We start from the raw sequence: 115343 nt of genomic DNA, 5'->3' as shown, positions 1-115343 counted from the left end.
TCAAGACGCAGGGCGCTCAATCGCTGCCGCATTGCCTGACCTCGCTCGCACACCAACGGATGAGCGGCATACGGCATAAGCGACACGTTGAAGAACACGTGGTCTGACTGTAGCGGCGGGAACGGCGCCTCCGTCTCACAACGGGTCACGGCCGCGACTTCGCGCCAAGGCTTGTGGACCGAATCGTGCGTCCCATTCCTGCGAGCCGCGTGCCCCGCACCGCCAGAAAGTCGGTGCTGATCAGACATGCGGTGACACACCCGCGACGGGCGCGACCTGATGCGCAGCGAGCGATACCAGACTCGCTCGCTCCGGGCCGAGGCCGAGGCCCGCCAGCGGCGCGCCGATGTGCCGCTCGACGAAATCGATGAAACCGTTCATCGCGGCATCCAGCGTCCCCTCACGTCCAAGCGTAAGTGATTGTTCCGTCAACCCCGGGTAGATCAGGACATCGGGCATCACATCCGCCGACAGCACGTCGCGGTGAACGCGCATCGGCACCCCTTGATAAATCGAATGCGTGTAATGCGTCAGACAGTCCACTTTGTTGAGGTAGACGCAGTCCACGGCGTGCGCCTTGACAACCTCTCGCAACTGCGCGAGGTCGAGCATGCCGATGCGACGCGGCCGTCCGGTTCCCGTCCCGTACTCGCCGGTCAGCATTCGGAGTGCTGTCCCGACATCCCACGGATCACTGGAGCGCAACAACTTGTCCGCAGCAAAGCGGGATTGCTCCTCGGCCTTGCCGACACTCGACTGTGACGCGTCGTGGCAGTACTGCGCAGAGCGCTCGCCGCCAAGCTCCGAAGGAAACGGCCCCCGCCCTACGCGCGACATGATGGCCTTGGCAACGCCGATGGTTCGCCGATGGTGCTTCGGTGAGAGGTCTCCGCCGACATAGGCGTAAGCCGGCACCGTATGGCTCGATGTAACGTATGGCTGGCTCCCGTCGACGACATCGAGCAACACCGACTGCGCGCCTTCAAACAACACCCGCGCGCCTTCCCTGACGCGATTCGTGAGCCATCCGCGATCCGGTTCGATATAGGCACGCAGCGTCTCGGCCACCTTCGGCAGCCCCAGCAGAAGGTCGGACATTTCGGCCACCCACGGCGACGTTCCCCCTTCCGAGTTGATCATGCGCGTGAAGACATTGCGCATGGCAACCACCGTATCCGCCTCGTTCCCGATCAGATCGCCAAGCATCAGATTGACACGTACGTCGTTGCGCACACGCAAGGCGCGATCCGCATAGCATGGTCCGATGCCGTTGCCCGTGGTGCCAATCGTGCCGCTGCCGCGTCGGTCCATGGCGATGTGGTGCGGTTGCACCAGCGCCGCTCGTGCGCTGATGTGCAGCCGCCCTTCGAGCGAAATGCCCATCTCATGCAGTTGCTCGATTTCGTCTGCCAGCTTCCAGGGGTTGATGGCGCAGCCCGACCCGATGTATAGCTTCGCATGTGGATGAAAGACGCCCGATGGCAATTGCTTGAGGGCGATGCGACCCTGCGGGGTGTCGATGGTATGTCCGGCATTGGCACCGCCGTTAAAGCGTGCGATGACGTCGTACCCCGGCGCGAGGGCGTCGATGATTTTTGCCTTGCCTTCGTCGCCGTATTGCAATCCGACGAGTACGTCGGCGAATCCTTCGGCGGGGCTCGAAGCGTGTTGATCCAATGGGGAAGAGGGGCGAAAGGAATCTGTGGTCATGCGCGTTGCATATCGAAGAAAAACCGGGGAACCGGCGCCTGCCGAGCGGCCAGACACTCGTAGACCCAACTCCCGACAGCGATGTCGAGAATGCCGAGTCCGAAGGGAGAGAACACAATCGGGCGGTCGCGCGCCGGAGGCTCGCCGCCGCACAGCAAATGCGGCAACGATGTCGTGACGAAGCGCCGATGGCCCGTTGCGACCTCCGTGAGATGAAGCGAGGTCAGCGCTCGCAGACAGTGATCGATATCGTCGACCACGTTGTAGGACTCGAGAATGATCGAGGGTGCGAGATCGCGCAGCGACAGATGCAGCACGAGCGGGCAATGAGAGAACCAATCGGGGTTGTCGATGTGCGGCGCGGGCGCCGTGGTCGTGAATACGACCACGTCCGCCTGGCGAATGGCGACTTCGAGCGACGCTTCGGTGTGCGCGTCATACCCGACGTGTGTCTGAATTCGGGTAGCGAGCGAAGCGGCGTAATCGATGTTCAGATCGTGAATCGTCACCTCATCGATGCAGAGACCTGCGAGCGGCATACATTCGGCCACATGCCTCGCAATGACTCCCGCACCGATGAACGCCACCCGCAGGCGCTGCGCCGACGCTCCACGCGCAAGACAACGCAGCGCACTGATTGCGCTCGCCGCCGTGCGTGCCGCGCTGATGATGCTCGCCTCCATGCAAGCCATCGGATAGCCCGTGGTTGCATCATTCAGAATCAGCACGGCCGACGCACGTGGCATGCCGAGTTCGATGTTTTCGGGAAAGCTCGAAATCCACTTGATCCCCGTCACCCCGCCGCCGCCATCGCCGTCGTCGCGAATATGCGCCGGCAGCGCGATGATGCGATTGCGATGACCGTCGGGAAAACGGAGAAACTGACTCTCCGGATTGACCGTGCGCCCTGCGTGATGGGCCCGATACGCCGCTTCGACGGCATCGAGAATGGCCTGCTTCCCGTCACGGACGGCAGCGTCGACTTGCTCACCGGTGAACACGCGGAACTGGGGAATAGGAAGTGCGTTCATGACAGTGACGGGCAGACGGTTTCAACGAGAGGAGATGCCCCGCGACGCGAACCCGGCGGGTCGTCGGTAGCAACGGCCGCCCAATCGGCGTCGTAAAGCGTGTCGAGGTACTTGTCGCCCATGTCCGGAGCAATGGCGACTACGGTGTCGCTCGCGGCAATATCCGCCGACGAGATCTGCACCGCTCGCAACACGCTCCCCGTCGACCCTCCGGTGAGCAGGCCCCGTTCGGCCAACGCATGACACATGCGAATCGTGTCGGCTTCCGGGACGTGAACAATGGTGTCTGGCGACTCCGCATCCGGGAGTTCGCAAAGCGGTGGGCGGCAACTCGTCCCCAGTCCGGGAATGCGCCGCAGTCCCGGCGGGCCACCGAACGTGACGGAGCCGACGGCATCGACGGCGATGACGCGCGTGCGCAATCGATGCGCACGCGCGTAGCGCAGGCAGCCCATCAACGTACCTGTCGTGCCCGCGCCGACGAAGAGATGATCGACGTTGGGATACGCCGAAAAAATCTCGGGGGCCGTCCATCGAAAATGAGCACGCCAGTTGCTCGGGTTCGCATATTGATTGACCCAGATCCATCGCGGATTGTGTGCTATCTGCTCGCGAATCCACGCGATGCGCGTGGCGAGATAGCCCCCTTGTGCGTCACGACGATCGACGCGCACGACACGCGCACCGGCTGCTTGCATGGCACGAATGGCATGACTTGACGTGTTGGGATCGGTCACGCAGGTGAATCGATAGCCACGATTGGCGCACACCAGGGCCAGGGCCACACCGAGATTGCCCGACGAGGACTCAACAATCTGCGTGCCGGCGTCGATCCGGCCCGACGCTTCAAGGTCGTCGAGCAACTGAAGCGCCGTCTTGAGTTTGATGGAACCAGCAGCGTTCAGGCCTTCGAGTTTTAGGTGAACGGCGGCCGCACACAGGCCGTTAATCGCAGTGAATACAGGGACAGTCGGACGCAGGAATTCGCCATTGACGCGCAGCCGATGTGCATCACGCGATCCACCGCCATCGCTTCCCGCAAGCGCGCGCTGCGGTAGCTCTGCCACCTCCGGCAACGCCGCCAACGTTTCGTGCTGATACCCCACCGCTCACCTCCCGAGAATGCGCCTGCAATTCGTCCGCGGTTCGTCCGCCGACGGCGCGATGGCATGAGCTATGCGTAGGGACTGCGATCCGCGTTGTCCGTCACTCATGCCCGCCGTGAAGCGTCATTTAAGCGAATAGGACGAGCGCAGAACACCTGCATAGTCGTGTAGGACGCAGGATGCGGCGACGCGCAGAGGCACGCACCGACGAGGCACGTCAGCCTCGTCACGCGGTGCGGAAAGGCTGGGGAACGCCAGAAGATGCCGGAAGGAACCGGCGAGATTGCACCCGTCGCGCCGATGGCGACGTTGCACAAAACGTTACCAGCGAAGGCTTAGCGGGGCCGTCCGCCTCTTCCGATGTCCTGAATGCGCACAACGGCATTGCCGGCGGCATCGGTCTTTTCGGGGATCTTCCAGGCGTGCCCGTAGACGAGTTCGAACGTTAATGCAATCGTGCCGTCGCTGCCGCGCTGACGCTCCAGCGCGGCACGCAAGGCCGCAAAACGCGCCCGCCCGGTGAGCCCCTGGCGACGCTCCGGCAACGGATTCACGCCCAGCAGACGCACGTCGCGCAACAAGGTGTCGGGCGATTCGAACGTGAGCGTAAGGCGCTCCATGTCCGTAACGGGCGTATCGAAGCCGCTCGCCACCATCATGTCGCCCAGATCGTGCATGTCCGTGGGCTCCAGCGCGTGCGGAACATCGTCGACTTCTGCCCACGCCGCACGCAACTCGCGCAGCGTATCGGGGCCATACGCCGAAAACATCAGCAAGCCGTCGGTGCTCAGCACACGATGCCACTCGGGAATCACGCGGTGCGGCTCCCGGTACCAATGAAGCGCGAGGTTCGACCATACGAGATCGAACGAGCGCGGCGCAAACGGCAACGCAGCGAAATCGGCCTGCACCACGCCGTAAGGCGGCGTGCTGCGCAGCAGCCGTCGCCAGCCGGTCGCAGCACCCGCCGCCGCTGCGCTCCTGGCCATCGCAAACGACGCATCGAGCCCCACGCGATAAGCCTCGGGATACCGCTCGCCGAAGCTCAGCAGATCGCCTCCCGTACCGCACCCGGCATCGAGCACGCGCCTAGGCTTGAGTTTGATGTAATCGAGCCGACTCGCGAGTCGCGACGCCACCTCCCGCATCAGGAAATCGGCCTCCTGCCAGTTCGACGCACGACGATCGAACGCAGTGCGCAAGAAGCGGGCGGAGAACGCAGAAGACGGGGTTTGGGGGGCGACGGAAGGCTTCATGGGACGGGCGAAAAGGCGAGTCGGCAGTATACTCGCTGCTGTCAGAACGCATCGGGCACCAACCTGCCGGTCAGTCACGCGCTTCAACCCGCCGCCAGACCGCGCGACCGTTCCCGTAGCGCCAGCCACGCCTGCCGTTCGGACCGTCCAGTTCCAGACACCCAGCCACTCATCTCCGCTAACGCCGTGCCCACCCGTGATCTCCCCTTCCTGACGCTGGCCAAGCTCGCGAGCGCATTACTGCGCGTGGCGCTGCCCGATCACTGCGCCGTCTGTCACCGACGGGCCGCACGGCAGGTCTGTGACGACTGCGCATGTGCCTTCGATGCGGTCAGATCCGACGTGTCGCGTCGCTGCCACCGGTGCGCTATCGCGTTACCGTCGCTGGCGTTGTCATTGGATGGATCGGCTGCCGCCGTCGCGGAGGGTGCGACAATTTGCCGCACCAAATCCCCTATCCTCTGCGGACAATGCCTGCGGCGCCGACCGGCGTTCGATGCTGCGCTGACGCTCGCAGACTACGTGCCGCCGCTCGATATGTTGATGATTCGTCTGAAATACCGTGGTGCGCTGCCGTTTGTGCGCGAATTCGGCGAACGCCTTGGCGACGCCCTCGCACCCTACCGCAACGAAACACCGTTGCTGGTGCCGGTGCCACTGGCCCCGTCGCGTCTCGCCTCGCGTGGCTTCAATCAGGCGTGGGAACTGGCGCGCGTGGCATCGCGGCGGGTGCATCTTCCGGCCAGCGCCCACGTGTTGCATCGTGAACGGACGACCGCGTCACAGCGGCGTCTTTCCCGTGACGAGCGCCGGCGCAATCTGCAAGGTGCCTTTGTCGCAAGCGAGCGCGTCAGCGGACGTCGAGTCGTTCTCATCGACGACGTGATGACCACCGGCGCGACCTGCGACGCCGCAGCCGCAGCACTCAAGCGCGCAGGCGCCACCCATGTCCTCGCGGCAGTCGTCTTGCGCACGCCGCCGGCTCCATAACTCTGCCCCCAACGCTCATGTTCAACGTCGTTCTCGTCTCGCCTGAAATTCCGCCGAACACCGGCAACGTCATTCGTCTGTGTGCCAACACCGGGGCACGGCTGCATCTGATCGAACCGCTCGGCTTTCCGCTCGACGACGCGCGCATGCGCCGCGCCGGGCTCGACTATCACGAGTATGCGCAGATGAAGGTGCATCGCGACTGGGCGGCCTTTCTCGCCGCAGAAACGCCGGATCCCACGCGCATGTTTGCACTGACCACACGCGGCTCGCGTCCCTTCGGCGAGTTGTCGTTCGCCCCCGGCGACTGGTTCGTCTTCGGCTCGGAGACTCGCGGCCTAGACCCCGCATTACTCGACACGTTCGAGACGACGCAACGCGTGCGTCTGCCCATGCGCCCGGGCAACCGCAGTCTCAATCTGTCGAACACCGTCGCCGTCGTCGTCTTCGAGGCATGGCGTCAACAGGATTACGCGGGCGGGTCCTGACTCGCGAGTTCGCGCCGGTATCTGGCGAACATCGCGGCGTCGAAGCTTACGAACTCCACGTGCTCGATGCTCGGGAAATGAGGTAGCGCGTCGCGTACGGCAAATACGGCTAACGGGACGGCAAGCTCTGCCGGGTAGCCATAAACACCGCAACTGATCGCCGGAAACGCCACGCTCCGGCACCCCTGCTCGGCCGCCAGACGCAAGCTCTCGCGATAACAACTCGCGAGCAGCGCGGGTTCATCGTCTGCACCTCCATGCCAGACGGGGCCGACGGTATGGATCACGAACTTCGCCTTGAGACGAAATCCGGGTGTGATCTTCGCCTGCCCGGTGGGGCAGCCATGAAGTTTGCGGCAGGCTTCGAGGAGTTCCGGTCCGGCGGCGCGGTGGATCGCGCCGTCGACACCGCCACCGCCCAGCAGCGACTCGTTCGCGGCATTCACGATGGCATCGACCGGGGATTGCGTGATATCGCCTTGAGAGGCGTGAAGACGGACGACTTGCGACATGGGCTCGACTCCCTTGTTGCGAGTGTCGACGGCGGGAGGCCGTCGCCGGGGAAACGACTCACCGGCCATCCCTGGAAGGATCGCCGGCGGGCCATGCAACGCAGAGGACGGGTTCAGCCCGGAAGAGCGTCGTCCTCGCGTTCTGCGCGGGCGTCGCGCCGCAGCAGCGCTTCTACCGCCGCGCGGGCGGGCAAACCGTCGAACAACGTGGCGCACACGGCGTCGGTAATCGGCATCTCGATGCCATGCGCGCGCGCAAGATCGCGCACCGCACGCGCACATCGTACGCCCTCGGCAACGTGTCCCAACGACGCGAGCACTTCGTCCAGCGACTTGCCCGACGCGAGCTGCAAGCCGACGGTACGGTTGCGCGACAAGTCGCCCGTGGCGGTCAGAATCAGGTCGCCCATGCCGGCCAGTCCCATGAATGTCTCGGGCTTGCCGCCCAGCGCAACGCCAAGACGCGTCATCTCGGCCAGACCGCGTGTGACCAGCGCCGCGCGTGCGTTAAGGCCGAGGCCAAGGCCGTCGCTCACGCCCGTCGCAATCGCGAGCACGTTCTTCACGGCGCCGCCGACTTCGACGCCGACGAGGTCGTCGCTCGAATAAATGCGCAACGCACCGAAGTGGCATGCGGCAATCGTCAGTTCGCAAAGCGCGGGCACGGCACTGGCGATCGTCAATGCGGCCGGCAGCCCCTGCGCGACTTCGCGCGCGAAGCTCGGCCCGGACAATGAACCACCTGCCACTTTCGGAAAGACCTCGGCCACGATCTGGTGCGGCAGCAGGCCGGTGTCGGCCTCGAAACCTTTGCACAGCCAGATCAGATTCTGCGGCGGCGTGCCCGCGTTCGCCAAATGGCCAGCCAGGGCGCGCAGACCGGCCACCGGCACGGCAGCGACACACAATGCGCGCTCGCCCGTGCCATGCGCCATCGCCGTTGCGAAATCGGTTTCGAATCGCAGACGGGGGGACAGCGGGGAGCCGGGGAGGTAAGCGGAATTCTCGTGGGTGGCGGTCAGTTGTGTCACGAGCGCAGCATCGCGCGCCCAGAGGACAACATCATGGCGTGCCGCCATGTGACTCGCCATTGCGGTGCCCCAGGCACCTGCACCGAATACGGCAATCTTCATGTGGGAGACCTCGACGCCATGGCCAGCACGATACCGGCCATGGCGTCGATCAAGCGCAAGCGCTTAGTGGGTCTGGGCGGACGAGCCGTCGGGCATCACGATGCCCGACGCCGGCGTCTCGCCGTTGGCCGCTTGTTGCTCGGCCAGTTGTGCCAGACGTTGCTCGTACAGCGCCTGGAAGTTCACTTCCGCCAGATGGATCGGCTGGAAACCGGCACGGCTGATGGTGTCGGCCACGTTCGCGCGCAGGTACGGATACACGATCGTCGGGCAGGCGATGCCGATGAGCGGATCGAGCTGCTCGACCGGCACGTTGCGGATTTCGAAAATACCGGCTTGCTTGCCTTCGACCAGGAACGCGACCTTGTCCTTGATCTTGGCCGTCACGGTGGCAATCACGGCGACTTCGAAGATTTCCTCGGCCAGACGCTCGGCAGCGACGTCCAACTGCACTTCAACAGTCGGCATCTCCTGCTCGAGGAAGATCGCGGGCGAATTCGGCTGCTCGAGCGACAGATCTTTCAGGTAAGCGCGCTGGATGCTGAAAAACGGCTGATTCTGGTCGGACATTTCGTTTCCTTGGAATGAAGACAGCCGCGCAGTCACGCGGCTGGGCGCCTATTTTGCAGGCGGTATCAGGCAGCTTGCAAGAGCGGCAAGAGACCACCGGCACGATCGAGCGCCGACAGATCGTCGTAACCGCCAATATGACGCTCGTCGATATAAATTTGCGGCACCGTACGACGACCGGTACGCGTCATCATTTCTTCACGGCGGGCAGGTTCCTTGTCGATCAGAACCTTCTCGATCTCCTGGACCCCGCGCTGGCGCAGCAGACGCTCCGCCATCTGGCAGTACGGGCACACTTGCGTGCTGTACATCACGATCTTCGGCATGACTTGCAACTCCTTGATTACTTGACGACCGGCAAGCCGGCTTCTTGCCAGGCGGCGATGCCGCCCTGCAAGCTGAACGCCTCAGCATAACCAAGATTGCGAAGCAGCGTCTGAGCGCGCGCCGAGCGTTGACCGCTCTTGCACACGATGAGTACCGGTGCCGCCTTGTTTTTAATGACCTGCACGACCTTTTGCTCCACGTCGTCGAGCGGCACATTGCGCGCAGACGGCAGGTGGCCTGCGGCAAACTCCTCTCCCGTGCGGACATCGAGCACCACGGCGCCCTTACGGTTGATGAGCTGGGTCGCTTCCATGGTCGACAGACCGCGACCGCCACGCTTGAATACCGGCCAGGCCAGCATGCCGCCCGAAACGAGAGCGATGGCGATCAGCGCGAGGTTGGTGTAATCGGCAAAGAACTTCACAAACCACCTGAAAAATATCAAAAGAATCCGATCATTATAAAATATTCCGTGATTGCGCCGACGGGTCTCGTTGCCAATCGTTGCGCCCGACGTCGGCGGCCCTTGTATTGAGCCCTCAAACGTTCCGGAAGTGCTGCGGCCAAACCCTTGCCGGGCCTGGCTGTGCCGTGCGCTGCGAACCGACCCGGCCCCCCGTCGGCTGCCCCCGCTTTCCAACTCTGACTGAAGTCTGCACATGTACAAGCTCGTTCTCATCCGCCACGGCGAATCGACGTGGAACAAGGAAAACCGCTTCACGGGCTGGGTCGACGTCGACCTGACCGAAAAGGGCGTCGCCGAAGCCAGCCACGCAGGCAACCTGCTCGCCGAGGCCGGTTTCAAATTCGATCTCGCCTATACCTCGGTGCTCAAGCGCGCGATCCGCACGCTGTGGCACGTGCAGGACACCATGGACCAGATGTGGATCCCGGTGGTGCATAGCTGGCGACTGAACGAGCGTCACTACGGCGCGCTGGCCGGTTTGAACAAGGCCGAGACCGCCGCGAAGTACGGCGACGATCAGGTGCACGTATGGCGTCGCAGCTACGACACGCCGCCGCCCCCGCTGGCCGCTGACGACGAGCGCAGCTCGTACAACGACCCGCGTTACGCCAAGCTCAAGCGCGAAGAGATCCCGCTCACCGAGTGCCTGAAAGACACCGTTGCCCGCGTGCTGCCGCTCTGGAACGAATCGATTGCCCCCGCCGTGCGCGCCGGCAAGCAGGTTCTGGTGGCCGCACACGGCAATTCGCTGCGCGCCCTCATCAAGCATCTCGACAATATTTCGGACGACGACATCGCCGGCCTGAACATCCCGAACGGCACGCCGCTCGTGTATGAACTGAACGCCGAGCTCAAGCCGATCCGTCACTATTACCTGGGCGATCAGGACAAGATTGCCGGCGCACTGGCCGCCGTCGCCGCGCAGGGCAAGTCGAAGTAATCGAGTCAGCACGCGAGCAAAGCCGGCAAACGACGCCGGCGCGCGATGTCAGCGGCAAAATCACCCCTTGGAGGGAATCGCCCTGACGTGGCGCTCGAGCGCACTGCGTCTTCGCGGTGCGCTCGGCGCTTCCTACTCTGCTTCCTACTCTGCTTCCTACCCCGCTTCCGACGCCGGCTCCGGCGCGAACGCCCGTCGGACGTGCCATTCTCCCGCCATACTCCCGTCACCCTCGTGCCGCCCCTCCCTCGCGCCATACTCGGGGAATCCCTACGCCTTGCCACTCGGGCACGCCTAACCGTAATACGCGGTAACACGACATCGACGCCCCTCGTGGCACCTTCGCTGCGGTGCGCGATCCCCGTCCAGAGCGCGTCACATCAGCGAAAGCCGTGCGTGCGCGAGGGGCGTTGGACGAAATTTGCCTCACAACGTGGCGTTGAACGAAACTTTTCGTAGAACCACTCCGGAAAACTCCCGTCGAACGGGCAATGTCCCGCCTGCGGGCAAACGGTTATACTTCGCCAAAGTGCGCGCGCCCATTGGCGTGCGCCCCAAAATTCCGGAAATTCCACGCCTATATGCGCCAAACCCTCAAACACATCGGCCTGATCGTGCTGGGCCTCGCGACCGGTGCGGCTGCCACGCTCGCGTTCTCGCAGGCGTCCGCACAAAGCGCTACGACACCGTTGCCGCTCGAACAGCTTCGTCTGCTGGCTGAAGTGTTCGGCCAGATCAAGCGCGAATACGTACAGCCGGTCGACGACAAGAAGCTGTTGACCGCAGCGATCAAAGGCATGGTGTCGAGCCTCGATCCGCACTCGTCGTACCTCGACAAGGAAGAATACAAAGAGCTGCAGGAGCAAACGCGCGGCCGCTTCGCCGGTCTGGGCATCGAGATCTCGCAGGAAGACGGCCTCGTGAAGGTCATCTCGCCGATCGAAGACAGCCCGGCGTTCAAGGCCGGCCTGAAGCCCGGCGACCTGATCACCCGCATCGACGACAAGCCCGTACGCGGCATGACGCTCGACCAGGCGGTCAAACGCATGCGCGGTGCGCCGGGCAGCAAGGTCACGCTGACGATCTTCCGCAAGTCGGACGAGCGTACGTTCCCGGTCTCCATCGTGCGTGCCGAGATTCGTGTGCAGAGCGTCAAGGGCAAGCTGCTCCAGCCGGGCATCGGCTACGTGCGCATCACCAGCTTCCAGGAACGCACCGTGCCGGATCTGGCCAAGAAGCTCCAGGAACTGGCCAAAGACCAACCGCTCACGGGCCTGATTCTCGACCTGCGTAACAACGGCGGCGGCATTCTCCAGTCCGCAGTCGGCGTGTCCGCTGCGTTCCTGAAGGAAGGCGCCGTGGTCGTGTCGACCAACGGTCAGATCGAAGACGCCAAGCAGACGTACAAGGCAACCTTCGACAACTACCGTCTGTCGGCGAGCCCGGAAGATCCGCTCAAGGGCGAAGCCCCGATCTGGAAGACGGTGCCGATGGTAGTGCTGGTGAACGCCTACTCGGCCTCGGCCTCGGAAATCGTGGCAGGCGCGCTGCAAGACTCGAAGCGCGCGATCATCATGGGCAAGACGACGTTCGGCAAGGGCTCGGTCCAGACCGTACGTCAGTTGTCGCCGGACACCGCGCTGCGTCTGACCACGGCTTACTACTACACGCCGAGCGGCCGCTCGATCCAGTCCATCGGTATCAAACCGGACGTGCCGGTCGACCAGAATCCGAAGGGTGATCCGGACGACGTGCTGGTCACGCGCGAAATCGATTACCAGAACCACCTGCACAACACGCAAACGCCCGACGAGCAGAAGGAAATCGACGCCCGCGAAACGCGCCGCCTGGAAGAACTGCGCCGCCTCGAAGAAGAGAACGCGAAGAAGACGCCGGAAGAGCGCAAGAAGGAGCGCGAAGAACGCCTGCCGGATCTGGGCAGCGCCGACGACTTCATGCTCCAGCAAGCCGTCCACCAGCTCAAGGGCGAGCCGGTGCAGCGCACCAAGTCGCGTCTGGAAGCCAACGCCGGCCCGCTGCCGAAGGACGCGGCTTCGAAGGCCTCGGCACCTGCCGCTGGCGCCAAGACGGATCCGAAGACGGACACCGTCGTGCCGGCCAAGCCGTCGGACAAGAAGTAAGCATCGGCTTTACACTACAAACCGTGCCCGCGAAAGCCGGCACGGTTTTTTTATTCCATTCCGTTTTGCGATGAACGACGAACAGCTGCTGCGTTACTCCCGCCACATCCTGCTCGACGAACTCGGCATCGAGGGCCAGGAGCGTCTGCTCGCCGCGCACGCCGTGATCGTGGGGGCAGGCGGTCTCGGCTCGCCCGCCGCGCTCTATCTGGCGGCCTCCGGCGTCGGACGCATCACGCTGATCGATGACGATGTCGTCGATCTCACCAACCTGCAACGCCAGATTCTTCACGACACGAACAGCGTAGGCCGCCCCAAGGTGATCTCCGGACGGGAACGCATCTCGCAGATCAACCCGGACGTCGTCGTCGAAGTCGTCAACGAGCGCGTGGACGAAGCGCGCCTCACGGCGCTCGCGCGCGACGCCACCGTCGTGCTCGACGGTTCGGACAATTTCGCCACGCGCCATGCCGTCAATCGGGCTTGCGTCGCGGCGGGGGTGCCGCTCGTGTCTGGCGCCGCATTGCGCTTCGACGGGCAGATCAGTGTGTTTGACGTGCGTAACGAAGCGTCACCCTGCTATGAGTGCATCTTCCCTGCCGACGAACCCTTCCCCGAACAGGCCTGCGCCACGATGGGCGTGCTCGCACCCCTCGTCGGCATCATCGGTAGCATGCAGGCGGCCGAGGCGATCAAGCTGATCACCGGCGTAGGCTCGCCGCTCGTCGGTCGGCTACAGATGCTCGATGGACGCAAGATGAGTTGGCACACCATGCACTGCGCCCGCAATCCGGAGTGCAAAGTCTGCGGACAGCGGCATTGATACTTTGAGGAAAAGCTGACGTTGCTCTCGGCGGCGTCCCAATTTTCCGATGCAAAAAAGCGGACGTTCCCGTCGAAGGAGCGTCCGCTTTTTTGTGAGTGATGCGAGGGGGGACTTTCGAGAACTGTGGCCCTCGACGTCGACAGCGGGCTCAGGCCACCGCCAGACGCGCCAGTGCCGCCTGCATCTCCTCAGGCTCGGTTGCCGCGAGCAGGTCCTGAACCGGCCGCTCCAGATCGGGCAAGTGCGCGCGCAGGATCTCTTGCTTGACCTGAAGCAACTGGCTCGGGTGCATCGAAAACTCACGCAGCCCCATGCCGAGCAGCAAACGCGTTGCCGTCGGATCCCCCGCCATCTCCCCGCACACGGCCACGGGCACGCCGAATGCGTGTGCCTCGCGGATCGTCATGGCAATCAGACGAAGCACCGCCGGGTGGAACGGGTCATACAGATGCGCGACGGCGTTGTCCGCCCGATCGATGGCGAGCGTGTACTGAATCAGGTCGTTCGTGCCGATGGACAGGAAGTCGAGCCGCTTCAGGAACATCGGCACCGTTAGCGCGGCCGCCGGCACCTCGATCATCGCGCCGAGCTTCACGTTCGGGTCGTAGAGCAGGCCTGCGGCGTCGAGTTGCGCTTTGGCTTCGCGCACGAGTTCGAGCGTCTGATCGATTTCCTGCGCGTGCGCGAGCATCGGGAACAGAATCTGCACCTTGCCGAACACCGACGCGCGCAGAATCGCACGCAACTGCGTGAGGAACATACGCGGCTCCGACAGGCTCCAGCGAATGGCCCGCAGGCCCAGCGCCGGGTTCGATGCCGTCTCGTACGTCTCGTGACTGTCGAGCGGCTTGTCGGCCCCCACGTCGATGGTACGGATCGTGAGCGGCAGGCCCTGCATCCCCTCCACGGCACGCTTGTAAGCCTCGAACTGCGCCTCTTCCTCCGGCGCTTCCTCTTCGTTCATGAAAAGGAATTCCGTGCGGAACAGCCCCACCCCGACCGCGCCCGCCGCCACTGCGGTCTTGGCGTCTTCCGGCAATTCGATGTTGGCGAACAGCTCGATGGGCGTGCCGTCGATGGTCTGCGCCGGCGAGTGCTTGAGGCGCTGCAAACGACGCTCCTCGAGCGCACGCTCGCTTTGCCGGTAGCTGTACTCTTCGAGCACGATCGGCGCCGGATCGACAATGACCATGCCGCTATCGCCGTCGATGATGATGACGTCGTCCTGCTTGATAAGCAGGCTGGCCTGCGCCACGCCGACCGCCGCCGGAATCCCCAGGCTGCGTGCAACGATCGCGGTGTGCGACGTCTTGCCGCCCAGATCCGTGACAAAGCCCTTGAACGTCTGCGACTTGAATTGCAGCATGTCGGCCGGCGCGATGTCGCGGGCCACGACGATCATGTCGTCGCGCGGCGTCTCGGCCACCACGTGACGAATGCCGGGCGCACCGGCGAGTGCCTTGAGCACGCGCTCGGTCACCTGTTCGATATCCGCGCGACGCTCGCGCAGGTATTCGTCTTCGATGTCTTCGAAGCGGGCGACGAGCACCTCGAGTTGCGTCGTCAGCCCCCATTCCGCGTTGTAGCGTCGCTCGCGAATGAGCTTGATGACGGCGTCGACCAGCAGCGTGTCGTTGAGGATCAGGGAGTGAACGTCGAGAAATGCGCCCATCTCACCAGGCGCGTCGTCCGGCAGTTCGTCCTTGAGGGTATCGAGTTCATGCTGGACGGTCGCCTGAGCGCTGCGAAAGCGCGCGATCTCGTCGTCGATCTGGCTGGGATCGAGCAGATAGTGCGGGACATCGAGGGTGGCGGGCGCGAGCAGATAAGCGCGTCCGATCGCGATGCCGCGCGAAACGGGAATGCCGTGCAGGGTGAAAGACAAGGAAGTCTCCCCAATTCAGAGGCGGATGATTCAACCGTGTGTGTTTTTGCTGTCGTCGAGGACAGTGAGCGGTGGTGCGGTGAAAGTACGGTCCGCGTGACACAGCGCGCCTGCCGACGCCGCATCACCGCAGCAAACCGTTATTCCCCTTCGCCGAACTTGTTCGCGATGAGATCGAGAATTTCCTTCATGGCCTGCGCCTCGTCCGATCCCTCGGTCTCGACTTCGACCTTCGCGCCGATCCCGGCCGCCAGCATCATGACGCCCATGATGCTCTTCGCGTTGATTCGCCGACCGTTCCGGGTCAGCCAGACCTCACTCTGAAATTTCGCCGCCAGTTGCGTCAGCTTTGCAGATGCCCGGGCGTGCAAGCCCAATTTATTTACGATCGTCGTTTCTTGTCGAAGCATGTTTCAGTGTGACGTAGTGTGTGTGGCCGGCGCACCCGCGCCGACTTCCAGAATACCTTTAGATCCGCCCGAAAGCACCTTCTCCGCCAGCGTGTCGAGTGGCACCGAGCGATAGCACACCGCTTTGATGAGCATCGACAGGTTCACGCCTGCGAGCACCCGCACTTTCGGCCCTACCAGTTGCGCCGCCACGTTCGACGGCGTCGCCCCGAACAGGTCGGTGAGGACCAGCACGCCATTTTCTTCGCGTAGTTGCGCGAGGCGTTCCTTTGCGACGTCTACCAGCGCCGCCGTGTCCTGGTCGGGGACAACGTCGATCGCGCTGATGCGCGAAGGACAACCGCCGTAGATGTGCGATACACACTCGCGAAGTGCCGAGGCAAGCGGTGCGTGGGCAATGATCAGAATTCCAGCCATGATGCTAGGCGCGCCGGGCGCCGCGAGTGTCCGGGATACAAACACATCGGCGAACGCGAGCCTGTCGATTTTGGGATTCTTATTTTAGCAGGCGCGCAAAAATCCCGAATTAATCCTGAAATTTCATCAGGTTAGGGCCCTTCCCAAACGGCTACGCCACGGGCAGGCCCCTGTCCGAGTTACACCGCCAGTTCCAGCGCGTCGATGAACATCTTGGGCACGTCGAAACCGGTCTGATCCGTGATTTCCTGGAAGCACGTCGGACTCGTGACGTTCACTTCCGTGAGGTAATCGCCGATGATATCGAGACCCACGAGCAACAGGCCGCGTTGCCAGAGCGTCGGCGCCAGCGTCTCGGCAATCTGACGATCGCGCGGCGACAGGTCACGCGCTTCGCCAACACCACCGGCGGCGAGGTTGCCGCGCACTTCGTTACCCTGCGGAATGCGTGCGAGCGAATGGGGCACCACTTTGCCGCCGATCACAAGCACACGCTTGTCGCCCTTGGCGATATCGGGAATGAAGCGTTGCGCCATCACCGAGCGGGCGCCGTTCTCGCCAAGCATCTCGATCACCGAGCCGAGGTTGCGGCCGTCCGGGCCAATACGGAACACGCCCGTGCCGCCCATGCCGTCGAGCGGCTTGTAGATCACGTCGCCATGTTTCGCGTGAAAATCACGCAGACGCGAGGCGTCACGCGTGACCAGCGTCGGCGCCACGAACGGCTGGAATTCGGCGATGGCGAGCTTTTCGGAGTGGTCCCGAATCGCGCTCGGCTTGTTGAACACGCGGGCACCGGCACGCTCGGCGATCTCCAGCAGCCACGTGGCGTTGATGTACTCCATGTCAAACGGCGGATCCTTGCGCATGATGACCGCGTCGAACTCGGTGAGCGCGGTGAGTGCGGTGAGTGCGGTGAGTGCGGCGTCCCGCGTGGCGACAACTTCATACCAGACGTCTGCATCGCCCGTCAGACGAATTTCCTTCACTCGCGCATCGACCGTTGCGCCGTTCCACGCCATCTCGTGCGGCTCGCACGCAAAGATGCGATGCCCGCGACGCGCACCTTCGCGCATCATCGAGAACGTAGTGTCCTTGTAGATTTTGAACTGGTCGAGCGGGTCGGCGATAAAGAGAATCTGCATCGATCGGCGGGAGTCTTGGGGGTTCGGATGCACACACCGCAGGCTGCGGCGACAGGCGTCTATTCTAGCCGAGGCGTCGTTTTGCCGCTGCGCAGTGCTTGCGCGCGGTTTCCGGTCTGATGCCGCGCCAGTTCGATACCGGGTGCCGACGTCCTGTGCGGCCAATCCGTTGCGCACATCAAGCGCAACTTGCGCCCGCAGTGGCGCCCGCGCCGCCCAACCCATACAGGAGAGACGCATCGCGCACCGGGTCCAGACGCGCCCGCATGAGCGACAAGTGCGTCTTGAGCGTCTGCACCCCGATCGCACACGCTTCTCGGGTTTGCGTACGCGACTGACCGGCCAGCAAGCGCATCGCAATCTCCCGTTGTACCGGCGTGAGCGGCGTCTGCGAGAGTCGCTGTAACAGGCGGATGGCGGGCGGCACGGCGAGATGCAGCGCGATGCGCACACGGTCGGTCACGCCCCCGCCCATCCCGCACAAATGCGTGGCGTGCAGGTGCAGCGTACCGCCCGGCACCGGCACCGCCGCACACACCTGTGCGCTCGCGGGCGTTGCGCCCGACGGGTGGAGCGTCAGTTCGTCGGCGAGGCGTTGGCACGCTTGCACAACGACGCACGCGTCGTGCCAGGCGCCGCCCGGCACGAACTGCCAGACCCGGCGCATCAGCGCCAACGCGACCGGATCGGCCCACTCCGGCTGGCGACGGTGCCAGATCAGCGTGCCGACGGCATCCGCCCCGACCGCGCCGAGCACGCGCTGACCGAGATCCGGGCCGGGAGACGTCGTGATGGCAAGTGGCGGGAAATGGGGACGTTCAGGCGCGCGGGCAAATTCTGCGGCGGCGGTTTCGAACGCCGTCACTTCCCGCGCGTTGAAACGCGCACGCGTGCTATTTCGCGACACCAGCAGGCGCAGCGCTCCGATGGGGGCGGCAGTAAGCGTCCCGGCCTCCTGACATTGCGACAAGTCATCGGCCGATCGGGCGACGGGCAACAGGCAGACGTCGAGCAGATCGCCATCGGGCAGACATCCGTCCAGTTCAGGGGGACGATGGAGCGGAGCCGGCAACGCGGCGCTGTTCCCCCCGCAGCCTCGGCTGCCCCGGACGTGCCGAACATGGCTGCACAGCACTTCGCCTTGCGAGAGCGAGCGTTGCAGCTCGCTCAGAGGCGGCATCGTCCAGCCACAGGCAGCCAGACGCTCGCACGCCTGCAGGGGCGCCTGCGGTGCGTACCAACAGGTGGCGTCCGGCGCCCCGGTCCTATCGGCGGATTCGCCAACCCTGCCGGGTGTCCCGGAGCGCCCGGCTGCGCCGGATGCATGGCACCAGAGCGCCGCCACGCTGTCGGCACCCAGCCAGACCCGCAGCGTTTCCAGCCACAGCGGCAGATAGCCGAGCGTAGGGACCGGCAATTGATGGCTTTGACGCAGGCATGTCCGTAAATCCCCCAACATTCCCACGTACCTCCCAGTCAGAAACAATTCCGAGGAAATTTCCTATTCGACTTGAACGCAGGCAGATATCCCCCGTTCGGGGGATGTTCGATGCGTCAATCGGCCGCATCATCGCTTCACTGCTGACGCGAACCAAACGGACAGGACAGTACACCGATCCGAAACGAGAAGGGGATGCGCAGAGAACCAGTTTGCGGGGGGGCCCGCTCAGGGAAGCCCCGATTTCCGGTCGTTGCATGAGGCGACCGGTAAATGTGACGCCCGGCTAGTCGGGGGGCCAGCCGGGCGTCTTTTTCTTTTCGCGTCTCAGGGCGAGACGCGTCAGAGACCATCGCTACGCGACCACGGCCTCAGTTCAAATTCAGTCAATTCCCAGCAAAAAACCCAACGCATACTGCGGATCGTCGTCCGTTGCTGCGCCCGGCATATGGGCAATCAATACGTTTCCGGGTCCGGATCGGTGCGTTCGAGTTCAACCGATGCTGCGAGCAGCGCAAGACGCGCCACCACGCCATACATATAGAAACGGTTGGGCGGCGCAGCGCCCGGTTTGGCGTGGACGTCGGGCAGCGCCGTGTGCTCGAAGGCGAGCGGCACGAAGTGCATGCCGGGGGCGTTGAGATTCTCGTCGGTGCCGCGCCCGGTGTGGACACGATAGAAGCCGCCGACCACGTAGCGATCGATCATGTAGACGACCGGCTCCGCCACCGCTTCGTTGATGCGCTCGAACGTATAGACGCCTTCTTGCACGATCACGTCGTGCACTTCGAGACCTTCCTTGACCACGCTCATCTTGGTCCGCTCGCGTCGATTCAGGTTTTTGATCTCGGCGGCGTCGTGAACCATCATCACGCCCATGCCATAAGTGCCGGCATCGGCCTTGATCACGACGAACGGTTTTTCGGTAATGCCATACTCGCGGTACTTCTTGTTGATCTTCTTGAGCACGGCGTCGACCGTGTCGGCAAGTTTCTCCTCCCCCACACGCTCATCGAAATCGATGCCCTCGCACTTGGCGAAGTACGGGTTGAGCATCCATTGATCGACGTCGATCATCTTGGCGAACTTCTTGACGATGTCGTCGTAAGCCGAGAAGTGCTGGCTCTTGCGACGCACGGCCCAGCCTGCATGCAGCGGCGGCAGCAGGTATTGCTCGTGCAGCCCTTCGAGAATCGGCGGAATCCCGGCGGACAGATCGTTGTTGAGCAGAATCGAGCAAGGATCGAAGTTCTTGAGCCCCAGACGGCGCGGCGTGCGCTCCAGCGGCTCGATCACGACGTGCTGGCCGTCGGGCAATTCAATGGTCGTTGGCTCGGTGATGTCGTCCGACAGGCTGCCCAGACGCACATGCAACCCGGCGTGACGCATGATCGTCGACAGACGAGCAATGTTCTGCAGATAGAACGAGTTACGCGTGTGACGTTCGGGGATCAGCAGCAGATTCTTGGCGTCGGGGCAGATCTTCTCGATGGCGGCCATGGCGGCCTGCACAGCGAGCGGCAACACTTCGGGTGCCAGATTGTTGAAGCCACCAGGGAAGAGATTGGTGTCGACGGGGGCGAGCTTGAAGCCGGCATTTCGCAGATCGACCGAACAGTAGAACGGCGGCGTATGTTCCTGCCACTCGAGCCGGAACCAGCGCTCGATGGCGGGCGTCGCATCGAGGATCTTCTTTTCCAGGTCGAGCAAAGGGCCTTTCAGGGCCGTGACGAGATGCGGAACCATGCTTCTCTCATATCCAGATGGAATATCGATTGTAGAGCATACGCCCGGCGCCTCCGCCGTTTGCCATACCCCAGGAAGGGGCACCGTAGCGTGCCGGCGGCTTCGCGCATCGCCGTTCTTCAACGAGCAATGCCGGCTGGGCGGACATGAATCGGCAGGATTGGGGGAGGTGCGGTGCGATGCCGCGATGAGAAGAGATGGGGACAGAACCGGAAATCACAAGCACGGCGTGCGCACAAGCGTCGGGACAACCATCCGCACAAGCCGCGGACAAAAAAACGGGCACCCCTTCGGGTGCCCGCGCAATGCCGGGGCCGGCTGTCCGACCGGGCTCCAGCAACTCCTTCTGCGCGCCCCAGACCGGGCGCTTGTCCGACGTCAGCGAATCCTTGCCGACTCGCTGGTATCTATTGATGCGTATTAGTCCTGCGGGTACCCCCGGTGTCGCCAAGGGCGCACCCCGGCCGAAGCCGGGGCTAAACGGTGCGATGAGACAGATGCAAAGTGCGATTCAGACGACCCGCCGCCGTGGCTGACGAGCCGTGAGCAACGCTCGGATACGATCCGCCGTCATCAATTGTGGTACGCCGATTCGCCGTGCGAGGTGATGTCCAGACCTTCGCGCTCTTCGTCTTCCGGCACGCGCAGACCCAGCACGATGTCGGCAATCTTGAACGCGACGAAGGCGACCACACCCGACCACACGATCGTGGTCAGCACGCCCTGGAACTGAATCCAGACCTGAGCGGCAATCGAGTAATCCGGCGCGACCTTGTTGGCCACGTAGTCGTAGATACCCGTGCCGCCGAGCGACGGGGCAGCGAACACACCCGTCAGAATCGCGCCGAGCATACCGCCCACGCCGTGCACGCCGAACACGTCGAGTGCATCGTCCGCCTTGAGCAGGCGCTTCAGGCCGTTCACGCCCCACAGGCAAATCAGACCGGCGAGCAGGCCGAGCACGATCGAGCCCATCGGACCGACGAAACCGGCGGCCGGCGTCACGGCCACCAAACCGGCCACGGCGCCCGATGCGCCACCGAGCATCGACGGCTTACCCTTGCCAATCCATTCACCGGCCGTCCACGACAGCGTGGCAGCGGCGGTGGCGAGCAGCGTGTTGACGAACGCGAGTGCTGCGCCGCCGTTGGCTTCCAGACCCGAACCGGCGTTAAAGCCGAACCAGCCGAACCAGAGCAGCGAGGCGCCGATCATCGTCATGGTGAGCGAGTGCGGCTTGAACGCTTCCTTGCCGAAGCCTACGCGCTTGCCAACCATGTACGAGCCCACCAGACCCGCGATAGCAGCGTTGATGTGCACCACCGTGCCGCCTGCGTAATCGAGTGCGCCTTTCTGGAACAGCCAGCCTGCGTGTGCGGTGGCGGCGTCTGCGGCGGCCTGATCGGTGTAGGCGTCAGGACCGGGCCAGAACCAGACCATGTGGGCCATCGGCAGGTACGAGAACGTGAACCAGATCACCGTGAAAAGCAGCACGGCCGAGAACCGGGCGCGTTCGGCGAAGGCGCCGACGATCAGCGCGCAGGTAATCGCCGCGAACGCCGCCTGGAACGCCATATACGCGTACTCCGGCACGTTCACGCCCTTGCTGAAGGTCGCGGCAATCGAATCCGGCGTCATGCCCTTCAGGAACAGACGGTCGAAGCCCCCGAAGAACGCCCCGCCCTCCGTGAACGCGATGCTGTAACCGTAGATCGCCCAGAGAACGACCACGAGCGAGAAGATGATGAAACACTGCATCAGCACCGAGAGCATGTTCTTCGAGCGCACGAGACCGCCGTAGAACAGGCCCAGGCCGGGCAGCGTCATGAGAATCACAAATGCGGTGCAAGTCAGCAGCCAGGCCGTGTCGCCCTTGTTCGGCGGCACGGGGGTAGCCGCGGGAGCGGCAGGTGCCGCCGTTGCGGCCGTCGCTGCCGGCGCCGGTGCGGCAGCAGGCGTGGCGGTTGCAGCAGCGGGTGCAGGTGCGGCAGTTTCCGAAGCGGCCGCAGGCGCCGAGGCGTCCTGCGCGAGTGCGGCGGTAGCGCCGAGGCCCAGGGTGCCGGCAACGCCAGCAAAGGCGGCGGCGAGCAGGAGTTTGGCAAGCAGTTTTTTCATGATTGTTGTCTCTTATGTAGGACCTTTACAGCGCGTCTTCGCCGGTCTCTCCAGTACGGATACGGACCACGTGCTCGACGTTGGACACGAAAATCTTGCCGTCGCCGATCTTGCCGGTGCGGGCTGCCTGCTCGATGGCGTCGATCGCCTGATCGAGCATGGCATCGCCGATTACCGCCTCGATTTTCACCTTCGGCAGAAAGTCGACGACATATTCTGCACCCCGATACAGCTCGGTATGGCCCTTCTGGCGGCCGAAGCCTTTGACTTCGGTCACGGTAATGCCGGCCACTCCGATGTTCGAGAGGGCTTCACGCACCTCGTCGAGCTTGAAGGGTTTCACAATTGCGGTAATCAGCTTCATGATGAGTCGCTCCTTAGAATGTCTTCGACAACCCTACGACGACCGTCGCCTTGGAGAGCACTTTGCCGGAATTCGCGGCCGTGTAGTACTTCTCGTTGGCGTTCGTATCGACGTAGGCGACCGACACGCTGAAGTTCTTGCCCAGATCTTTCGCCAGGCCGATCTTCCAGTCGGTATAGCTTGCGGCGCTGAAGTTATGCACCCACTGATGCCCCACGTGACCCACGGCCGAGAGACCCCAGAAGCCGATGTCGTAGGTGCCCGTCAGGTCGAGGTAGCCGCTGTTGGTCGTGTCCTGACCATCGGGGCTCACCAGCCCGAACAAACGGGTAAGCGAGTGCGAGTACTTCAGCGTTACGGTTTTCCAGCCCACGGCGGCATACAGTTCGAACGTATGCGGACGCGGGAAAAACTGACCGGACGGATAACTGCCCGGGTAGTAATACTGCAAACCGCCGAAATCGACGGTCCAGTCAGGGATGATTTCCTTCTTCCAGCCCCCATAAAAATCCGTCTCGATGGGGGCACTGACTGCCGAATTCCCATCCGAAATCCAACTGATGTTCGATGCCCACACACCGGCGTACAGCCCGGATTCATGCGTGAGATCGAAACCACCTTGCACCGCCGGACGCTTGCCCGTCTGCGAAATACCGCGGAAACGGTAGTCCGAGAACAGGCCGATATTGGCAGTTACCGTCAGCGGCTCTGCCGCTGCGGCCGCTGCGTCGGCGGGCGCTGCTGGTGCGGCCCCGTCGGTACTCGCCTGCGCATACGCGCCGGCGGACACCGAAATCGCACCGAAGAACACAAAGCCAGCCATCGCAGTTGACACTTTTCTCATCACTTTCCCCTTAAGTTGAATTTTTCAACGTCTTGGTACAGCGTGCGGCAGGTTCCGGGACTGAGTAGAGCAACTCTCGTGCCAGCGCCTTCGACCGCATGTGCTGCGTCGCGCAAGATACGAATTTCGGGATAAAAAATTGGCAAATTTCGGGGGTGATGAGACGAGCGAACAACGTCACCTATAGGCAACGAAGCCCGACAAACTGAGTCGAACCCTCAACCGGTATGGCTTGGACGGCCCCCTGCGCTGGCTGGGCACAGGAAACGGTGATAGAGTTGCGCCAACATTGAGGGCCGCACCCGATGCACCACGTTGCACCGGTCAGACAGGCCTGCCGAAGCACATTGACGGTGCAAGCACCACATTGGTGCGGAGAAACGACGAGAGGAAGGCTTATGAAACCGAACGAGATCCTGCAAGACATGCAAGCCAAGGTGAGCGAGATGCTCAAGCAATCGCCCGCCAAGGATATCGAGCGCAACGTCAAGAGCCTGCTCAACCAGGGCTTCACCAAGCTCGATCTGGTGACCCGCGAGGAATTCGATGTGCAGGCACAAGTACTCGCCCGCACGCGCGAAAAGCTCGAAGCGCTGGAAAAGCGCGTGGCCGAACTCGAAAGCCAGCGCCGCGAAGCGCAAGACTGACCAGGCAGCACACCGACAGGGGCGCGAAAGCGCCCCTTGTTGCGTCTGGGCTCACGTGCCAGCGCGATGTCGTCAACAAAGGCAGGCACCGACTCACGCCACCTTGCCCCGCTCTGTCCCGCTTTGCCCCGGCATCCCTCACGGATTCTCGGAGTGCTATCGGAATCCTCCTAGCGACCCGGCAGACGATTCCGGCGAGACGGCACCGTCAATCCGAAAACACCCTCCCCACCCTGCATTTGCTCCCTTAAGGCGTTGCGCACCCACGCGTTCGACGACGACTATTGACGCCATCGATGCAGCGCGTTGCGATCATTGCGGTCGCTGCGATGGTTGCGATCTCCGAGGGGGAAGTCATGTCATTGGCAGTTGTCAGCAGCCGCGCGATTACCGGGATGGCGGCGCGCCCGGTCACCGTCGAGGTGCATCTGGCGAACGGGTTGCCCGGCCTGTCGCTGGTCGGGCTGCCGGATACCGAGGTCAAGGAAAGCCGCGAGCGGGTGCGCTCGGCATTGCAGAACAGCCGCTTCGAATTCCCGGCGCGGCGCATCACGATCAATCTGGCGCCGGCCGACTTGCCGAAAGCCTCCGGCTGCTTCGACCTGCCGATTGCGCTGGGCATTCTTGCGGCGAGCGGTCAGTTGCCCGAGGCGGGACTGCGCGCCCATGAGTTCGCGGGAGAATTGTCGCTCACCGGTGAATTGCGTTGGGTTCGCGGCGGGTTAGCGATGGCGAGCGCAATGGCGGCAGAACCGTCGTCACGCGCGCTCGTGCTGCCCGCAGGTAGCGCGCAAGAAGCCGCGTTGGTCGAAGAAGCAACAGTCTACGGAGCGCGCACCTTGCTCGACGTCTGCGCCCATCTCGCCGAGCCGGACGTCGCAACACCGCTGCGGCGCGCCGTCGCGCCACTGGCACTCGCCGGGCCGGGGGCGGGCGGTCACGGGGCGGCCATGACGGGCGGGATTACCGAGACGGACGATATCGCCGACATGGCGGACATAAAAGGGCAAGCGCATGCCAAGCGCGCATTGGAAGTGGCGGCGGCAGGCGGGCATCACATCCTGTTCTACGGCCCGCCGGGCACCGGCAAGTCGATGCTGGCGACGCGTCTCGCAGGCCTGCTGCCAGCGTTGAGCAAAGCGCAAGCGGTGGAGGCTGCTACCCTCGCCAGCCTGAGCGCGCAAGGCTTCGATCTGCGCCATTGGGGACGCCGCCCCTTTCGCGCGCCGCATCACACGGCATCGGCAGCAGCCCTCGTGGGGGGCGGCAGTGCACCGCGTCCGGGGGAGATCAGTCTCGCGCATCGCGGGGTGCTCTTCCTCGACGAATTACCCGAGTTCCAGCGCCGGGTGCTCGAGGTGCTGCGCGAACCGTTGGAGTTAGGGCATGTAACGATCTCACGCGCGGGCGGACATGCCACGTTCCCCGCTGCCTTCCAACTCGTCGCCGCGATGAACCCCTGCCCTTGCGGCGATCTGGGACATCCCTCGCGAAATTGCCGATGCACGAGCGAAGCGGTGGCGCGATATCGCAACCGCCTCTCAGGTCCGCTGCTCGATCGCATCGACCTGCACGTCGAGGTGCCCGCACTGAGCGCGGAAATGTTCGCCGCCCCGGCCAGCGGCGAGCGTAGCGAAGTCGTGGCTGCTCGCGTCAGTCTGGCGCGAGCGCGTCAGGTGTCGCGTCAGGGGCAATTGAATTGCCACTTGTCGAGTCGTGCGTTGGAAACGCAATGTCCGTTGCGCCCCGATGCGAAGGAAGTTCTCCACCGCGCAGTGACCCAGCACCATTGGTCGGCGCGCACCTATCACCGCGTGCTGCGCGTGGCTCGCTCCGTTGCCGATCTTGCGGATTGCGAAGCGATCGATGCGCACCACATCGCAGAAGCCGTGCAGTATCGCGAGGCCCCGCAGTCATGACAGATCATTCGAGGCACTCGCTGCCGGGCCATCGCTCATGTTGGCAAGCGGGCCGTGCTGCCATTCGACGAAAACCCGCCGGCACAGTGCTGCGTAGTTGCTGGGCGGCGTCACAACGTCAACGGCGAAGATTCGCAGACGCGAGCGAGTGCCGCATGCTCCGGCGCTTACCAGGAAGGGATGACGGTCCCGTTGAACTTGGTCAGGATCATTTGCTTGATCTTGTCGGACTCGAAGATCTTGATGAAACGCGCGATGCGCGGGTCGTCCTTGCGGTCCGCGCGAGCGGCCCAAATAATGGCCCACTGCGATGTCTTGTCTTCGAGCAGCAGCGCGTCCTTGGGATTGAGGCCCGCCAATACCCCCTTGTTCAGGTTGACGACGCCGGCGTCGACATCGACCAGCACGCGCGGCACCTGAACTTCATCGAGCAGCACGATCTTCAGGTGCTTGGGATTCTCGCTGATGTCGGTCAAACCAACATTGATGCCCGAGCTGGTCTTGAGCTTGATCAGGCCGGCTTTCTGCAACAGAAACAAGGCACGTGCTTCATTGGCGGGATCGTTGGTGATGGCGATCTTGGCGCCGTTGGGCAAACGGTCCAGCGACTTCACCTTGGTGGAGTAGATGCCGGCCGGCGCTACGTAGCTGGGTTTGATCGCCACGATCTTGTAACCGCGCGACTCGTTCTGCCTGAGCATGTACGGCACATGCTGGAAGTTGTTCAGATCGATATCGCCGGCCTGGGTCGCTTCATTGATTTGCGTAGGTTCGGTGAATTCGATCACCTTCACGGGGAAGCCCTCGGCGTTCGCAATCTTGGCCGCCTCCTGAAGGAAGTCGCTGTAGGGTCCGGGCGAGGCGCCCACGCGCAGCGGTGCGTCGGCAGCGAAAGCCGGTGCTACCGAGGCCAGGGAGAGCGCGACACACAGCATATTTTTCTTGACGACGCGAAGCAGATTCACGATGGGCTTCCAGGATAAAAGTTGAGTCGGGATGAAAGGTCCAGCGATGAAAAACGAGGCCGGAAACGACACCGGAAATGGCATCGGGAATGACGCCAGAAGCGCCGCATTTCACACGCCGTTATGCGTATCGTTATGCCTATTTCTCTCGGGCGAGAAGCCAGGTTTGCTTCGCGCCCGCCTGAACCGGAATGGCCTATTGCGCCGCAAAGCGTCGCGGGCGCAGTCCTGCCTGAAACCAGTTCACCAGCGATACCGTGTCGTAGACCGGCACGCCATAAGTGGCCTGGATATCGGCGGTAAAGGGTGCGAGGTTGGTGCATTCCAGAACGATCGCCCCGACGCTCGGATGCGTCTTTACGAGGCGGCCCGCCAGCGCCAGCACTTCCTCGCGCAGCGTTGCATACGGCACCGTGTCGTCGCCTTCCCGAATGGCGCGCACGAACTCCGAATCCGGCGGCATACCGAGCACCGGCGTGGCAGGATCGATGCCAACGGCTTCCAGGTACTTGCCGCTCAACGACTCGGCGTTATAGGTGAGGATGCCGACTTGCTTGTCCGAGGCGATCAGGCGCTTGACGATCGGCACCTGAAGCAGGGCGCTGGTCGCCACCGGAACGCCGCAATAGTCGGCCAGTTCCTGCTGATAGATGGAGAGGAACCCGCAAGTGGTCGTGATGCCATCGACCCCGGCGTCCACCAATTCACGCGCCGCTTTCTTGAAGGGTTCCAGCAGGCTGCTGTTATGCAGCTCGGTCATCTTCGCCGGGATCGCCTCCTCGACGATGCGGTATTGCACCGGGAACGACCAGGTTCCTGCGTGTCCGATGTCGCCCAGATAGCGCCGGAAATGCGTCTTCACCATCAGGATGCCGACGCTCACGCCATAGTAGGTTTTGAGGCTGGGTTGTTCGCTCATCGTCACGCCTTATTGAGCGGCCAGGTCCTGCAGGTAGCTATCGATATCGACTTCCAGCAGGCTATTGAAGATATTGGTAGCGACCATGGTGCCGCCGAAGCCGATCAGGTTGACGATGGCCGTCTCGTCGAACCGATCGTTGAGCCTGCCCCACAAGGCATCGTCCAATTGATTCGCGCGCTTGCCGCCGATGGCGCTGCCCAGTTCCGTGAGCAACTGCTCCGTCTCGGTCGGTACGAAATCACGAGGATCGACGCCCTCCGCCTTGAGCGCCTGACGGAAGAATGTGGAGCACAACAAGCAGTCCGAGCCGGTGGAAATCGCGTAGGCGTAGACATTGAAAGCCCGTTTGCCGAGCAGCGTGATCAGTTCGGCCTTGATTAGATAAGCGCCGTGATAGGCCTGGTGCGCTGGCAAGGAATGCAGGATCGTGGCCTTCATGTTAGTGACGCGACCGACGCGTGCAATTTCGTCGTCATAAGCCTGCTGACGTTGAACGTCGAGCGCCTCGCGTTCGACCCGTTTGATACGTGCCATGGGGTTCCTTCCAGAGGACGGTGAATGGGGGAATGGGTGAATGGGTAGTCAGGCGTGAAAACGCTGCGCACGGAAAGTGGCCAGTTCGAGGCGTTCCACCCGATTGAGGATTTCGTCCGCGACAGCTTCGCCAAGGAAGGGCGCCAGCGTGACACCGCTGTGGGTGATAACGCTGTAGAAGCCTTGCACGTCCCGCGCAGGCCCCACGGCCGGATAGTGGTCGGCCGGCAGCGCGCGCACGCCAACGCGTAGCGCTTCCGCTTGCACGCCGCCCAGCAGCGGCAAGACCTTGGCCGCGGCATGCAGTAGACGTTGCGCGTCGTCGAGATGTTGGGTCGGGCTCGCCTCAATCGGCACTTCGAGATCGTTGCGACAGATCAGCAGGCGCCCGGCACCATCAGGGCGGACATGTACTTCGGGGGAAAAGATCACACGCTTGACGGCATGCGCCAGCGGCGGCGTGAAAAGCATCAGTCCCGCCGAGGGCGTCAGGGGGATTTGCTGAGCCTCGGAAAAGGCCGGTTGCCCGGCCCAGCGGCCCGTGCAGTTGATAACCGTGTCGGCACTCAATGCCTCGCCGCTTTCGGTGTGCACACCGACGATACTGTCATCCCTGCGCAGCAGGCCTGCCACGCGGGTATGTGTGAGTAGGCGTACGCCTCTGGCACGGGCAGCCGCCAACAACGCCTGGCAATACACGGGGGGATCGACCCAGCCGTCGTCGGGGAAATACGCCACGGGCGCCTCACCGATGGCACCGACGTCGATATCCGGCTCCAGTTCGCGTACGCCCGCGTGATCGAGCCATTGCACACGGTAACCCCATGCTTGCCGAGTGGCGACCTTGCTGCGATAGCTATCGGGGCTACCATGCGTCCATTCCAACGTGCCGCCGCTATGCCACCACGGCGCGGACTCGAACTGCTCGCGCAAGGCAGCATGTGCGCGCATGCCGGCAACGTTAAGGTCGTGGTACGGGCGAGGGGCCTTGTTGAGTGAGTTTACCCACGCGAAAGTCGTACTGCTGGTGCCTCCCGCGATACGACCACTGTCGATCACCGTGACTGGCGCACCGGCGCGGGAAAGAAAATACGCGACCGAAGCACCGACGATACCGGCGCCGACAACGATGTACATGGAGGAGTTTTCCGGAAGACCTGCGGGATCGCGCGGCGCGAACGAGGACGTTGCAACGAAACCTCGCCACACGAATATGGCTGCAAAATATAGCCGCCTGGCCCCCTCCGGGAGAACCACTATTTTCGTATAAGAAAATTCAAAACTTGTTTGGCGAGCACGCTCGGATCTCGACGACTCGCCCAGTGTTCAATCCCGGAACGGATACCGCAAGCAAGGCCAACAACGCCAATCGGCCGAGCCGGGCGCGGCCGTCATTCATCACAGTTCGTTCGCCACACGCGCCGCATGCATCTTGATGCAGACGTCGGAACGTTTCAGCGTCACTCCAATGTGAACGAATCGAGAAACTGATCGACCTGTTCCTTGGATGGCGCTTTGGTCGCCATGACGACGATCTGATAGACATGATTACCGCGTCCGACGAAGCGCGCCGCAACGTAGCGCTCGGCCTTGTCGCTCGCCATGCCCTGCGCGGAGACGGCCAGCCCGGGCAATGCAGGGGCATCGCCCGCCTGGCGCACCATTACCTGCACGGGGGCCGCTGAGGCTTCGTTCACGTTCGCAAGCAAACCATGCTGCAACTCGGTGAGGACGGTCTGACGCAGCGTGGCGTCGTCGCTGGGGAGCGTCACAACGCCAACGGCGAAGAGCGCTGCGTCGACCCGCGCGGCCTGCATGCGCATCGGTAGCGCGCCGGACGCAAATTTCACGTCCCGTTCGTCCTGGGTCGGCTTCGCGGGATAGGTCACGGCGTAGGCACCGTCCTTGTCGTGAACCTCACGCCAATCGTAGCGGGGGGAACAGGCGGCGAGCACCACCGTCGTGGTGAGCATCAGACAGACACGGACAACGCGGTTCATGGACGTGAGTGAGAGCCGGAAAAGGGAAGCGCTCATTATCCGTCATGTGTTGCGGCAGGAAAAACACGTCATGACGCAGTCTGACCGATCCCGGTATCATCGGACGCATGACACGCGTAACCGTTTGCACTGCCCGCCGACTGTCTGCACCCGCCTCTGAAGGGCAGGACACCCCGCGCCCGTTGGCGCGCCGCCGTATGGGCCGCGCCACCCTCACGGACCAATCGGGCCGCGTGGATCTCGTGGATCTCGTGGATCTCGTGGATCGCGTGAGCTGCCTGAGCCACTTGAGCCACTTGAGCCACTTGGGCCACTTGGGCCACTTGAGCCACTTGAGCCACTTGAGCCGCTTGGGCCGCTTGGGCCGCTTGGGCCACTTGGGCCACTTGAGCCGCTTGGGCCGCTTGAGCCGGTTGGGCCGTCAAATAGCAACAACGCTGACATGGCTCACGGCGTGCCTCGTCGCGGGCACGGCCGTCGCCGCACCGGCATCGAGTGGCGCGAACGCTTCGTCCTCATTGAACACATCGGGCACATCGAACTCGTCGAGTGCTTCGACCGCATCGGATGCCGCAGGCATCTCCGGGCGCAGCACCGGCGCAGCGACATCCGGCGTCACACTGGCACAGGCCACCGGCGTCACCTATCCGCGCGAAGGCGCGACGTCTTCGAGCGTCGACAGCAAGACGGCAGCGCAGCAACAAGCGGCGGTACCGCTGGCAACGGATTTCGCTGCTCATGCACGTCGCGCGTCCTCGCTCGACGTGCCGCTGATCGTGCTGGTCTCGCTGCGCGATTGCGTCTACTGCGGCCCGATCCGTCAGCGTGAGCTCGCGCCGCTCGTGCGCAGCGGCAAGTACGAAGTGCGCGAGATCGGCATGGACAGCACGGCACCGGTGCGCGATTTCGACGGCACCACGACCACCGGCGTCGCCTGGGCACGTGCCCATGGCGTCAAGGTTTCTCCGACGGTTTTGTTCCTCGATACGAACGGACGCCCCGTCGCCGACCCGCTCATCGGCGCAGGCCTGCCCGACTTCTACGGCGCGTATCTCGACGACGCTATCGCCCGTGGGCGCGCCCGCCTGCACCCGGCCAGCGGTACCACGGCACGCTAAAGCCGCTCGCGGAGATTCAGAGTAGAATCGTCGTCACCCGACGAACCCCAATTACCCACACGGCTGTGTCATGAGCGCTACGACCTCCCGCAAGTCTCCCCTGGGCAAGATCCTCGCCGTCGCGATCATTGCGGTCGTGGCGATCGCCGCGTATTTCACCTTTGCCGGGCAAAAACGGGCGCCCGAGGCCACGTTCACCCTCCTCTCGGGTCAGAAGCTCGGCACCGATCAACTCAAGGGCAAGGTCTATCTGGTCAACTTCTGGGCGACAAGCTGCGTCACGTGCATGAAGGAAATGCCGACGATGGTGCAGACGTACGAGAAGTACAAGGGCCAGGGCCTGGAATTCGTCGCGGTCGCCATGAGTTACGACCCGCCGATGTACGTGATGAACTACGCGCAGTCGCGTCAACTGCCGTTCAAGGTCGCGATGGATTCCGATGGCAGCGTCGCCAAGCAATATGGCAACGTGCAGCTCACGCCGACGACCTTCGTTGTGGATCGTAACGGCAAGGTCCTCAAGCAATACGTGGGCGAGCCGGAATACGCCGAACTCAACAAGCTCATCGAGACGGCGTTGGCCAAGCAAGCCTGACGTCAACGCCACGCGTTACGGCATCTCCCAAAACAAAAGCGCCCTGCGGGGCGCTTTTTGTTTTGGTCGACGGGCGCCGCAACGACTCAACGCCCCCCTTCCCCACCCTCACCATGCCCGCGCGTGTGCAGGCCGTAGCGTTTGAGCTTTTCATACAGCGTCGCCTTCGGCACATGCAAGGCCTCGGCCGTCGCCGCCACGTTGCCCTTGCTGTGCTCCAACGCCTCTTGCAGCACGGCACGCTCGAAGCGCTCGACCTGCTCCTTGAGCGGCAGAGGCGCCAGCGAATCGCCCTCGGGCGCGCTCGCCACACCGAGCACCAGACGGTCCGCCGCGTTGCGCAATTCGCGCACGTTCCCCGGCCAGTCCGACTGCAACAACTCCTGACGCATCCGATCGGACACCACCGGCGCGGGACGTCCGTAACGCACCGCCGCGTCGAGCATGAAGTGTTCGAACAGCGGCAGGATATCTTCGCGACGCTCGCGCAGCGGCGGCAACGCGAGCGTCACCACATTCAGGCGGTAATACAGGTCGCGACGGAACGTCCCCTCGCGCACCAGCGCCTCCATGTCGCCCTTGGCCGCCGCCACCACGCGGCAATCCACGCGAATCGACTGGTTGGAGCCCAGCCGCTCCAGCACACCGTCCTGCAACACGCGCAGCAGCTTGACCTGCAACGCAGCAGGCATGCTCTCGATCTCGTCGAGAAACAGCGTGCCGCCCGACGCATGCTCCAGCTTGCCGATGCGGCGCTTGGCCGCGCCGGTGAACGCGCCGAGTTCATGGCCGAACATTTCGCTCTCGAAAATCGCTTCGGGCAACGCGCCGCAGTTCAGTGCGACAAACGGGGCGTCACGCCGGCGCGACAACTCGTGCAGGCTGCGTGCAACCAGCTCTTTGCCGGTGCCAGTGTCGCCGTTGATGAGCACGGGGGCATCCGTCATGGCGACATTGGCGATGAGCGTGCGCAGCGTCTCCATCGAGGGGCTGCGGCCGATGATGCGCGAGGCGCGTCCGCCCTGCTCCGCCAGTTCGCGCCTCAGCGCCTGGTTCTCCAGCATGAGCTTGCGCGTTTCGAGCGCGCGTTTGGCCGACTCGATGAGACGGTCCGGTGCAAAGGGCTTCTCGATGAAATCGTAAGCGCCGTCGCGAATCGCCTGCACGGCCATCGAAATATCGCCGTGACCGGTCACGAGGATCACCGGGACTTCCGGGGCATGCTGACGCAGATGGGCGAGCAATTCGAGCCCGCTCATGCCGATCAACCGGATGTCGGACACGACGATCCCGGCGAAATCCGCCGTGATGCGCTCGCGCGCGGCCTCGGCCGAGGCGAGTCCGAAGGCGTCGAGCCCGGCGAGTTGCAGGCTTTGCAGCGTGGCACGCCGCACGAGTTCATCGTCTTCGACGAAAAGGATCTGGAGGTTCTTGTACATCATGCGATTGTCGCGCCGGTGCCATGCACACGGCGCAGCGTCACGAGAAATTCTGCGCCACCGCCCGGAACGTTGCGTGCGACCAACTGACCGCCGTTCTCTTGTGCGATGGATGATGAAATAGCGAGTCCGAGCCCCATGCCCTGACCGCCCTCCTTGGTACTGAAAAACGGCTCGAACAGGCGCGGCATATGCGCCTGCGAAATTCCCGGTCCGTTATCACGCACGTAAATGCGCGCCCACAGGTCGTCTGCGTCCACATCGATCCAGATCGACGGCGGCGCGTGCTGGCCGGTTACGCTCACCACGGCGTCGATGGCGTTACCCACCAGGTTGATCAGCACCTGTTCGAGACGCAATCCTTCGCATGCGACCTGCACGTCGTCCAGGCCGCTGGCGAAGGTCGTCGTCAACTGGATACCGGCCAGACGCCCGCGCAGCAGCATCAGCGTGTTCTCGAGCGCCCGATGCACCGACGCCTTCATGTCGCCCCGCCGCGCCCGTCCGGCGAAGAGCCGCAACTGACCGGTGATCTTGCCCATGCGGTCGGTGAGCGACGCAATGGCCTCGAGGTTTTCCTGCGCGGCGTCGTACTCCCTGCGCTCGATCAGCACGCGCGTGTTGTCCGAGAAGCTGCGCAGCGCCGAGAGCGGCTGGTTGAGTTCATGCGTGATGCCAGCGGCCATCTGGCCCAGCGCCACGAGTTTCGACGCCTGGACGAGTTCGCTTTGCGCTTCGCGCAATTCATGTTCGGTGCGCGAGCGCTCCTGCACCTCCGTCTGCAATCGTTCGTTCGCCGACTGCAAATCGGCCGTGCGCTCAGCCACGCGCTCGCCCAGTTCGGCATACGCCGATTGCAGCAATTCGCGGCTCTTCAGCATGTCGCGCACGCGCTGACGCCGCTGATTCCACGCCACGCCCAGCAAGCAGGTGAAGGCCGCGAGGCACGCCGCGGCTACCGCCGCGATGCGGGCGTTGGCGATCACCTGATCGAGCGGGGCGAAGTACATGAGCGTCCAGTCGGGCTCGCCCAGCTTGCGCTGCACGGCGAGAAAGCGACGGGTCTTGCCCGCGCCGCGGCCGGCCCGGTCGTCACGCACGGTCACGACTTCGCCGTCGGCGTCGAGCCGCTCGTCTTCCGTCCAGGCGAGCGGCGTGATGTTCTGGTTGTAATACTGACGCGTGCTGTCGAGCGCCGCCTTCACGTCGGGCGCGAGTGGCGTGAGCGAACGATACTGCCAGCGCGGCTCGGACGACAGGAACACCACGCCATGATCGTCGGCCACGACCACCGGCTCGGAGGCATCGGCCCCGGCACGCTGGAACCACTCCAGGTTCAGCTTGACCACGACCACGCCACGAATCAGGCCGTCGACCAGAATCGGCTGGGAGACGAAATACCCCGGCTCGCCGGAGGTCGTCCCCACGCCGTAGAAGCGGCCGAAGGCACCCGCGATGGCGTCGATGAAATACGGACGGAAGCGATACTCCTGCCCGACGAAGGTGGCCTTCTCGCGCCAGTTACTGGCCGCGAGCGCGAGCCCGTTGGCATCGATCACATAGGCCGCCGACGCCTTGGCGCGCTGATTCACGTCGAAAAGATAATCGTTGGCGCGCTGCACGACGGCCCGATCGTCCGGATGCAAGAGCAAGTCGTGCACGTACGGGTGCAACGAGAGCAGATACGGCAGAAATTCGTAGCGATCGACGGTGCTGCGCAGACTGCCCGCGTAGCGCTCCACACGCGCACCGGCATTCACGCGCAGGTCGGCCACGCCGCGCTGCCAGCTCAGGGCGTACGTCAACCAGCAGAACAGGACACTCGCCAGCAACATGACGACGATCCATGACCAACGGCGCATCGGAACAGTCCTCTCAAGATCGATGGGGACTTCGTCGCGCCGGTAGTCCGCGGGGCTCGCAGGCGAAGCGGCACCTTGCGGGGCATGGCTCTGACGTGCGCGGATCGTGTTGTCGTGCGGGGTGGCCATTAGGGCGTGAGTCAAGAAATACGCCTTGTTGACGTCATTTTCCGGTCCGAACGATGGCGGCGGGCGGCGCGTGGGCCCCCCGTCGTCATCGCCAAACCCGTGCGCAATTCGATGACTGAAGGACCACCGGGCGGCGAAGCTCAGGCGCTATTGTGCCTGTGCCGCGCCGCCCGGTGGCGAACGTTACTTTGGCAGGGGTACGGAGGGTGTCACGCGAGAGGCATCGTGCCCGTTGCGCGCCACCCCGGTGGCCCCCGCCACCGGCCGTCAGGCCAGTTCCGGCTGTTGCGTGCCCGACATGGCGCTGGCCAGCTTCTTGCGGTCCAGTTCCTTTTCCCAGGCCGACACGACGATCGTGGCCACGCCGTTGCCGACGATGTTCGTCAGTGCACGGCATTCGCTCATGAAGCGGTCGATACCGAGAATCAGCACCATCCCGGCGACCGGGATCGTCGGAATCACGGCAAGCGTTGCGGCCAGCGTGATGAAGCCGGCGCCGGTCACGCCCGACGCGCCCTTCGAGGTCAGCATCGCCACGGCGAGCAGCGTGAGCTGTTGGCCCCAGGTCAGGTCGATGTTGGTGGCTTGCGCGATGAACAGCACGGCCATCGTCATGTAGATGTTCGTGCCGTCGAGGTTGAACGAGTAGCCGGTCGGGATCACGAGACCCACCACCGACTTCGAGCAACCGGCCTTTTCCATCTTTTCCATCAGGTGCGGCAGCGCAGCTTCCGACGAGCTCGTACCCAGCACGATCAGCAGCTCTTCCTTGATGTAAGCGAGGAAGCGGAAGATCGAGAAACCCGTGAACCTGGCGATCAGACCCAGCACCACGATCACGAACAGGAACGACGTCAGATAGAACGTGCCCATGAGCTTGGCCAGCGGCACCAGCGAGGCGATACCGTACTTGCCGATCGTGAAGGCCATGGCACCGAAGGCGCCCAGCGGGGCGACCTTGGTGATGATGTGCACAACGCGAAAGAGCACGCCCGACACGCTGTCGATCCAGCTCGTCACCACGCGGCCACGCTCGCCGATCGCGCCCAGTGCAGCGCCGAACAGGATAGCGATCACGAGGATCTGGAGGATTTCACCTTTGGCGAACGCGTCGGTGATCGTGTTCGGAATCAGGTGCAGCAGGAAGTCGGTGAACGTGTCGCCGTGCGCGGCCTTCGCGGCGTAGCCGGCGATAGCCTTCGGATCGAGCGAGTTGATGTCGACGTTGAACCCGGCACCCGGCTTGAGGATGTGGGTGGCGATCAGACCGATCACCAGGGCGAGCGTCGAGACGACTTCAAAGTAGATGAGGGCCTTGCCGCCAACGCGACCGACCTTCTTCATGTCTTCCATGCCGGCGATGCCGGTCACGACCGTACAGAAGATCACCGGACCGATGATCATCTTGATGAGCTTGATGAACGCGTCACCAAGCGGCTTCATCTCGACGGCGAGATCGGGCTTGAAGTGACCGAGCAGAATGCCGATGACAATAGCGAACAGCACCTGCACGTACAGAATGCGGTAAAAGGGTTTTTTGGTCTGGGTTTGCATGTTGTTTCCTCTTCAGGCGGCGGGGCAAGCCACCGCCCTTGTTATCAATCCGCGGTGACGCCGCGAATCTCGCTTTGCGCATAGCGCATTTGCTCCTCCATCACCATCTGGGCCAGCGCCTTCTTCAATTCATTGAATTCGCTGCCTGCCGTGTCTCGCGGACGGGGTAGTTCGATGACCACGTCCCGCTTGACCGTGCCCGGCCGGTACGTCATGACGACGACCCGATCGGCCAGATAGATCGACTCCTCGATACTGTGTGTGACGAAAACGATCGTCTTCTTGAATTCCTCCCAGATGCGCAGCAATTCGTCCTGCAACGTGCGACGCGTGAGCGCGTCGAGCGCGCCGAACGGCTCGTCCATGAGCATGATCGGGCTGTCGAGCGCGAGCACGCGGGCAATGGCCACGCGCTGACGCATGCCGCCCGACAGGTCACGCGGAAAACGGTCGCGAAACTCGCGCAGGTTGAGCTTGCCGAGCAGCAGGTCCACGCGCTCGTTGATCTCGGCGCGGCGCATTCCCTTGATTTCCAGGCCGAAGGCGACGTTCTGCGCCACCGTCATCCACGGAAACAAGGCGTACTCCTGGAACACCATGCCGCGATCCGGGCCGGGCTGCGCAGCGGCGTCCGCACGACCGTCGATGCGAATCGCACCGGAAGTCGGCTGCACGAAACCCGCAAGCGCATTGAGCAGCGTCGACTTGCCGCAGCCCGACGGGCCGAGCAGGCAGACGAACTCGCCCTCGCCGATGCTCAGGTCGATGTCCTTGAGTGCGTCGACGACACCGCCGGGCACAGGGAATTGTTTGTTGACGTTATCGATTTGAATCAGCATGTGTGTCGCCTCACTTGGTTTCGAGACCACGGTGCCACTTGAGCAGGTGGTTGTTGAGACGATCCATGCCGAGGTCGATCACCAGACCGAGCAGGCCGATGGTCAGCATGCCGGCGATGATCTTGTCGGACCACATGTACTCGCGCGCTTCCAGAATGCGGTAGCCGAGGCCGTTGTTCACGGCAATCATCTCGGCCACGATCACCACGATGAACGCCGTGCCGATACCGATACGCACGCCGGACAGGATGTACGGCGTGGCGGCCGGCAGAATCACACGGCGGAAGATCGTGAGCTGGCTGGCGCCGAGGTTGCGCGCGGCGCGCAGATAGATGCCGTCCACATGACGCACGCCGGCGATCGTATTCATCAGCACGGGGAAAAACGCGCCCAGTGCGATAAGGAAGAACGCGGGGGGATTGCCCAGACCGAACCAGAGAATGGCGAGCGGGATGTACGCGATCGGAGGAATCGGACGCACCACCTGCACCAACGGATTGAACAGACCATAGACACGCGAGCTCGTGCCCATGAGCAGGCCAAGCGGCAGCGCAATGCCCGCGCCGACGAGAAAGCCCATCACAACGCGGTACAGGCTGTGCGTGGCGTCCATGAGCAATTCGCTCGATTGCAGCCACGCGGCGAAGCCTTCGGCCATCGTCACGGTCGGTTTGAGGTATTGCCACCACTTGGCCACAACAGCGACCGGCGACGGGAGAATGATCGGGTTGATCCACTCGAGGCCCGTGACGATCTGCCAGATCACCACGACCGCGAGCGGAATCAGCACACCGCGCAACATGCGCGCGGTGCGTGAGGCACCCGAATGAGCAAGCACTTCGGCCATCCGTTCGCCTCGCCTTACTTGATGTTCAGCTTGGTTTTCGCCTTGGCGAGCAGGTCGAGCTTGACCCAGTCGTCAGCCTTCGGCACCGGATCCTGCAACTTGCCCACGCCGTACTTCTTCATGAGGTCGGTCGTGAGCTGCACGTGCGAGGTGCTCAGGTCGTAGCTATACGGCGAGTTGCCGATAGCGTCCGTGAAGTCCTGCGTGGTGATCTGGTTCTTGAACATGTCCTCGCGTACGTACTTCTCGGCCGCTTGCGGGTTCTTGATGAAGTAGTCGGTCGCTTCAACGAACGCGTACATCAGGCGTTGCGCCACGTCCGGCTTCTCCTTGTAGAGCTTCTCGGTGATCACGAGCGCACGCACCGGCTCGCCGATCGGCGTGTCGTACGGCTTGAGCACTTCCACACCGAAGCCCTTGTTGATGGCTTGCGAGGCCTGCGGCTCGGACTGGCACATGGCGTCGATGCTGCCGGCAGCGAGCGCCTGATTCAGATCGGCGAAGGCCATGAACATGATCTGCACGTCCTTGCCCGGCTGATCCGACCACGTGAGACCGGCCTTGGCCAGTTCTGCGTACAGAATCAGTTCCTGAGCGCCGCCACGGGCGACACCCACTTTCTTGCCCTTGAGATCGGCCACCTTGGTGATCGGCAGACCCTTCTTCGCCACGAGACGCACACCGCCCTTGGCGAAACCGGCCACGGCGTAAATCGGCGCCCCCTGCGCACGACCCGCGATAGCCGCGTCAAGCGCGCTTGCCGACACGTCGATCTGACCCGCCACGATTGCCGGCATGATGTCCACGCCCTTGGCAAACATGCGCTCTTCAATCTTCAGGCCGTACTTCGGCCCGATCACCTTCATATACGACACGGCGCCGTAGTGGGCGAACTTCAGATTCCCCAGACGCACCAGATCGTCGGCAAACGCGTGTAACGAAGCGGCGCATAGCGCAGCGGCGGCAAGACATTGCTTGAACATACGGTCTCCTCTCTTATTGGAACGGCTTGCTCGACGTTTTTCCGGATTCCCGTTGAGATTCCAGACAACGCGGCAGCACGCGCGTAAGAAAGCAACATCTATGCCAATATGTTAAGTCGTTGATTTTATTGTGGGAAGTTGTGGAAAACCCGAAGTTTGGTTATACGAAAAACCAGAAAACCAGCGGAGATAGTTTCCGGAAGTCCAGAAAATCAGGCGAAATTGGGAAATTTCTCGCGAGGTCTCAGGGCAAATCCTGAGTCGAACCGGTCACAACGGTCCGATGAAATAATCGGAAGCTCTCTGCACTACCCTCGCGGGACAGCGGGGGTATTTCGAAGAGAGGTGAGCAAAAGAGTTCGGGCGTCGGCGAACGACGCCCCTGAACGTCAACTCAAGCCATTACGCCGACAGCGCTTCCGGCACAGGCGTGTGATAGCCGAGTGCGGCGGAAATTTCCGCGGCGCAAGCCGAGAGGCGCGACGAGATGTCGGGCAGCAGCGCGCGCGTCATGCGCGAGGACGGGCCGGACGCCGAGAGCGACGCGATCACTTCACCTGACGCATCGCGCACCGGCACCGCCACCGATACGGCTTCCGGCGCGAGTTCGCCGAAACTCACGGCGCAGTCCTGACGTCGCACGTTGAGCAGTTCGGCGGCCAGTTCGTCGCGCTCGATCAGCGTGCCTGCCGTGAAGCGCTTGCGCGGGCGGCCCAGCACCTGCGCACGTACGTCGTCCGACGCGAACGCCAGCAGCACACGGCCCGATGCGCCCACGTACAGCGGACGACGGTTGCCGACCACGCCGTGCACGCGCAGCTCGTGCGTCGATTCGACGCGCGCCACGCACAACGATTCGAGACCGTCGCGAACCCGCAACTGAATGTTCTCGTTGAGCGCGCGATTGAGCGCCTGCAGATGACGATGCGCCACCTTCACCAGATTGACCTGCTCGTGCCCCGCCACACCCAGCACCAGCGCCTGCGCGCCGAGCACATAAGTGACCGGGCTGCCCTCGCGGACCACCCAGCGGTGCTGCTCGAGCGTCGCCAGCAGACGAAACGCTCGCGACTTGTTCAGGCCGGCGCGTTGCGCCAGTTCCGTCACACCCAGGCCGGGGCACTCCCCGACCAGCGACAGCAGCGAAAGCGCCGTGTCGACTGAAGCGACTGTGTAGTCCATCTCAAACTTCCTCGCTATGTTGTTCGGCATAGGCGGCGAGCGCCGCCGCAAATTGGCCAAGTTGCGATTGCAACGTCGAAAAGCCGTCATGCTTCTCGCCGTACGATTCATTCAGGTAAAGCGCCTGGTTCAGCTCGATCTGCACGCTGTGACGCCGCTCGCCGGGACGCCCGAAGTGACGCACCAGATCGCCGCCGCGATACGGCGCGTTGTAGGCCACGCGAAAACCCAAGCGCGTGAATTCGGCCATCACCCAGCGCGAGAACGCCGGATCTGCCGTGGTGCCGTCGGCGTCGCTCACGATCACGTCCGGGCGCGACATGCCCGCATCGGGGTCGAGCGCACCGCCGCGCGAATGCATCGAATGACAGTCGAGATGCCAGACCACGCCGTGACGCTGCCAGGCGTCGTCGAGCGCGTCGCGCAGCGCGTGGCGATAAGGCAGGTAGTAGTCGTGAATGCGACGTTCGACCTCGGCCACCGTCAGACGCCGGTCGTAGAGCGGGACGTTGGGTGCGGCAAACCGGTGCAGCAGACCGACACCTCGTTCGCTGTAGGCTTGCGGACGTGCATCGTGCGGCCACATGCTGGCGAGCAACTCGGGATCGATGTCGTATTCGGTGCGATTCGGGTCAATGTAAGCGCGCGGGAAAAGCGCTGCGACGAGCGTTGCGCCGTGATGCGTGGCCACAGACCACAGTTCGTCGACGTAGGGGTCGCCGCAGGCGAGAACAGCCGCCGTCGGGGCAATCGTGTCGAAATCCGGTGGAAACACATGACCGCTGTGTGGCGCGTCGATCACCAGAGGCAAATGCTTCCCCCGGCCCACCGAGCCACTTTGCGGCGCTTCCACAAAAAATCGGCCCTCAGTGACCTGACGGGACATGCTGCCTCCTGGCGTGCATCCGGAACATCCGCCTGCGAATAACCCCAGCAGGCGCATTGTTTTGCCAAGCAAAACAACGTATCAATATTCTGAAACAACACCCGAATGCCGACAAGGTGACGGTTGTTACAACATATTTCGAAGGAGATCGGGCATTGGCCCGGGTGCGAGGAGGATCGTTTGCCGACGATCAGCGCAGATGACGGTGTGTATCGGGGATGTTGGTCGGCATCTGTCAATGCCGGTCGTGCGTATCGCCTAGCGAACCGAACACAGTTTGTGACGTCTCGTAATGGACGGTGGGCCGCTCGCTAAGGGTAGGGTTGCGGCGAGGGCCAAGGCTTTGGGCGCACGAGACGTCATGCCTGCCTGGCAATGTTCGTGTCGTCCCAATGAAAAACGCGAACCGTCTTTCGACGATTCGCGTTCTCTGCTGCTATTTCACTCAGCCGACAAGCGGTGTCATGCCTGCTGGGTCAGCTCACCAAGTCAGCCGGCCAATCAGATGGCGTCGGCCACGCCGGCTTCGTGGGCCTGCACGTCGGCGTGATAGCTCGAGCGCACCATCGCGCCCACTGCGGCGTGCGTGAAGCCCATCTTGTGAGCCTCTGCCTCGAACATCTTGAACGTGTCGGGCGTCACGTAGCGACGCACCGGGAGATGGTGCTCCGAAGGCTGGAGGTACTGGCCGATCGTCAGCATGTCGACGTTGTGGGCGCGCATGTCGCGCATCACTTCGAGAATTTCTTCGTCCGTCTCGCCCAGGCCGACCATCAGGCCCGACTTGGTCGACACATCCGGATGCGCCGCCTTGAACTCCTTCAGGAGGTTAAGCGAGTGCTGGTAATCCGACCCCGGGCGCGCTTCCTTGTACAGGCGCGGCACCGTTTCGAGGTTGTGGTTCATCACATCGGGCGGTGCGGCATTGAGAATGCCCAGCGCGCGGTCCAGACGGGCGCGGAAGTCCGGCGTCAGAATTTCGATGCGGGTTTGCGGCGAAAGCTCGCGCACGTGGCGAATGCAGTCGACGAAGTGCTGGGCACCGCCGTCACGCAGATCGTCGCGATCCACGCTCGTGATCACCACGTACTTCAGGCGCATTGCGGCAATGGTCTTCGCGAGGTTGAGCGGCTCGTCGGCATCGAGCGGATCCGGGCGGCCGTGACCCACGTCGCAGAACGGGCAACGGCGCGTGCACTTGTCGCCCATGATCATGAACGTGGCCGTGCCCTTGCCGAAGCACTCGCCGATGTTCGGGCAGCTCGCCTCTTCGCACACCGTATGCAGGTTGTGCTCTCGCAGAATCTGCTTGATCTCGTAGAAATGGGAGGTGTGGGTGGCCGCCTTCACGCGAATCCAGTCCGGCTTCTTCAGACGCTCGATCGGCACAATCTTGATCGGGATTCGGGCGGTCTTGGCCTGGGACTTTTGCTTGGCGGTGGCGTCGTAGTCGCCGTCGATCGTGCGAACTTCCTTGTTCGCGGTGTCGTTCTGAGTCACGGTGGTCATGATGGGGGCTTTCCAGACGTCCAATCAGGCGGCGGCGTTTGCGCTGGCGGCCGGATCGGCCTGCGGCGCGGCATCAGTCGTCGCGGTGTGCTGTTCGAGGTGTTGACCGAGTTGCTGCGCCAGTCGCGCAGCCACTTCGTCCCAGCGGGGAGCCACGCCGAGCGTGGCCATGTCTACGGTCTGCAAACCGGCGTAACCGCACGGATTGATCCAGTCGAACGGCCGCAGATCCATCGCGACGTTAAGCGACACGCCGTGATAACTGCATCCGTTGCGGATCTTCAACCCGAGCGCGGCGACCTTCGCACCGGCATGCGCGGTGGTGCCGTCGCCCTGACTCACATAGATGCCCGGCGCGCCGGCCCGGCGCTCAACGTCGAGATTATACGCTCCAAGGGTGTCGATCACCGCCTGCTCGATCAAGCGCACCATTTCGCGTACCCCGAGCTTGCGTCGGCGCAGGTCGACGAGCAGATAGATCACCACCTGGCCGGGGCCGTGGTACGTGATCTGTCCGCCACGGTCGACTTTGACGAGCGGGATACCGGTATTGGCAACAAGCAGGTGAGCGGGATCGCCGGCGAGTCCGAGCGTGTAGACGGGTGGATGCTGGACGATCCAGAGCTGGTCGGGGCCGTGCGCGCCACGGGCGTCGGTGTACGCGCGCATGGCGTCGAACGAGGTGGCGTAGTCTTCCGTGCCGCGCCAGCAAACTTCGATCGGGGAGGTCATGGACGCAATTTTAACGAAACCGGACCGGTCGTGCTCGAAGCGCATCGCCCCAACCCGGCGACACTCGGATGTTGCCCGGGCGCAACGGTTTGCCTCGGCCGAACGCACGATGCGGCCTGGAATAACGTCAGGCAGCCCCTCGCGCCTTAAACGCCCTGAAGCGGCCAATCGCCTTTTTCATCAGCCTGAATCGGCTTGAATCGGCTGGAGGCGACCTTAAGCGGCCTTTCTCGCAGGCACACCCCCCAATCCCAGCGCATACCAACCGGCGGCTAGCAAAATCATCACCCCGCCGAGCCACTGCGTGGGATGCAGCACGATCCCGAACGCCAGAAAGTCGACGGCGACGGCCACCACCGGGTACACGAAGCCGAACACCGCGAGGCTCGACGTCGACGCCTTCTGAAACGCGCCATACAGCAGCAGATACATGAACGTCGTGTGAAAAAGACCCAGCGTCACGATGGCCCCGATTTCGCGCGGCGCCGACGGCAAATGCCGGAAATCCGCCATCCAGACGAACACGACGGCACCGATCACCATATGCAGCGCGGCGATGATCTCGGGGCGGATCGTACCGGCGAGCTTCTTGGTGAAGAGCGTGGTCGCGGCGTATAGCGACGCGGCGGCCAGCGCACTGGCCACCCCGATCAGATACCCCGCGCCATGCACACCGCCCGGCTCGGCCAGAATCACCAGCCCCGCGAACGCCACGCCGAGGCAGCCCAGCGTGGCCAGCGACGGCCGGTCACGCGTGACGACCACGCTCGCGAGCACCAGCAAAAAAGGCTGCACGTTATAAACAACCGTCGTGATCCCCACCGACGTCAGCCGGTAGGCCGTAAAAAGGAAATACCAGTTCGAGACCAGCGTGATGGCCCCGAGCACGACGTTCACGATCTGCCAGCGCGCCATGCGCAACCCGCGCCAGTAGCCGCGATAAGCGCACCACGCGCACAGGCTGAGCGCACCGATCAGGCAGCGGAAAAACACCACGTTCAGGGCCGGCTGCCCCGACATCAGCACGAAAAAACCGATCGTGCCGGAGATCACCATGGCGGCGATCATCAATAGACGGCCAAGGCGTTCGTCGGTTTGCGGGTTTTTCAGCGAGGAAGAAGACACGGGTGCGGAGGGCGAAGCTTGACTCATCGGAAGGACACTTCTCTTGTTTCGGTGCGTTATCGGCTATTTTCGATTCGATTATTGCGCGTCTTGTTATGAATAAAATTAACAACCGAGACGCCTGCCTCGTCGCCTGAAACGAAACACGCGCTCTTTGGCAGTCCTTGCCAGAGCGCGCGTGAGTGACGCAAGCGAGGCGACGCAGGGCAGACTTGCGTGCTTCGTCAGGCGGCGGCCGTGCAGGAGGTGACTTCGCGGGCGGCACGGCGGCCGGCCAGCCACTTGCGCAGCATACGCGCCAGCGGAAAACGGCGGGCGACGTCACGCTCCAGCTCGGCTTCGGCAATCTCGTCCGACGAAACCCAGTAGCGGCGTCCCGGTTCGACGGCAAGGCGCTGGCCGGGCATCAGCCAGTAATCGCGCGGATCACCTGCCCGCGTCACCCAGACGGCCGCGCCTCGCGCGACAAGCGTATGCTCTTGGTGCAGATCGAGCGTCACCACTTCGCCCGGACGAATTCCGTAGAAGTACTGCACCTTCGTTAGATGGTTTTGCATTTTACGACCCCCACTCAGTGCGAGACAATGACTGAATCATAGGGACTGACAAGCGCCGCACCAAACGACATATTTTCACGGCCTTGCAAATAAAGCTCACATGGACCTTCGGAGACTTCCCAACCTGAGCGCCTTGCGCGCCTTCGAGGCGGCTGCCCGCCTGGAGAGTTTCTCGCGCGCGGCCGAGGAGCTGTTCGTCACGCACGGGGCGATCAGCCATCAGATTCGTGCGCTGGAGCAGGAGCTCGGCACGACGCTCTTCGCACGCAACGGCAAGCGCATCAGTATTACGCCGGCGGGACGCCAATACGCCGTGTCGATTCGCGCCGCGCTCACCGACATCGCGCAGGCCACACGCAAGCTGCAAGCCGGCACGCGCAGCGAGCGGCGGCTGGTGCTCACGACCATGCCGTCGTTTGCCAGCCGTTGGCTCACGCCGCGTATCGGCCGCTTCATCGACCGGCATCCGGAACTGGAAGTGGAATTGCGGTGCAGCGCCCAGTTGACCGACTTCGAGCGCGACGACGTGGACATCGCGCTGCGCATGGGCAAAGGCAATTGGCCGGGACTTCACATCGAGAAAGTGCTCGACGACGTGTTTTTCCCCGCGTGCAGTCCGTCCTATAACGACGGGAATCTGCCGCAGACCGCAGAAGACTTCCGTAATAGCACGTTGCTGCGCTCGCAGGACGAGCCGTGGTCGCCCTGGTTCGCGTCCGCAGGCTTCGACCTGCCCGAGCCGACGCAAGGGATGATGTACGAGGATTCGGGGATGCTTTCGCAGGCGGCCATCGTCGGTCAGGGCGTGGCGCTGGTGCGGCGTTCGCTGGCGATCGGCGACATCATGGCGGGACGCCTCGTGCGGCTGTCCGACGTCGATACGCCGTGCGAGTGGGATTACTACTTCGTGTGTCCGCCCGCGGTGCTCGAGACGCAGCGCGTTCAGGCGTTCAGGGCGTGGTTTCTGGAGGAGGTCGCGGCGTTCGAACTGGTGAAGCACACGCTTCGCCGGCCAACGCAGCCGAGCCGCGCCGCACTCGCGGCCGGCATGGCCGCCACCGCCGGCGAGATGACGACGCACGCGCAACTGGGGCTGGGGCCCGAAATGCCGCCCGACGACGGCGCGCCGACGCACGCCTGAACCCCGTGCGTCGCGTGTGCCGCGTGTGCCGCTATCCCCGTCACATCCCTTACAGGACGACCTTGACCATCGGATGGCCGGTCAGCTTGCGATAGATGTCGTCGAGGTGCGCTTGCGAATGCGCCCGCACCGTCACGGTCAGCCCGAGATATTTGCCCGAACTCGACGGGCGCATTTCCACCTTGGCGGCGTCGAATTGCGCGTCGAACTCACGCAGCAGCTCCACAATGGCCTGCGCGAAACCGTCCTGCGCATGCCCCATCACCTTGATCGGGAAGTCGCACGGAAAATCGATCAGACTCTTCTTCTCTTCCGTCGTCATAGTGCCTCCTTGGCGCGTTGATACGCCGCATAAAGCGCGCGGAAGACGGGGCCCGGCTTGCCATCGCCCACCGGCTTGCCATCGAGCGTGACGACCGCCAGCACTTCCTTGGTGGCCGACGTGATGAGCAGTTCATCGGCGTCGCGCACCTGCGCCTCGCTCACCTCGCGCTCCTCGAAGGCGATGCCGCATTCGCGCGCCAGCGTTTCGAGCGCGCCGTAGCGAATGCCTTCGAGAATCCGATTATCGCGCTGCGGCGCGGCCATTGCACCGTGCTTGATCACCCACACGTTGCTCGACGACGCCTCGGTCAGCAAACCATCGCGGAACTGGATCGTTTCCTGCACGTCGTGATCCGCCGCGTACTGCGCCATCAGCACATTCCCCAGCAGCGACGTCGACTTGATGTGGCAGTTCAGCCAGCGACGGTCTTCATGCGTGACCGCGCCTACGCCCTGCTCCACCTTCTCGCGGCTCGGCAGCGTGAGCGGCGTCGCAATGCCGAACACCGTCGGTGCGACGTCCTTCGGGAACGTGTGCTGACGCGGGGCAACCCCGCGCGTGACCTGCACATAAACGCTGTGCGGGTCGGCCGCACACGTGGCCGACAGACGCGCGAAGAGCGCCTCCCATTCGGCACGCGTGTACGGATTGGCAATGCGGATCTCGGCCAGGCTGCGCTCCAGCCGGTCGAGATGCTGCGCCAGACGGAACGGCTTGCCGTGATAGACCGGCACAACTTCGTAGATACCGTCCCCGAAGAGGAAACCTCGGTCGAGAACGGAAATCTTCGCGTCGGCGAGCGCAATCAGTTCGCCATTGAGCCAGACGGGGGCCTGATCGATGCTCATGGCGCCGCTTACTTCTTCACGAACATCAGACGCAGGGCGTCCCACGCACGGCCGATGAAGCTGGCCTGTGCCACGTCGCCAAGCGCCACGACCGGGAATTCGGCCAGTTGCTTGCCGTCTGCCATGACCTTGACGGTGCCGACCTGCGCGCCGTTGGCGATCGGGGCGATCAGCGGCTCGCGCAATTCGAGCTGCGGCTTGATCTTGTCGGCCATGCCCTTGGGCACGGTGATGAAGGTGTCCTTCTTCACGCCGATCTTCAGCTCGCTGTCCTTGCCCTTCCACACCTTGGGCGTGGCCACAACCTGATTCGCGCCGTACACGCGCAGCGTGTCGAAGTTCTGATACCCGTAGTTCAGCGCCGAGAGACTGTCCTGCACGCGCGCGCGCTCGGTCGGCTCACCCACGACCACCGACAGCACGCGACGGTTCACGCCCGGTGCGCCCGGCAGCGGACGCGAGGCCGTCGACACGAGGCAGTAGCCCGCTTCCTTGGTATGGCCGGTCTTCAGGCCGTCGACCGTCGGATCGAGATATAGCAGACGGTTACGGTTCGGCTGGCGGATGTTGTTGTACGTGAAGCTCTTCTCCGAGTAGACCTTGTAGTACTCGGGGAAGTCCTGAATCATGCGCGTCGAGAGCGTGGCGATGTCGGCCACGGTCGTGTAGTGCTGCGGGTCGGTCAGACCGTCGACGTTCGTGTAATGGGTGTTCTTGAGCCCCATGCGCTGCGCGGCACGGTTCATCAGTTCGACGAAGCCCGGTTGCGAGCCGCCGACCAGTTCGGCCAGCGCGATGGAGGCGTCGTTACCCGACTGGATGATCATGCCGTAGACCAGGTCGTGCACCGAGACCGGCTTGCCGGCTTCGATGAAGGTGCGCGATTCGTCGCGGCCCACCTTGCGAACCGACTCGCCCGGAATCACGGTCTGATCCCACGAAATGCGTTTGTCGCGAAGCGCTTCGAAGACCAGATACGTCGTCATGATCTTCGTGAGCGACGCCGGCTCCACGCGGGCATCCGGGTCGCCGGCGGCGAGCACCTGACCGCTGGTGACATCGACGATGGCCCACGCCTTGGCCGTCATCGGCGGCGGCGGAATCTGTTGAGCACGAGCGGGAAGCGTAGCAAGCGAGCCGCAAGCGACAATCGCCGCGGCGACGGCGGCACGGGACAGCGAAGCGTTGAATTTCATGGGCGATGAGGAAAACGAAGTGAGGCTCAGGGGCATCTGCGCTTGAAGGAGCGCCGTGCAATCGACGCTTTGGCGAGCGCGGCACGGCGGAGAAGACGGCGGCACCGGAGCGCCGGAGCCATGCCTGTCGGGGACATAGACCCGACACGGCATGACAAGGTTCAGAAGCGAATTATACCCGTCGCGATTTGACGCCCCCAGCGAAGCGCACACTGGCGGCCGAAATTACGCGAAATTCGCCCCCGGATGTATCAATGACGCCACGCGTCGACCACGATCTGTTTCAGCAGCGGTAACAGGCCATGGAAAAAGTGCTCGCCGCCGGGGATTACCACGACGGGCAGGGTCTGCGCACGCGCCCAATCCAGCACCGATTGCAGCGGCACCGTTTCGTCCTGCTCGCCGTGAATGACAAGCGTGTCGGCCGGCACCGTGGCCACTTCCCAGTTGCTCGCCGCCGTGCCCACGAACACCAGACGCTGCGCAGGCGTGCCCGCGGCTTCCAGCGTCTTGGCGACATGGGAGAGCACGAACGTGCCGAACGAGAAGCCCGCGAGCGCCAGCGGGAGCGTCTCCCAGCCCGGCTGCTGACGCATCCACGCGATCACGGCGAGCAGATCGTCGCGCTCGCCGATGCCCTTGTCGTGTTCGCCCTGCGACTTGCCCACGCCCCGGAAATTCGGGCGCACGACGGCGTAGCCGAGCTGGACGAAGGCCCGCGCGAGCGTCTGCGCGACCTTGTTGTCGAGCGAGCCGCCGAACAGCGGATGCGGGTGAGCCACGAGCGTAATCCCGCGCGGCTCGCCGGCCGGACGATCGATGGCGATTTCGATGGCGCCGACCGGGCCGTCGATGGTGAAGCGTTCAGTCTGAGCATTCATGAGCGATGTTGAGCTGAGGTGCTGGGCGGGCGGTGCGCCCATGCGCGCGGCGTGACAACGCGAATGGCGCGCATCGGGCAAGCGATAAGCGGCGAATTCTGTCGCGGATCGGGGCGTGAATCTTGCGTCGAACCCGCGGCCGGATCAGTCGATCAGCAGACGCTCGACGATCTCGCCTTGCGCCAGATGCTTCTCGACGATCTCGTCGATATCGGTCTCGTCGATGTACGTGTACCAGGTCCCTTCGGGATAGATCACGAGAACCGGCCCCTGCTCGCACCGATCGAGGCACCCGGCCTTGTTCACACGCACCTTGCCGGGACCGGCCAGGCCGAGTTGCTTGACCTTTTTCTTGGCGTATTCCTGCATCGACTGCGCGTTGCAGTTCGCGCACGACGGGCGGTCGGCACCCGGTTCGCGCTGATTCAGGCAGAAAAATACGTGATGCTGGTAGTACTGCGGCTGGGTGGCCATGGCGGTGCTTTTTGGGGAGGTGGCAACGTAATCGCTTATTGCGGGTCATTCTAACCGACCTGCCGGCCCCTTACGTCGGCATGCATCAGCGCAAACGCCGTTGCACCGCCATGAACAGCGCACAGAAGGCCGCGAGACACGCAAAGCCGAAGAAGACGTTCACGCACGCGAGCACCAGCGCCTGCTGCGAGGCGAGACTGCCCACCCACGCTGAAGCCATATGTGCCGCCGTCGTCGCATCGACGCTCGCACCGAACGTCTGCTGCGCCTGCGCAACAGCGGCGTTGTAAGCCGGGTTGAGCGGCGTCATCGCGGGCGTCAACTGATGCATGAAGACCGCCTGACGGTCCTGCATCGACACGGCCATGATCGACACCGACATCGAACTCACCAACTGACGCACGATGTTCTTCGTCTGATACCCATGCTGGAAGACGTATTCGTCCATACCGCGAAACGTCAGTTCGGCAATCGGAATCATGGCAAACACGCCGCCGAGCCCACTGAGCACCATCGGCAGGATCAGCCATTGACTCGACACGCCCTGATAGCTCTGCGAGAGCAGGAACGCGTACCCCAGCAGACACAGATACCCAAGCAGCACGAACGGCTTGAGTTGCACGAACTTCGGACGCGCCAGTGTGTACGCCACGGCCACGGCAAGGCTCGTCACCGACGCCACCGCTTGCAGGTATCCCGTGTGCTCCACACTCCAGTTCAGCCCTTGTTGCATGTAGATCGGGAACAGATACGACGTCGAATAGGAGAAGAAGTAGTACACGGCATAGCCGCCCAACCCGAGCACATACACAGGGTTGCGCACCAGTACGCGAAAGTCGATGAGCGGCTTGCGATGCGAGTATTGGTGCCACATGTAGCCGATCACGCAGATCGCGCCGACCAGACACAGTTCGAGCAGATGCAGCGGATTGGAGAAGAAATCGAACCGCGAGCGCTGCATCATCACTTCGACGAACAGCACCCCTGCCGCGAAGAACACGATGCCGCGCATCTCAAAGTCGCCTTCGTCGCGCAGACGCTCGCGAAAATCCGGAATGAAGCGCCACGATGCCAGCGCGCCGGCCAGCGCAATCGGCACCATCGCGAAGAACACCGACGACCACAGGAAGTGATCGACGAGATAGCTCGCGAGCAGCGGTGCCGAGATCTGTGCACCGAAGAAACCGTAGGTGAAGAAAAGCAGCGCGCGCAGCCGCAGTTCGGGGGCGAAACACAGGTTGATGAGAATCCGGCTCGCCGTAAACAGCGACCCTGCGCCCAGCCCCAGCATGAAGCGTGCGACGGCGAGTTGCGCCGGGTTGTGCGCCATACCGCAAAGCCATGCGCCGAACGCCATGAGCGTGAGCGCGCCGGCGAGAAAAGCGCGATAGCCGAGGCGCGACGCCAGCCAGCGCTGCTTGAGAATGACCAGAATGCCGGCGACGGCGTAAAGCGTGGAGACGAAAGCGTACTCTTCCGGGGCGGCACCAACGCCGCCCGCGATGTGCGACGAGGCGAACACGAACATGCCGTTCTCCAGCATTTCGATGCCCGTGGCGGCGGCAATCACGGCCATCAGCACGCGCTGCCGTGTCTTGTGCGCCAACACCAATCCCCATGTACTCATCTTCGCTCCCCAATGAAAACCGCCCGGGCTCTGCCTGCAGATGCCGGGCGGTCGTGGCGCACCAAGTGTCAGCGTGCCTTACATGAGAGTTTAGGATTCGAGGGCGGGATCACCAATGGGATGACGGCCAATACGCTATTTCCGATTCGGCAACAATCGGCAACTCAAACTCGCCGGGAATCCCCGCCAGGCAGGGCTCAGCGCTGTTTTCCGACGCTACGCGCAGGACCGCGATGTGTCGGGTCGAACATCGCGAGCAGATAGATCAGCACGAGATACGGCCATGTCCACGCCAGCCACCGTGCCAATACGTTGAAGTGAACGTACTGGCCCTGCCGCCACGATTGAAGCGCCGCTTCGTAATACGGGTTCGCGGGCAGGAGATTGACGAAGACCAGCAGCACGACGAGCGCCGCCAGCGCGACCGCCCCCCGAAGAACCCGCGGGCCACGCCCGGCGACGGCGAGGATCAGCCCGCCGATGACCAGCCCGTAGATCGCCCCGGCCGTCACCCAATCGAACGCCTGCGTGGGCGAGAACTGCCAGGCGGCGGCAATCGCCTTGATCGCGAACGCGCTGATGAACATCGCGCAAAGCAATGGCACGCGCGGCGCCGAACGACGCATGGCCAATGTGGCGAGCAGCCCGGCCAGCACGGTGCCACTGGCGGTCACGACCGTCTCCCAGAGCGCGTGGCTGGCGACGGCATCGAGCTCGGACAGATAGTCCTGCAATTGCCCGAGCTTCGGCACCCAATCCAGCACCAGATCCGTAACGTCGGGATCCTGCCAGAGCCAGATCTGACGCACGAGATCGCCGTCGCCGAAGAGAAACTGCTGCGGATACGCCTGTGCCCACGGCCACAACGCGAGCAATACGAGCAACAGGCTCGCATGGCGTTCGAACCACGCAAAACGCAGATGCCGCAACCATCCGCGATCGAGCAGCGGACTGGTGAGCGGCACCGCGATTGCACCGCCGATAAGCGCGCCGAGCGCGTTCGTCGCCAGATCGACATTCGACGCCACCCGCGTGGGCAGATACGTCTGCAATGCCTCCATCCCGCAGGAGAGCATGGTGCCCAGTACGAACGCCGTGAGTACCGCCCGCGTGCCTCGCCACGCCGGATGCAACGCCAGCACGGTGAGCATGCCGAGGGGGATGTAACCCAGCACATTGGTGACGACGTCGAACATCGTCATCCAGCGCGGAAGCGGCGCAAACAGGTAGTCGAAGGGGCCGACGACGGCGCGCTGGAATTCGAACGGATACAGGCTTGCGTAAGCGATCAACAGAATCAGGCACAGCAGCGCCTGACGCGTAAGCGGGGAAGCGCGTCGTTGCCAGGGTTTGACATCCTGCTCAGGCATCGGCGAGACAACCCGGCTATCGCGCGGGGGCCGAGGCGCCCGCGCCCGAGGCCTGAGACGCGCCCGCGGGCAACGCACGCGACTGTGCCGGCGCGCGGGTCGTGGCCGAAGGGGCCGGTACTCGCCCGGCAAGCCACTGGATCAATTGCGTTTGCGCCGCGTCGCTCGCAGCGGCGAGCGCTCGCGCGCCACCGGCCGCGTCGGCACTCGGAGCGGGTGCCTGCGCACGCAACGTCGTCTGGGCGATCAGCTTCGGTCCGTCGAACAACGTGGCACGCATCTGCACGACGCCGTGACTTGTCGACGTGCTGTCGAAGTATTGTGCGAACTCTTCGAGTTCCACGCGCAGCGCAGGGGCCGCCGTCGGATCGCCCGCCGCAAGCACCGCCCGGTCGACGGACAACGCAGCACGCAGCCGATCTCCGAAGAGCCGTGCGGGCGACGCCAGCCAGCGGCTGTTCGCATACACACGCGCCTGATCGCCCTCGCTCGCAGGCAAGCGGTAATAGATCATGTCGGAGTCGAGCCAACTCGGCGCATTGACCACCACTTTGAGCGGCGACAGGCGCAGCGAACCGGTCGCCGCGACCTCCGACGCCGGAGCGGCCGAGGTTGTGCCATTGGCCGCATTGGCGGCATTGGCGGCATTGGCGGCATTGGCGGCATTGCTGGCATTGACGCTGGCGATGGCCGAAGCGGGAATCGTCGGCGGGCCGAGATCGAAGCGCGTCAATGAAGCGGACGGCGCCGGAGCGGCACATCCGGCGACCAGCGTCGCGGTCCCAAGTGCCGTTCCCACCACCGTCGTGACACCACGCAGCCACGCCGTGAGCGCCCCGGCACGATTCCGATTGCCACGCACTCCGTTGTTCGCTTCAGTCATCTCCGTCGCCTCGGTCAACCCGGTCGGCTCAGTCATTTCGATATCCCCTTGCATGACGGTATCGCGCTTCATTGACCTGCCCCATTCGTCCCATTGGGCCACGCGAAACCGGCTTCACCCGGCCCGGGCGGCGGCGGGGACGTTCCGAACAGCAGCGCGCGCGGATTGCGGTTGATCGTCTCGGCGGCCTGGCCGACAGCCTGCGAAGTGAAGCGCAGATCGTCGGAGAGTCTGTTCAGACGCGGCAGCGCCTCCTGTTGCAACGAGCCCTCGAACGTCTGCATGGTGCCCTGGAAGGCCGCCAGACTCGACGCTGCCTGATCCGCCGCACGCCCCACGCTATCGAGGTTGCGCACGAGCGGCCCTTGCGGGTCGGTCAACTGATTGGTCAGACGATGCGCCCCCGCGAGCGTGCCGTTCAATTCACGCACGGTCTCGGGCAACTGCTGCGTGACCGGCTCAAGCTGCGTCGCCACGCGATTCACGCTCTGCGCGGCCATCTTCACACTGTTGATCGAATCGAGAATGGCTTGCCGATTTTCAGGTGCGAGCAGCTTGTTGACCGACGACGTCGCCTCTTCGAGTTGATGCACGAGGTTGTTCCCGCGTCGCTGAAGTTCGTCGACGAAGCTCGGGCGCAAGCGCAATTGCGCAACTTGCTTCTCGGACGATGGCAGCAACGTCCGGTCATGCCCGTCGTCGTCCAACTGCACGAAAGCTAGCCCCGTCACCCCCTGATAACTCAGCGTGGCGAACGTCGACTTGGTCATTGGCGTGCCTTCGTTCACGAGAATACGGATCAGAATCTGCCCCGGCGTGCGCGGATCGAATTTGATCGACTCGACCTTGCCGACCCCCAGACCGCGATATCGCACGGCGGATTCGGGGTTGAGCCCGGTCACGTTGGTGCGAGAGACCAGATCGTAGGGCACACGGACGCGATTGTCGCGATTGAACCAGTACACCGACGCGGCGACGGTTGCGAGCAATACCAGTGTGAAAAGGCCCGCCATGAAAGCGTGCGATTTATTTTCCATCGTCGAGTAACTCCGAAATCTTGGCGCGCCGTGCCGCAGGCAAAGCCAGCAGCGCGCGTCTACCGCGCTCACCGAGGAAGAAGCTGTGGATGAACGGGTGATCGACACACACCACGTCTTCGACGGGCGCGTTGACGAGCACCTTGCGATCGGCCAGCACCGCCACGCGCGTGGCAAGCATCATCACCGTATCCAGATCGTGCGTGACCATAATGACGGTCAGACCGAGCGAGCGATGCAGGCCGCGAATCATATCCACGAATTCGTCCGACGCCTGCGGATCGAGACCCGCAGTCGGCTCGTCGAGAAAGAGCAGTTCCGGCTCCAGCGCAATGGCCCGCGCAATGCCCACGCGCTTGATCATGCCGCCCGACAACTCCGAGGGCATGCGGCTGGCCATACGCCCGGACAGCCCCACCATCTCGAGCTTGTACATCACGACATCGCGAATCAGATCTTCCGAGAGCGTATGAAGCTCGCGCAGCGGCTGGGCGATGTTGTCGAACACCGTCATCGCAGAAAACAACGCGCCGCGCTGAAACAGCATGCCCGAGCGGCGGCGCAGCAAGTGTGCGGTGCGCCGGTCGATCATGGTGATGTCGTGACCGAAGATGCTGATGTGGCCGCTGGTGGGGGCCTCGAGTCCGATGATCTGTCGTATCAGCGTGGTCTTGCCCGAGCCCGAACCGCCGACGAGCGCGATGATCTCGCTTTGCCGAACCGTGAGATCCAGGTGCTCGTGAATCGTGTGCCTGCCGTAGCGCTTGGTGAGATCGCGGACTTCGATCACCGGTTCCGCCTGGCCCGGCAACGTGGACGACACCGGCGGACAATCGGCCGCCGCGCCACGCCTCAGCTCACTCTCGGACGAGGTCAAGACCGTCGTTTCTGAAACGGCGGGCGCCCTGGAAGCATCGCGCACAATAGACTCGCTCATCAGCCAATCCCCACATTGCGGAACAGGATCGCGAAGACGGCGTCCGCCAGAATCACCACGGTAATCGAGGTGACCACCGACTGCGTTGTGCCCTCCCCGAGACTCTGCGTATTCGGCTTGACGCGCATGCCGAAGTGACAGGCCACGAGGGCAATCAGCATGCCGAAGACGATGCCCTTGCCCAGGCCGATCCACAGGTTCGCGATGCGAACGGCGTTGGGCAGCGTCGTGAAGAAGTAATGCAGCCCGATGCCAAGCTCGTACTTGGCCGCGAGCGCGCCGCCAAGCAACGCGATGATGTTCGTCCACATGACGAGCAGCGGCATCGCAATCGCCAGGGCAATGACCTTCGGGAGCACCAGCCGCAATCCGTGCGGGATATCCATCACGCGCATCGCGTCGAGTTCTTCGGTCACGCGCATGACGCCGAGTTGCGCCGTGATCGCCGATCCCGAGCGCCCCGCCACAAGAATCGCGGACAGCACCGGCCCGAGCTCGCGAATCACCGCGAGCCCCAGAATGTTCACGATAAACGTACTTGCGCCATACAACTTCAGTTGCTGGGCAGACAGATAGGACAGCACGATGCCGATCAGGAACGCGACCATCGCCGTGATGCCAAGCGCCTTGGCACCTGCGCTGTAGATATTCGCGGACATTTCCAGCCATGGCGCTCGTGTCGGATGACGGACGACGCGGCCGAGGTCGATCACGAAGCGACCGAACATCGTGATGCCATCGCGCAAATGCTCGCCCAACGAGAACAGCGAATATCCCAATCGGCTGACGGCATCGACACGGCGCGCGGGCACCGGGCTCTGTCGCGTACGGTCGAATTCGGCAAGGTGCTCGAACAATGCGCGCTGTGTCGGCGTGAGGGCGATGCGATTGGGGTACTGGCGCTGCCAGTAGCGCCACAAGGCCTGTGCACCCACGTGATCCAACCGCTCGACGCACGTGAGATCCCACGCCAGCTCGCCTTGAGGTAACGCGCGCACCAGCCCTAGCAACGTCTTCTTGCGCTGCGAGAGAGCCAGCGCTGTCCAGAGGCCGCGCAGCATTACCACGGGGCCTTGCGCCGAGGTGGTGAGCTCCAGAGTGGGCACGGCATCGAGGTTCAAAACAGAAGATCTCCTGACAGCAAGTCTCGCCGGAATCCGGCATGAATCCAGCAAAACGCGGTCATTGTACGGTACAGGCGCGACCTGTCGATGGCAACCCGGCAGACGCTGAAAAGCTGCCGGAATCGGCCGACGTTGGATTCGGATAATGCCGAAAAGTGAGCATTGGCGCAGCTTTGACCGGCGCGGCACCGGCCTCGCCGCTACAATAGCAGCCATGAATAACGCCGCATCTTCTTCTCTCGACGCCACGCTCGCTGCCACGGCTGCCGGTTCGCCCGAAAGCCCGTCCCGCGCGGGTGTCGAGCCATCGCACGACTCCCCTGCACGCCAACTTGACGGCGACCGGGTCCGGTCGCGTCTGGCTGCCGCTTGCCGCGGCTGGCAGATCGAAGTCGTCGATGCCACCGGCTCCACGAATCTCGACCTTCTCGCACGTTTGCGCGCTGATGCGTCGTGTGCGCCCGTCGTGCGCGCCGCCATGCGCCAGACGGCCGGTCGCGGCCAGCGCGGCCGGGCATGGCAGAGCTTGCCGGGCGACAGCCTCACGTTCTCACTCGCCTACGTTATGCCGGGTGGACCGGCAGAGTTGGCCGGATTGTCGCTTGCGACCGGCGTTGCAGTCGTGGAAGGTTTATCGAATCTGCCGCTGTCGGCACCGCACGCACTCGGACTCAAGTGGCCCAACGACGTGCTGCTCGGCGGCGGCAAACTCGCCGGCATTCTGATCGAAACGGTGCCGGCGGGGCCAGGGTGCATCGGGGTCGTGATCGGCATCGGCGTCAATCTCCGGCACGCCGCAGACGTGGCAAAGCGCATCGACAGCGCGGCCGTTGCGGCAAGCGCAACACCGCCCGAATCCGGCGCCGCCGCGCCCGCCCCCCTCGCCACAACTGCCCCCTCGTCTGTCCCTGCCACGCCGCCCGCTGCGCTTGAATCGGTATTGGCGGCGCCGGATATGTCGTCGGTGCTCATTGCGCTGGTACAGCGACTTGCCGCCATGCTTGAACGCTTTGCCGAACATCGCTTCGGCGCGTTCCGCGAAGACTGGGAGGCGATGCACGCCTACGGCGGGGCATCGATCCGCGTGATCGAACATGGCCGCGATGTGTTGCACGGCGTGGCACTCGGCGTCGATTCGCAGGGTTGCCTGCGAGTGGCGACGACTCAAGGCGAGCACGTCATCGCGAGCGGGGAAGTGTCCGTGCGCTTGCTAGATTCGGCAGGTATGTCCAATACCTCCGATAGGTTCGATATGTCCGATACAGCCACCGCGCCGGGAACGACAGACCCAACAGGAGTTCGCCGATGACCGCATCCCGGCAGGCACCCTCGCGATCGGCAAGTGCGTCCAAGGCCGGCAGCAGCAAGGCCACGGGCACTGAGAACGTCATCGATGCCCGTGTCGCGAATGGCGCCGTCGAGGCAAACGCTCCCGACAGCGCCGGCGCCGCGCCGTGGCTGCTGGTCGATGCCGGCAACAGCCGGATCAAGTGGGCGCTGGCACCGGGCGTGCGACCTGCGCAATGGCGCGCGGCATCGCCGTCATTTCTCGCGAGCGGCGCAGTAGATCACGCACAGTGGCGCACGCTCGCAACGCAAATCCGCGCGGGCTGGTCGACACTAGCCGGGGGTATCGCAGCCGATGCGCATTTCGCGCCGAACACCGCACCGCTCGCCATCGGTCAGGGCGGGCAGGATGACGGATTTATCTGCCCGGCCCCGGCCGGCGTCTGGCTGACGAATGTCGCCGGGGATGCCGCCGAACAAGCGGTACGTATGACGTTGCAAACGCTTTGGGGCATGGCATCGGCCGACTGGCTGCAAGTCCTGCACGCCAGCGAAGCGCGCGCGGGCGTGCGCAATGGCTACGACGCGCCCGCACAGCTCGGCAGCGACCGCTGGGCGAGCCTGATCGGCGCGCACGCGGCGTGGCCGGGCGAACATCTGTTGATCGTGACGTTGGGCACCGCCACCACCGTCGAAGCGCTGAGAAGCGATGGCGACTATCTCGGCGGACTGATCGCGCCGGGGCCGGCACTGATGCTGCAATCGCTCGCGCAAGGCACCGCACAGTTGCCGACGCTCGACGCCGCCACACCGCCGGGAGGGCAAGCGTTTGCGCGCAGCACGACCGACGCGATTCTGCGCGGATGCGCCGCTGCTCAGGCCGGTCTTGTCGAGCGCAGTCACGCGCAACTGGAAGCACAGCTTGGTGCGCCGGTGCGATGCGTGCTGTCCGGCGGTGCACGTCAGGCGCTCGCTCAAACACTGGCACTGCGCTTTACCGAGCACGATCAACTCGTGCCGGCCGGTTTGTACGAAGTGGCCCTTCGCAGCGCGGAGCCGGCGGCGGCGATTGCCACTGCGCCCGATTCATCGGCGGACGCGTCACGCGAAGCCGGACATGCACGAGGAGGAGTCTGAGATGTTGCGTGCGTTGTTGCTCGTCATGTTTCTCGCTGCGAACGCGGCACTCGCGGCCGCGCAGTTCGGTTGGCTGAAATGGCGCGATGTGTTGCCGGAAACCGGTCGCGAACCGGCGCGCGTCAAGACGCAGCTCGACCCAGGGCATATCCGCCTCGCGCGCGTAGAAATTAGCGGTCAGTTGCCGGTCAGCGCTTCGTCGAGCGCCGCAGAGGCACCGGGCAATGCGAGCGACGTGCTCCGCGACGCTAATGACGCAAGCGCATCGTCGGTATCGGCCGCCATATCGGAGGCAGCCAGCCAGGCCGTCGCGGCAGCAACACCGGGGGCGGTATCGAGCGACACCGGGGCGTCGCAGGCCGCTGCCGCAGTCGCCGCTTCGATCTGCCTCGATATCGGACCATTCACGGCCACCGACGCGCAGCAGGCCCGGGGTCTGTTGCTTGCCGCGCTGCCTGCCGGTCAGGGCGACATTCAGTCCGTCGCGCTCGACAAGCGATATTGGGTGCATCTCGATCCCGTACCCAACAAAGCCGCCGCCGATAAGCAGGTCGCGCAGTTACGCGCGGCAGGCGTGACGGAATACTTCCTGGTGAACGACGACAACGGCAAGCTCGTCGTCTCCCTCGGCCTTTTCAACGATAAGGACCGGGCGACGCGCCTGATGGCGGCCGCGCAAAAGAAAAGCATCACGCCGCAGTTGAGCGAGAGGCCGAATGCCAAGAGCCGGATCATTTACCGTATTGCCGGAATCAATGCAAACGCTGCCACGCAGGTTCGTGGTGTTGTCACGCAGCAATGGTCGGCGCAGTTGGTGCGGACTTGCCCGGCGCCGACAGGCAGCCCGCCAGCGGGCGTGCACTAGCGTCGCAGCGCATGGAGTGGTCCACACGGCGTGAGTGGCAGGCGTGGCGGTGTCGCGGTGTCGTGCGCCGTGTAATGCGGCCATTAGCGGTACCAATGTGCCGTCCGTTCGGCAGCACCGCCGGAATCATCTTTAGCCGCCCCTTGCCACGGCCAACGCGCGGAAATCAGCTAACGCGCTTTAACGCCACCACGGGACGCACGACGCCCGTCTGAGTGCCGCGGGCGTTCTTCACGATCGGCGACACCCACGGTGCCAGCCCCGTGGCCTCGGGCGCATCAACGAGGCCGAGCGCTTTGAGGACCGCCACTGCGGCCGTGTAGAGGGCTCGCATATTGCCGTCGACCACCTTGATCGCGATGCCGAGCCCGGCGGAGCGCACACCGATGGTCTGCACGCCGTCCGCACCGATCTTCGCCACCCAGTCGGCAGGCGCCATGCGCATGAAGGCGAGGTCGTTGCGTGCGGTGCCGGACACCATCTCCGGCTGCTGCGTCATGGCGGCGAACAGGGTCGCGAGTGCCGCATCGTCGCTCGCAGCAAGACGCGCATATGCCGCCGCCAGCTTGTCGAGCGGCAGCGCGTAGTTCGGCGCGGAACAACCGTCGATACCCAGCGGCAACGTATCGCCGCCAACGCCCACGACGTCGCCCACGCGCGCGCGAATCTTCTGCTGCAATGGGTGCGACGGATCGAGATAGGTGTCGAGCGGCAAATCGTGCTGCGCGCAATACGCGAGGAAGCCCGCGTGTTTGCCCGAACAGTTGTGATGCAATGGCGTCAGCTTCAGATCGGCCGGCGCCCGCTTTCCGGTGGCCGAGTAGAACGTCGGCACATGGCAGCCGCATTGCAGATGATGTTCGTCGCAACCCGCTTTGTTCAGCAGGCTTTTCACGCCCTCGACGTGAAACGATTCACCGGAATGGCTTGCGCACAACAGCGCCAGTTCCGGCTGCGTCAGCCCGAAATGCGCAACACCGTCGCCCTCGACGAACGGCAGTGCCTGAAACGGCTTGAGCGTGGAGCGCGAGAACGTGAGGAAGGACGGATCGCCTGCGGCATAACGCAAGCGCCCTTGTGCATCGACGACGGCGACCGATCCGTAATGCACGCACTCGACCGTATCGACGCCGTTCGCGCCACGCGTGACTTCAACAAGCGGTGCAAGGCTCATGATTGGGCTCGCACCTTCTTGAGCAGCGACGTCGTCGAGCGCTGATGTTCGAACGGAATCGCCAGCGCCTTGCCGCCCCAGCCGCGAACGAGCGCAGACTCCGGCAGCTTGTCCATGTCGTAATCGCCCCCCTTGACGAGAATGTCGGGACGCACGGCGGCAATCAACGCCTCGGGCGTCGTTTCACCGAACGTCACCACGTAGTCGACGCTTTGCAGCGCCGCAAGCAGCGCAGCGCGGTCATGCTCGTTGTTGATGGGACGGTCGTCGCCTTTACCAAGCGTTCGCACCGAAGCGTCGGTATTCACGCCGACGACGAGACACGCGCCAAGCGCACGCGCCTGTGCGAGATAGGTCACATGACCCCGATGCAGGATGTCGAACACGCCGTTGGTGAACACCAGCGGGCGAGGCAATGTCGGCGCCAATGCAGCCAACGCGTCGCGCGAGAGAATCTTGACCTCGAAATCGGCCGGAGGAATGACTTGGGAAGATGACATGACGATCAATCGGAGTGGACGCGCTATTCGCTCTATGCGCGCTATTGTCCCACGACACGCTGCACGGAGGATCGATGGGCGGCAGATGGAATGCACGGGCGGCGAATGCATGGCACACGAGTGCGCCGCGAGCCTCGCGTCGTCAAAACAACAAAAAAGGGGCCGAAGCCCCTTTCCTGCGAATCTCTGACACGCCCTGTCGACTTACGCCGACGTCGCAACGGCCGGTGCCGTCACGGCGGCCAGACGACTCGTGACTTCCTTGCGGTAGCGATTCAGGTCCTGCGCCGTCGCAAACGTGCGCTCGAACAGCAGCGACATGTTGTGCAGAATGCGCTCGACCACCTTCTTTTCCCAGCTATCGTCAAAGCGGATCTGCTCGTCGAGCCAGTGTTCAAGCCATTCCGGCTCCGGCAGACGCGACTGAACCGTGTCCTTCGGATACAGATCCTTGTTCACGTGCAGGTTAGTCGGGTGCAACGGCTTTTCGGTACGACGCGCCGAAGCCATCAACACACCGATCTTCGCAAACGCAGCACGCGCCGTATCGCCGCAGCTCGTCAGTGCCTTCTTCATGTAGCGCAGGTAAGCACCGCCGTGACGGGCTTCGTCGCGCGAGATGACTTCGTAGATGTGCTTGATGACCGGCTCGGTGTGCCATTCGGCAGCACGGCGATACCAGTGGTTCAGGCGGATTTCGCCGCAAAAGTGCAGCATCAGCGTTTCGAGCGGCGGTGCCGGGTCGAACGGGAAACGCACGGCGTGCAGTTCAGCCTCGGTCGGTACGAGCTCCGGGCGGAAGCGACGCAGGTATTCCATGAGCACGAGCGAATGCTTTTGTTCTTCGAAGAACCAGACGCTCATGAAAGCGGAAAAATCGCTGTCGTCACGATTGTCGCGCAGGAACATCTCGGTGGCCGGCAGCGCCGCCCATTCCGTGATGGCGTTCATCTTGATGGTGCGCGCCTGATCGTCGGTAAGTTGGCTCGCGTCGAACTTGTCCCACGGAATGTCCTTCTCCATGTTCCAACGCACTGCCTCCAGCGACTTGTACAGTTCGGGATACAGCATTTCGGTCATTTCAATTACCCCCAAGGTCGCGAGACCTTACACCAGGACTCAAGATAGTATTGTGAAAGTTTACGCCGAATTTCGACAGACAAAACGGTGAGCGTGTTGCTGACGGCCCCCGCCGTCCGGCTTCACGTCTTGAACCCTGCCGTCGCAGAAGGACGGCGATTTAACGCCTGTTTTTCGGCCGCATCCTGGCGATATGGCTTAGAGCGACCCTACTAAAATATGGGCAAACTCTTGAATCATAACATAATTACCCTTTATTACCGTGACGTTTGACACTCACATGACGGTAATGCGTCGTAATTTTGACGGGGGTCAATTTGTCACGCAAACCCCCTAAGCTCAAGGGGCGATAGGCTTCCCGGCACTCACGCCTGGGCAGGCTCCAACACACTGCCAATGCCTTGCCCGCCAAGGCTTTCGACGGATGTTTCACGGCAGCGCGTCAGGGTATGTCCTTGTGCCATGGGCCTGCGCGGGCAGCGTCCGATGGTCTACGCTGAAAGCAATCGTTCCGTACTTGCGATGCAGTCCTTGGAAGGGGGCTCGCCGGCCCGGCCATTTCCGGTTTCGGCGCCACCCTTTGAGGATAGTTCTCAGTCGTGATTACGCAACACGTTTGACAGGCAGGTGTACCGGCAGAACGAGCCGCGCACCGCCAACGGGCCTACCGACTCGATTGGATCCTTGACCGATAAGGAGCCGAGCATGGCACTTCAGGCACATCGGGCAAACCGGACGCATCGTCCCGAGTTTGCCGCATGGTTGCGCACCGCCTGTTTTTTGATGGCGGTGGCCGTGGCCCCTAGCGCTCTGGCGTTCGACGCCGGGCAACTGGCCTCGCAGGAGATTCCCGCAGCCCATCTGGTCGGTCAGGGCTCTTTCACGCGAATGGGCTTCCATCTCTACGACGCCGCGCTCTTCTCCGGCGCCGATCACATCAACGCCAACTGGAGTGCGCACCCGCTGGTACTCGACGTGCGTTACGCGCGCAGCTTCAAGTCGCACACGCTGGTACAACGAAGCCTGATTGAGATGAGCAAGCTGCAACTGGGAACGGACGCCGAACGGCAACACTGGGCGGATGAGCTCGCACGCATTTTGCCCGACGTGTCTGCCGGACAGCACCTGACGGGCGTCTTCCGGCCGGGTGACGGCACGCGCTTCTTCTCGGACGGCAAGCTCATCGGCCAGATTGCAGGCGACGCATTCGGTCGCGCCTTCTTCGCGATATGGCTCGATCCGCGCACCAGCGCGCCAGACCTTCGCGCGGAACTCATCAGCGACATGCGCTGAACTCGCGCCCCGACAGGCGTGCCTATGGATATCGATCATGCGGCAGCGCTCACGCGCCTGACACACTACTTCGAGACCCTGACGCGCCAGAGTGTCGGGAATCTGGGCGAGTTCTACACGCCCAACGCCTACGTGAAGACACCGCTGCATGAGGTCCGCAGCGCGGCCGAAGTCGCCGCGCTGCTCACGCATATGTTCGAGCGCCTCGAAGTGCCGCGCTTCGAAGTGACGGCACAACTGTTGCAACACAATCAGGCGCTGCTCGTCTGGAATCTGCATTTCCAGGCCAAGCGCTGGCTCGACGACGAGCAAGTCATTCACGGCGCCTCGCATCTGCGCCTCGCAGTGGACGGGCGTGTCGCCTATCAGCGCGATTATTGGGACGCCACTGAAGACATCTACCTCAAACTCCCGTTTGTGGGACGCATAATACGTTGGCTGCGCCAGCGCCTCTTCCTCTGAGCCTCGGAACGGCCGCCTGCGTCATCTCCCCAGGCCCGAAGGGCAGTTTTCTTCAATACGTCGCGCCCGCCCCCGCCTACAGTCGGAACCTCGCACTCGACGCACACCCGCGCTCGTGCCAGCACCGAGGATTCCGATGACACTTTTCTATTCGATGGCCGCGTTCGCGCTGGCCGCTTCCATCACGCCCGGCCCCGTCAACGTCGTGGCGCTTGGCTCGGGCGCGCGATACGGCCTGGTGCCGAGCCTGCGCCACGTGACCGGGGCGACGCTTGGCTTCGTCGTGTTGCTCGTGGCGGTCGGCTTCGGCGTGTACGAACTGCTGCAACGCGTGCCCGTGCTAATGCACGCGATCCGGTGGTTCGGCGTCGCGTTCCTGCTGTACATGGCGTACAAGCTGGCCGTCGACACGGGCGAACTGGGCGATATCGACACGTCGCGCGGCCCAACGATGTCGCATGGCGCCGTCATGCAATGGCTCAATCCGAAGGCGTGGCTTGCGGCGTTGGCCGGCACGGGCGCGTTTACAGGCGGTGTAGGCAGCGATCCTGCGCGCATCTGGCAGTTCGCGGCAATCTACTTCGTTGTGTGCTGGTTATCGGTCGGGTGCTGGGCCGCGGCGGGCGCGATGCTGAGGCAGCATATGCGCGATCCGAAGCGCGTGCGGCATCTGAACCGTGTGATGGCTGCACTACTGGCGGGAAGCGCGATGTACCTCGTCGCGACCGGTTGAGACGACGCAACACCGCGGCGCTCGCCGCCACCGCACCCATCCTTCAGATCGTCAAGCCATGCGCGGCGCGCGGTAGTGCCCGGGGGTGGCGGCAAGGAACTGTTTGAAGGTCCGCTGGAAATGCGCCTGATCGGCGAAGCCCGCATCGAGCGCCACTTCCGCGATCGCATGTCCGCGCCGCAGACGCGCCCGCGCATACTGAATCCGCTGATTCATCAGGAAGGCGTGCGGCGTGAGGCCGTATTGCGCGCGAAACGCACGCGTCAGATACGACGCCGAGAGCCCCGCCGACTCGCAAATCTGCGCGAGCGTCAGCGCCTCGCAGCAATGCGCGCGGATGAAATCCGCTGCCCGGCGCAGATTGTGCGAATCGTCGCGCATCGGCCCGGGCGCAGGGTTCAGCCGCTCATGCACATCGATGAAGAACTGCTGCACGACACTCTCGCGTTCCAGCGCGTCGCGCCACGCATCGGTGCAAACGTCATAAAGCCGGTTCAGGCCGTCGTACAGTGCGGGATCGGTCGACGACATCGGATCGAAAAGATGCAAATCCTGCCCGTGCCCGAAACCCAACTCGCGCTGCAAATCACGTAGCCACGCGGTGTCGACGAACAGCATGCGATAGGCCCACGCCTCGTCGCCGATGGGGTTGCAGGCATGCACGGCATCGGGATTCATCACGACCACACTGCCGCGCCCAACCGTCTCGCGCGCACGGCCATTCCGATAGGTGCTGCGTCCGCCCGTCACCGCGCCGATGGAAAACGTCTCGTGACTATGCAGCGCGTAGCACACGCGACGCCCGTCGAGCACCTCGCGCGCTTCGAGAAACGGCAAGGCCGGATCGCGCCAGAATGTCGATGGGTACGGACACTCGACGGTGGGACGGGAGGATTTCGACATTGGCTTGAAATTCAGCGATGGCAGCGAAGATAGTGAAGACAGCAACTCATGCGGCGGGTTTGCCGCCATCGGCGAGCGCGGCCGCAGGATCGATCGACAGCGGCGAATTCGCCGGTGGCTCGGCCCCGCCGACGGCCCCCGCCTCAACGTCGTCGAGCGGGCTGGTGCCGTCCGCTTCGGCCACGAGCCACGCGGCAATCGCGTCGCGTTGCGCGTAGGCATCGGCCTCGCCCAGCGCGATGAGTTCCTGCGTGTAGGACGACTCGAACAACAGATAACTCGCGAACGCCGCGCCGCGCTCGGCATCTGCGCCAATCGCGCCGAGCATGGTGCGCACTGCGCGCGGTAACTGTTTCAGATGGCGCGCCGCTATCGGCTCAAGGCGTTGACTGGGGGAGATCAGCAGCGTGTCGATGGGACGCCAGCCGCTCGATTCGCGCTGCGCCTCGGGCACATATCGCAGCACGTTGTTGATGTGCTGCAAACGCTCCAGGTCGGCGGACAATCCGTCGATGAACACGCTCGCGAGCGCCTGTCCGCCGATCTGCGCAAGACTCGGATATCCCCCAATGCGCTCGCCGCTGCTGTCGAGTCCGTACTGTCCGTGCGAGGCGCCGATGATGAGAATACGCGTCGCGCCCAAATGAATCGGCGGACTGAGCGGCGCGATCTGCCGCATCGAACCGTCCCCGAAATACTCGGACTGTCCGTCGAGATCGAGCTCGATGGCCGGGAAGAGAAACGGAATCGCGCTCGACGCCAGCAGGTGCTCGACCGTCAGCGGCACCGCACGCGCCAGTCGCAGCGAACGCTTCCACGCCTGAATCGGCTCCGCGCTTTGATAGAACGTCACGTGTTTGCCCGACGAGTACGACAGCGCCGTCACGGAGAGGGCTTCGAGCGCCCCGCTGGCGAAGACGTCCGGCAGCCGGTCGAGACGAATGGCCTGACGCAGCATGCCGGCAAGCGGCGACCAGTCGAACAGCGAGCGCGGCGAACGGCGCAAGGCCCAGCCCAGCGAGAGGGCGGCGAGCCAGCGTGCCCCGGTGCCCGCCATGCCCAGCGAGTCGGCGCGGAACACCTGCCCGGCGTGGAACTGCCGCCAGACGGCGTCGAGCTTCATTACGCCGTGCTGGAAATCGTCGGCATGCGACGCGAGCGCCGCGGCGTTGATCGCGCCGGCCGAGGTACCGCAGACAACCGGGAAAGGAATGGCTCGCCGCGAGGGCAGAACCTCGCGCTGAATCGCGGCAATCGCCGCGAGCACGCCCACCTGATACGCGGCGCGTGCGCCACCGCCCATCAGGACGAGACCGGTGCGTTCGCCTGAAATCATCGGGGGCCTCCTCCTGCCTTTGCTCTCGTTGTTTCTCTCGTTATCGTTCTCGGCCTTTCGGTCGCGCGAGCAGGCGAGCGCCATCGCCCGCGCGACCTGCTACCACTTCCAGGCCGCTTGCTTGCCCTTGCTGCCTATGGTCGCGCCAGCAGCCTTCGCGGGGGCCTTGCCATCCGTGCCCGCTTTTGCCGATGTCCTGGCGGACGTCTTGGCGGCTGCCGATTTCGCAGGCGTCTTTTTGCTGGCCGGGGCACGCTTCGCGGCGGTCTTGCCTGCGGTTTTGGCGCTGCCCGCAGCACGCTTGGCCGTCGTGCCCGATGTCTTGCCCGGTGCCTTGCCGGAAGACGATGCGGCCTGCGCCGCCTGGGTTGTCGCTTGGGTTGCCTTGGCCGCCGCTTCGGACATCTGCGCCGCTGCGGCGCCCGTCATCTGTGCCGCAGACGCCCCCGCGGCCTGCGCAGCGGCGGCAATCTGATCGAACTGCGAGCGCATCGCGTTGAACCACATCGACGGGTCCAGCGCACCATAAGCGCCGCCGGCCTGGGCAAACGGCGAAGCGGACGCATCCGCGCCTGCCGCCGCTTGCGCTTCACCCTGCGCGGCACCTTCCGGCGCCGGTGCAGGTTCGGGTTCCGGCGCACTCGCCTGCGGCTCGGGTTCAACGTCCTGTGCCGGTTCCGCTGCGGCAAACGGCGAACGCCAGAAGCTGCCCACACCGGCATCGTCGGCCGCGCTGGATGTGGCCGTACCCGCCCCACCCGCAGCCCCGAAGCTCCCGGTGCCGAAGGCACGCAGCGTCGCGTAAGTGGCGCGCTGCACTTCGAAGGCCTGAATCGTCGAGCGCAGCACATTCAGATTGAGCGTGAGCCACTGCTCGACAGCGCGCATCTCGGCGATGCGATTCTCGATTTCATCGGGATCGAGCAACGGCGCGGCGCTCTGCATCAATTGCGTGAGCGGCGAGGTGAAGGTCGCGGGGGGGCTGAACGCTTCCCACATCTTCTTGAGAATGTCGAAGCCGTTAGGCATGGCACTCGTCGAATCGCTCATTACAGTCTCCAGTCACAGTCGGGGACGGACGGCCTGCCAACCAAGCCGCAAGCCCGGCACGCCCGGCGCACAGGGCGTATGGCTATCGATCATACGCCGAGCTTGCGCCGCAGGTGTGTCAAAACAAGCCGCGTGGGGAAGACGCGTCAGAAAGGCGCATCGCCGCCGAAGTCCGGCGCACGGCGCTCGCGCAGCGATGCAATGCCTTCGCGCACGTCCGGTCCGGCGAACCCCATGAATTCGAGCGCCAGCGACGCATCGAACGACGGCCCCGCACTGCGCAGCCAGTTGTTGAGCGCGTACTTCGTCCAGCGAATCGCCGTGCTCGAACCGCGCGCGAGCTTGTCGGCCACCTCGAACGCCTTGGGCAGCAAGTCCGCCTCGTCGACCGCGAGCGACACGAGGCCGATGCGCTCGGCTTCCTCGCCCGACACCGGCTCGCACAGCAACAGGTAATACTTCGCCTTCGCCATACCGCACAACAGCGGCCAGACGATGGCGGCGTGATCTCCTGCCGCCACGCCCAGACGCGTATGACCGTCGATGATGCGCGCGGTCTTCGCGGCAATCGAGATGTCCGCGAGCAGGCCTGCGACGAGACCCGCGCCGACGGCTGGGCCGTGCATCGCGGAGACGATGGGCTTGCTGCAATTGATCACGTTGTAGACGAGGTCGCGCGCTTCGCGCCACACGCGGGCGCGCACGGCGAAGTCGTCGGCCATGTCTTCCACGAGCGAGAGATCCCCGCCGCCGGAAAACCCTTTGCCTTCGCCTCGGATGACGACCGCGCGCGTTTCGTTGTCGCGGTCGATGTCGCGCCACACGTCGGCCAGTTCCTGATGCATGCGATGGTCCGCCGTCGACAGACCGCTCTTGTTCGCCCCTGCGCCCATGACGAGTTCGAGCACGCCGTTCGGATGCCGCTTAAATTGCAGCGACTGGTAGTGTTGATACGGGTCTTGCGACATGGCTTACCGCTCCAAAAAAATATCCCCGCACAGGCGGGGACGGAAAACAGCGGCACCGGCCAAAGCCAGCACCGCCGACGGTCAACAGATCGATGTCCGCCGCGCGACGCACCTCACGTCAAGGTGCCATCAAGGCCACATCCGGGCAACCTCCATGCAATTACTGGGCGATCACCCACTTGCCGTTGTCGATCTTGACCATCACGCGCGCGCGCTGATCGAGGCCGAGGTGATCGGTGGGGCTCATGTTGATCACGCCATTCGACACGTGAACATCCTTGCTCGACTCCAGCGCGTCGCGCAGCGCCTTGCGGAATTCCGGCGTGCCCGGCTTGGCTGTCTTCAGCGCGATCGGAATCGCGCGTTGGAGCAGGATACCGGCGTCCCATGCGTACGAACCGAAGGCGGCCACTTTGCCCGGGCCGTACTTCGCATCGAACTTCTTGATGTAGTCGAGCGCCACGGCCTTGGCCGGATGATCGTTCGGGAGTTGCGCCGCCACGAGCACCGGGCTTGCCGGCAGATACGTGTTGTTGCAGTCCTTGCCGCATACGCGCAGGAAGTCGTTATTGCCCACGCCGTGGTTGTGATAAACGAGGCCCTTGTAGCCCCGCTCGGCCAGCGCCTTCGGCGGCAGCGCGGCCGGGGTACCCGCAGCGCCCACGACGACCGCATCGGGGTTCTGCGCCATGATCTTCAGGATCTGGCCGGTCACGCTCGGGTCGGTGCGTGCGAAGCGCTCGCTCGCGACCATCTTGATCTTGTGCAGCCCGGCGAATTTGGCGACTTCCTCGTAGAAGGCTTCACCCAGCGCGTCGCCCTGGCCGATGAAGGCCATCGTCTTCACCCCGTGACGGCTCGCGTGCTCGGCAATGGCGGACGCCATCTGCGCATCGGTCTGCGGGGTCTTGAACATCCAGTAGCGCTTGGCGTCGACCGGCTCGATGATGCGCGCGGACGAGGCGAGCGAGATCGTCGGCGTGGTGCCGGCGGCGATCACGTCGAGCATCGCCAGCGTGTTCGGCGTGATCGACGAGCCGATGATGGCGTCGACGTGGTTCTCGGAGATGAGCTTCTTGGTGTTCTGAACGGCGGTGGTGGTGTCCGACGCGTCGTCGAGCACGATGTAATCGACCTTCTGTCCGCCGATTTCCGTCGGCAGCATGGCAACGGTGTCGCGCGCGGGAATGCCGAGCGAAGCGGCGGGACCGGTGAGCGAGATGCTCACGCCAATCTTGACCTGAGCGGCAGCGCCGCCGGCCAGCGCCAGCAACATCGCACCCAGCAGGGCAGTGCGCACGGGGTTTCGCATGGAAAATCTCCTGGTCTGGCCTGCGCTGGTGGTGTTCTCTAACGCGGGCGTCCCGGGACGGGCACCTCGCGCCGCGCCGGCGAAAGTTAGCGCCGGTGCGCAAACCCGGTAGGGATGCGAACCGACTCAAGGAGACAAAGAATAGCGGACCCGGAATTGCCCGCCATATCCGGGTTCACCCTATGGACGTGACGTCCGACACCCCGCAACGCCCCGTCGGCTATGGCGTTCGCGCCACTTCACTTTTCCCGTCCGGCGGGTCGGCTGTTGCGGGGGCGGCGTTGGCGCGGTGTGGGTGCCGTATTGGTACGCTGTGGACGCGATGGTGAAGCGTTGACGCTTTACTCGTCCAGCGGCGCGACCGCCTGATCGATGGCGCCGAAAATCGTTTTGCCCTGCGCGTCGAACATCTCGATACGCACACGGTCGCCGTAACGCATGAATTCGGTCTGCGGCGCCCCCTTCTCGATGGTCTCCAGCATGCGCTTCTCGGCAATGCACGCGCTGCCGCGGCTGCGGTCCTTGTTCGAGATCGTGCCCGAGCCGACGATGGTGCCGGCACGCGCGTTACGCGTCTTGCAGACGTGCGCGACCAACTGGCCGAAGTCGAACACCATGTCTTCGCCGCATTCGGGGGCGCCGAACTTCTTGTCGTTCCACTTCACCGTTAGCGGGCGGTGCACGCGGCCGTCGCGCCAGGCGTCGCCCAGTTCGTCGGGGGTGACGGCCACCGGCGAGAAGGCGCTCGCCGGCTTGCTCTGGAAGAAGCCGAACCCCTTGGCCAGCTCCGCCGGGATCAGGTGACGCAGGCTCACGTCGTTGACCAGCATCAGCAGACGCACGCCTTCGCGCGCACGCGCCGGGCTCGCGCCCATCGGCACGTCCGACGTCACCACGGCGATCTCGGCCTCGAAGTCGATACCGAAGGCTTCCGATGCGCAGACGATGTCGTCCGTAGGCCCGATGAAGTCGTCGCTGCCGCCCTGATACATGAGCGGATCGGTCCAGAATTCGGGCGGCATTTCGGCACCGCGGGCCTTGCGCACCAGTTCGACGTGGTTCACGTACGCCGAGCCGTCGGCCCACTGGTACGCACGCGGCAGCGGCGCCATGCACGCCTCGGGGTCGAACGCGAAGGTGTTGCGCGCGCGGCCGTGATTGAGTTCGGTGTAGAGCGAATGCAGTTGGGGCGCGTAGAACGTCCAGTCGTCGAGCACACGTTGCAGCGTGGGGGCGACGGCGTCGGCGATGCAGGCGGTGGACAGATCGCGCGACACGACGATCAACTGGCCGTCGCGGGTGCCGTCCTTACGGGTAGCGAGTTTCATGTGATGGAGTCTGCGGGCGGTTTCAGGCCTGAGCGTTCAGGCCCGATAGAATGGCGCTTGAAGCCGACGATTCTAACCGAGGGCATCGCCCCGGCGCCGATGGCCCGACGCGCCGGCGTGCAGCGGCAGGCGCGCGAGGCAATAGCGAGACGGCAGCGAGACGGCATCGGCGCAATCGCAAGCGGCCATAACAACAACGAAAGAGACACATGACAGCGCCTGAACTCGATAGCGAAAACGCTCACAACGATCGCGATAGCGACGGCAACACTCCCGCGCCCGACGAGGAAAAGACCCGTTCGGGCATCCAGTCCATCGAAGTGGGCTTCCGGCTGATCGAGGTGCTGACCGAGGCCTCGAACGCCATGATGCTGCGCGACCTGGCGCACGCCGCGGGCATGAACCCCGCCAAGGCGCATCGTTATCTCGTGAGCTTTCAGCGCCTGGGACTCATCGTTCAGGACCCCGTGAGCGGACGTTACGACCTCGGCCCGTTCACGCTGCGCATGGGGCTCGCGCATCTCGCGCGTATCGACGCCTTCAAGGCCGCGCGCTTCGCCATGTCCGAACTGCGCGACGCCATCGACCAGACCGTGGGGCTGGCCGTCTGGGGCAATCAGGGGCCGACCGTCGTGCACTGGCTCGACTCCACCTTCCCGATGCGCGTGCCGCTGCGGTTGGGCGACGTCATGCCGATGCTCGAATCGGCCGCCGGACGCCTCTTCGCCGCTTATCTGCCGCACCGTCAGACCGCGCCGCTCATCGATGCCGCACTCGCGGCGCTGCAACACGCGTCGCGACATCATCTGCCCGCCACGCGCGAGCAGTACGAAGCCGTGCTCGACGATGTGCGCGCGCACCGGGCCGCGCGCGTCGAAGGCACGGTGCTGCCATCGGTCAACGCGTTCTGCATGCCGGTGTTCGATGCGACGGGACAGCTCGTCATGGGCCTCATGGCGCTTGGCCCGGAAAGCCGCTTCGACGCGCGCTGGGGCGGACCGATCGATACAGCGCTGCGCACGCTCGCCCAGACGCTGTCGGCCGATCTCGGCCACGCGCATGCGCCCGACGGGCCGACGTAAAGCGGTGAACGGGAGGACAGGGAGGCCGCGGGCGAACCATGAGCCCGCGAGATCGTGAATCGCGCCGGCTCGCTCGTTCGGTGCTTCCGGCGCTTCCGGAACGCCCTTGCGCGGGCGTTGTCGAATCGAGTTCGTCGCAATATGAGATCCTGACGCCCTGACGTCCCGATCGGTCGATTCTCGTGTCTTCACGCCCTCCCAGTCCCCCTCGCCGAGCCGCCTCCGACACGCCGCCAGTGCCTAGCGCACCGCAGGCACCGGAAGCGGCGAATGCAGCAAGCGCGCAAAACACGCATGACGCACCCACCGTGCCGGATGCGCCGAATGCTGCTGCGACGAAATTTGCCGAGCCGCCCCGGCCGACCGAGCCGGGCAGGCGCTGGGGGCTATGGATCGCCATACTGGCCGCGGTGTTCGCGGTGCATGTGCTGATCGCCCTGTGGGTCGCCGGCCATCGCACGACGCTGGACGACACGCCGATTCCCAGTATTCCGATCACGTTGATCCCGCTAAAGCCGATTGCACCGCCGACGCCGCCAGCGCCCCCCGTCCCGAAACCCAAACCGCGTGTGGCGAAGCGCGCACCGCCAGCGCCGCCGGATACACTCGCCGCCCCCGAGACCACCGACGCACCCGGGCCGCTGGCCGCATCGGAGACGGTCGCGGGCGCCGGGGACACGCCCGGTGCGGCCGCATCGGCCGCCGCAGCAGCGCCGGGTGTGCCGCTCACGGCAGCCGCCGCCAACGGCGACAAGTTCGATCCGCCGCCATCCGTCACCCTGACCTACGACGCGCTCATGAACGGCGTGCGCAACCAGACCGGGGAGCTGCATTGGGTGAACGACAACGGGCACTACCAGTTGCGCGTCGCCGTGCCGATCCTCTTTTTCGGGACGTTCGAGTTCATCAGCGAAGGCGGCTATGACGCCAACGGCATCGCCCCGTCCCGCTATGTGGAAAAGCGTGGACGCCGCGCCGAATACATCACCGATTTCCATCGCGACGGCACACCCACGCTGCATTTCTCGCGCTCGGGCCAGTCCGTGCCGCTCGCCCCCGGCGCCCAGGACCGGTTCAGCGTGATGATGCAGTTGGCGAGCTACGCGAGAGGCAACCCCGAGCGCTATACGAAAGTCGGGGTCACGCATGAATTCACCGTGGTCGACACGGACAGCAGCGAAGTGTGGCCGGTGCAGTACGTCGGCAGTGAAACCATGAAGACGCCGCAGGGCTACCTCGAGACTCGCCACTTCACCCGCCTGCCGCGCAAGACGGGCGACGAGCGGCGGGTGGACATCTGGCTCGCGCCCGCGCTCGACTGGCTGCCGGTGCGCGTGAAGCAGACGGAGCCGTCCGGCAACGAGTTCGAGCTGATCTTCACGCAGAAATCGGCACCGTGAGCCGGTGCGCAGCGCCGCTTTTGCGTCTCGCGCGCCCCTGACCCGATTCATTCGAATTTCGAGCGATACAGGCCCCATGCGGCTGGACGGCGAAGTGTTGCCCCACTACTACGATTGGCACTGCACGAATCCGATGTTCCTGACATAATCAGAATCGTCCCAATGCATCGACGCCCATCGACACCACATCGCAACGCATCGACGAAACTAGGGGGCCGCTCACCATGAAAGTCAGCGCCAACGGAGCATCGATTCATTACGCGGTGGATGGCCACGGTCCGTGGTTGACGCTAGCGCATCCGCTGGGTGCGGACCTTAGCGTCTGGGACGACCTGTTACCCGATCTGACGGCCCATTTTCGGGTACTCCGATACGACAGCCGCGGTCACGGCCAGAGCGAGATCACGCGCGGTCCCTACTCCATCGCGCAACTGGCCGCCGACGCGACCGCCCTGCTCAGTTCGCTGGAAATTGCGCATACTCATTTCGTCGGCATTTCGATGGGGGGTGCCGTCGCGCAACAAGTGGCGCTGGACGCCCCGGAGCGCATCGCCAGCCTGACGCTGATCGACACCACCGCCGGTTACGACAACGCCGACGCAAAGGTCTTTCTCTCGCGCGCGGCGACGGCACGCGAGCACGGCATGAAGGAACTCGCGAAAGGCACGCTCGAACGCTGGTTGGGTGAGCGCTTTCGCAAACGTCACCCCGAGACGGCGGAACGCATTCGCGCCCTGGTCGCTCGCGCGGACCCCGAGGGCTTTGCCGCGGCCTGCGAGGCGTTGGCGTCGTTCGATGTGCGAACAAGATTGTCCGAAATCGAAGCGCCGACGCTGGTGCTCGTCGGAGAGAACGATCCCTCCACGCCACCTGCGGTGGCCCAGGGCATCGCCAGCGGCATTGCGGGCGCCCGGTTGGAGATCGTGCCCGACGCCGCGCATCTGTCGATCGTCGAGCAGAAACAGTTCGTAACGAATGCCCTTGCAACATTTTTGCTGGGGGCCGCCTCTAACGTCTGAAACCTGCGAAAGATGGACTTGCGGGACTTGAAGCGGGATCTTTGATTCCCAGGGAGGGCCAAAACCATTGAATTCGTCAGCCGGTGTGCCGATAAGCGAATCATGGGGCTATGCCTCTTGAAATCGCGCCGCGTCGCCCCTATGTGGGTTATCAAGGACCATGCAGGAACACCAGGAGAGTTGCCATGCTCATGATTTACAACAGCCCGAATTACTGTGTCGTTGAGTTTGCCGCCGATAACGGCAATCACTCGCTGTCCGCCGGTGGCTATGAAATCGTGGACAAAACCGCTGGCCGCGAGATTTTTCTCGATGGCTCGCTTGCCCGGCAATTCCGTGAAGAAGTGCAGAAGCTCATCGCCAGCGAACCGTCCGAGGACGAAGTCGACGAATTCCTCGGTCAGTTCGATACCTTCATGACGAACCCGGTCGTGCTCCACTGATGTCCCGATGACGTCGGATTGACGTCACTGCCCACGCGGCAAGACCCAACGAAAAACCCTCGCCATGGCGAGGGTTTTTTCATGGTGCAAGCGCCAAAGCGCCTGGAACGCCTGACGCGATGTCAGGCCTTGGCGGCAGCCGCCGTCCCGCTCAGCACTGCTGCCACGGCAGGCCGTCGAAACGCCAGCCATTCACGGCGTTGCGGTGATGGGTCTCGTTCAGATCCCCTTCGAAGCCGTGCAACACCCCGTAGACGTTGCGAAAGCCCGCCGCTTCGAGCGCTTCACCGGCCGCCGTGCTGCGATTGCCGCTGCGGCAGATCAGCATGACCGGCCGCTCGCCCCCGGCGCCCGCCAGCTTGCGCACGCGCTGCACGAAGTGGGGATTGATTTCCCAGTCGGGGCCGTCGTTCCATGCCACGAGAATGGCACCGACCGGATGTCCGACGAACAAATGCTCCATTTCGCTGCGGCAGTCGACGAACAGGGCATTGGCATTGGCTTGCAGGAACTTGTGAGCATCGCTCGGGAGCAGGAATTCCATATCGTCGGCGGAAAATGGGCAAAGTCAGGGGAAACGACCCGTCGGCGCGGCCTACCAGGCCGTTGCGCGCAGGCGGGATGCGCGAAAACCATTACAATTATAGGTTTTCCGGCCACTCCAGGGCGACGTCCGTCATGACAACCGCAACCCCACCCGCCGCAAACGCATTGAAATACACGCGAGCGCAGGCACTGCCTGCGCTGCTGGCGCAGCGCATTCTGATCCTTGACGGCGCCATGGGGACGATGATCCAGCAGTACAAGCTGAACGAAGCCCAGTACCGAGGCGAGCGTTTCGCCGACTTCCCGTACGACGTGAAAGGCAACAACGAGTTGCTCTCGCTCACCCGGCCGGACGTCATCGGCGAAATCCACCGCCAGTACCTGGCCGCGGGCGCCGATATCCTCGAGACGAACACGTTCGGGGCGACGACGATCGCGCAGGGCGACTATCACATGGAAGATCTGGCCGACGAGATGAACCGCGAGTCGGCGCGTCTGGCACGCGAGGCCTGTGAGGCGTTCAGCACGCCGGAGAAGCCGCGCTTCGCCGCCGGCGCCATCGGCCCGACGCCCAAGACCGCGAGCATCAGCCCGGACGTGAACGATCCCGGTGCACGCAACGTCGACTTCGACCAACTGCGCGACGCCTACTATGCGCAGGCCAAATCGCTGATGGAAGGCGGCGTGGACCTGTTCCTCGTTGAGACCATCTTCGACACACTCAACGCTAAGGCCGCGCTCTTCGCCATCGACGAACTGTTCGAAGACACCGGCGAAATCCTGCCGATCATGATCTCCGGCACGGTGACGGACGCCTCCGGGCGCATTCTGTCCGGCCAGACGGTCGAGGCGTTCTGGAACTCGCTGCGTCACGCCCGCCCGCTCACGTTCGGCCTGAACTGCGCCCTTGGGGCGACGCTCATGCGTCCGTACATCGCCGAGCTGGCCAAGCTGTGCAACACCTATGTGTCGGTCTACCCGAACGCCGGCCTGCCCAACCCGATGAGCGACACGGGCTTCGACGAGACGCCTGACGTGACGTCCGGCCTGCTCAAGGAATTCGCACAGGCCGGGCTGGTGAATCTGGCGGGCGGCTGCTGCGGCACCACGCCGGACCACATCGCCGAGATTGCCAAGGTGCTCGCCGATGTGAAGCCGCGCCGCTGGCCGTCGCAATATCGCAACGCCGAGGACGCCGACGCGTAATCTGCGTTGCGTCCCGCGTACGAACACGACAAGACTGATTGCAAGATGCCCGGCGCGCCAACGCGACACTCAAGCTATCGCCCACGCGGCGATAGCCCCGAGCACCAGAGCACGCGCGCCAACCACTGAACGGATTGCCCCATGAGCCAAACGCCCTTCCTGAAGCCTGTTGAGCCAGTGCAGCCAATGCGCCTGTCCGGCCTTGAGCCTTTCAATATTGGCGAGGGCACGCTTTTCGTAAACGTCGGCGAGCGTACCAACGTGACGGGTTCGAAAGCGTTCGCGCGCATGATCCTGAACGGCCAGTTCGACGAAGCGCTCGCGGTCGCCCGCCAGCAGGTCGAGAACGGCGCCCAGGTCATCGACATCAACATGGACGAGGCCATGCTCGATTCCAAGGCCGCGATGGTTCGCTTCATGAACCTGATCGCCTCCGAGCCGGACATCGCGCGCGTGCCGATCATGATCGACTCGTCGAAGTGGGAAGTGATCGAGGCGGGCCTGAAGTGCGTGCAGGGCAAGGCGATCGTCAACTCGATCTCGCTCAAGGAAGGCAAGGAAGCGTTCGTGCATCACGCCAAGCGCATTCGCCGCTACGGCGCGGCCGCCGTGGTCATGGCCTTCGACGAACAGGGGCAGGCCGACACCTACGCGCGCAAGACCGAGATCTGCGAGCGCAGCTACCGCGTGCTGGTCGACGAAGTCGGCTTTCCGCCCGAAGACATCATCTTCGACCCGAACATCTTCGCGGTGGCCACCGGCATCGAAGAGCACAACAACTACGCCGTCGACTTCATCAATGCCACGCGCTGGATCAAGCAGAATCTGCCCGGCGCGAAGATCAGCGGCGGCGTGTCGAACGTTTCGTTCTCGTTCCGCGGCAACGACCTCGTGCGCGAAGCGATCCACACCGTGTTCCTGTACCACGCGATTCAGGCCGGCATGGACATGGGCATCGTCAACGCCGGTCAGCTCGGCGTGTACGAGAACCTCGACCCCGAGCTGCGCGAGCGTGTCGAAGACGTGGTGCTCAACCGTCGCGAAGACAGCACCGAGCGTCTGCTGGAAATCGCCGACCGCTTCAAGGGCGGCGCGCAAAAGCGCGAAGAGAATCTGGAGTGGCGCAATCAGCCGGTCGAAGCGCGTCTCGCGCATGCGCTGGTGCACGGCATTACGACCTTCATCGTCGAAGACACCGAAGAAGTCCGTCAGAAGATTTTCGACGCCGGCGGCCGTCCGATTCAGGTGATCGAAGGCCCGCTCATGGACGGCATGAATGTCGTGGGCGATCTGTTCGGCGCGGGCAAGATGTTCCTGCCGCAGGTCGTGAAGAGCGCGCGCGTGATGAAGCAGGCCGTGGCGCATCTGGTGCCGTTCATCGAAGAAGAAAAGGCGCGCATGGCCGCCGCCGGGGAAGACGTTCGCTCGAAGGGCAAGATCGTGATCGCCACGGTCAAGGGCGACGTACACGACATCGGCAAGAACATCGTCACCGTGGTGCTTCAGTGCAATAACTTCGAAGTCGTGAACATGGGCGTGATGGTGCCGTGCGCCGAGATCCTCGCCAAGGCGAAGGAAGAAGGTGCGGACATCATCGGTCTGTCGGGTCTTATCACGCCGAGTCTCGAAGAGATGGCGTACGTCGCCTCGGAAATGCAGCGCGACGATTACTTCCGTCTGCGTAACATTCCGCTGCTCATCGGCGGCGCGACGACCTCGCGCGTGCACACGGCGGTGAAGATCGCGCCCAACTACGAAGGCCCGGTGATCTACGTGCCGGACGCCTCGCGCTCGGTCTCGGTCGCCTCGAACCTGCTCTCCGACGAGGCCGCCGAGCGCTACCTCACGGAGCTCAAGACGGACTACGAGCGCGTGCGTCTGCAACACGCGAACCGCAAGGCCACGCCGATGGTCTCGCTCGCCACCGCCCGCGAGAACAAGTTCAAGGTCGACTGGTCGACGTACGTGCCGCCCAAGCCGAAGTTCATCGGCCGTCGCGTGTTCAAGAACTACGATCTGGCTGAGCTGGCCGAATTCATCGACTGGGGTCCGTTCTTCCAGACGTGGGATCTCGCCGGCCCGTACCCCGCGATTCTCACCGACGAGATCGTCGGCGAGTCGGCGCGGCGTGTCTTTGCCGACGGCAAGGAAATGCTCGATCGCATGATCAAGGGCCGCTGGCTGAGCGCCAATGGCGTGATCGCGATGCTGCCCGCGAACGTGGTGAACGACGACGATATCGAGATCTACACCGACGAATCACGCTCGGAAGTCGCCTTCACGTGGCACAACCTGCGTCAGCAGAGCGAGCGCCCGGTGGTCGACGGCGTGCGTCGTCCGAACCGCTCGCTGGCCGACTTCGTCGCGCCCAAGGACAGCGGTGTGGCCGACTACATCGGCGTATTTGCCGTGACGGCAGGTCTTGGCGTCGACGCGAAGGAGGCCGGTTTCCTCGCCACGCACGACGACTACAGCGCGATCATGCTCAAGGCACTGGCCGACCGTCTGGCGGAAGCCTTCGCCGAGTGCATGCACGCGCGCGTGCGCCGCGACTTCTGGGGCTACGCGAGCGCCGAGCAGCTCGACAACAATGCGCTCATCAAGGAACAGTACGTCGGCATTCGCCCGGCGCCGGGGTATCCGGCCTGCCCCGAGCACTCCGTCAAGGGACCGATGTTCCATTACCTGCAAGCGCACGAAATCGGCATGAGCGTGACGGAATCGCTCGCCATGCTGCCCGCTGCGAGCGTCTCGGGCTTCTATCTGTCGCATCCGGACAGCACGTACTTCAGCGTTGGCAAGATCGGCCCCGACCAGGTCGAGGACTTCATGGAACGCGCCGGCGTAGACGAAGCGACCGCGCGACGTCTGCTCGCCCCGCAGTTGTCCTGATCGGCCGCCGGTCTCGACGAAAAACAACACGTCATCTCCGGGCCGGCGGCGTCTCTTCCGCCCGCCGGTTCCCGGTGCCATAATGCCGCGGCGCAGCATTGTCGCCGCGCCGTTGCCGGATCGGCGTGACCCGGCGGGCGGATATCCCGCCCCGCGCCGGTGTCATGCCCCTGTCGCAACCCCAGCGTACTGTCGCGCCCGTCCCAGCCCCTTCGGACCGATCGGGCTGATCGGACAGATCGGATCCCCGGCTTTCGGCCTCTCGCCCGTGCCAGCCGGCTCACTTCGAGACGTTCCATGCAAGCACTGCACAGCATCCAGAATTTCCAGCTCCTCCCGCTGCTCAACACGCTCATCTCGCTGACTGTGGCGTTTGTCCTCGGCACGATCATCGGCGTCGAGCGTCAGGTCCGTCAGCGAACCGCAGGCCTGCGCACCAACGTGCTCGTGGCCGTCGCCGCGGCGGCGTTCGTCGACCTGTCAATGCGGCTCATGCCCGGCGACACGCGCGTGATTTCGTATGTCGTGTCGGGCGTGGGCTTTCTCGGTGCGGGGGCGATCATGAAGGACGGCGCCTCGGTGCGCGGTCTGAACACGGCCGCCACGTTGTGGGGATCGGCCGCCGTGGGCGCCGCTGCCGGCGCGAGCATGATCGTGGAGGCGGTCATCGTGGCCGCCTTCGTGCTGGCCGCCAACACGCTGCTGCGCCCCGTCGTGAACGGCATCAACCGCAAGCCGATCAACGAAGCGACGTCGGAAGCCACCTACGCGCTGTCCGTCATCTGCGCCCGCACCACGCAGCGCGAAGTGCTCGACAAGGTGGAAGCCTGGCTCGAAGCGTCGAACTATCCGGTGCGTGCGCTCGACATCCATCCGTTCGGCGAAGCGGAAGTCGAAATCGAGGCGTTGCTGCTGCCGACAGCGGTCAAGGCGGGGGAGCTCGACGCCCTCACCGATCATCTCGAAACGCTGCCCGGCGTGAATCAGGTGTTCTGGTCGAGCCGTTCGGACGACTAATCGCCGGGTGGAAGATGGCGACGGCGTCCCGAGAAGTTCCTAGGAAAAAGCCGAATTACATTCAATTACAAACCCTTACAGCACCGCGAGCTGCGGCTTCTTAGACTGGAATCTCACTAACGCAAGTGATGCCTGCACGACAGACATTCCTGACGTGTGCAGCGCAAAGCCAAGGAGTCCATCTGATGAAGAAGCTGATCATTTCGGTTGCAGCCCTGACCCTCGCCGGTGCCTCGGCACTGAGTTTCGCCCAAGGTGGCGGCGGTGCCGCCGGCCCGGGCGGCGGCACGACGACGGACCCGTCGAGCCCGATGCCTAGCCAGGCGTCGCCGATGTCGCCGCAGGCCCCGACGCCGGGCGCCCAGACCATGACGCCGTCGGACCCGCATCCGAACTCGAAGGCGCAAAAGCCGCGTCACAGCACCAAGAAGACGCCGAACAACGGCAACACCGGTAACGGTGCCACCAACGCGCCGGATAACGCACCGGGCAAGGCCCAGTAATCGGCCGAGTCACCTGGACGCCCTCGCGTCCGTACAGGGACCGGCGCCGCCGCTGCTCAGGCGCTTGCCGCCGAGCGCAGACCCCTCGCCCGGGAGCGGCCCGTACCTGACCCCATAAAAAAAAGCAGGCTCGCGATTTGCGGCCTGCTTTTTTGCGTCTCACACGATCAGAGATCGGACGACGCGCCTGCGGTGTTACACGGATCTCGTCAATCGTCCAACGATCCGCCGACTCGACGATCGATCGACTACTCCACTTCCCACATCACCGCGCTGCCGTCTTTGTGCGCTTCCTTGAGCATGTTCAGCAGCGGATAAGCCCGTTGCGACAGACGCAGACGATTGTCCTCGTCACGGTCCTCGGACTTTTTGCCTTCGCTTTCCTTGGCTGCGGCGGCTTTGTCCTCCGCAATCGCCGCCTCCAGCTTCGCAATCGCATCGGCTGTTTCGTCCTCTCCGATGGCACCACGCACGCCGAGTTTCTTGCCGACAATGCCGAGCAGCAATTGCGCGAGATTCTCCAGCATGTTGATCGTGGGCGAAGCGTGCGCCTTGAACGTTACCAGCATGGATGGCTCCCTATTCGAGTTATCACCACCGCCGCCCCCGGCTTGTCACGCAACGAGGGGGACCGGCGGGTACCGTGACTTCATCATACACCTGTTAAAATCCGGTGCTGACGATTCAATTGCCTGTCCGGACGCGTCCGGACGCACCCGAAACACCCGCCAATGCTACCCGCCCAAAAGAATGCTCTCGTCGCGCTGATCGGCGACGTCGTCGCCGGTTTGATGCCTGCTGACGGCACTGCGCCCGCCGCGCCCGTCATCTTGCTCGAACGTCCGAAAGTCGCTGCTCACGGCGATCTGGCCTGTAACGTGGCAATGCAACTCGCCAAGCCGTTGCGCGCGAATCCGCGCGAGCTGGCGCAGAAGATTGCCGATGCGATCCTCGCGGACGCGCGCGCCAGGGGGCTCGTCGACGCCGTCGAAATCGCAGGCCCCGGCTTCATCAACCTGCGCCTGGCCAACGCCACCAAGCAGTCGGTCGCCCGCGCGATCCTGACCGAAGGCGCCGCCTTCGGCCGCCGCGCCGCCAGCAACGAAGCCGCACCGGTGCTCGTCGAGTTCGTCTCGGCGAACCCGACCGGCCCGCTGCACGTGGGGCACGGCCGTCAGGCCGCGCTCGGCGACACGATCTCGGCGCTGCTCGGCACGCAGGGCCGTCCGGTGCATCGCGAGTTCTATTACAACGACGCCGGCGTGCAAATCCAGACGCTCGCGATCTCGGTGCAAGCGCGTGCGCGCGGCTTCAAGCCGGGTGACGCCGAGTGGCCGGAGTCGGCCTACAACGGCGATTACATCGGCGACATCGCTCAAGATTTCCTTGCCCGCAAAACCGTGCAGGCCTCGGATGGCGAGCCCGTCACCGGCAGCGGCGACATCGAAGACATTCACTCGATCCGCGCGTTCGCCGTGGCGTATCTGCGCCGCGAGCAGGACATCGATCTGCAAACGTTCGGCGTCATCTTCGATCAGTACTACCTCGAATCGTCCCTGTACGCCGACGGCAGCGTGGAGCGCACGGTGCAGGCGCTCATCGATGCGGGTGTCACGTATGAACAGGAAGGCGCGCTGTGGCTGCGCACGACCGATTACGGCGACGACAAGGATCGCGTAATGCGCAAGTCCGACGGCACGTATACCTATTTCGTGCCGGATGTCGCCTATCACACGCGCAAGTGGGATCGCGGTTTCCATCAGGTCATCAACGTGCAGGGCTCGGACCACCACGGCACCATCGCCCGTGTACGCGCCGGCCTGCAAGCGCTGGGCATCGGCATTCCGAAGGGCTACCCCGACTATGTGCTGCACAAGATGGTCACCGTCATGCGCAATGGCGAAGAGGTGAAGATCTCCAAGCGCGCAGGCAGCTACGTGACGGTGCGCGACCTGATCGAATGGTCGGGCGGCATTACGGCGGAAACGCCGGTTACGGACCCCGTCGAGCGTGAAGACGCCCTGCGCCGTGGCCGCGACGCCGTGCGTTTCTTCCTAATTTCGCGCAAGGCAGACACCGAATTCGTGTTCGACGTGGATCTCGCGCTCAAGCAGAACGACGAGAACCCGGTGTATTACGTGCAGTACGCGCACGCCCGCATCTGCTCGATTCTCACGCAGTGGGCAGGCGACGAAGCGGCGCTTGCGAGCACCGATCTCGCGCCGCTCGACAGCGAACGCGCGCTCGCGCTGCTGCAACTGCTCGCCGAGTACCCGGACATGCTCACGCGCGCCGCCGAAGAGTTGGCACCGCATGCCGTGGCCTTCTATCTGCGGGATCTGGCAGGCGCGTTCCACTCCTTCTACAACTCGGATCGCGTGCTGGTCGACGACGAAACCGTCAAGCATGCGCGTCTGGCGCTGCTGGCGGCCACGCGTCAGGTGCTGCGCAACGGTCTTGCCGTGCTGGGCGTGTCGGCCCCGGCCAAGATGTAAGTTATCCAACCACTCCGAACGGCAAAACGCATCGGAACTCTGTAAGGACGGAATCGATTCGATGGCAAACACACGTCGACCACCCCGCCAGCGGGGCGGTACTTTTCTGGGCATCGTGCTCGGCCTGATCGTTGGGCTGGCCGTTGCCGTCGTCGTCGCGCTCTACATCACGAAGACGCCAACCCCGTTCGTCGAGAAGACGCCGCCGCGTCCTGCGGAGAATTCGCCGGCCGCGCAGCCGCCGGACCCGAACAAGGCGCTCCAGCCGCGCACGCCGCTGCCGGGAGCTGCGTCGGGTGTGGCCACGCCGGATACAGCCTCGGCAGTCGAGTCGTCGCCGCTCGTGCCGGGCGTTCCCGTCACGCCGCCTGCGGCATCCGCACCGGTGACCCCGGCTGCGCCGCCCGCGCAGACGAAGCCGTCGCCAGCCGACATTCTTAACGGCAAATCGACGGTGCCGGTGGCCCCGCCGACCACACCGCCCGCGAGCGCCACGGATAACGCCAACACGGGTTACTACCTGCAAGTCGGCGCCTTCAAGTCGCAGAACGACGCCGAGCAACTGCGCGCCAAGCTGGCCCTTTCGGGCTTCGAAGCGAAGGTCACGCAGCGCGACGCCAACGGTCTGACGCTCTATCGCGTGCGTCTCGGCCCGTACGGCAAGCTCGACGAGATGAACCACGTGCGTCAGCGCCTGCAAGACGGCGGTTACGACACGGCAGTCATCCGTTTCACGAAGCAGTGAGCGCGAAAGGCGTTGCACGACGAGTGCAGCGCCTTTTGTTTTTCCTCTCGAAACCGCCGCGCTCGCGCCCTGCAAGGATTGACGAAAGCCCACATCATTGGGGACCGGCATCGCCGGGACGTTGAACCCGAGAGCGCATGAACGGTCATACGCACTGGCTAATTTGCCTGAATCCGGGATATGGTTTCGCTGACGTGCCGCTCACCGATTTCCGGCGCGTCCGCCTCACTCCAAAACACAGATCATGAAAAAACTTCTTGGTGCCGTACTGATTTCCTTCGGTTTCCTCTCGGGTGTCGCCTCGGCGTCGCCCGAAGCACCGGTCGCGGGGACCGACTACCTCACGATTTCCCAGCAGCCCACGTCGGCTGGCCCGGGCAAGATCGAAGTGACCGAATTCTTCTGGTACGGCTGCCCGCACTGCAACGCGCTTGAGCCGACGCTGGAAAAGTGGGTCAAGGCGCAGGGCAAGGACGTGGTGTTCAAGCGCGTGCCGGTCGCCTTCCAGGACCGTTTCGAGCCGCACACGCGCATGTTCTACGCACTGACCGCGCTGGGCCGTGAAGCCGAACTCACGCCGAAGGTCTTCAACGAGATTCACGTCAAGCACAACTACCTGCTGACGGCGCAACAGCAAGCCGACTTCCTCGCGCAGTTCGGGATCGACAAGCAGAAGTACATGGACGCGTACAACGGCTTCTCGACCGCCACCAATGTGAAGACGGCCAACAAGACCTGGAACGACTACAAGATCGACGGCGTGCCGACGATCGCGATTCAGGGCAAGTACCTCGTCTCGCCGGCCACTTCGGGCGACGCCATGCAGAAGGCTGGCAAGCCGGCCACGACCGAGCAGCAGACGTTCGACGCCGCGCTCAAGACCGCCGACTCGATCATCAACCAGATCCGCGCGAAGAAGATGTAAGCTTCGCCGCTCACAAAGCCCGGCTCCGGCCGGGCTTTGGCGTTCCATGGCCACACACACGACATCTCCGAAGGTCTTCATTACCGGCGCGTCCAGCGGGCTGGGGCAGGCGCTCGCGCGTCATTACGCCGAGCAGGGCGCCATTCTCGGGCTGGTCGCACGTCGCGGCGACAACCTCACCGAGCTGGCCGCCACGTTGCCGCACCCGCATGCCGTGCATTGCTACGCGCTCGACGTGCGCGATGCACTCGCCCTGCGCGCGGCGGCCGGGGACTTCATGTCGCGTCATGGCGTGCCGGATATCGTCATCGCCAATGCGGGCATCAGTCACGGCGTGAATACGGAAGACGCCGCGGATCTGCCGCATTTCGCGTCGGTCATGGACACCAACTGGATGGCGATGATCGCCACGTTCAGCCCGTTCGTCGGGCCGATGCGCGAGCGCAAGCGGGGCACGCTCGTCGGCATCGGCAGCGTGGCAGGCGTGCGCGGGTTGCCGGGACATGGTGCGTACAGCGCGTCGAAGGCGGCGGTGATGACGTATCTGGAAAGCCTTCGGGTCGAGTTGCGCGCCGACAAGGTCGCTGTCGTGACGATTGCGCCGGGCTACATCCGTACGCCGCTGACCCACGACAATCCGTTCCCGATGCCGTTCCTGATGGACGCGGACAAGTTCGCGCGCAAGGCGGCCGCGGCGATTGCGCGTGGCAAACGTTTCGTCGTGCTGCCGTGGCAGATGGGGATCGTGGCCTGCGCCATGCGACGTCTGCCCCGCTGGCTGTACGACATGCTCTTCGCCCGTGCGCCGCGCAAGCCGACGCTGTCGCAGCGCAAAGCACGCGAGGCGCAAAAGGCTCAGAAGGCCGCCCCGGCTGCGGCGAGCAAGACACCGCCCGCACCGGACGACCCGGCGAATGGCGCTTCGTAGCCATCTCGCAATCGCGATCCGGCGATCTTCCCCGCAAGCATCTGACGGCTATCGAACGACGCTTCGTAGCCGTCTCACCGCCATGTCGCCCACCATCTCGCCCGGCATCTGGCCGCTCACCCTCCCGGCAGCCCCCTGACGGCCTTCGAGCGACGCTTCGTAGCCACCTCATCGCCGTCTCGCCGCCCGTCACCGAGCCCTCGCACAACCCTCGTGCCAACGGCCGTCCGACACCCTTCAGGCCGCATGCATTAGGCGATGTCCCGGCGCATCGGAGCCGCCTGCGACACCGCCCGTCAGCCCCCGCCCGGACATTCCCCAAAGTGCGTGGCCGAGCCGGCAGATGCCGTATTTCGCGCGTTACAGTGCCCCGCATTGCCAACGCGCGGGGCGCCCATGAACGTCATGTCATCGCAAGACGCGTTACGCGCTTGCTCCTCACGCGGCCTGCGCTCTCGCCGGTATTTCTGCCTCCTGTTGTCGCTATCCTTGGCGACGGTTTTGACGGGATGCGCCGTCATGGACCCGGGCAACTGGCAGGTTGTCGGGCCGCCTGCAACATACATTCGCCCTGCCCCTCCCCTCGTTGTGCCCGCGCCGATGATCGTCGCCCCGGCGCCGGTCATCGTCACGCCGGCGCCCACCATCGTTGCGCCGGCCCCGCTCATCGTGACGCCCGCACCGGCCATCATCGGACCGCGTCCGCCCGTCATCATCGCCCCGGCGCGTCCTCACACGTCACGCGACACCGCCCACTTTCTGCGTGAGCGTTGCTATCTGAGCAAAGGCGGCTGCTACACAACCGAGCATCAGCAAGGGTACGAATTCAATCCGTATACCGGCATGTGGGACTGGGTCGATCAGCGGAACTATCGCTGGAAAGGTCGCCGCCGACGATAGCGGCATCGCTGCGTCACTGCGCCCTCCCTGATACCGCTCGTCGCATTCCGTGGGTAAAACCCACCGCCTCACGCAAGATTCACCGCTTCTTTGACCCGTTACGGGTGCATTCCGAACCCGCGTTCGAGTGTCCGGGCAACTTGAACCGAGGTCTGCAAGACGTGATACCGAGCCCGCCACCCTAGCGTGTCCGCGCGTCGACGGCCTGCCGTTCCGACTGTGGCACGCTCAACCGAGCAGGAGAGGCACATGCAGACAACGTCCACCGACACGCCGGTCATCGATCCGGCGCTGCGACGCAAAGCGGTAATCGGCGCCACGCTGGGTAACGCATTCGAATGGTTCGATTTCGGGGTCTACGGTCTCTTCGCGGTGGTCATCGCGAAGCTCTACTTCCCGGCGGAAGACGACACGACTTCGCTGCTTGCGGGCGTGGCGTCGCTCGGCGTGGCGTTCATCTTCCGGCCCCTCGGCGGACTGGTATTCGGGTTATACGCCGATCGCGTGGGCCGCAAGTCGGCACTCTCTGTCATGGTGATGCTCATGGCGCTCGGCACGGGACTGATCGGTATCGCCCCCACCTACGCGGCCATCGGTTTCGCGGCCCCCCTGCTGATCCTGCTCGCGCGCGCGATCCAGGGCTTCTCGGCGGGCGGTGAATTCGGTGGCTCGACGTCCATGCTCATCGAATTCTCGCCGCCCCATCGACGCGGCTTCTACGGCAGTTTTCAGACGTGTTCGCAGGCACTGGCCGTCGCACTTGGCGGACTGTGCGCGTACGCGCTCCACACGGGACTGACGACGGAAGACCTTGAGTCGTGGGGCTGGCGTCTGCCGTTTCTGTTCGGGATTCTGATCGGCCCCGTGGGTTTCTATATTCGACAACGCATGGCGGAGTCGCCGGCGTTTCTCGCTCACGCTGCCACGCGTGAGCCAGCGCGCTGCGCGCCGCTCACCGAAGTCTTCTCGAAGCACCGCCGCTCGATGATCGCCGGCTTCGGCCTGACAATGGCGTTCACGACCGGGGCCTACGTCACGCTGATCTACACGCCGATCTACGCGATCACGCAGCTCGGTCTGACACAAGGTGCGACGAGCCTGTCGACACTCATCGTCGCGTTATTGCTTGCCGCACTCTGCCCGCTTGGGGGCTGGATGTCGGACCGCGTCGGACGCAAGCCGGTGATCCTGCTTTTCTCGCTGCTTTACGCCCTCACGGCCGCCTGGATGTTCATCCGTCTGCATGCCGCGCCATCGATGACGAATCTGCTGCTCGCGCAGATTCTGCCCGGGGTGTGCATGGGATGTATGTCAGGCGCGTACCCGACGGCGGTCACGGAAGTATTCCCGGTCGGCGTGCGCTCAACGGGCGTCTCGATTCTCTACAACCTCTCGGTAATGCTGTTCGGCGGTCTCGCGCCGTTCTGGATCACGTATCTGATCGAGGTGACGCAGGACCCGCTGGCACCGGCGTACTACATTTTAGTGACGGTGACGATCAGCCTCATGACGTACGGATGGCTGGGCCGCGAAGGCCGGCACGTTCCCGCCCCGCCGCAACCCGCCGGCTGACGTTGCATTCCCTGCGTGAAACCTCACACCGCACGCAAGATTCAGTCGTATTTTTGACCCGTTGTGGTGCATTCCAAACCTGCGTTAGAGTGTCCCTGTAACTTGAACAGAGGTATACACGACGTTAAACCGGACTCGCCGCCATAGAGCGGACGCGTGTCGACGATTCACCTGTCGCCCACCGATCCGACTGCGGCGCTCCCAACCAAGCAGGAGAGGCACATGCAGGCAACCTCAACCGGCGCGCCGGCCATCGACCCGGCGCTGCGACGCAAAGCGGTGATCGGCTCCACGCTGGGCAACGCATTCGAGTGGTTCGACTTCACGGTCTACGGTCTCTTCGCGGTGGTCATCGCGAAGCTCTTCTTCCCGGCGGAAAACGACACGACCTCGCTGCTTGCGAGCGTGGCGTCGCTCGGCGTCGCGTTCTTCTTCCGGCCCATTGGCGGACTGGCGTTCGGGTTGTACGCCGACCGCGCAGGCCGCAAGTCGGCACTCTCGGTCATGGTGCTGCTCATGGCATTGGGCACGGGCCTGATCGGCATCGCCCCGACGTACGCGACCATCGGTTTCGCCGCGCCCCTGCTGATCCTGCTCGCCCGCGTGATTCAGGGCTTCTCGGCGGGTGGTGAGTTCGGCGGCTCGACGGCCATGCTCATCGAATTTTCGCCGCCGCATCTGCGCGGCTTCTACGGCAGTTTCCAGATGTGCTCGCAGGCATTGGCCGTTGCACTCGCCGGCCTCTGTGCGTACGTGCTCAACACGGGACTGACGAAGGAAGCGCTCGAATCGTGGGGCTGGCGTCTGCCGTTCCTGTTCGGGATTCTGATCGGCCCGGTGGGCTTTTACATTCGACGACGCATGACGGAGTCGCCAGAGTTTCTCGCTTACGCCGCGACGCGTGAGCCGACCCGACGCACGCCGCTCGCGGATGTCTTCTCGAAGCACTATCGCTCGCTGATCGCCGGTTTCGGCCTGACGGTGGCGGCCACGACATCGTTCTACGTCACGCTGATCTACACGCCGATCTACGCCGTCAAGCAGCTCGGTCTGACGCAAGGCGCCGCGAGTCTGTCGACGTTCGTCGCCGCGATGCTGATTGCCGCGCTCTGCCCGCTCACGGGCTGGATTTCGGATCGCGTCGGACGCAAGCCGCTGATTCTGCTTTTCGTGCTGCTCTACGGCGTGATTTCGTTCTGGATGTTCACGCGTCTGCACGGCTCGCCGTCGATGGGCAATCTGCTGCTCGCGCAGATTCTGCCTGCGGTGTGCATGGGCTTTGTGTGGGGCGCGTTCCCGACGGCTGTCACGGAAGTGTTCCCGGTCGGCGTGCGCTCGACGGGCGTCTCGATTCTGTACAACGTCTCGGTGATGTTGTTCGGCGGCCTTGCGCCGTTCTGGATCACGTACCTGATCAAGACAACGCAGAACCCGCTGGCGCCGGCGTATTACATTCTGCTGACGGTGGCGATCAGCCTCATCACCTACGGATTGCTGGGCCGCGAAGGGCGGCACGTTCCCGCCTCGACGCAACACGCCTGAGGGCGCCGACGTCAGTCGCAGCGTCGCGACAGGGGCGGCGGACAATCGAAAAGGCGCTCAGACCGGAGAGAAGCGCCACACGCCCCTGGCATCGCGCTCACGCTTGAGCTCGCCCGCGCGCCACAGCATGTGCAGGTGCGCAAGCGCTTCGCCCATGGCGAAGGTGGTCTGGTGAGCGTCGAGCTTGCGATGGAACATGATGGGCACGATGTCGCCCGCGCTTTGCGGCGACTGCGCACACGCGTCGCGCACTTCTTGCAGACGCGCATCGTGGTGATCGCGAAGCTGGCGAATCCGCGTGTGCAATCCGGTAAACGGCCGGCCATGCGACGGCAGCACGAGGCAGTCGGCAGGCAGTTCGAGATAGACGCCCAGCGAGTCGAGGAACAGTTGCAGCGAGTTGGCTTCGGGCTCGATGTCGAACACGCTGACGTTGGTGGAGATGCGCGGCAGCACCATGTCGCCGGAGATGAGCACGTTGTGCTGTTCGCAGTACAGCGCCATGTGCTCGGGCGAATGGCCGTAGCCTGCGATAAGACGCCAGTCGCTGCCCCCGATGCGCAGGGTGTCGCCGTCTTTGAGACGGAAGTAGCGCGACGGCACGTCGGGCACGAGGTCGCTGAAGTAGGATTTGCGATTGCGGATCTGGTCGATCATGTCTTCGTCGGCCAGTCCATGCGCGAGGAAATGCGCGACGGCGAATTCGCCCCCGGCGTTGGCGGCATTGTTATTGTCGCCCTCGGACATGAGGCGTCCCCACGCGTAGTCGCCGAGCGACATGGCGAGCGGGGCTTGCCAGCGTTGTTTGTCACCGCCCTTGCAGATCCAGTGCGCGAGGCCGAGGTGATCGGGGTGGCAGTGGGTGACGACCACACGCAATACGGGCTCACCACCCAGCGCGCTGTCGAACACTTGTTCCCAAAACGCCTTGATCTGGGGATGGGTGATGCCGCAATCGACAACGGTCCATCCTTTGATGCCATCGACTTCATCGCGCAACAACCACAGGTTGATGTGATCGAGCACGAACGGCAGCGGCATGCGCACCCAGAAGACGCCCGGCACGACTTCGCGCACGGTGCCGCCGTCAGGCAGGAAATCTCCGAGGGGATAGTTCAGTTGTTGTTCGAGGGCATTCACGGGGGCCACGCTCCAGATGGGCTTGTTCTCTTGTTGTCAGGTTGACGCCATCACCGATTGCATATGATGCAAGTTGACGCTAACGTAAACGGCAATTCTATCTGCAATGTTAAGCATCCGCTTAAACTTGCGTCACCCGATCCGATGCTTACCTACACGATCACCGACCTCGCCCGCGAGTTCGACATCACGCCCCGTGCGATCCGTTTTTACGAGGATCAGGGCTTGCTCACCCCGGCCCGTGAAGGCCCCGGCGGACGCCATCGCGTCTACACAGGCCAGGACCGCACTCGCCTGAAACTGACGCTGCGCGGCAAACGCCTCGGCCTCACGCTCTCGGAGATCAAGACGATTCTCGATCTCTACGAGTCCCCGAAGGATACGGTGCCTCAGCTCAAGGTGTTTCTGGAGACGCTGTCCGAACATCGTCAGGTACTCGAACAACAACTCGAAGACCTGCACGCTACGCTCGACGAAGTCTCTCAGCACGAAGCGCAATGCCTCGCGCTGCTCGAAGCCGCCGGTGAGACGGCGCCTCCAGCTTCCGCTCGACGGGCCAAAGTTGCGGTTTCTTCGCACTGACAGCACGCTTTTAACACCACACCCCGCCCCTCCCTCCCCCCGCTCCGGCCCACCCCCAGGGCCGCGGGAATCGGCACTACCCTGACGCCGTTCCACCTGAAAGTCTCTCCGTCAGGGCAGCGCCGATCCCCGCCCCTCTAACGCCCCCAACACCTCCCGCTTTATTCGGCCCCCGTGGTTGGTTTTCCTCATTCTCGGATGGTGGCTTGTACCGCTTTCCGATTCAGGAAAGTCCTTACTTTACGTTTACGTAAACGGAAAGTAATATCTGTGAATCCGGCTTTGTCCGCTTTGCTCCCGCTTTCATTCCCGCCTGCGATCATGGTCACTGTCCCCGTCTCCCACGCCGCTGCACTCGACGACGCCGTCGCCGCGAAAATCCGCGCCAGTTTCGACAAGCAAGGCGTGATGACGCACTGGAACGCTCAACTCTCGCATCTGGCCGACGGCTTCTGCGAGATTTCCCTGCCCTTCTCGGACAAGGTGAACCAGCAACATGGCTTTTTCCATGGCGGGGTCATCGGCGCAATCGCCGATTCGGCAGGCGGCTACGCGGGCTACACACGCATTTCCTCCGATCAGGAACTGGTCACCGCCGAGTACAAACTGAACATTCTCGCGCCAGGCAAGGGCGATACACTGGTCGGACGCGCTCAGGTAGTGAAGGCAGGACGCACGCTCATCGTCACCACGGCCGAACTGTTCGCCGTCGATAACGGGAAATGGACGCTTTGCGCACTGATGCAGCAAACGCTCTTCGTGCTGGCCGCCAATCCGTCCGGCGCGGCCCGCTGATCGCGCCTGCGTCACCGGATTCAGATTCATCGCATCAATATCGTTTTCCAAGCACTATCGAATATAGGCACGGGCGAGCCGCCACGCGCCACCCTCTGGAGACTGTGTCATGACTATGTTGCCCGGCCTCAATTTCATGCTCGGCGAAGACCTGGACATGCTGCGCGAATCGGTGACGAATTTCGCTGCCAGGGAAATCGCCCCGCGCGCCGCCGAAGTGGATCGCACTGACCAGTTCCCGATGGATCTCTGGCGCAAGATGGGCTCGCTCGGCGTGCTCGGCATGACGGTCTCGGAGGAGTACGGCGGCGCGAATATGGGCTATCTCGCCCATATGATCGCGATGGAGGAGATTTCGCGCGCCTCGGCGTCGGTCGGCCTGTCGTACGGCGCGCACTCGAATCTGTGCGTCAATCAGATTCATCGCAACGGCACCGCCGCGCAGAAGGCGAAGTATCTGCCGAAGCTGGTGTCGGGCGAACACGTCGGCGCCCTCGCGATGAGCGAGCCGAATGCCGGTTCGGACGTGGTCAGCATGAAGCTGCGCGCCGAGAAGCGCGGCGACCGCTATGTGCTCAACGGCACGAAGATGTGGATCACGAACGGCCCGGACTGCGACACGCTGGTGGTCTACGGCAAGACGGATCTGGAAGCCGGCGCGCGCGGCATGACGGCGTTCATCGTCGAGAAGGGCATGAAGGGCTTTTCGGTCGCCCAGAAGCTCGACAAGCTCGGCATGCGCGGCTCGCACACGGGCGAGCTGGTGTTCGAGAACGTGGAAGTGCCGCAAGAGAATGTGCTCGGTCAGGTCGGCGGCGGTGTGAAGGTGCTGATGAGCGGGCTGGATTATGAGCGCGCGGTGCTCGCGGGCGGCCCGCTGGGCATCATGCAAGCCGCCATGGATGTGGTGGTGCCGTATATCCACGACCGCAAGCAGTTCGGCCAGTCGATCGGTGAATTCCAACTGATTCAGGGCAAGGTCGCGGACATGTACACGATCCTGCAAGCGAGTCGCGCTTATCTGTATGCGGTCGGCCGTCAACTGGATTCGCTGGGCAGCGATCACGTGCGTCAGGTGCGCAAGGACTGCGCGGGCGTGATTCTCTATACGGCGGAGAAGGCGACGTGGATGGCCGGCGAGGCGATCCAGATTCTGGGCGGCAACGGCTATATCAACGAGTATCCGGTCGGCCGTCTGTGGCGCGACGCGAAGCTCTATGAGATCGGCGCGGGCACCTCGGAAATTCGTCGCATGCTGATCGGCCGCGAACTGTTCGCGGAAACGATGTAATCCCGTTACGCGACGTCACACCCGACGGACTTTCAGGCGCACGCAGCAACACGACAATCAACCGACAGAACGACTGAGATACGACTGATATCGCGCCCCTGCGCCTGTCCCGACCGGTATGAATCACTTCCCGAAACTCCTGTCGTCGCAGTTTGCTTTCGACATCGCCCGCACAATGCTGGACGGCTTCGACAAGCATTACCGCATCTTCCGCGAAGTCTGTGTCGCGGCACAGGCCTGTTTCGAGGCGGGCGATTTCACCGGGATCCGGAAGCTCCAGCGCGAGCGCATCGCCTATTACGACGAACGTGTGCGGGAATGCGTTGCGACGCTCGCCGACGCGTTCGACGCGCAGTCGCTCGACGACGACGTCTGGCAGCAGGTGAAGCTGCACTACATCGGCCTGCTCACCGAGCACCGTCAGCCGGAACTGGCCGAGACGTTTTTTAACTCGGTGTGCTGCAAGATCCTGCATCGCTCGTATTTCAACAACCGCTTCATCTTCGTGCGCCCCGCAGTGGCGACGGAGTATATCGAGAACGACGCCCCTGCCGCCAAGCCGACGTACCGTGTCTATTACCCGGCGCAAGACGGCATGGCCGCCACGCTCGCGCGCATCGTCACGAATTTTCAACTCACCCGCCCGTTCGCGGATCTGTCGCGTGACGTGGGCTATGTCATGCGCGCCGTCGAGCAGGCGCTCGGCACGTCTGCCGAGTTCGATGCGGCACCGAATTTTCAGATTCACGTGCTCGCGTCGCTGTTCTTTCGCAACAAGGCGGCGTATATCGTGGGACGCATCGTGAATGGCGACGTGATGACGCCCTTCGCAATGCCGATCGTGCATGACGGCAATGGCTGTCTCGCGCTCGACACCGTCCTGCTGCGGCGCGACGAACTCCGCGTAGTGTTCAGCTTCACGCACGCGTATTTCATGGTCGACATGGAGGTGCCGTCGGCCTATGTGCAGTTTTTGCGCACGATCATGCCGGGCAAGCTGAAGGCGGAGATTTATACGTCGGTCGGCTTGCAGAAGCACGGCAAAAATCTGTTCTATCGCGATTTTCTGCATCACCTGAAGCACTCCAGCGACAAGTTCGTGCGCGCCCCGGGCATTCCCGGTCTGGTGATGCTGGTGTTTACGCTGCCCTCGTATCCGTACGTCTTCAAGCTGATTCGCGAGCACTTCGCGCCGCCCAAGGAAACGACGCGCGAGCAGGTGAAAGCGAAGTATCTGATGGTCAAGCAGCATGACCGCGTGGGCCGCATGGCCGATACGCTGGAGTTCTCCAGTGTGGCGTTTCCGCGCTCGCGTTTCGACGACGCTCTGCTCGCCGAGCTGCAAGCCGAGGTGCCCTCGCTGCTCGAAACCGATGGCGATGCGCTGGTAATCCGCCACTGCTATATCGAGCGCCGCATGACACCGCTCAATCTGTGGCTGCAAACGGCGTCGGACGCCCAGGTCGAGCACGCCATGCGCGAGTACGGCAACGCGGTGAAAGAGCTGATGGCGGCGAACGTGTTTCCGGGCGACATGCTGTACAAGAATTTCGGCGTGACGCGTCACGGCCGGGTGGTCTTTTACGATTACGACGAACTGGAATATCTGACGGATTGCCACATCCGTCGCGTGCCGGAACCGCGTAACGAAGAAGAGGCGATGTCGGGGGAAGTCTGGTACCGTGTAGGCCCGCACGACGTGTTTCCGCAGACGTTCGAGACGTTTCTGACGGGAGACACGCGCGTGCGGCGCTATCTGAGCCAGCATCATCCGGATTTCTTCGACCCCGGCCTGTGGCAGGACTATCAGGATCGGGTGCGAGCCGGACAGATGCACGACTTCTATCCGTACGATGTCTCGCTGCGTTTCGTCAATCGCTACGGCACCGGCCGCAGTGCCGGTGCGGCAAGCCCTCCGCCCCGCGCGGCGGTCGCTTGAGCCTGCGACGTCTCCCAGCACACGACACGCTCGCCGGATGACACGATCATGACCGAAGACAAAGACCAACCTCTCATCCATCTGCTCGATAACAACCGCGCCTGGGTCGCCAGCGTGAACGCGGAAGATCCCGCATTTTTCGAGCGGCTGTCGAAACTGCAATCCCCGGAATACCTGTGGATCGGCTGCTCCGATTCGCGCGTGCCGGCCAACCAGATTACGGGGCTTGCGCCGGGCGAGGTGTTCGTCCACCGCAATATCGCCAACGTTGTCGTGCACAGCGATCTGAACTGCCTGTCGGTGTTGCAGTTCGCCGTCGAAGTGCTGAAGGTGCGCCACATCATGGTGGTCGGCCACTACGGCTGCGGCGGCGTGGGCGCCGCGCTCGACGGCGCGAAGATGGGCCTGGTCGACAACTGGCTGCGCCACGTGCGCGATGTCTACGAGCGTCACGTCGACCAGATCGACGCCCTGCCCTCGCGCGACGCCCGTCACGACCGCCTGTGCGAGTTGAACGCCATCGAACAGGTCGTGAATATCTGTCATACGACGGTATTGCGCGACGCCTGGGCCCGCAACCAGCCGGTCACGGTGCACGGCTGGGTGTACGGCCTGCGCGACGGCCTGGTGCGCGACCTGCGCATGTCGGTCAACAGCCTCGAGACCTTGCCGCGGATCTATGACCGCTGCGTGGCCGCGATGGCCGAATTACGTAGTCCACGCGCGTAGCCACGCCAGCGGCAAGCGCTGTCCGGCAACGCCGGACACCCCTGTCAGGTGCGCGGGCACGTGGACGATGGAAGGACTGAAGCATTGGATATCCGGGGCCGGCCGCCTCGTCCGCAAGGACGAATCGGCGGCCCCTCAACCGATTACAGGAGACTGCCATGCAACACGACCCGATCGTCATCGTTTCCGCCGCCCGCACGCCGATGGGTGGCCTGCAAGGGGTATTCGGCGATGTCACCGCCGCGCAACTGGGCGCTGCCGCCATTCGCGCCGCTGTCGAGCGCGCCGGCCTCAAGCCGGAACAGGTCGACGAAGTCGTCATGGGCTGCGTGCTGCCGGCCGGTCAGGGCCAGGCCCCGGCGCGTCAGGCCACGCTGGGCGCCGGGCTGCCGCTCGCGGCCGGCGCCACCACCGTCAACAAGATGTGCGGCTCGGGCATGCGCGCCGCCATGTTCGCCCACGATATGCTCGCCGCAGGCAGTGCCGACGTGATCGTCGCCGGCGGCATGGAGAGCATGAGCAACGCCCCGTATCTGCTGCCCAAGGCACGCGCGGGCATGCGCATGGGGCACGCTCAGGTGCTCGACCACATGTTCCTCGACGGTCTGGAAGACGCCTACGACAAGGGCCGTCTGATGGGAACGTTCGCCGAGGAATGCGCCGATCGCTACGCCTTCACCCGCGAAGCGCAGGACGCCTTCGCCATCGCCTCGCTCGAACGCGCGCAAAACGCCACGAAAGACGGCTCGTTCGCCTGGGAAATCGCCGCCGTCACCGTGCCGGGCCGCAAGGGCGACACGGTCGTCGATCAGGACGAACAGCCCTTCAAGGCGAACCCCGACAAGATTCCGACGCTCAAGGCCGCTTTCCGCAAGGACGGCACGGTGACCGCCGCGAACTCGTCGTCGATCTCGGACGGCGCGGCCGCCCTGGTGCTCATGCGCGAATCGACGGCCCAACGCCTCGGTCTCAAGCCGCTCGCCCGCATTGCCGGACACAGCACGTTTGCCCAGCAACCCGGCCTGTTCACCACCGCACCGGTCGGCGCCATACGTCGCCTGTTCGAGAAGACCGGCTGGTCGACGAAAGACGTCGATCTCTATGAAATCAACGAGGCCTTCGCCGTCGTCACGATGGCCGCGATGCGCGAGTTCGATCTGCCGCACGAGAAGGTGAACATTCACGGCGGCGCCTGCGCGCTGGGTCACCCGATCGGTGCGTCCGGCGCACGCATTCTCGTCACGCTGATCGGCGCACTGCGCAAAACCGGCGGCAAGCGCGGCATCGCCAGCCTGTGCATCGGCGGTGGCGAAGCAACGGCCATGGCCATCGAACTCATCTGATCCATCGGCACCCGCCGGCGCCCTCCGGTGGACGGCGGCTGCCGAACCAACAGGACGTACACGTCATGAAAACAGCGCTCATCATCGGTGCGTCGCGCGGCATCGGCATGGAATTCGTGCGGCAGTATCGCGAGGACGGCTGGCGGGTCTTCGCCACCGCCCGTAGCGACGACGCGCTAGCCGCCCTGCGCGAACTGGGCGCAGAAGCCCTCAAGCTCGACGTCACGCGTGTGGAGTCGCTCTCCGGTCTGCCGCGGCAACTCGACGGCGTGGCCCTCGACGTCGCGATCTATAACGCGGGCGTGAACTCCGAACGCACGACGGGCCTCGCGCCGATCACGAAGGAAGAGTTCGATCGCGTGTTTCATACGAACGTGCTCGGCGCGATGCAAATCGCGCCGCTCGTGTTGCCTTTCGTGGAAGGCGCGAGTGGCGCCTTCGGCTTCCTGTCGAGCCGCATGGGCAGCGTTGCGCTGATGGAATCGAACGGCAGTTGGCTGTACCGCGCGAGCAAGGCCGCCGTGAACTCGGTGGTCAAGGCGGCATCGCTCGAGGCCCGGCGCGCCACGTGCGTCGCCATGCACCCGGGCTGGGTGCGCACGGACATGGGCGGCGAGAACGCCGACATCGACGTGCAGACGAGCGTGGCCGGTATGCGCGCCGTGCTGGCCCGCGCACCGGGCGAGCGCGCCACGCACAACGGCGGTTTCTATAACTACGACGGCAGCGCCCTCACCTGGTAAGCCGCGCGGCACCGCCTCACGACCGTTTTACCGATTCACGCAAGGTTCGAATAACACGCTGTCGCCACACCGCCGTATCTTTTGATTCGCGGGCCAGAAACGTCACTCGGAAACGGAGCCAACATGACGTCCGCCATCGACTTTTATTTCGACTTCGCATCCCCCGATGGGTATTTTGCGAGCACCTGCATCGACGACATCGCCTCGCGAAACGGGCGCGGTGTTGCCTGGCATCCGATCCTGCTCGACATCGTCTACAAGGTAAACGGCGCGGGCGCACCGGTGCAGCATCCGGTCAAGACGGCGTATCTGCGGCACGACGTGGCGCGCACCGCGCGTTTTCTCGGCATCGACTACAAGCGTCCGACGCATTTCCCGATTCCCACGCAAGCGGCCGAGCGCGCCGTGCTGTGGGTTCAGGATCATCACGGCGGCGATTTGTCGGCGGAGTTCGCGAGATCGATCTTCCGCGCACTGTACGTCGAGGACGTGAACATCGGCGACCCGGCCGAACTGGTGCGTCTGGGCGAGGCGCTGGATATCGACGGCGAGGCACTCAGCGCCGGCATGCACTCGGTCGCCGCCAAAGACCACCTCAAGGCCGAGATCGATCTGGCCATCGCGCGTGGGGTGTTCGGCTCGCCGTTCGTGATCGTGGACGGTGAACCTTTCTGGGGCTTCGACCGCCTGGCACAGGTCGAAGTCTGTCTGAAGCACAGCAAGATCTGACAACAAGGCAAGACACACAATGGCAAGACCCCAATCGTCCGTCAGCCACACGGCACACGACACCGAGCGTGAAGCCTGCCCCTGCGGCGGCCTCGCGTTCGAGCACTGCTGCGCGCGTTATCTGGAACGCGGCGATATCCCGCCGACGGCCGAAGCGCTGATGCGCTCTCGCTACACGGCGTTCGTGCGCCACAACGCGTCTTACCTGCTCGACACTTGGGCGGCGCGCACGCGTCCCGCCTCGCTCGATTTCGACGACGCCCCGCAGTGGCTCGGCCTTCAGGTCAAGGCGCATCTGCAACGCGACGACACGCACGCCGAAGTCGAATTCGTCGCCCGCTACAAGATCGGCGGACGCGCCCACCGGCTGCACGAGCGCAGCCGCTTCGAGCGCTCGGACGACGGCCGCTGGCGCTACATCGACGGCGACCTGTTCGACTGACGTCGCACCGGCGCACGCCGCCTCGCGCACCGCTCGCCCACCCGCATTCAGCACTCAACGACAACTCACACTCCACCGGATTTCGTCACATGCCGATTCTCGAAAGCAAACTCAACCCGCGCAGCGAAGACTTTGCACGCAACGCGTGCGCGATGCAGACCGTGGTCGACGAACTGCGCGAGCGCATCGCGCAACTGGCCGGTGGCGGCGGTGAGGCCGCGCGCAAGAAGCACACCGGCCGAGGCAAGCTGCTGCCGCGCGATCGCGTGCAGCAACTGCTCGATCCGGGCTCGCCGTTTCTCGAACTCTCGCAGCTCGCGGCCATCGGCATGTATCACGACGATGCGCCGGGCGCGGGCATCATCACCGGCATCGGACGCGTGTCGGGTCAGGAATGCGTGATCGTCTGCAACGACGCCACGGTCAAGGGCGGCACGTATTACCCGATGACGGTCAAGAAGCATCTGCGCGCACAGGAGATCGCCGAGCAGAACCATCTGCCGTGCATCTATCTCGTGGATTCGGGCGGCGCCAACCTGCCGAATCAGGACGACGTGTTTCCCGACCGCGATCACTTCGGCCGCATTTTCTACAACCAGGCGCAGATGTCCGCACAGGGCATTCCGCAGATCGCCGTGGTGATGGGCTCGTGCACGGCCGGCGGCGCGTATGTGCCCGCCATGAGCGACGAGTCCATCATCGTCAAGGAACAGGGCACGATTTTCCTCGGCGGCCCGCCGCTGGTGAAGGCCGCCACGGGCGAGGAAGTGAGCGCCGAGGATCTCGGCGGCGCCGATGTGCACACGCGTCTGTCGGGCGTGGCCGATCACTTCGCGCAGAACGATGCGCACGCGCTGTCCATTGCGCGCAGCATCGCGGCGAACCTCAACCGTCGCAAACCGGCCACGGTCTCGGTCAAGCCGCCGGTCGAGCCGAAGTACGACGCCCGCGAACTGTACGGCGTGATTCCTGCCGACACGAAAAAGCCGTTCGACGTGCGCGAGGTGATTGCGCGTCTGGTCGACGGCTCCGAGTTCGACGAATTCAAGGCGCGCTACGGCGCCACGCTCGTGTGCGGCTTCGCGCACCTGTGGGGCTATCCCGTGGGCATCGTGGCGAACAACGGCATTCTGTTCTCGGAGTCCGCGCAAAAGGGCGCGCACTTCATCGAACTGTGCTGCCAGCGCAAGATTCCGCTGATCTTCCTTCAAAACATCACCGGCTTCATGGTCGGGCGCAAGTACGAAAACGAAGGCATCGCCAAGCACGGCGCGAAGATGGTGACGGCGGTCGCCACGGCCAACGTGCCGAAGTTCACCGTCATCATCGGTGGCTCGTTCGGTGCGGGTAACTACGGCATGTGCGGTCGCGCCTACTCGCCGCGCTTCCTGTGGATGTGGCCAAACGCCCGCATTTCGGTGATGGGCGGCGAACAGGCCGCCTCGGTGCTCGCCACGGTCAAGCGCGACGGCATCGAAGCCAAGGGCGGCCAGTGGAGCGCCGAGGAAGAAGACGCCTTCAAGCAGCCGATCCGCGATCAGTACGAACGTCAGGGCCACCCGTATTACGCGAGCGCCCGCCTGTGGGACGACGGCGTGATCGACCCCGCCGACACCCGCACGGTGCTGGGCCTCGGGCTGTCGGCTGCGCTCAACGCGCCGATTCCGGAAACGCGCTTCGGCCTGTTCCGCATGTAATGCCCGGCATCCGCCTTCAAGGAATCCACGTCATGAATCTCGCTACGCTCAAATTCCGTGTCGACGCTCACGTCGCCACCGTCACGCTCAATCGTCCGGACGTGCGTAACGCGTTCAACGAAACCGTCATCGAAGAACTGACGGGCACCTTCCGCGCACTCGCCACCAACGACGACGTGCGCGCCATCGTGCTCGCGGCGCAAGGCGTCGCCTTTTGCGCCGGTGCCGATCTGAACTGGATGAAGAAGATGGCCGGCTACTCGGACGCCGAGAACCGCGCTGACGCGATGACGCTCGCCGTGATGCTCAACACCATCTATCGCTGCCCGAAGCCCGTGATCGCCCGTGTGCAAGGCGACACGTACGCAGGTGGGGTTGGGCTCGCCGCCGTAGCCGACATCGTCGTCGCCACCGACACGGCGCACTTCTGCCTGTCCGAAGCCAAGCTCGGCCTGATGCCCGCGACGATCGGCCCGTACGTCGTTCGCGCGCTGGGCGAGCAGGCCTCGCGCCGTTACTTCCTCACCGCCGAGCGCTTCACCGCGTCGACGGCGCAACGTCTCGGTCTGGTGCACGAGGTCGTGAGCGCCGACGCGCTGGACAGCACCGTGAACGCGCTCGCCAAGGCGCTCGTCGACAACAGCCCGAACGCCGTGAAGGAATGCAAACGCCTCGTGCAGGACTTCGCGAGCCGCGCCATCGACGAGGCGGCCATCGCGGACACAGCGGATCGCATCGCGAAAATTCGCGCGTCCGACGAGGGCCGCGAAGGCGTGCGCTCGTTCCTTGAGAAGCGCGCGCCGTCGTGGCGCGACGCGTCCTGAGCGGCCGGACCGGTACGCCACGCATCGTCGGTTACAAATTTTTTTCGAGAGGGGTGACAGCGGAGATGCCGCAACGTTATCGGCGGGTTTTGCGAAATTGTCGATAACGTCTCTTTACGGCTCATAACATTGCGATATTTCGCACCATTTCCGCCTATTGCCCTACCAAAACGCTTTGCTTACCATGCGCCCATCCCCCACCTCCGGCCCCGTGCGGCAGCGCTTCGCGCCATGCCCGGCACCGGCCGGCCCGGCGGACGACACCCGCACGGTTGCGAACGTCGTCCGACGCGGCCAACCAAGGAGTCAATGATGGACGCCTCCCCGCGCGCCCCCGCCGGTCCCGGCGATCTCGCCGCGCGCAGTCTGCGACAGGTCTGGCACCCCTGCACGCAGATGAAGCAACAGGCAAAGCTGCCCCTCGTCGCGCTGTCTCACGGCGAAGGGCCCTGGCTCGTCGATACCGACGGCGAGCGCTACCTCGATGCGATCAGCTCGTGGTGGGTCAATCTGTTCGGTCACGCGAATCCGCGCATCAATGCGGCGCTCGTCGATCAACTCGGCCGCCTCGAACACGCCATGCTCGCGGGCTTCACGCACGAGCCGGTCGTCTCGCTGGCGGAGCGTCTGTCGGCGTTGACCGGCGGCGTGCTCGGCCATGCGTTCTTTGCGTCCGATGGCGCGTCCGCCGTCGAGATCGCACTCAAGATGAGTTTCCACGCGTGGCGCAATCAGGGCCACAGCGACAAGCGCGAATTCGTCTGCGTGCGCAACGGCTATCACGGCGAAACGCTCGGCGCGCTTTCCGTGACCGACGTCGCCCTGTTCCGCGACGCCTACGACCCGCTGCTGCGTCACGCGCACGTCGTGGCCTCGCCCGATGCGCGTCATGCACGCGATGGCGAGACCGCCGTCGACGTCGCACGCCGTGCCGCCGCCGAACTCGACACGCTGCTCACCCAGTGCGAAGGGCGTGTGGCCGCCGTGATCGTCGAGCCGCTCGTGCAATGTGCCGCCGGTATGGCGATGCACGATCCCGAATACCTGCGCCTCGTTCGCGCGCTGTGCGACAAGCACGGGGCGCACCTGATCGCTGACGAAATCGCGGTCGGTTGCGGACGCACCGGTACGTTCTTCGCGTGCGAGCAGGCGGGCATCTGGCCCGATCTGCTCACGCTGTCCAAGGGCATCAGCGGCGGCTATCTGCCGCTCTCGCTGGTGCTCTCGCGCGACGCGATTTACGACGCCTTCTACGACGACGACAGCGCCCGCGGCTTCCTGCATTCGCATTCGTACACCGGCAATCCGCTGGCGTGCCGCGCAGCGCTCACCGCGCTCGACATCTTTGCGGACGACGACGTCCTCGCGAACAACGCGCTGCGCGCCGGGCGTCTCACGCAGGCACTCTCCCCGCTGGCCGGCGATCCGCGCGTGAAGCACCTGCGTCATCGCGGCATGATCTGGGCGTTCGACGCCGCGCTGCCGGACGTGCAGGGCGCCGCCGGCGCCTTCGCCAAGCGCTTCTACGCCGAAGCCCGCGCACGCAACGTGCTGCTGCGGCCCATCGGCGCGACGGTGTATCTGATGCCGCCGTATGTGCTGGACGACAGCACCATCGACTGGCTCGCCGCGCAAACGCTTGAAGCGTTGCACGCAACGATGCCCCACGGTACGGAGATGGCAGCATGACAAAGCACCTCCTGCTCGAGCGCCTCGACGCCGGACTCGCGGAAATCGACCGCCTGCATCTGCGGCGCCGGCATCGCGTGGTGTCCACGCCGTGCCAGCCGCATGTGCGCGCAGACGGCCGCGACGTCCTCGCCTTCGCCAGCAACGACTATCTCGGTCTGGCGGCGCATCCGAGGGTTGTGGAAGCGCTCATCGAAGGGGCGCAGCGCTATGGCGCCGGCAGCGGCGCGTCGCACCTCATCAGCGGCCATTCACAGGCCCACGCGGAGCTTGAAGACGCGCTCGCCCGGTTCATGTCGCCACATCTGGTCGACGGCCGCGCGCTGTACTTCTGCACCGGCTACATGGCCAATCTGGCCACAATCTCCGCGCTCGCCGGCAAGGACGCCGAGATCTTCTCCGAGGCGCTCAACCATGCGTCGCTGATCGATGGCGCACGTCTGTCGCGCGCACGCACTCACGTCTATCCGCACGGCGATGTCGACGCGCTCGCCGCGCTGCTCGCCGCAAGCCCGGCCGAGACCAAGCTGATCGTCACCGACGGCGTGTTCTCGATGGACGGCGACCTCGCGCCGTTGCCGCAACTGCTCGCACTCGCAGAGCGTCACAACGCGTGGCTGATCGTGGACGATGCGCATGGCTTCGGTGTCGTCGGCGAGAACGGACGCGGTGTGTTCGAGCCCTTCGACATACGCTCGCCCAACCTCGTCATCATCGGCACGCTCGGCAAGGCAGCGGGTGTCGGCGGCGCCTATGTCGCGGCCAACCGGCGGGTTGTCGAGTGGCTGATCAATCGGGCACGCCCGTATATCTTCACGACGGCCGCCGCGCCTTCGCAAGCGCATGCGCTGCTCGCGAGTCTCGCGATCATCGCAGGCGACGAAGGCCGCGAACGCCGTGCAACGCTGCAAGCACGCATCGCACAACTGCGCGACTCGCTCACGCTCAGGAACTGGCAACACCTGGCCTCGCCCACGGGCGTGCAGCCGATCATCCTGGGCGGGAACGCCGCCGCGCTGCACGCGCAGGCGGGGCTGGCCGAGGCGGGGTTGTGGGTGCCGGCGATTCGGCCACCGACGGTGGCGCCCGGCACCGCCCGTCTGCGCGTGACGCTGAGCGCCGCGCATACGGCAGAGGATGTCGATCGCCTGAGCACCGCCATCAACCAGCTCGACAGCGACTGGACGGGGCACGGCCATGGCTGAACAGAATCTCATCGGCAATGTCGCTGACGTCACCGGCGTCCCCCCTCTCTCCGGGGCCGACACCTCGGCCGAGCGGCCCACGCCCGCTCGCCACGCGTTCTTCGTCACCGGCACCGACACCGAGATCGGCAAGACGCTCGTTTCGTCCGCGCTGCTGCATGCGGCGGCGCGTCGCGGGCTGGTCTGTGCCGGGCTGAAGTCGGTGGCGGCAGGCGCGTCGGAAGACAACGGGCGCTTTGTCAACGAAGACGTCGAGCAGTTGCATCAGGCGAGCAATCTGAAGCTGCCGCACGACTGGTATTGCCCGTACGTACTCAAGGACGCTACCGCCCCGCACATTGCCGCCGCCGCCGAGGGCGTTGCGCTCGATTGCGACGTGATCCGGGCGGGCTATGCGCGCGTTGCGGCGCGTGCGGACCTCGTGATCGTCGAGGGCGTGGGCGGTTTTCGCGTGCCGCTCGGCCCCGACGCCAGCGCGCCGGACACCGCCGATCTGGCGCGTCAGCTCGGCCTGCCGGTGATCCTCGTGGTCGGACTGCGCCTCGGTTGCATCAACCATGCGCTGCTCACGGCCGAGGCGATCGTCTCGCGCGGCCTCACGCTCGCGGGCTGGGTGGCCAATCACGTCGATCCGCAGATGCGCCATGTGGACGCGAACGTCGACGCAATTGCCGCGCGACTCGGTGCACCACTGCTCGGCCGCGTGCCGCATCTGGCGCACCCCGACGCCGCCACGGCGTCCGGCTATCTCGACATTGGGCCGCTGGTCGACACGGTGCGGCATCGCGCGGCGAACACGCCGCTCGCTGCGCGCCCGCCTACGTCTGCCTGAATGGCTCCCTGAAACGGCCCCCCTGAACGCACGCACCACCCCATCACCGAAAACACGAACTCAAGGAATCACACCATGCAAGTTCACGCCCACACCGCCGCTCACGGACACGACGAAGCCCTGCGCCGCAACGAAACGCCCTGGACCGTCACCGACATCGAGGCGCTGTTCGCATTGCCGTTCAACGACCTGATCTTCCGTGCGCAGCAGGTGCACCGCGAGCACTTCGACGCCAACGCCGTACAGCTCTCGACGCTGCTCTCGATCAAGACCGGCGGCTGCCCGGAGGACTGCGCCTACTGCCCGCAGTCGGCCCGATACGACACCGGCGTGGAAGCCGAGAAGCTCATGCCCGTCGAAGACGTCGTGGCCGCCGCCCAACGCGCCAAGGACGCCGGCGCCACGCGCTTCTGCATGGGCGCCGCATGGCGCAGCCCGAAGCCGCATCAGGTCGACGCCGTGGGCGAAATGGTGCGCAGCGTGAAGGCGCTCGGTCTGGAGACATGCGTGACGCTCGGCATGCTGCGCGACGGTCAGGCCCAGCAACTGCGCGACGCGGGCCTCGATTACTACAACCACAATCTCGACACGTCGCCGGAGTTCTACGGCCAGATCATTACCACGCGCACGTATCAGGATCGTCTGGATACGCTCGCCCGCGTGCGCGACGCCGGCCTGAAGGTCTGCTGCGGCGGCATCGTCGGTCTGGGTGAGACGCGCCGCGAGCGCGCCGGACTGATCGCCCAACTGGCGAACATGTCGCCGTACCCGGAGTCGGTGCCCATCAACAATCTGATGAAGGTCGAAGGCACGCCGCTCGAAAACAACGAGACCGTCGACCCGTTCGATTTCGTGCGCATGATCGCCGTGGCGCGTATCACGATGCCGCGCGCGATGGTGCGTCTGTCGGCCGGTCGCGAGATGATGGACGACTCGCTGCAATCGCTGTGCTTCCTCGCCGGGGCCAACTCGATGTTCTACGGCGAGAAGCTGCTCGTCACACAGAACCCGCAGGCCGAACACGACCGCGCGCTGCTCGCCCGCCTGGGCATGCGCACGTCGACCGAGGAGACGCTCGGCGCGCAGACTGCCGATAGCTCGGACGAGTGCGGCAGCACGAAGGCTTGCGCCACGCACTAAGCCGTACTAAGCGCGTAGTGACAGCGCACAGCGCTGGCGTTGAAGGATGACGGCCGCCGCGGTAGCACAAGCAGTGACGAGATCGCACGAGACGATTCACTGTGGCGGCAAAGCTGGATAGCAAAGAGAATGGTGCAAATGCGTTGGTCTTGCGTCACAAGCGGAAGATCGACAGAAGCGCAACAAACGCGCAACGCATAAGCGCCGCCCAAATCGATCATTTTCCGGAGGCAATATGTTCGACAAGATCCTCATCGCCAACCGCGGCGAAATCGCCTGCCGTGTGGCAGCAACGGCCGCACGGCTGGGCATTCGCACGGTGGCCGTCTATTCCGACGCCGACGCGCAGGCCAAGCATGTCGCCGTGTGCGACGAAGCCGTGCACGTGGGCGGGGCCGCCGCACGCGAGAGCTACCTGCGCATCGACGCCATCATCGACGCCGCCAGGGCCACCGGCGCACAGGCCATCCATCCGGGCTACGGCTTCCTGTCCGAGAACGAGGCGTTCGCCGCCGCGTGTCACGAAGCGGGCATCGTCTTCATCGGGCCGCCGGTCGGCGCCATTCACGCGATGGGCAGCAAGAGCGCAGCCAAGACCCTCATGGAAGGCGCCGCCGTGCCGCTGGTGCCGGGCTACCACGGCGAGAATCAGGACACCGCGTTCCTGCACGAGCGCGCCGACGAGATCGGCTACCCGGTGCTGCTCAAGGCCAGCGCGGGCGGGGGCGGCAAGGGCATGCGCGTGGTCGAGCGCAGCGAGGAATTCCGCGCCGCGCTCGCCTCGTGCCAGCGCGAAGCCGCGAGCAGCTTCGGCGACGAGCGCGTGCTCGTGGAGAAGTACCTGACGCGTCCGCGTCACATCGAGATTCAGGTGTTTGCCGACACGCACGGCAATTGCGTTTATCTGTTCGAGCGCGATTGCTCCGTGCAGCGCCGTCACCAGAAAGTGCTGGAAGAAGCCCCGGCACCGGGCATGACCGACGCCCGCCGTCAGGCGATGGGCGAAGCGGCCTGCAATGCCGCGCGCGCCGTGGGTTACGTTGGCGCGGGCACGGTCGAGTTCATCGCCAATCAGGACGGCTCGTTCTACTTCATGGAGATGAATACGCGGCTCCAGGTGGAGCATCCGGTGACGGAGATGATTACCGGCCTCGATCTCGTGGAATGGCAATTGCGCGTGGCCGCCGGTGAAGTGCTGCCGCGCGCTCAGGACGAACTGCGCATTCACGGTCATGCGCTCGAAGCGCGGATCTATGCCGAGAATCCGGACAACAACTTCCTGCCGTCAACGGGTACGCTCTCGACGCTGCGTCCGCCCGCAGCGGTGCAATTCGAGCTTGGCAATGGCGGTGGCGCGGGCGCCCCCGCCGCCGTGCGCATCGACTCAGGGGTACGCGAGGGCGACACCATCTCGCCGTTCTACGATCCGATGATCGCCAAGCTGATCGTGTGGGGGCAGGACCGCGACGAAGCGCTCGCTCGCATGCGTCGCGCGCTGGGTCAGTACCGCGTGGTCGGGGTGCAGACGAATATCGCGTTCCTGGGACGGCTGGTGGCCAGCGAGCCATTCTCCGGTGCAGACCTCGACACGGGCCTCATCGAGCGCCATCGCGACACGCTGTTCCCGGCAGCCGCACCGGTGCCCGCCACCACGCTGGCGCTGGCTGTCGCCGCGCAACTGTCGCGCGAGACGGTCGTCGGCCGTCGCAAGTATCAGGACAGCATCGACCATCATTCGCCGTGGCAACTCGCCACGGGCTGGCGTCTTAACGGTGACTATCGGCGCACGCTGTCGTTCGATCACGGCGAGACGCGCCTCGATGCCGTGCTCACGAGCGGCGCACAAGCCAGCACGCTCACCGTCGACGGGCAGACGTATCCGTATCGCTACACGCACGACGGCGGTGTGTATCGCGTAACACTCGGCGAGCGACGCGTTCAGGGGCATGTGGACTTCGAGCACGAGACGGCGCACGTCTTCGCCGACGGCCAGTCGTGGACGCTGCGCTGGCACGATCCGCTGGCGCAGGCCGGCACGCAGGAAGGCGGCGAAGGTCGTCTGACCGCGCCGATGCCGGGCAAGGTCATCGCCGTGCTCGCGCAGCCGGGCGCGAAGGTCGAGAAAGGCGCGCCACTGCTCGTCATGGAAGCCATGAAGATGGAGCACACCATCAGCGCCCCGGCGGACGGCGAGATCGAGGAAGTGCTGTACGCCGTGGGCGATCAGGTGCCGGAGGGCGCGCAGTTGCTGGCGTTCAAGCGGTAAGTCGCTGCGTTGCCATGAAGTGACGACGAAGTTGCGGCGAGCAAGGGCGATGTCGCGACGAAGTCGTGGCGAAAAAGCGCGCGGTTGGCGGCGGGCTGCGGCTGAGCGCGGCCCGATCGAGTGCTCAGTGGCGGCTCGGTTGGCGATTGGTTGGCGATTGGTTGCCGGTTGGTTGCCGGTTGGTTGCCGGTTGGTTGGCGGTTGGTTGCCGCTCGGTTGCCGCTCGGTTGCCAATCAGGCGCGGAGGTTCGGCGTCACGCCGCTCACGTGCGCCGTCCCGCCAAGGATCGCCTGACGCCGGAATTGCTCCGGCGTCAGCCCCGACTGGCGCGTAAACATCTCGATGAACGCCGACGGCGTTGCGTACCCCAGATCGAACGCAATCGACTTCACGGTCCGTCCCGCCTCCAATCCCTCGATGGCGCGCAGAAAGCGCATACGCTGCCGCCATTGCCCCAACGTCATCCCCAACTCCGTCAGGCAGTGACGCGCGAGCGTGCGCGGTGTCATGGAGACGGTTTGCGCCCACGCATCGAGCGTGCGATTGTCACCGGGCTCGCGTTGTAATGCGTCCAGCACCCGGACCAGCGACGGCGATCTCGCCTGCGGCAGGAAACGCGGTTCGGCAGGCGCGAGCGCAATCTGATCGACGAGCACGTGCGCGAGACGCCGGTCGGCGTCCGTCTTCGGACAAGCCACGCCGCGCTCCGCGAAGTCCGACAGAATGGCGCGCAACAAGCCGCTGATGCGCAACGTCGCCGCGTGCGCAGGAAGCGCGCTGGCAAGCGAGGCATCGATATACACGGAGCGGTAGATCACGGCGTGCGCATTGAAGCTCGCGTGCGACGCCTTCGGTGGAATCCACACCGCGTACTGCGGCGGCGAGAGGAAGCGGGCGCCCTCGATCTCCAGTTGCATCACACCGTTTGCCACGTAGTTGAACGTTCCCCAGTCGTGGCGGTGAGGCACCCACGCGGTCTGCGCGTCGAACTCGTCATAACGGAAGTAGACCGGATACGGCAGTGTCTTGAAGGTCGGCCAGTTGTAGCGAACGGTCATGGCGGTGGTCGGCACGGGCGAGTCCGGCACCGGAGGGGGCCGAATACGCGGAATGCGCGAGAGGTGCGAAATGGCATTGCTGGCATCTTACCGTCGCGCTTGTCTCCTTTGAGAAAACTCACATTCTGCTCATGGACGAAGCCGCCGCGCTCGCACAAGAGCACGACGGGTACGTGCGGCCCGTCAAATCTTGCGTAGCCGCGACTCGCGGAGGGCCGTCGGGATTTTTGAGGAGGGTTCTTAGAAAACCCAGCAGCGACTTGGGGCAGCGGTCGCTGCGATGCGGATTTTCATTCTTTAGGAATTTTCATACGGAATCCGAAGTGGTGTTCAGAAATATTCTCAGTGTCGATTTCAACCATGCGCGGCAAAGCGCTCGACACCATGAACCAACGTCCACACTTGAACACCGGCCTGCGCACCCTTGCGCTCGCCGCGACGCTTACGTTGCTCGCACTGCCTGCGAGCGTCAGTGCCCAGAACAACGTCACGCTCTACGGCACGATCGACTCCGGCTTCGTGCACGCCAATCACACGGCCGGCAGACAGGGCCCCGAATCGTTTTCCGGCATCACCAGCAACATCATCGGCGGCAGCCGGTGGGGTCTGCGCGGCACGGAATCGCTGGGTCGCGGTCTTTCCGCCCTGTTCCAGATCGAAAGCGGCTTCAACGCCGTCAACGGCTCGATGGGTAACGGTGGTCGCGCGTTCGGCCGCAAGGCGATCGTTGGCCTGCGCGGCGCCGAATGGGGCGAAGTGACGATTGGCCGTCAATACGACCCGGTCGTCAATCTCGTGCAAGGCCTGACGGCCGACGGATACTTCGGCGGCATCTTCGCCACGCCGGGCGACGTCGACAATTATGACAACGGCGCGCGCATCAATAACGCGATCCGCTATGCCACACCGAACTTCGGCGGTTTGCAGTTCGAAGGCATGTACGCGACCGGCAACGTCGCGGGCAAGGTAGGGGCGGGACAGTCCTATGGTCTCGCGGGGGCCTACAGCAATGGTCCGCTCGCCCTCGCCGCGGGGTACTTCTTCGCGGATGGCGGCAGCCAGCGAGGGGACAGGGAAAAAAGCCCCGATTGGCCTTACCGCGAATGGACCAGCAGCGCGGGCTCGCTATTCAATTCGCCGATCAATTCGGGGTTCCGCACAGCGAGCAAGGTGCGCATTGCCCGCGTTGGCGGCAAATACGCCATCGGCCCGGCGATTCTGGGGCTCACGTATTCGAATGCTCAGTACGCGAGCGACGGCCTGTCGATATTCACCGGGACTGCGAAGTTCGACACCGTCAACGCGTTCGCCACGTATGCGCTGACGCCGGCCATCAACACAGGTATCGGCTACAGCTACACCCGTATGCGTGGCGATAAAGCGATCGGCGCCCACTACAACCAGTTCAATGCGGGTGTCACGTACGCGCTGTCCAAACGCACGTCCACTTACGTCATCGGCGGCTATCAGCAGGCTGTCGGCAAGACGCTGCGTGACGGACATACCGTGGAAGCCTCGGCTTCGGTGGGCTCCTACGGCATCGACGCTGGCGCTCGGACCCAGTTGATCGTCGGTATGGGGCTGAAGCACAACTTCTGATCGGCCAGTTGCCCTTTCGTCGGCTCGAACCCTCAATGGCATCAGGGTTTGGGCCGATTTTCCGCAGTGATTTAAAGCACCTAAAATTCAAACGATCGTTTGGAGGTTTGTATTAATTCGTCTAAAAAAATACATTATTTTCGATTTTAAGGGTTTACCCTATTCGGGAATCTATTTAGAATTCAGCGCATCGATGTTTGATGCAGTTGCAACCGGCGGTACCCACGCTTTTTGATTTCCCTTTGAATTCGATGCGCTCCGGTTTGATTGGCGCTGCACTGGCCCAGGGAGGAGCGTTGTGGTTTTCGTCAGTTGGTTATTGTTCGCGGCATTCGCCATTTCGGTATCGGCAGCGCGTGTGAAGCAACTGCATCGCCGTGCGATGCGTACGGCCGCGGCAACCCATGTCGAACGGGTTTTGCGTTATCGCCGCAGTCATCGCGTTACACCTTGCCCTCGCATTCAGTTCAAGGACGCCGCGTAAGTCAGCGTCGTCTGGCGTAGGTAGCAGTAGCAGTAGCAGTAGCAGTAGCAGTAGCAGTAGCAGTAGCAGTAGCAGTAGCAGTAGCAGTAGCAGTAGCAGTAGCAGTAGCAGTAGCAGTAGCAGTA

General features: G+C 64.0%; 108 protein-coding genes (1 of these 108 cut by a window edge). 48 read left to right on the top strand and 60 right to left on the bottom strand.

Annotation, left to right across the window (positions count from 1 at the left end):
* The 5 genes from ACIPHM_RS06115 to ACIPHM_RS06095 all read right to left on the bottom strand — a co-directional run.
* Positions 1-248, bottom strand: partial view of a diiron oxygenase gene (locus tag ACIPHM_RS06115; RefSeq protein WP_400325590.1) — the 5' portion only. Its footprint begins 718 nt before the window's first position; only the first 248 of its 966 coding nucleotides appear in the window; its start codon is at positions 246-248; the stop codon falls past the left edge of the window.
* The gene (locus ACIPHM_RS06110; protein ID WP_400325587.1) at positions 241-1710 is read right to left on the bottom strand and encodes an adenylosuccinate synthetase; all 1470 of its coding nucleotides are present in this window, start codon (positions 1708-1710) and stop codon (positions 241-243) included. The genes ACIPHM_RS06115 and ACIPHM_RS06110 overlap by 8 nt, the downstream gene beginning before the upstream one ends.
* Positions 1707-2741, bottom strand: a complete 1035-nt coding sequence (gene sbnB / locus ACIPHM_RS06105; RefSeq protein WP_400325586.1) for a 2,3-diaminopropionate biosynthesis protein SbnB — start codon at positions 2739-2741, stop codon at positions 1707-1709. The genes ACIPHM_RS06110 and sbnB overlap by 4 nt, the downstream gene beginning before the upstream one ends.
* On the bottom strand, positions 2738-3847 hold the full coding sequence (gene sbnA, locus ACIPHM_RS06100) for a 2,3-diaminopropionate biosynthesis protein SbnA (protein ID WP_400325583.1): 1110 nt from the start codon (positions 3845-3847) through the stop codon (positions 2738-2740). Before sbnA ends, sbnB begins: the two co-directional genes overlap by 4 nt.
* 335 nt (positions 3848-4182) lie before the next feature.
* Positions 4183-5103, bottom strand: a complete 921-nt coding sequence (locus tag ACIPHM_RS06095; RefSeq protein WP_400325581.1) for a methyltransferase domain-containing protein — start codon at positions 5101-5103, stop codon at positions 4183-4185.
* 543 nt (positions 5104-5646) lie between these two features.
* On the opposite strand from ACIPHM_RS06095, the gene ACIPHM_RS06090 reads away from it, so the two are divergent.
* Together ACIPHM_RS06090 and trmL are read left to right on the top strand one after the other, a co-directional pair.
* Positions 5647-6093: a ComF family protein gene (locus ACIPHM_RS06090; RefSeq protein WP_400325578.1), complete on the top strand. Its 447-nt coding sequence runs from the start codon at positions 5647-5649 to the stop codon at positions 6091-6093.
* A 17-nt stretch (positions 6094-6110) separates the two neighbouring features.
* The gene (gene trmL, locus ACIPHM_RS06085) at positions 6111-6581 is read left to right on the top strand and encodes a tRNA (uridine(34)/cytosine(34)/5-carboxymethylaminomethyluridine(34)-2'-O)-methyltransferase TrmL (protein ID WP_400325575.1); all 471 of its coding nucleotides are present in this window, start codon (positions 6111-6113) and stop codon (positions 6579-6581) included.
* Here trmL and ACIPHM_RS06080 read toward each other — a convergent pair.
* The 5 genes from ACIPHM_RS06080 to ACIPHM_RS06060 all read right to left on the bottom strand — a co-directional run bounded on the left by ACIPHM_RS06080 (position 6563) and on the right by ACIPHM_RS06060 (position 9547).
* Positions 6563-7093: an O-acetyl-ADP-ribose deacetylase gene (locus ACIPHM_RS06080; protein WP_400325572.1), complete on the bottom strand. Its 531-nt coding sequence runs from the start codon at positions 7091-7093 to the stop codon at positions 6563-6565. The genes trmL and ACIPHM_RS06080 overlap by 19 nt on opposite strands.
* A gap of 113 nt (positions 7094-7206) precedes the next feature.
* Complete coding sequence (locus tag ACIPHM_RS06075) at positions 7207-8226, bottom strand: NAD(P)H-dependent glycerol-3-phosphate dehydrogenase (RefSeq protein ID WP_400325569.1); 1020 nt, start codon at positions 8224-8226, stop codon at positions 7207-7209.
* A 63-nt stretch (positions 8227-8289) separates the two neighbouring features.
* Complete coding sequence (secB, locus tag ACIPHM_RS06070; RefSeq protein ID WP_400325567.1) at positions 8290-8796, bottom strand: protein-export chaperone SecB; 507 nt, start codon at positions 8794-8796, stop codon at positions 8290-8292.
* Positions 8797-8861: 65 nt separating this feature from the next.
* Positions 8862-9122 (bottom strand): glutaredoxin 3, encoded by a 261-nt coding sequence (grxC, locus tag ACIPHM_RS06065; protein ID WP_309396017.1) that lies wholly within the window; start codon positions 9120-9122, stop codon positions 8862-8864.
* Between the two features lie 17 nt (positions 9123-9139).
* Positions 9140-9547 (bottom strand): rhodanese-like domain-containing protein, encoded by a 408-nt coding sequence (locus ACIPHM_RS06060; protein WP_400325563.1) that lies wholly within the window; start codon positions 9545-9547, stop codon positions 9140-9142.
* A gap of 235 nt (positions 9548-9782) precedes the next feature.
* Between ACIPHM_RS06060 and gpmA the strand changes: the two genes are divergently transcribed.
* From gpmA to ACIPHM_RS06045, 3 genes are all read left to right on the top strand, one after another.
* Positions 9783-10529, top strand: coding sequence for a 2,3-diphosphoglycerate-dependent phosphoglycerate mutase (gpmA, locus tag ACIPHM_RS06055; protein WP_400325561.1), 747 nt, complete (start codon positions 9783-9785; stop codon positions 10527-10529).
* 581 nt (positions 10530-11110) lie between these two features.
* Positions 11111-12670 carry a S41 family peptidase gene (locus tag ACIPHM_RS06050; protein ID WP_400325558.1) on the top strand — a complete coding sequence of 520 codons (1560 nt, stop codon included), beginning with the start codon at positions 11111-11113 and terminating at the stop codon, positions 12668-12670.
* Positions 12671-12740: 70 nt separating this feature from the next.
* Positions 12741-13493, top strand: a complete 753-nt coding sequence (locus ACIPHM_RS06045) for a HesA/MoeB/ThiF family protein (RefSeq protein WP_400325556.1) — start codon at positions 12741-12743, stop codon at positions 13491-13493.
* A gap of 151 nt (positions 13494-13644) precedes the next feature.
* Here the strand turns inward: ACIPHM_RS06045 and ptsP are convergent, their stop codons facing one another.
* The 9 genes from ptsP to ACIPHM_RS06000 form a co-directional block, all read right to left on the bottom strand.
* Positions 13645-15381 carry a phosphoenolpyruvate--protein phosphotransferase gene (gene ptsP, locus ACIPHM_RS06040; RefSeq protein ID WP_400325553.1) on the bottom strand — a complete coding sequence of 579 codons (1737 nt, stop codon included), beginning with the start codon at positions 15379-15381 and terminating at the stop codon, positions 13645-13647.
* 140 nt (positions 15382-15521) lie between these two features.
* Complete coding sequence (locus ACIPHM_RS06035; RefSeq protein ID WP_400325550.1) at positions 15522-15791, bottom strand: HPr family phosphocarrier protein; 270 nt, start codon at positions 15789-15791, stop codon at positions 15522-15524.
* A 3-nt stretch (positions 15792-15794) separates the two neighbouring features.
* The gene (locus tag ACIPHM_RS06030) at positions 15795-16208 is read right to left on the bottom strand and encodes a PTS sugar transporter subunit IIA (protein WP_069340374.1); all 414 of its coding nucleotides are present in this window, start codon (positions 16206-16208) and stop codon (positions 15795-15797) included.
* A 179-nt stretch (positions 16209-16387) separates the two neighbouring features.
* A complete protein-coding gene (gshB, locus tag ACIPHM_RS06025) occupies positions 16388-17353 on the bottom strand; it encodes a glutathione synthase (RefSeq protein WP_400325548.1) in 966 nt (321 codons plus the stop codon).
* Positions 17354-17531: 178 nt separating this feature from the next.
* Positions 17532-18812 carry a helix-turn-helix transcriptional regulator gene (locus ACIPHM_RS06020; protein WP_400325546.1) on the bottom strand — a complete coding sequence of 427 codons (1281 nt, stop codon included), beginning with the start codon at positions 18810-18812 and terminating at the stop codon, positions 17532-17534.
* Positions 18813-19247: 435 nt separating this feature from the next.
* Positions 19248-20537: a glutamate--cysteine ligase gene (gshA, locus tag ACIPHM_RS06015; protein WP_400325543.1), complete on the bottom strand. Its 1290-nt coding sequence runs from the start codon at positions 20535-20537 to the stop codon at positions 19248-19250.
* Between the two features lie 573 nt (positions 20538-21110).
* Positions 21111-22652, bottom strand: a complete 1542-nt coding sequence (gene amt, locus ACIPHM_RS06010) for an ammonium transporter (protein WP_400325540.1) — start codon at positions 22650-22652, stop codon at positions 21111-21113.
* A gap of 25 nt (positions 22653-22677) precedes the next feature.
* A complete protein-coding gene (locus tag ACIPHM_RS06005; protein WP_047906773.1) occupies positions 22678-23016 on the bottom strand; it encodes a P-II family nitrogen regulator in 339 nt (112 codons plus the stop codon).
* A gap of 13 nt (positions 23017-23029) precedes the next feature.
* Positions 23030-23860 carry a TorF family putative porin gene (locus tag ACIPHM_RS06000; RefSeq protein WP_400325537.1) on the bottom strand — a complete coding sequence of 277 codons (831 nt, stop codon included), beginning with the start codon at positions 23858-23860 and terminating at the stop codon, positions 23030-23032.
* Between the two features lie 398 nt (positions 23861-24258).
* Between ACIPHM_RS06000 and ACIPHM_RS05995 the strand changes: the two genes are divergently transcribed.
* On the top strand, positions 24259-24507 hold the full coding sequence (locus ACIPHM_RS05995; RefSeq protein ID WP_400325535.1) for an accessory factor UbiK family protein: 249 nt from the start codon (positions 24259-24261) through the stop codon (positions 24505-24507).
* 356 nt (positions 24508-24863) lie between these two features.
* Positions 24864-26426 carry a YifB family Mg chelatase-like AAA ATPase gene (locus ACIPHM_RS05990; protein ID WP_400325532.1) on the top strand — a complete coding sequence of 521 codons (1563 nt, stop codon included), beginning with the start codon at positions 24864-24866 and terminating at the stop codon, positions 26424-26426.
* A 167-nt stretch (positions 26427-26593) separates the two neighbouring features.
* Here the strand turns inward: ACIPHM_RS05990 and ACIPHM_RS05985 are convergent, their stop codons facing one another.
* The 5 genes from ACIPHM_RS05985 to ACIPHM_RS05965 all read right to left on the bottom strand — a co-directional run bounded on the left by ACIPHM_RS05985 (position 26594) and on the right by ACIPHM_RS05965 (position 30883).
* Positions 26594-27391 carry a MetQ/NlpA family ABC transporter substrate-binding protein gene (locus ACIPHM_RS05985; protein ID WP_400325530.1) on the bottom strand — a complete coding sequence of 266 codons (798 nt, stop codon included), beginning with the start codon at positions 27389-27391 and terminating at the stop codon, positions 26594-26596.
* Positions 27392-27587: 196 nt separating this feature from the next.
* Positions 27588-28310, bottom strand: coding sequence for an aspartate/glutamate racemase family protein (locus tag ACIPHM_RS05980; RefSeq protein WP_400325527.1), 723 nt, complete (start codon positions 28308-28310; stop codon positions 27588-27590).
* 9 nt (positions 28311-28319) lie between these two features.
* Positions 28320-28847 carry a hypothetical protein gene (locus ACIPHM_RS05975; protein ID WP_400325524.1) on the bottom strand — a complete coding sequence of 176 codons (528 nt, stop codon included), beginning with the start codon at positions 28845-28847 and terminating at the stop codon, positions 28320-28322.
* A 48-nt stretch (positions 28848-28895) separates the two neighbouring features.
* The gene (locus tag ACIPHM_RS05970; protein ID WP_400325521.1) at positions 28896-29984 is read right to left on the bottom strand and encodes an NAD(P)/FAD-dependent oxidoreductase; all 1089 of its coding nucleotides are present in this window, start codon (positions 29982-29984) and stop codon (positions 28896-28898) included.
* Between the two features lie 323 nt (positions 29985-30307).
* On the bottom strand, positions 30308-30883 hold the full coding sequence (locus ACIPHM_RS05965; RefSeq protein ID WP_400325519.1) for a hypothetical protein: 576 nt from the start codon (positions 30881-30883) through the stop codon (positions 30308-30310).
* A 377-nt stretch (positions 30884-31260) separates the two neighbouring features.
* Here ACIPHM_RS05965 and ACIPHM_RS05960 point away from each other — a divergent pair, with 377 nt between their 5' ends.
* Complete coding sequence (locus ACIPHM_RS05960) at positions 31261-31965, top strand: hypothetical protein (RefSeq protein WP_400325516.1); 705 nt, start codon at positions 31261-31263, stop codon at positions 31963-31965.
* A 70-nt stretch (positions 31966-32035) separates the two neighbouring features.
* A complete protein-coding gene (locus tag ACIPHM_RS05955; RefSeq protein WP_400325514.1) occupies positions 32036-32560 on the top strand; it encodes a TlpA disulfide reductase family protein in 525 nt (174 codons plus the stop codon).
* Between the two features lie 86 nt (positions 32561-32646).
* Here ACIPHM_RS05955 and ACIPHM_RS05950 read toward each other — a convergent pair whose 3' ends face one another.
* From ACIPHM_RS05950 to ACIPHM_RS05895, 12 genes are all read right to left on the bottom strand, one after another.
* Positions 32647-33999, bottom strand: coding sequence for a sigma-54-dependent transcriptional regulator (locus ACIPHM_RS05950; protein WP_400326519.1), 1353 nt, complete (start codon positions 33997-33999; stop codon positions 32647-32649).
* Positions 33999-35990: an ATP-binding protein gene (locus tag ACIPHM_RS05945; RefSeq protein ID WP_400326516.1), complete on the bottom strand. Its 1992-nt coding sequence runs from the start codon at positions 35988-35990 to the stop codon at positions 33999-34001. The genes ACIPHM_RS05950 and ACIPHM_RS05945 overlap by 1 nt, the downstream gene beginning before the upstream one ends.
* A 267-nt stretch (positions 35991-36257) precedes the next feature.
* Positions 36258-37544: a dicarboxylate/amino acid:cation symporter gene (locus ACIPHM_RS05940; RefSeq protein WP_400325511.1), complete on the bottom strand. Its 1287-nt coding sequence runs from the start codon at positions 37542-37544 to the stop codon at positions 36258-36260.
* 44 nt (positions 37545-37588) lie between these two features.
* Positions 37589-38383, bottom strand: coding sequence for an ABC transporter ATP-binding protein (locus ACIPHM_RS05935; protein ID WP_400325509.1), 795 nt, complete (start codon positions 38381-38383; stop codon positions 37589-37591).
* A gap of 10 nt (positions 38384-38393) precedes the next feature.
* Positions 38394-39230, bottom strand: coding sequence for an ABC transporter permease (locus ACIPHM_RS05930; protein WP_400325506.1), 837 nt, complete (start codon positions 39228-39230; stop codon positions 38394-38396).
* Positions 39231-39244: 14 nt separating this feature from the next.
* The gene (locus ACIPHM_RS05925; RefSeq protein WP_400325504.1) at positions 39245-40213 is read right to left on the bottom strand and encodes an ABC transporter substrate-binding protein; all 969 of its coding nucleotides are present in this window, start codon (positions 40211-40213) and stop codon (positions 39245-39247) included.
* Positions 40214-40615: 402 nt separating this feature from the next.
* The gene (locus ACIPHM_RS05920; RefSeq protein WP_046290609.1) at positions 40616-41395 is read right to left on the bottom strand and encodes an IclR family transcriptional regulator; all 780 of its coding nucleotides are present in this window, start codon (positions 41393-41395) and stop codon (positions 40616-40618) included.
* A 1-nt stretch (position 41396) separates the two neighbouring features.
* Positions 41397-42281 (bottom strand): N-formylglutamate amidohydrolase, encoded by an 885-nt coding sequence (locus tag ACIPHM_RS05915; protein ID WP_400325500.1) that lies wholly within the window; start codon positions 42279-42281, stop codon positions 41397-41399.
* Between the two features lie 501 nt (positions 42282-42782).
* Complete coding sequence (gene lipA, locus ACIPHM_RS05910) at positions 42783-43790, bottom strand: lipoyl synthase (RefSeq protein WP_400325497.1); 1008 nt, start codon at positions 43788-43790, stop codon at positions 42783-42785.
* A gap of 24 nt (positions 43791-43814) precedes the next feature.
* A complete protein-coding gene (gene lipB / locus ACIPHM_RS05905) occupies positions 43815-44522 on the bottom strand; it encodes a lipoyl(octanoyl) transferase LipB (protein WP_400325494.1) in 708 nt (235 codons plus the stop codon).
* A gap of 216 nt (positions 44523-44738) precedes the next feature.
* Complete coding sequence (locus tag ACIPHM_RS05900; RefSeq protein ID WP_400325491.1) at positions 44739-45674, bottom strand: DMT family transporter; 936 nt, start codon at positions 45672-45674, stop codon at positions 44739-44741.
* 197 nt (positions 45675-45871) lie between these two features.
* The gene (locus ACIPHM_RS05895) at positions 45872-46204 is read right to left on the bottom strand and encodes a DUF2917 domain-containing protein (protein WP_400325488.1); all 333 of its coding nucleotides are present in this window, start codon (positions 46202-46204) and stop codon (positions 45872-45874) included.
* Between the two features lie 100 nt (positions 46205-46304).
* Here ACIPHM_RS05895 and ACIPHM_RS05890 point away from each other — a divergent pair, with 100 nt between their 5' ends.
* Positions 46305-47345 (top strand): transcriptional regulator GcvA, encoded by a 1041-nt coding sequence (locus tag ACIPHM_RS05890; RefSeq protein ID WP_400325485.1) that lies wholly within the window; start codon positions 46305-46307, stop codon positions 47343-47345.
* A 49-nt stretch (positions 47346-47394) separates the two neighbouring features.
* Here ACIPHM_RS05890 and ACIPHM_RS05885 read toward each other — a convergent pair whose 3' ends face one another.
* From ACIPHM_RS05885 to ACIPHM_RS05835, 11 genes are all read right to left on the bottom strand, one after another.
* Complete coding sequence (locus ACIPHM_RS05885; protein ID WP_400325482.1) at positions 47395-47667, bottom strand: DUF493 family protein; 273 nt, start codon at positions 47665-47667, stop codon at positions 47395-47397.
* Positions 47664-48512: a D-amino acid aminotransferase gene (locus ACIPHM_RS05880; protein WP_400326513.1), complete on the bottom strand. Its 849-nt coding sequence runs from the start codon at positions 48510-48512 to the stop codon at positions 47664-47666. Before ACIPHM_RS05880 ends, ACIPHM_RS05885 begins: the two co-directional genes overlap by 4 nt.
* Positions 48513-48526: 14 nt before the next feature.
* A complete protein-coding gene (locus tag ACIPHM_RS05875) occupies positions 48527-49714 on the bottom strand; it encodes a D-alanyl-D-alanine carboxypeptidase family protein (RefSeq protein WP_400325479.1) in 1188 nt (395 codons plus the stop codon).
* Between the two features lie 251 nt (positions 49715-49965).
* Entirely contained in the window at positions 49966-50595 is a 630-nt protein-coding gene (locus ACIPHM_RS05870) for an alpha/beta hydrolase (RefSeq protein WP_400325477.1), read from the bottom strand.
* A gap of 144 nt (positions 50596-50739) precedes the next feature.
* Complete coding sequence (locus tag ACIPHM_RS05865) at positions 50740-51069, bottom strand: (2Fe-2S) ferredoxin domain-containing protein (protein WP_400325474.1); 330 nt, start codon at positions 51067-51069, stop codon at positions 50740-50742.
* An 85-nt stretch (positions 51070-51154) separates the two neighbouring features.
* Positions 51155-52696 (bottom strand): MFS transporter, encoded by a 1542-nt coding sequence (locus tag ACIPHM_RS05860; protein WP_400325472.1) that lies wholly within the window; start codon positions 52694-52696, stop codon positions 51155-51157.
* A 197-nt stretch (positions 52697-52893) separates the two neighbouring features.
* Complete coding sequence (locus ACIPHM_RS05855; RefSeq protein ID WP_400325469.1) at positions 52894-54066, bottom strand: VanZ family protein; 1173 nt, start codon at positions 54064-54066, stop codon at positions 52894-52896.
* A 16-nt stretch (positions 54067-54082) separates the two neighbouring features.
* The gene (locus tag ACIPHM_RS05850; protein WP_400325466.1) at positions 54083-54985 is read right to left on the bottom strand and encodes an ABC-type transport auxiliary lipoprotein family protein; all 903 of its coding nucleotides are present in this window, start codon (positions 54983-54985) and stop codon (positions 54083-54085) included.
* Positions 54986-55017: 32 nt separating this feature from the next.
* The gene (locus tag ACIPHM_RS05845; RefSeq protein WP_400325464.1) at positions 55018-55986 is read right to left on the bottom strand and encodes an MlaD family protein; all 969 of its coding nucleotides are present in this window, start codon (positions 55984-55986) and stop codon (positions 55018-55020) included.
* A complete protein-coding gene (locus tag ACIPHM_RS05840; RefSeq protein WP_400325461.1) occupies positions 55976-56863 on the bottom strand; it encodes an ABC transporter ATP-binding protein in 888 nt (295 codons plus the stop codon). The genes ACIPHM_RS05845 and ACIPHM_RS05840 overlap by 11 nt, the downstream gene beginning before the upstream one ends.
* Before the next feature lie 59 nt (positions 56864-56922).
* On the bottom strand, positions 56923-58044 hold the full coding sequence (locus ACIPHM_RS05835; protein ID WP_400325458.1) for an MlaE family ABC transporter permease: 1122 nt from the start codon (positions 58042-58044) through the stop codon (positions 56923-56925).
* Between the two features lie 217 nt (positions 58045-58261).
* Between ACIPHM_RS05835 and ACIPHM_RS05830 the strand changes: the two genes are divergently transcribed.
* The 3 genes from ACIPHM_RS05830 to ACIPHM_RS05820 are packed head-to-tail and all read left to right on the top strand — an operon-like array spanning position 58262 to position 61336.
* On the top strand, positions 58262-59356 hold the full coding sequence (locus tag ACIPHM_RS05830) for a biotin--[acetyl-CoA-carboxylase] ligase (RefSeq protein ID WP_400325455.1): 1095 nt from the start codon (positions 58262-58264) through the stop codon (positions 59354-59356).
* Positions 59353-60471: a type III pantothenate kinase gene (locus ACIPHM_RS05825; protein ID WP_400325454.1), complete on the top strand. Its 1119-nt coding sequence runs from the start codon at positions 59353-59355 to the stop codon at positions 60469-60471. The genes ACIPHM_RS05830 and ACIPHM_RS05825 overlap by 4 nt, the downstream gene beginning before the upstream one ends.
* Before the next feature lies 1 nt (position 60472).
* On the top strand, positions 60473-61336 hold the full coding sequence (locus ACIPHM_RS05820) for an SPOR domain-containing protein (protein ID WP_400325451.1): 864 nt from the start codon (positions 60473-60475) through the stop codon (positions 61334-61336).
* Positions 61337-61502: 166 nt separating this feature from the next.
* Here ACIPHM_RS05820 and ACIPHM_RS05815 read toward each other — a convergent pair whose 3' ends face one another.
* From ACIPHM_RS05815 to ACIPHM_RS05805, 3 genes are all read right to left on the bottom strand, one after another.
* On the bottom strand, positions 61503-62510 hold the full coding sequence (locus ACIPHM_RS05815; protein WP_400325449.1) for an asparaginase: 1008 nt from the start codon (positions 62508-62510) through the stop codon (positions 61503-61505).
* The gene (rfaE2, locus tag ACIPHM_RS05810) at positions 62507-63010 is read right to left on the bottom strand and encodes a D-glycero-beta-D-manno-heptose 1-phosphate adenylyltransferase (RefSeq protein ID WP_400325447.1); all 504 of its coding nucleotides are present in this window, start codon (positions 63008-63010) and stop codon (positions 62507-62509) included. Before rfaE2 ends, ACIPHM_RS05815 begins: the two co-directional genes overlap by 4 nt.
* Before the next feature lie 204 nt (positions 63011-63214).
* Positions 63215-64081, bottom strand: a complete 867-nt coding sequence (locus ACIPHM_RS05805; protein ID WP_400326510.1) for a ferritin-like domain-containing protein — start codon at positions 64079-64081, stop codon at positions 63215-63217.
* A gap of 714 nt (positions 64082-64795) precedes the next feature.
* Between ACIPHM_RS05805 and ACIPHM_RS05800 the strand changes: the two genes are divergently transcribed.
* From ACIPHM_RS05800 to ACIPHM_RS05790, 3 genes are all read left to right on the top strand, one after another.
* A complete protein-coding gene (locus ACIPHM_RS05800) occupies positions 64796-65383 on the top strand; it encodes a chalcone isomerase family protein (protein ID WP_400325445.1) in 588 nt (195 codons plus the stop codon).
* Positions 65384-65407: 24 nt separating this feature from the next.
* The gene (locus ACIPHM_RS05795; protein ID WP_400325443.1) at positions 65408-65845 is read left to right on the top strand and encodes a nuclear transport factor 2 family protein; all 438 of its coding nucleotides are present in this window, start codon (positions 65408-65410) and stop codon (positions 65843-65845) included.
* A gap of 136 nt (positions 65846-65981) precedes the next feature.
* Entirely contained in the window at positions 65982-66578 is a 597-nt protein-coding gene (locus ACIPHM_RS05790; protein ID WP_400325441.1) for a LysE family translocator, read from the top strand.
* 51 nt (positions 66579-66629) lie between these two features.
* Here the strand turns inward: ACIPHM_RS05790 and ACIPHM_RS05785 are convergent, their stop codons facing one another.
* From ACIPHM_RS05785 to ACIPHM_RS05760, 6 genes are all read right to left on the bottom strand, one after another.
* Positions 66630-67481: an AraC family transcriptional regulator gene (locus ACIPHM_RS05785; protein WP_400325440.1), complete on the bottom strand. Its 852-nt coding sequence runs from the start codon at positions 67479-67481 to the stop codon at positions 66630-66632.
* A 46-nt stretch (positions 67482-67527) separates the two neighbouring features.
* Positions 67528-68817 (bottom strand): patatin-like phospholipase family protein, encoded by a 1290-nt coding sequence (locus ACIPHM_RS05780; RefSeq protein ID WP_400325439.1) that lies wholly within the window; start codon positions 68815-68817, stop codon positions 67528-67530.
* 99 nt (positions 68818-68916) lie between these two features.
* Positions 68917-69867, bottom strand: a complete 951-nt coding sequence (locus ACIPHM_RS05775) for a PhaM family polyhydroxyalkanoate granule multifunctional regulatory protein (protein ID WP_400325437.1) — start codon at positions 69865-69867, stop codon at positions 68917-68919.
* 146 nt (positions 69868-70013) lie between these two features.
* Positions 70014-70835, bottom strand: a complete 822-nt coding sequence (locus ACIPHM_RS05770; RefSeq protein ID WP_400325436.1) for an enoyl-CoA hydratase/isomerase family protein — start codon at positions 70833-70835, stop codon at positions 70014-70016.
* A gap of 160 nt (positions 70836-70995) precedes the next feature.
* Complete coding sequence (locus ACIPHM_RS05765; RefSeq protein WP_400325435.1) at positions 70996-72147, bottom strand: ABC transporter substrate-binding protein; 1152 nt, start codon at positions 72145-72147, stop codon at positions 70996-70998.
* Positions 72148-72488: 341 nt separating this feature from the next.
* The gene (locus ACIPHM_RS05760; RefSeq protein ID WP_400325433.1) at positions 72489-73475 is read right to left on the bottom strand and encodes a fumarylacetoacetate hydrolase family protein; all 987 of its coding nucleotides are present in this window, start codon (positions 73473-73475) and stop codon (positions 72489-72491) included.
* 209 nt (positions 73476-73684) lie between these two features.
* Here ACIPHM_RS05760 and ACIPHM_RS05755 point away from each other — a divergent pair, with 209 nt between their 5' ends.
* From ACIPHM_RS05755 to ACIPHM_RS05740, 4 genes are all read left to right on the top strand, one after another.
* Positions 73685-74557: an IclR family transcriptional regulator gene (locus ACIPHM_RS05755; protein WP_400325431.1), complete on the top strand. Its 873-nt coding sequence runs from the start codon at positions 73685-73687 to the stop codon at positions 74555-74557.
* 236 nt (positions 74558-74793) lie between these two features.
* A complete protein-coding gene (locus ACIPHM_RS05750) occupies positions 74794-75957 on the top strand; it encodes a DUF3108 domain-containing protein (RefSeq protein ID WP_400325429.1) in 1164 nt (387 codons plus the stop codon).
* A 224-nt stretch (positions 75958-76181) separates the two neighbouring features.
* Entirely contained in the window at positions 76182-76976 is a 795-nt protein-coding gene (locus ACIPHM_RS05745) for an alpha/beta fold hydrolase (RefSeq protein ID WP_400325427.1), read from the top strand.
* Between the two features lie 185 nt (positions 76977-77161).
* A complete protein-coding gene (locus ACIPHM_RS05740; protein WP_150679837.1) occupies positions 77162-77419 on the top strand; it encodes a DUF3567 domain-containing protein in 258 nt (85 codons plus the stop codon).
* Positions 77420-77570: 151 nt separating this feature from the next.
* Here the strand turns inward: ACIPHM_RS05740 and ACIPHM_RS05735 are convergent, their stop codons facing one another.
* On the bottom strand, positions 77571-77963 hold the full coding sequence (locus tag ACIPHM_RS05735) for a rhodanese-like domain-containing protein (RefSeq protein WP_400325425.1): 393 nt from the start codon (positions 77961-77963) through the stop codon (positions 77571-77573).
* Between the two features lie 134 nt (positions 77964-78097).
* Here ACIPHM_RS05735 and ACIPHM_RS05730 point away from each other — a divergent pair, with 134 nt between their 5' ends.
* The 4 genes from ACIPHM_RS05730 (at position 78098) to ACIPHM_RS05715 (ending at position 83583) form a co-directional block, all read left to right on the top strand.
* Positions 78098-79171: a homocysteine S-methyltransferase family protein gene (locus ACIPHM_RS05730; protein ID WP_400325423.1), complete on the top strand. Its 1074-nt coding sequence runs from the start codon at positions 78098-78100 to the stop codon at positions 79169-79171.
* 186 nt (positions 79172-79357) lie between these two features.
* The gene (gene metH, locus ACIPHM_RS05725; RefSeq protein ID WP_400326507.1) at positions 79358-82063 is read left to right on the top strand and encodes a methionine synthase; all 2706 of its coding nucleotides are present in this window, start codon (positions 79358-79360) and stop codon (positions 82061-82063) included.
* 306 nt (positions 82064-82369) lie between these two features.
* Positions 82370-83080 carry an MgtC/SapB family protein gene (locus tag ACIPHM_RS05720; RefSeq protein ID WP_400326504.1) on the top strand — a complete coding sequence of 237 codons (711 nt, stop codon included), beginning with the start codon at positions 82370-82372 and terminating at the stop codon, positions 83078-83080.
* Between the two features lie 185 nt (positions 83081-83265).
* Entirely contained in the window at positions 83266-83583 is a 318-nt protein-coding gene (locus ACIPHM_RS05715) for a hypothetical protein (protein ID WP_400325421.1), read from the top strand.
* A 248-nt stretch (positions 83584-83831) separates the two neighbouring features.
* Here the strand turns inward: ACIPHM_RS05715 and ACIPHM_RS05710 are convergent, their stop codons facing one another.
* Positions 83832-84152 (bottom strand): DUF1840 domain-containing protein, encoded by a 321-nt coding sequence (locus ACIPHM_RS05710; RefSeq protein ID WP_400325420.1) that lies wholly within the window; start codon positions 84150-84152, stop codon positions 83832-83834.
* 162 nt (positions 84153-84314) lie between these two features.
* Between ACIPHM_RS05710 and argS the strand changes: the two genes are divergently transcribed.
* The 7 genes from argS to ACIPHM_RS05675 all read left to right on the top strand — a co-directional run bounded on the left by argS (position 84315) and on the right by ACIPHM_RS05675 (position 92690).
* Positions 84315-86078, top strand: coding sequence for an arginine--tRNA ligase (argS, locus tag ACIPHM_RS05705; RefSeq protein WP_400325419.1), 1764 nt, complete (start codon positions 84315-84317; stop codon positions 86076-86078).
* Between the two features lie 61 nt (positions 86079-86139).
* On the top strand, positions 86140-86823 hold the full coding sequence (locus ACIPHM_RS05700) for an SPOR domain-containing protein (RefSeq protein ID WP_400325418.1): 684 nt from the start codon (positions 86140-86142) through the stop codon (positions 86821-86823).
* A 244-nt stretch (positions 86824-87067) separates the two neighbouring features.
* Positions 87068-87748, top strand: a complete 681-nt coding sequence (locus ACIPHM_RS05695) for a thiol:disulfide interchange protein DsbA/DsbL (RefSeq protein ID WP_400325416.1) — start codon at positions 87068-87070, stop codon at positions 87746-87748.
* 46 nt (positions 87749-87794) lie between these two features.
* Complete coding sequence (locus ACIPHM_RS05690; RefSeq protein WP_400325415.1) at positions 87795-88676, top strand: SDR family oxidoreductase; 882 nt, start codon at positions 87795-87797, stop codon at positions 88674-88676.
* A gap of 519 nt (positions 88677-89195) precedes the next feature.
* A complete protein-coding gene (locus tag ACIPHM_RS05685) occupies positions 89196-89576 on the top strand; it encodes a hypothetical protein (RefSeq protein WP_400325414.1) in 381 nt (126 codons plus the stop codon).
* A gap of 249 nt (positions 89577-89825) precedes the next feature.
* Positions 89826-91148 (top strand): MFS transporter, encoded by a 1323-nt coding sequence (locus ACIPHM_RS05680; RefSeq protein ID WP_400325412.1) that lies wholly within the window; start codon positions 89826-89828, stop codon positions 91146-91148.
* Positions 91149-91370: 222 nt separating this feature from the next.
* Positions 91371-92690: an MFS transporter gene (locus ACIPHM_RS05675; protein WP_400325411.1), complete on the top strand. Its 1320-nt coding sequence runs from the start codon at positions 91371-91373 to the stop codon at positions 92688-92690.
* Between the two features lie 57 nt (positions 92691-92747).
* Here ACIPHM_RS05675 and ACIPHM_RS05670 read toward each other — a convergent pair whose 3' ends face one another.
* Positions 92748-93830, bottom strand: coding sequence for an MBL fold metallo-hydrolase (locus ACIPHM_RS05670; RefSeq protein WP_400325409.1), 1083 nt, complete (start codon positions 93828-93830; stop codon positions 92748-92750).
* A gap of 144 nt (positions 93831-93974) precedes the next feature.
* Between ACIPHM_RS05670 and ACIPHM_RS05665 the strand changes: the two genes are divergently transcribed.
* From ACIPHM_RS05665 to ACIPHM_RS05590, 16 genes are all read left to right on the top strand, one after another.
* A complete protein-coding gene (locus tag ACIPHM_RS05665; protein WP_400325408.1) occupies positions 93975-94412 on the top strand; it encodes a MerR family DNA-binding transcriptional regulator in 438 nt (145 codons plus the stop codon).
* Between the two features lie 321 nt (positions 94413-94733).
* A complete protein-coding gene (locus ACIPHM_RS05660; RefSeq protein WP_400325406.1) occupies positions 94734-95207 on the top strand; it encodes a PaaI family thioesterase in 474 nt (157 codons plus the stop codon).
* Between the two features lie 109 nt (positions 95208-95316).
* Positions 95317-96498, top strand: coding sequence for an isovaleryl-CoA dehydrogenase (locus tag ACIPHM_RS05655; protein ID WP_400325404.1), 1182 nt, complete (start codon positions 95317-95319; stop codon positions 96496-96498).
* Positions 96499-96616: 118 nt separating this feature from the next.
* A complete protein-coding gene (gene aceK / locus ACIPHM_RS05650) occupies positions 96617-98437 on the top strand; it encodes a bifunctional isocitrate dehydrogenase kinase/phosphatase (RefSeq protein WP_400325402.1) in 1821 nt (606 codons plus the stop codon).
* A 48-nt stretch (positions 98438-98485) separates the two neighbouring features.
* Complete coding sequence (gene can / locus ACIPHM_RS05645; protein WP_400325400.1) at positions 98486-99166, top strand: carbonate dehydratase; 681 nt, start codon at positions 98486-98488, stop codon at positions 99164-99166.
* Positions 99167-99324: 158 nt separating this feature from the next.
* Entirely contained in the window at positions 99325-100509 is a 1185-nt protein-coding gene (locus ACIPHM_RS05640; protein ID WP_400325398.1) for an acetyl-CoA C-acetyltransferase, read from the top strand.
* Between the two features lie 65 nt (positions 100510-100574).
* Complete coding sequence (locus tag ACIPHM_RS05635) at positions 100575-101252, top strand: SDR family oxidoreductase (RefSeq protein ID WP_400325396.1); 678 nt, start codon at positions 100575-100577, stop codon at positions 101250-101252.
* A gap of 123 nt (positions 101253-101375) precedes the next feature.
* Positions 101376-101981 carry a 2-hydroxychromene-2-carboxylate isomerase gene (locus ACIPHM_RS05630; protein ID WP_400325394.1) on the top strand — a complete coding sequence of 202 codons (606 nt, stop codon included), beginning with the start codon at positions 101376-101378 and terminating at the stop codon, positions 101979-101981.
* 19 nt (positions 101982-102000) lie between these two features.
* Positions 102001-102423, top strand: coding sequence for a YchJ family protein (locus ACIPHM_RS05625; RefSeq protein ID WP_400325392.1), 423 nt, complete (start codon positions 102001-102003; stop codon positions 102421-102423).
* 89 nt (positions 102424-102512) lie between these two features.
* On the top strand, positions 102513-104120 hold the full coding sequence (locus ACIPHM_RS05620; protein ID WP_400325391.1) for a carboxyl transferase domain-containing protein: 1608 nt from the start codon (positions 102513-102515) through the stop codon (positions 104118-104120).
* A 32-nt stretch (positions 104121-104152) separates the two neighbouring features.
* Positions 104153-104944, top strand: coding sequence for an enoyl-CoA hydratase/isomerase family protein (locus ACIPHM_RS05615; protein ID WP_400325390.1), 792 nt, complete (start codon positions 104153-104155; stop codon positions 104942-104944).
* A gap of 312 nt (positions 104945-105256) precedes the next feature.
* Positions 105257-106633 (top strand): adenosylmethionine--8-amino-7-oxononanoate transaminase, encoded by a 1377-nt coding sequence (gene bioA, locus ACIPHM_RS05610; protein WP_400326501.1) that lies wholly within the window; start codon positions 105257-105259, stop codon positions 106631-106633.
* Complete coding sequence (gene bioF / locus ACIPHM_RS05605; RefSeq protein WP_400325388.1) at positions 106630-107838, top strand: 8-amino-7-oxononanoate synthase; 1209 nt, start codon at positions 106630-106632, stop codon at positions 107836-107838. Before bioA ends, bioF begins: the two co-directional genes overlap by 4 nt.
* Entirely contained in the window at positions 107831-108670 is an 840-nt protein-coding gene (gene bioD / locus ACIPHM_RS05600) for a dethiobiotin synthase (protein WP_400325386.1), read from the top strand. The genes bioF and bioD overlap by 8 nt, the downstream gene beginning before the upstream one ends.
* Before the next feature lie 75 nt (positions 108671-108745).
* Positions 108746-109810 (top strand): biotin synthase BioB, encoded by a 1065-nt coding sequence (bioB, locus tag ACIPHM_RS05595; RefSeq protein WP_400325384.1) that lies wholly within the window; start codon positions 108746-108748, stop codon positions 109808-109810.
* Between the two features lie 235 nt (positions 109811-110045).
* Positions 110046-112076 (top strand): acetyl-CoA carboxylase biotin carboxylase subunit, encoded by a 2031-nt coding sequence (locus ACIPHM_RS05590; protein WP_400325382.1) that lies wholly within the window; start codon positions 110046-110048, stop codon positions 112074-112076.
* Positions 112077-112310: 234 nt separating this feature from the next.
* On the opposite strand, the gene ACIPHM_RS05585 is transcribed toward ACIPHM_RS05590, so the two are convergent.
* Positions 112311-113150 carry an AraC family transcriptional regulator gene (locus tag ACIPHM_RS05585; RefSeq protein ID WP_400325380.1) on the bottom strand — a complete coding sequence of 280 codons (840 nt, stop codon included), beginning with the start codon at positions 113148-113150 and terminating at the stop codon, positions 112311-112313.
* 369 nt (positions 113151-113519) lie between these two features.
* Between ACIPHM_RS05585 and ACIPHM_RS05580 the strand changes: the two genes are divergently transcribed.
* Positions 113520-114734, top strand: coding sequence for a porin (locus ACIPHM_RS05580; protein ID WP_400325378.1), 1215 nt, complete (start codon positions 113520-113522; stop codon positions 114732-114734).
* Positions 114735-115343 lie beyond the last annotated feature (609 nt).

This window comes from Pandoraea sp. NPDC087047 (genome assembly GCF_044745225.1).
GTDB lineage: Bacteria > Pseudomonadota > Gammaproteobacteria > Burkholderiales > Burkholderiaceae > Pandoraea.
This window is presented reverse-complemented; position numbering and strand designations above follow the sequence as displayed.

Excerpts from the sequence above, each read along its gene's own strand:
- ACIPHM_RS05735 (WP_400325425.1), bottom strand. The coding sequence starts at position 77,963 with ATGGAATTCCTGCTCCCGAGCGATGCTCACAAGTTCCTGCAAGCCAAT.
- ACIPHM_RS05975 (WP_400325524.1), bottom strand. The coding sequence starts at position 28,847 with ATGGCACGTATCAAACGGGTCGAACGCGAGGCGCTCGACGTTCAACGT.
- ACIPHM_RS05860 (WP_400325472.1), bottom strand. The coding sequence starts at position 52,696 with ATGAGTACATGGGGATTGGTGTTGGCGCACAAGACACGGCAGCGCGTG.
- ACIPHM_RS06035 (WP_400325550.1), bottom strand. The coding sequence starts at position 15,791 with ATGCTTCGACAAGAAACGACGATCGTAAATAAATTGGGCTTGCACGCC.
- can (WP_400325400.1), top strand. The coding sequence starts at position 98,486 with ATGACCGAAGACAAAGACCAACCTCTCATCCATCTGCTCGATAACAAC.
- sbnB (WP_400325586.1), bottom strand. The coding sequence starts at position 2,741 with ATGAACGCACTTCCTATTCCCCAGTTCCGCGTGTTCACCGGTGAGCAA.
- ACIPHM_RS05940 (WP_400325511.1), bottom strand. The coding sequence starts at position 37,544 with ATGCAAACCCAGACCAAAAAACCCTTTTACCGCATTCTGTACGTGCAG.
- ACIPHM_RS05990 (WP_400325532.1), top strand. The coding sequence starts at position 24,864 with ATGTCATTGGCAGTTGTCAGCAGCCGCGCGATTACCGGGATGGCGGCG.
- ACIPHM_RS05855 (WP_400325469.1), bottom strand. The coding sequence starts at position 54,066 with ATGCCTGAGCAGGATGTCAAACCCTGGCAACGACGCGCTTCCCCGCTT.
- ACIPHM_RS05745 (WP_400325427.1), top strand. The coding sequence starts at position 76,182 with ATGAAAGTCAGCGCCAACGGAGCATCGATTCATTACGCGGTGGATGGC.
- ACIPHM_RS05895 (WP_400325488.1), bottom strand. The coding sequence starts at position 46,204 with ATGCAAAACCATCTAACGAAGGTGCAGTACTTCTACGGAATTCGTCCG.
- rfaE2 (WP_400325447.1), bottom strand. The coding sequence starts at position 63,010 with ATGTCATCTTCCCAAGTCATTCCTCCGGCCGATTTCGAGGTCAAGATT.
- ACIPHM_RS05615 (WP_400325390.1), top strand. The coding sequence starts at position 104,153 with ATGAATCTCGCTACGCTCAAATTCCGTGTCGACGCTCACGTCGCCACC.
- ACIPHM_RS05675 (WP_400325411.1), top strand. The coding sequence starts at position 91,371 with ATGCAGGCAACCTCAACCGGCGCGCCGGCCATCGACCCGGCGCTGCGA.
- ACIPHM_RS05715 (WP_400325421.1), top strand. The coding sequence starts at position 83,266 with ATGAAGAAGCTGATCATTTCGGTTGCAGCCCTGACCCTCGCCGGTGCC.
- ACIPHM_RS05700 (WP_400325418.1), top strand. The coding sequence starts at position 86,140 with ATGGCAAACACACGTCGACCACCCCGCCAGCGGGGCGGTACTTTTCTG.
- ACIPHM_RS05925 (WP_400325504.1), bottom strand. The coding sequence starts at position 40,213 with ATGTTCAAGCAATGTCTTGCCGCCGCTGCGCTATGCGCCGCTTCGTTA.
- ACIPHM_RS06030 (WP_069340374.1), bottom strand. The coding sequence starts at position 16,208 with ATGGCTGGAATTCTGATCATTGCCCACGCACCGCTTGCCTCGGCACTT.
- ACIPHM_RS06000 (WP_400325537.1), bottom strand. The coding sequence starts at position 23,860 with ATGAGAAAAGTGTCAACTGCGATGGCTGGCTTTGTGTTCTTCGGTGCG.
- ACIPHM_RS05890 (WP_400325485.1), top strand. The coding sequence starts at position 46,305 with ATGGACCTTCGGAGACTTCCCAACCTGAGCGCCTTGCGCGCCTTCGAG.
- ACIPHM_RS05830 (WP_400325455.1), top strand. The coding sequence starts at position 58,262 with ATGAATAACGCCGCATCTTCTTCTCTCGACGCCACGCTCGCTGCCACG.
- ACIPHM_RS06095 (WP_400325581.1), bottom strand. The coding sequence starts at position 5,103 with ATGAAGCCTTCCGTCGCCCCCCAAACCCCGTCTTCTGCGTTCTCCGCC.
- ACIPHM_RS05760 (WP_400325433.1), bottom strand. The coding sequence starts at position 73,475 with ATGAAACTCGCTACCCGTAAGGACGGCACCCGCGACGGCCAGTTGATC.
- ACIPHM_RS06075 (WP_400325569.1), bottom strand. The coding sequence starts at position 8,226 with ATGAAGATTGCCGTATTCGGTGCAGGTGCCTGGGGCACCGCAATGGCG.
- ACIPHM_RS06110 (WP_400325587.1), bottom strand. The coding sequence starts at position 1,710 with ATGACCACAGATTCCTTTCGCCCCTCTTCCCCATTGGATCAACACGCT.
- ACIPHM_RS05885 (WP_400325482.1), bottom strand. The coding sequence starts at position 47,667 with ATGACGACGGAAGAGAAGAAGAGTCTGATCGATTTTCCGTGCGACTTC.
- ACIPHM_RS05875 (WP_400325479.1), bottom strand. The coding sequence starts at position 49,714 with ATGAAATTCAACGCTTCGCTGTCCCGTGCCGCCGTCGCCGCGGCGATT.
- ACIPHM_RS05790 (WP_400325441.1), top strand. The coding sequence starts at position 65,982 with ATGACACTTTTCTATTCGATGGCCGCGTTCGCGCTGGCCGCTTCCATC.
- ACIPHM_RS05690 (WP_400325415.1), top strand. The coding sequence starts at position 87,795 with ATGGCCACACACACGACATCTCCGAAGGTCTTCATTACCGGCGCGTCC.
- ACIPHM_RS05970 (WP_400325521.1), bottom strand. The coding sequence starts at position 29,984 with ATGTACATCGTTGTCGGCGCCGGTATCGTCGGTGCTTCGGTCGCGTAT.
- ACIPHM_RS05870 (WP_400325477.1), bottom strand. The coding sequence starts at position 50,595 with ATGAATGCTCAGACTGAACGCTTCACCATCGACGGCCCGGTCGGCGCC.
- bioA (WP_400326501.1), top strand. The coding sequence starts at position 105,257 with ATGGACGCCTCCCCGCGCGCCCCCGCCGGTCCCGGCGATCTCGCCGCG.
- ACIPHM_RS05805 (WP_400326510.1), bottom strand. The coding sequence starts at position 64,081 with ATGCTGTATCCCGAACTGTACAAGTCGCTGGAGGCAGTGCGTTGGAAC.
- ACIPHM_RS05590 (WP_400325382.1), top strand. The coding sequence starts at position 110,046 with ATGTTCGACAAGATCCTCATCGCCAACCGCGGCGAAATCGCCTGCCGT.
- ACIPHM_RS05625 (WP_400325392.1), top strand. The coding sequence starts at position 102,001 with ATGGCAAGACCCCAATCGTCCGTCAGCCACACGGCACACGACACCGAG.
- ACIPHM_RS05815 (WP_400325449.1), bottom strand. The coding sequence starts at position 62,510 with ATGAGCCTTGCACCGCTTGTTGAAGTCACGCGTGGCGCGAACGGCGTC.
- gshA (WP_400325543.1), bottom strand. The coding sequence starts at position 20,537 with ATGGTTCCGCATCTCGTCACGGCCCTGAAAGGCCCTTTGCTCGACCTG.
- metH (WP_400326507.1), top strand. The coding sequence starts at position 79,358 with ATGCGCCTGTCCGGCCTTGAGCCTTTCAATATTGGCGAGGGCACGCTT.
- ACIPHM_RS05950 (WP_400326519.1), bottom strand. The coding sequence starts at position 33,999 with ATGTACAAGAACCTCCAGATCCTTTTCGTCGAAGACGATGAACTCGTG.
- ACIPHM_RS05845 (WP_400325464.1), bottom strand. The coding sequence starts at position 55,986 with ATGGAAAATAAATCGCACGCTTTCATGGCGGGCCTTTTCACACTGGTA.
- ACIPHM_RS05795 (WP_400325443.1), top strand. The coding sequence starts at position 65,408 with ATGGATATCGATCATGCGGCAGCGCTCACGCGCCTGACACACTACTTC.
- ACIPHM_RS05755 (WP_400325431.1), top strand. The coding sequence starts at position 73,685 with ATGACAGCGCCTGAACTCGATAGCGAAAACGCTCACAACGATCGCGAT.
- grxC (WP_309396017.1), bottom strand. The coding sequence starts at position 9,122 with ATGCCGAAGATCGTGATGTACAGCACGCAAGTGTGCCCGTACTGCCAG.
- ACIPHM_RS05635 (WP_400325396.1), top strand. The coding sequence starts at position 100,575 with ATGAAAACAGCGCTCATCATCGGTGCGTCGCGCGGCATCGGCATGGAA.
- ACIPHM_RS05770 (WP_400325436.1), bottom strand. The coding sequence starts at position 70,835 with ATGTCGCAAGACCCGTATCAACACTACCAGTCGCTGCAATTTAAGCGG.
- ACIPHM_RS05660 (WP_400325406.1), top strand. The coding sequence starts at position 94,734 with ATGGTCACTGTCCCCGTCTCCCACGCCGCTGCACTCGACGACGCCGTC.
- aceK (WP_400325402.1), top strand. The coding sequence starts at position 96,617 with ATGAATCACTTCCCGAAACTCCTGTCGTCGCAGTTTGCTTTCGACATC.
- ACIPHM_RS05710 (WP_400325420.1), bottom strand. The coding sequence starts at position 84,152 with ATGCTGGTAACGTTCAAGGCGCACGCTTCGCCCACGATCAACATGCTG.
- ACIPHM_RS06045 (WP_400325556.1), top strand. The coding sequence starts at position 12,741 with ATGAACGACGAACAGCTGCTGCGTTACTCCCGCCACATCCTGCTCGAC.
- ACIPHM_RS06005 (WP_047906773.1), bottom strand. The coding sequence starts at position 23,016 with ATGAAGCTGATTACCGCAATTGTGAAACCCTTCAAGCTCGACGAGGTG.
- ACIPHM_RS05920 (WP_046290609.1), bottom strand. The coding sequence starts at position 41,395 with ATGGACTACACAGTCGCTTCAGTCGACACGGCGCTTTCGCTGCTGTCG.
- ACIPHM_RS05630 (WP_400325394.1), top strand. The coding sequence starts at position 101,376 with ATGACGTCCGCCATCGACTTTTATTTCGACTTCGCATCCCCCGATGGG.
- ACIPHM_RS06020 (WP_400325546.1), bottom strand. The coding sequence starts at position 18,812 with ATGTTGGGGGATTTACGGACATGCCTGCGTCAAAGCCATCAATTGCCG.
- ACIPHM_RS05780 (WP_400325439.1), bottom strand. The coding sequence starts at position 68,817 with ATGATTTCAGGCGAACGCACCGGTCTCGTCCTGATGGGCGGTGGCGCA.
- lipA (WP_400325497.1), bottom strand. The coding sequence starts at position 43,790 with ATGACCACCGTGACTCAGAACGACACCGCGAACAAGGAAGTTCGCACG.
- ACIPHM_RS05665 (WP_400325408.1), top strand. The coding sequence starts at position 93,975 with ATGCTTACCTACACGATCACCGACCTCGCCCGCGAGTTCGACATCACG.
- ACIPHM_RS05820 (WP_400325451.1), top strand. The coding sequence starts at position 60,473 with ATGTTGCGTGCGTTGTTGCTCGTCATGTTTCTCGCTGCGAACGCGGCA.
- ACIPHM_RS06050 (WP_400325558.1), top strand. The coding sequence starts at position 11,111 with ATGCGCCAAACCCTCAAACACATCGGCCTGATCGTGCTGGGCCTCGCG.
- ACIPHM_RS05695 (WP_400325416.1), top strand. The coding sequence starts at position 87,068 with ATGAAAAAACTTCTTGGTGCCGTACTGATTTCCTTCGGTTTCCTCTCG.
- ACIPHM_RS05995 (WP_400325535.1), top strand. The coding sequence starts at position 24,259 with ATGAAACCGAACGAGATCCTGCAAGACATGCAAGCCAAGGTGAGCGAG.
- ACIPHM_RS05930 (WP_400325506.1), bottom strand. The coding sequence starts at position 39,230 with ATGGCCGAAGTGCTTGCTCATTCGGGTGCCTCACGCACCGCGCGCATG.
- ACIPHM_RS05980 (WP_400325527.1), bottom strand. The coding sequence starts at position 28,310 with ATGAGCGAACAACCCAGCCTCAAAACCTACTATGGCGTGAGCGTCGGC.
- ACIPHM_RS05740 (WP_150679837.1), top strand. The coding sequence starts at position 77,162 with ATGCTCATGATTTACAACAGCCCGAATTACTGTGTCGTTGAGTTTGCC.
- bioB (WP_400325384.1), top strand. The coding sequence starts at position 108,746 with ATGCAAGTTCACGCCCACACCGCCGCTCACGGACACGACGAAGCCCTG.
- ACIPHM_RS05655 (WP_400325404.1), top strand. The coding sequence starts at position 95,317 with ATGACTATGTTGCCCGGCCTCAATTTCATGCTCGGCGAAGACCTGGAC.
- gpmA (WP_400325561.1), top strand. The coding sequence starts at position 9,783 with ATGTACAAGCTCGTTCTCATCCGCCACGGCGAATCGACGTGGAACAAG.
- ACIPHM_RS05775 (WP_400325437.1), bottom strand. The coding sequence starts at position 69,867 with ATGAGCGATTCGACGAGTGCCATGCCTAACGGCTTCGACATTCTCAAG.
- ACIPHM_RS05900 (WP_400325491.1), bottom strand. The coding sequence starts at position 45,674 with ATGAGTCAAGCTTCGCCCTCCGCACCCGTGTCTTCTTCCTCGCTGAAA.
- ACIPHM_RS05680 (WP_400325412.1), top strand. The coding sequence starts at position 89,826 with ATGCAGACAACGTCCACCGACACGCCGGTCATCGATCCGGCGCTGCGA.
- amt (WP_400325540.1), bottom strand. The coding sequence starts at position 22,652 with ATGAAAAAACTGCTTGCCAAACTCCTGCTCGCCGCCGCCTTTGCTGGC.
- ACIPHM_RS05945 (WP_400326516.1), bottom strand. The coding sequence starts at position 35,990 with ATGGCCACCCCGCACGACAACACGATCCGCGCACGTCAGAGCCATGCC.
- ACIPHM_RS05730 (WP_400325423.1), top strand. The coding sequence starts at position 78,098 with ATGACAACCGCAACCCCACCCGCCGCAAACGCATTGAAATACACGCGA.
- bioF (WP_400325388.1), top strand. The coding sequence starts at position 106,630 with ATGACAAAGCACCTCCTGCTCGAGCGCCTCGACGCCGGACTCGCGGAA.
- ACIPHM_RS06080 (WP_400325572.1), bottom strand. The coding sequence starts at position 7,093 with ATGTCGCAAGTCGTCCGTCTTCACGCCTCTCAAGGCGATATCACGCAA.
- gshB (WP_400325548.1), bottom strand. The coding sequence starts at position 17,353 with ATGCAGATTCTCTTTATCGCCGACCCGCTCGACCAGTTCAAAATCTAC.
- trmL (WP_400325575.1), top strand. The coding sequence starts at position 6,111 with ATGTTCAACGTCGTTCTCGTCTCGCCTGAAATTCCGCCGAACACCGGC.
- ACIPHM_RS05915 (WP_400325500.1), bottom strand. The coding sequence starts at position 42,281 with ATGTCCCGTCAGGTCACTGAGGGCCGATTTTTTGTGGAAGCGCCGCAA.
- ACIPHM_RS05935 (WP_400325509.1), bottom strand. The coding sequence starts at position 38,383 with ATGCTGATTCAAATCGATAACGTCAACAAACAATTCCCTGTGCCCGGC.
- bioD (WP_400325386.1), top strand. The coding sequence starts at position 107,831 with ATGGCTGAACAGAATCTCATCGGCAATGTCGCTGACGTCACCGGCGTC.
- ACIPHM_RS05850 (WP_400325466.1), bottom strand. The coding sequence starts at position 54,985 with ATGACTGAGCCGACCGGGTTGACCGAGGCGACGGAGATGACTGAAGCG.
- ACIPHM_RS05865 (WP_400325474.1), bottom strand. The coding sequence starts at position 51,069 with ATGGCCACCCAGCCGCAGTACTACCAGCATCACGTATTTTTCTGCCTG.
- ACIPHM_RS05580 (WP_400325378.1), top strand. The coding sequence starts at position 113,520 with ATGAACCAACGTCCACACTTGAACACCGGCCTGCGCACCCTTGCGCTC.
- ACIPHM_RS05620 (WP_400325391.1), top strand. The coding sequence starts at position 102,513 with ATGCCGATTCTCGAAAGCAAACTCAACCCGCGCAGCGAAGACTTTGCA.
- ACIPHM_RS05965 (WP_400325519.1), bottom strand. The coding sequence starts at position 30,883 with ATGAGCGCTTCCCTTTTCCGGCTCTCACTCACGTCCATGAACCGCGTT.
- ACIPHM_RS05955 (WP_400325514.1), top strand. The coding sequence starts at position 32,036 with ATGAGCGCTACGACCTCCCGCAAGTCTCCCCTGGGCAAGATCCTCGCC.
- lipB (WP_400325494.1), bottom strand. The coding sequence starts at position 44,522 with ATGACCTCCCCGATCGAAGTTTGCTGGCGCGGCACGGAAGACTACGCC.
- ACIPHM_RS05800 (WP_400325445.1), top strand. The coding sequence starts at position 64,796 with ATGGCACTTCAGGCACATCGGGCAAACCGGACGCATCGTCCCGAGTTT.
- secB (WP_400325567.1), bottom strand. The coding sequence starts at position 8,796 with ATGTCCGACCAGAATCAGCCGTTTTTCAGCATCCAGCGCGCTTACCTG.
- ACIPHM_RS06090 (WP_400325578.1), top strand. The coding sequence starts at position 5,647 with ATGATTCGTCTGAAATACCGTGGTGCGCTGCCGTTTGTGCGCGAATTC.
- ACIPHM_RS05685 (WP_400325414.1), top strand. The coding sequence starts at position 89,196 with ATGGACCCGGGCAACTGGCAGGTTGTCGGGCCGCCTGCAACATACATT.
- argS (WP_400325419.1), top strand. The coding sequence starts at position 84,315 with ATGCTACCCGCCCAAAAGAATGCTCTCGTCGCGCTGATCGGCGACGTC.
- ACIPHM_RS05640 (WP_400325398.1), top strand. The coding sequence starts at position 99,325 with ATGCAACACGACCCGATCGTCATCGTTTCCGCCGCCCGCACGCCGATG.
- ACIPHM_RS05825 (WP_400325454.1), top strand. The coding sequence starts at position 59,353 with ATGACCGCATCCCGGCAGGCACCCTCGCGATCGGCAAGTGCGTCCAAG.
- ACIPHM_RS05785 (WP_400325440.1), bottom strand. The coding sequence starts at position 67,481 with ATGTCGAAATCCTCCCGTCCCACCGTCGAGTGTCCGTACCCATCGACA.
- ACIPHM_RS05765 (WP_400325435.1), bottom strand. The coding sequence starts at position 72,147 with ATGCGAAACCCCGTGCGCACTGCCCTGCTGGGTGCGATGTTGCTGGCG.